The sequence below is a fragment of the Ruminococcus sp. SR1/5 genome (assembly GCF_000209835.1).
Taxonomy (GTDB): Bacteria; Bacillota; Clostridia; order Lachnospirales; family Lachnospiraceae; genus Blautia_A; species Blautia_A fusiformis.
The window spans coordinates 1,306,858-1,387,605 of the sequence record NC_021014.1 but is presented as its reverse complement, the minus strand read 5'-3'; the positions used below and the strand labels follow the sequence as shown (position 1 = coordinate 1,387,605).

Annotated in this window: 81 protein-coding genes, 1 tRNA gene and 6 pseudogenes (1 of these 88 only partly in view); 20 read left to right on the top strand and 68 right to left on the bottom strand. The window is 44.3% G+C overall.

What is annotated here, in order from left to right:
• Positions 1 to 155: 155 nt before the first annotated feature.
• The 7 genes and pseudogenes from CK1_RS07185 to CK1_RS07155 form a co-directional block, all read right to left on the bottom strand.
• A complete protein-coding gene (locus CK1_RS07185) occupies positions 156 to 608 on the bottom strand; it encodes a VOC family protein (protein ID WP_015525610.1) in 453 nt (150 codons plus the stop codon).
• 62 nt (positions 609 to 670) lie between these two features.
• Entirely contained in the window at positions 671 to 1,087 is a 417-nt protein-coding gene (locus CK1_RS07180; RefSeq protein WP_015525609.1) for a YjdF family protein, read from the bottom strand.
• A gap of 237 nt (positions 1,088 to 1,324) precedes the next feature.
• A complete protein-coding gene (locus tag CK1_RS07175) occupies positions 1,325 to 1,492 on the bottom strand; it encodes a transposon-encoded TnpW family protein (RefSeq protein ID WP_015513594.1) in 168 nt (55 codons plus the stop codon).
• Positions 1,493 to 2,738: 1,246 nt separating this feature from the next.
• Positions 2,739 to 5,485 (bottom strand): annotated as a pseudogene (locus CK1_RS07170) (DNA methyltransferase).
• Between the two features lie 174 nt (positions 5,486 to 5,659).
• The gene (locus CK1_RS07165) at positions 5,660 to 6,133 is read right to left on the bottom strand and encodes a hypothetical protein (RefSeq protein WP_015525606.1); all 474 of its coding nucleotides are present in this window, start codon (positions 6,131 to 6,133) and stop codon (positions 5,660 to 5,662) included.
• A 56-nt stretch (positions 6,134 to 6,189) separates the two neighbouring features.
• Positions 6,190 to 6,510: a helix-turn-helix domain-containing protein gene (locus CK1_RS07160; RefSeq protein WP_013976760.1), complete on the bottom strand. Its 321-nt coding sequence runs from the start codon at positions 6,508 to 6,510 to the stop codon at positions 6,190 to 6,192.
• Positions 6,511 to 6,633: 123 nt separating this feature from the next.
• Entirely contained in the window at positions 6,634 to 6,849 is a 216-nt protein-coding gene (locus tag CK1_RS07155; protein ID WP_015525605.1) for a hypothetical protein, read from the bottom strand.
• 224 nt (positions 6,850 to 7,073) lie between these two features.
• Here CK1_RS07155 and CK1_RS07150 point away from each other — a divergent pair, with 224 nt between their 5' ends.
• The 10 genes and pseudogenes from CK1_RS07150 (at position 7,074) to CK1_RS07110 (ending at position 12,376) form a co-directional block, all read left to right on the top strand.
• The gene (locus tag CK1_RS07150) at positions 7,074 to 7,463 is read left to right on the top strand and encodes a helix-turn-helix domain-containing protein (RefSeq protein ID WP_008374249.1); all 390 of its coding nucleotides are present in this window, start codon (positions 7,074 to 7,076) and stop codon (positions 7,461 to 7,463) included.
• A 129-nt stretch (positions 7,464 to 7,592) separates the two neighbouring features.
• On the top strand, positions 7,593 to 7,742 hold the full coding sequence (locus tag CK1_RS07145) for a hypothetical protein (RefSeq protein ID WP_015525604.1): 150 nt from the start codon (positions 7,593 to 7,595) through the stop codon (positions 7,740 to 7,742).
• A 56-nt stretch (positions 7,743 to 7,798) separates the two neighbouring features.
• Positions 7,799 to 8,128, top strand: a pseudogene (locus CK1_RS07140) (recombinase family protein); the annotation flags it as partial.
• Positions 8,108 to 9,445 carry a recombinase family protein gene (locus tag CK1_RS07135; RefSeq protein WP_353611226.1) on the top strand — a complete coding sequence of 446 codons (1,338 nt, stop codon included), beginning with the start codon at positions 8,108 to 8,110 and terminating at the stop codon, positions 9,443 to 9,445. The pseudogene CK1_RS07140 and the gene CK1_RS07135, both read left to right, overlap by 21 nt.
• Positions 9,442 to 9,849, top strand: coding sequence for a hypothetical protein (locus CK1_RS18115; RefSeq protein WP_015525602.1), 408 nt, complete (start codon positions 9,442 to 9,444; stop codon positions 9,847 to 9,849). Before CK1_RS07135 ends, CK1_RS18115 begins: the two co-directional genes overlap by 4 nt.
• An 8-nt stretch (positions 9,850 to 9,857) precedes the next feature.
• Positions 9,858 to 10,229: a hypothetical protein gene (locus CK1_RS18110; protein ID WP_015525601.1), complete on the top strand. Its 372-nt coding sequence runs from the start codon at positions 9,858 to 9,860 to the stop codon at positions 10,227 to 10,229.
• Positions 10,189 to 10,515 (top strand): hypothetical protein, encoded by a 327-nt coding sequence (locus CK1_RS07125; RefSeq protein WP_015525600.1) that lies wholly within the window; start codon positions 10,189 to 10,191, stop codon positions 10,513 to 10,515. Before CK1_RS18110 ends, CK1_RS07125 begins: the two co-directional genes overlap by 41 nt.
• Before the next feature lie 75 nt (positions 10,516 to 10,590).
• The gene (locus CK1_RS07120; RefSeq protein ID WP_008375519.1) at positions 10,591 to 11,016 is read left to right on the top strand and encodes a hypothetical protein; all 426 of its coding nucleotides are present in this window, start codon (positions 10,591 to 10,593) and stop codon (positions 11,014 to 11,016) included.
• A gap of 2 nt (positions 11,017 to 11,018) precedes the next feature.
• On the top strand, positions 11,019 to 11,510 hold the full coding sequence (locus CK1_RS07115; protein WP_015525599.1) for a hypothetical protein: 492 nt from the start codon (positions 11,019 to 11,021) through the stop codon (positions 11,508 to 11,510).
• A 2-nt stretch (positions 11,511 to 11,512) separates the two neighbouring features.
• Positions 11,513 to 12,376, top strand: a complete 864-nt coding sequence (locus CK1_RS07110; RefSeq protein WP_015525598.1) for a DUF6551 family protein — start codon at positions 11,513 to 11,515, stop codon at positions 12,374 to 12,376.
• Between the two features lie 511 nt (positions 12,377 to 12,887).
• Here the strand turns inward: CK1_RS07110 and CK1_RS18815 are convergent.
• The 5 genes and pseudogenes from CK1_RS18815 to CK1_RS07085 all read right to left on the bottom strand — a co-directional run bounded on the left by CK1_RS18815 (position 12,888) and on the right by CK1_RS07085 (position 16,813).
• Positions 12,888 to 13,525: pseudogene (locus tag CK1_RS18815) on the bottom strand (TadA family conjugal transfer-associated ATPase).
• A gap of 233 nt (positions 13,526 to 13,758) precedes the next feature.
• Entirely contained in the window at positions 13,759 to 14,772 is a 1,014-nt protein-coding gene (locus CK1_RS07100) for a P-loop NTPase family protein (RefSeq protein ID WP_021652830.1), read from the bottom strand.
• Positions 14,769 to 15,197 (bottom strand): prepilin peptidase, encoded by a 429-nt coding sequence (locus CK1_RS07095; RefSeq protein ID WP_306288823.1) that lies wholly within the window; start codon positions 15,195 to 15,197, stop codon positions 14,769 to 14,771. The genes CK1_RS07100 and CK1_RS07095 overlap by 4 nt, the downstream gene beginning before the upstream one ends.
• Before the next feature lie 310 nt (positions 15,198 to 15,507).
• Positions 15,508 to 16,662, bottom strand: a complete 1,155-nt coding sequence (gene nagA, locus CK1_RS07090) for an N-acetylglucosamine-6-phosphate deacetylase (protein ID WP_015525592.1) — start codon at positions 16,660 to 16,662, stop codon at positions 15,508 to 15,510.
• Between the two features lie 79 nt (positions 16,663 to 16,741).
• Positions 16,742 to 16,813 (bottom strand) — tRNA-Glu (locus CK1_RS07085).
• 269 nt (positions 16,814 to 17,082) lie between these two features.
• Here CK1_RS07085 and CK1_RS07080 point away from each other — a divergent pair.
• From CK1_RS07080 to CK1_RS07070, 3 genes are all read left to right on the top strand, one after another.
• Complete coding sequence (locus CK1_RS07080; RefSeq protein WP_015525591.1) at positions 17,083 to 17,709, top strand: SGNH/GDSL hydrolase family protein; 627 nt, start codon at positions 17,083 to 17,085, stop codon at positions 17,707 to 17,709.
• Between the two features lie 4 nt (positions 17,710 to 17,713).
• Positions 17,714 to 18,478, top strand: a complete 765-nt coding sequence (locus CK1_RS07075; protein ID WP_015525590.1) for a GNAT family N-acetyltransferase — start codon at positions 17,714 to 17,716, stop codon at positions 18,476 to 18,478.
• Between the two features lie 353 nt (positions 18,479 to 18,831).
• Positions 18,832 to 19,995, top strand: a complete 1,164-nt coding sequence (locus CK1_RS07070) for a hypothetical protein (RefSeq protein WP_015525588.1) — start codon at positions 18,832 to 18,834, stop codon at positions 19,993 to 19,995.
• Here the strand turns inward: CK1_RS07070 and CK1_RS07065 are convergent.
• Both CK1_RS07065 and CK1_RS07060 read right to left on the bottom strand, forming a co-directional pair.
• Positions 19,965 to 20,855: an amidohydrolase family protein gene (locus CK1_RS07065; RefSeq protein ID WP_015525587.1), complete on the bottom strand. Its 891-nt coding sequence runs from the start codon at positions 20,853 to 20,855 to the stop codon at positions 19,965 to 19,967. The genes CK1_RS07070 and CK1_RS07065 overlap by 31 nt on opposite strands.
• Before the next feature lie 5 nt (positions 20,856 to 20,860).
• On the bottom strand, positions 20,861 to 22,021 hold the full coding sequence (locus tag CK1_RS07060; protein ID WP_110102750.1) for an alanyl-tRNA editing protein: 1,161 nt from the start codon (positions 22,019 to 22,021) through the stop codon (positions 20,861 to 20,863).
• A gap of 141 nt (positions 22,022 to 22,162) precedes the next feature.
• Between CK1_RS07060 and CK1_RS07055 the strand changes: the two genes are divergently transcribed.
• The 3 genes from CK1_RS07055 to CK1_RS07045 are packed head-to-tail and all read left to right on the top strand — an operon-like array spanning position 22,163 to position 23,885.
• On the top strand, positions 22,163 to 22,705 hold the full coding sequence (locus CK1_RS07055) for an RNA polymerase sigma factor (protein ID WP_015525585.1): 543 nt from the start codon (positions 22,163 to 22,165) through the stop codon (positions 22,703 to 22,705).
• Entirely contained in the window at positions 22,706 to 23,200 is a 495-nt protein-coding gene (locus tag CK1_RS07050; protein ID WP_015525584.1) for an anti-sigma factor, read from the top strand. It abuts the gene before it with no gap.
• Positions 23,201 to 23,204: 4 nt separating this feature from the next.
• Positions 23,205 to 23,885 carry a hypothetical protein gene (locus tag CK1_RS07045; protein ID WP_015525583.1) on the top strand — a complete coding sequence of 227 codons (681 nt, stop codon included), beginning with the start codon at positions 23,205 to 23,207 and terminating at the stop codon, positions 23,883 to 23,885.
• A gap of 60 nt (positions 23,886 to 23,945) precedes the next feature.
• On the opposite strand, the gene atpC is transcribed toward CK1_RS07045, so the two are convergent.
• From atpC to CK1_RS06890, 31 genes and pseudogenes are all read right to left on the bottom strand, one after another.
• A complete protein-coding gene (gene atpC / locus CK1_RS07040) occupies positions 23,946 to 24,353 on the bottom strand; it encodes an ATP synthase F1 subunit epsilon (protein ID WP_015525582.1) in 408 nt (135 codons plus the stop codon).
• A 9-nt stretch (positions 24,354 to 24,362) separates the two neighbouring features.
• Entirely contained in the window at positions 24,363 to 25,760 is a 1,398-nt protein-coding gene (gene atpD, locus CK1_RS07035; RefSeq protein WP_015525581.1) for a F0F1 ATP synthase subunit beta, read from the bottom strand.
• Positions 25,761 to 25,765: 5 nt separating this feature from the next.
• On the bottom strand, positions 25,766 to 26,656 hold the full coding sequence (gene atpG / locus CK1_RS07030) for an ATP synthase F1 subunit gamma (protein WP_015525580.1): 891 nt from the start codon (positions 26,654 to 26,656) through the stop codon (positions 25,766 to 25,768).
• 8 nt (positions 26,657 to 26,664) lie between these two features.
• A complete protein-coding gene (gene atpA / locus CK1_RS07025; protein WP_021652816.1) occupies positions 26,665 to 28,173 on the bottom strand; it encodes a F0F1 ATP synthase subunit alpha in 1,509 nt (502 codons plus the stop codon).
• A gap of 7 nt (positions 28,174 to 28,180) precedes the next feature.
• The gene (gene atpH / locus CK1_RS07020; protein WP_015525579.1) at positions 28,181 to 28,684 is read right to left on the bottom strand and encodes an ATP synthase F1 subunit delta; all 504 of its coding nucleotides are present in this window, start codon (positions 28,682 to 28,684) and stop codon (positions 28,181 to 28,183) included.
• Positions 28,665 to 29,165 (bottom strand): F0F1 ATP synthase subunit B, encoded by a 501-nt coding sequence (atpF, locus tag CK1_RS07015; RefSeq protein WP_022427145.1) that lies wholly within the window; start codon positions 29,163 to 29,165, stop codon positions 28,665 to 28,667. Before atpF ends, atpH begins: the two co-directional genes overlap by 20 nt.
• A gap of 50 nt (positions 29,166 to 29,215) precedes the next feature.
• Positions 29,216 to 29,434, bottom strand: coding sequence for an ATP synthase F0 subunit C (gene atpE, locus CK1_RS07010; RefSeq protein ID WP_021652814.1), 219 nt, complete (start codon positions 29,432 to 29,434; stop codon positions 29,216 to 29,218).
• A gap of 61 nt (positions 29,435 to 29,495) precedes the next feature.
• Positions 29,496 to 30,212: a F0F1 ATP synthase subunit A gene (locus CK1_RS07005; protein WP_173722359.1), complete on the bottom strand. Its 717-nt coding sequence runs from the start codon at positions 30,210 to 30,212 to the stop codon at positions 29,496 to 29,498.
• A gap of 140 nt (positions 30,213 to 30,352) precedes the next feature.
• Positions 30,353 to 31,333, bottom strand: coding sequence for a biotin--[acetyl-CoA-carboxylase] ligase (locus CK1_RS07000; RefSeq protein ID WP_015525577.1), 981 nt, complete (start codon positions 31,331 to 31,333; stop codon positions 30,353 to 30,355).
• Between the two features lie 276 nt (positions 31,334 to 31,609).
• Positions 31,610 to 32,596 carry a helix-turn-helix transcriptional regulator gene (locus CK1_RS06995; RefSeq protein ID WP_015525576.1) on the bottom strand — a complete coding sequence of 329 codons (987 nt, stop codon included), beginning with the start codon at positions 32,594 to 32,596 and terminating at the stop codon, positions 31,610 to 31,612.
• Between the two features lie 18 nt (positions 32,597 to 32,614).
• Positions 32,615 to 32,869 carry a hypothetical protein gene (locus tag CK1_RS06990; RefSeq protein WP_015525575.1) on the bottom strand — a complete coding sequence of 85 codons (255 nt, stop codon included), beginning with the start codon at positions 32,867 to 32,869 and terminating at the stop codon, positions 32,615 to 32,617.
• A gap of 241 nt (positions 32,870 to 33,110) precedes the next feature.
• Entirely contained in the window at positions 33,111 to 37,715 is a 4,605-nt protein-coding gene (locus tag CK1_RS06985; RefSeq protein WP_015525573.1) for a leucine-rich repeat protein, read from the bottom strand.
• A gap of 278 nt (positions 37,716 to 37,993) precedes the next feature.
• A pseudogene (locus tag CK1_RS06980) lies at positions 37,994 to 38,592 on the bottom strand (LrgB family protein).
• Between the two features lie 89 nt (positions 38,593 to 38,681).
• Complete coding sequence (locus CK1_RS06975; RefSeq protein WP_015525571.1) at positions 38,682 to 39,044, bottom strand: CidA/LrgA family protein; 363 nt, start codon at positions 39,042 to 39,044, stop codon at positions 38,682 to 38,684.
• 271 nt (positions 39,045 to 39,315) lie between these two features.
• Positions 39,316 to 39,783: a metallophosphoesterase family protein gene (locus CK1_RS06970; RefSeq protein ID WP_015525570.1), complete on the bottom strand. Its 468-nt coding sequence runs from the start codon at positions 39,781 to 39,783 to the stop codon at positions 39,316 to 39,318.
• A 189-nt stretch (positions 39,784 to 39,972) separates the two neighbouring features.
• Positions 39,973 to 41,160 (bottom strand): annotated as a pseudogene (locus tag CK1_RS06965) (endonuclease Q family protein); the annotation flags it as partial.
• 189 nt (positions 41,161 to 41,349) lie between these two features.
• Complete coding sequence (locus CK1_RS06960; protein ID WP_306288822.1) at positions 41,350 to 42,471, bottom strand: hypothetical protein; 1,122 nt, start codon at positions 42,469 to 42,471, stop codon at positions 41,350 to 41,352.
• Positions 42,472 to 42,509: 38 nt separating this feature from the next.
• Positions 42,510 to 42,689, bottom strand: coding sequence for a hypothetical protein (locus CK1_RS06955; protein ID WP_306288821.1), 180 nt, complete (start codon positions 42,687 to 42,689; stop codon positions 42,510 to 42,512).
• 84 nt (positions 42,690 to 42,773) lie between these two features.
• Positions 42,774 to 43,268: a GNAT family N-acetyltransferase gene (locus CK1_RS06950; protein WP_015525566.1), complete on the bottom strand. Its 495-nt coding sequence runs from the start codon at positions 43,266 to 43,268 to the stop codon at positions 42,774 to 42,776.
• Between the two features lie 262 nt (positions 43,269 to 43,530).
• Complete coding sequence (locus tag CK1_RS06945; protein ID WP_015525565.1) at positions 43,531 to 44,190, bottom strand: ABC transporter ATP-binding protein; 660 nt, start codon at positions 44,188 to 44,190, stop codon at positions 43,531 to 43,533.
• The gene (locus tag CK1_RS06940) at positions 44,190 to 44,993 is read right to left on the bottom strand and encodes an ABC transporter ATP-binding protein (protein ID WP_015525564.1); all 804 of its coding nucleotides are present in this window, start codon (positions 44,991 to 44,993) and stop codon (positions 44,190 to 44,192) included. The genes CK1_RS06945 and CK1_RS06940 overlap by 1 nt, the downstream gene beginning before the upstream one ends.
• 1 nt (position 44,994) lies before the next feature.
• The gene (locus CK1_RS06935; protein WP_015525563.1) at positions 44,995 to 46,551 is read right to left on the bottom strand and encodes an ABC transporter substrate-binding protein; all 1,557 of its coding nucleotides are present in this window, start codon (positions 46,549 to 46,551) and stop codon (positions 44,995 to 44,997) included.
• A gap of 46 nt (positions 46,552 to 46,597) precedes the next feature.
• Positions 46,598 to 47,386, bottom strand: a complete 789-nt coding sequence (nikC, locus tag CK1_RS06930) for a nickel transporter permease (protein ID WP_353611135.1) — start codon at positions 47,384 to 47,386, stop codon at positions 46,598 to 46,600.
• Between the two features lie 75 nt (positions 47,387 to 47,461).
• Complete coding sequence (gene nikB, locus CK1_RS06925; RefSeq protein ID WP_015525562.1) at positions 47,462 to 48,406, bottom strand: nickel ABC transporter permease; 945 nt, start codon at positions 48,404 to 48,406, stop codon at positions 47,462 to 47,464.
• A 132-nt stretch (positions 48,407 to 48,538) separates the two neighbouring features.
• Positions 48,539 to 50,026 carry an ABC transporter ATP-binding protein gene (locus CK1_RS06920; RefSeq protein ID WP_353611134.1) on the bottom strand — a complete coding sequence of 496 codons (1,488 nt, stop codon included), beginning with the start codon at positions 50,024 to 50,026 and terminating at the stop codon, positions 48,539 to 48,541.
• A 196-nt stretch (positions 50,027 to 50,222) separates the two neighbouring features.
• Positions 50,223 to 50,384, bottom strand: a complete 162-nt coding sequence (locus tag CK1_RS18100; RefSeq protein WP_353611225.1) for an ATP-binding cassette domain-containing protein — start codon at positions 50,382 to 50,384, stop codon at positions 50,223 to 50,225.
• A gap of 224 nt (positions 50,385 to 50,608) precedes the next feature.
• Complete coding sequence (locus tag CK1_RS06910; protein ID WP_015525559.1) at positions 50,609 to 52,096, bottom strand: ABC transporter substrate-binding protein; 1,488 nt, start codon at positions 52,094 to 52,096, stop codon at positions 50,609 to 50,611.
• Between the two features lie 94 nt (positions 52,097 to 52,190).
• Positions 52,191 to 53,039 (bottom strand): ABC transporter permease, encoded by an 849-nt coding sequence (locus CK1_RS06905; RefSeq protein WP_306288820.1) that lies wholly within the window; start codon positions 53,037 to 53,039, stop codon positions 52,191 to 52,193.
• A 60-nt stretch (positions 53,040 to 53,099) separates the two neighbouring features.
• Positions 53,100 to 54,092 carry an ABC transporter permease gene (locus CK1_RS06900; RefSeq protein WP_022427159.1) on the bottom strand — a complete coding sequence of 331 codons (993 nt, stop codon included), beginning with the start codon at positions 54,090 to 54,092 and terminating at the stop codon, positions 53,100 to 53,102.
• Positions 54,093 to 54,508: 416 nt separating this feature from the next.
• A complete protein-coding gene (locus CK1_RS06895; protein ID WP_015525557.1) occupies positions 54,509 to 55,426 on the bottom strand; it encodes a LysR family transcriptional regulator in 918 nt (305 codons plus the stop codon).
• A 4-nt stretch (positions 55,427 to 55,430) separates the two neighbouring features.
• A complete protein-coding gene (locus CK1_RS06890) occupies positions 55,431 to 57,872 on the bottom strand; it encodes a methyltransferase domain-containing protein (protein WP_306288819.1) in 2,442 nt (813 codons plus the stop codon).
• A 256-nt stretch (positions 57,873 to 58,128) separates the two neighbouring features.
• Between CK1_RS06890 and CK1_RS06885 the strand changes: the two are divergent.
• Together CK1_RS06885 and CK1_RS06880 are read left to right on the top strand one after the other, a co-directional pair.
• Positions 58,129 to 58,765: pseudogene (locus CK1_RS06885) on the top strand (endonuclease III domain-containing protein).
• Between the two features lie 47 nt (positions 58,766 to 58,812).
• Entirely contained in the window at positions 58,813 to 59,346 is a 534-nt protein-coding gene (locus CK1_RS06880) for a DUF3877 family protein (protein ID WP_015525554.1), read from the top strand.
• A gap of 142 nt (positions 59,347 to 59,488) precedes the next feature.
• On the opposite strand, the gene CK1_RS06875 is transcribed toward CK1_RS06880, so the two are convergent.
• The 7 genes from CK1_RS06875 to CK1_RS06855 all read right to left on the bottom strand — a co-directional run bounded on the left by CK1_RS06875 (position 59,489) and on the right by CK1_RS06855 (position 64,637).
• Positions 59,489 to 61,300, bottom strand: a complete 1,812-nt coding sequence (locus tag CK1_RS06875) for a DUF6320 domain-containing protein (protein ID WP_015525553.1) — start codon at positions 61,298 to 61,300, stop codon at positions 59,489 to 59,491.
• Complete coding sequence (locus tag CK1_RS06870; protein ID WP_015525552.1) at positions 61,266 to 61,799, bottom strand: alpha/beta hydrolase; 534 nt, start codon at positions 61,797 to 61,799, stop codon at positions 61,266 to 61,268. Before CK1_RS06870 ends, CK1_RS06875 begins: the two co-directional genes overlap by 35 nt.
• Positions 61,789 to 62,028 (bottom strand): alpha/beta hydrolase fold domain-containing protein, encoded by a 240-nt coding sequence (locus CK1_RS18810; RefSeq protein ID WP_502685096.1) that lies wholly within the window; start codon positions 62,026 to 62,028, stop codon positions 61,789 to 61,791. Before CK1_RS18810 ends, CK1_RS06870 begins: the two co-directional genes overlap by 11 nt.
• Entirely contained in the window at positions 62,025 to 62,432 is a 408-nt protein-coding gene (locus tag CK1_RS18095; protein ID WP_353611133.1) for a hypothetical protein, read from the bottom strand. The genes CK1_RS18810 and CK1_RS18095 overlap by 4 nt, the downstream gene beginning before the upstream one ends.
• Positions 62,433 to 62,573: 141 nt before the next feature.
• Positions 62,574 to 63,380 carry a DNA-3-methyladenine glycosylase family protein gene (locus tag CK1_RS06865; protein ID WP_015525551.1) on the bottom strand — a complete coding sequence of 269 codons (807 nt, stop codon included), beginning with the start codon at positions 63,378 to 63,380 and terminating at the stop codon, positions 62,574 to 62,576.
• Positions 63,377 to 63,856 (bottom strand): cupin domain-containing protein, encoded by a 480-nt coding sequence (locus CK1_RS06860; protein WP_502685125.1) that lies wholly within the window; start codon positions 63,854 to 63,856, stop codon positions 63,377 to 63,379. Before CK1_RS06860 ends, CK1_RS06865 begins: the two co-directional genes overlap by 4 nt.
• Before the next feature lie 337 nt (positions 63,857 to 64,193).
• A complete protein-coding gene (locus CK1_RS06855; protein ID WP_015525548.1) occupies positions 64,194 to 64,637 on the bottom strand; it encodes an HD domain-containing protein in 444 nt (147 codons plus the stop codon).
• 465 nt (positions 64,638 to 65,102) lie between these two features.
• Between CK1_RS06855 and CK1_RS06850 the strand changes: the two genes are divergently transcribed.
• Entirely contained in the window at positions 65,103 to 65,381 is a 279-nt protein-coding gene (locus CK1_RS06850; protein WP_015525547.1) for a type II toxin-antitoxin system HicB family antitoxin, read from the top strand.
• A 141-nt stretch (positions 65,382 to 65,522) separates the two neighbouring features.
• Here the strand turns inward: CK1_RS06850 and CK1_RS06845 are convergent, their stop codons facing one another.
• The 15 genes from CK1_RS06845 to CK1_RS06780 form a co-directional block, all read right to left on the bottom strand.
• The gene (locus CK1_RS06845; protein WP_022427168.1) at positions 65,523 to 65,963 is read right to left on the bottom strand and encodes a MarR family winged helix-turn-helix transcriptional regulator; all 441 of its coding nucleotides are present in this window, start codon (positions 65,961 to 65,963) and stop codon (positions 65,523 to 65,525) included.
• 135 nt (positions 65,964 to 66,098) lie between these two features.
• Positions 66,099 to 67,853 (bottom strand): acetyl-CoA carboxylase carboxyl transferase subunit, encoded by a 1,755-nt coding sequence (locus CK1_RS06840; RefSeq protein WP_015525546.1) that lies wholly within the window; start codon positions 67,851 to 67,853, stop codon positions 66,099 to 66,101.
• The gene (locus tag CK1_RS06835) at positions 67,843 to 69,207 is read right to left on the bottom strand and encodes an acetyl-CoA carboxylase biotin carboxylase subunit (RefSeq protein WP_015525545.1); all 1,365 of its coding nucleotides are present in this window, start codon (positions 69,205 to 69,207) and stop codon (positions 67,843 to 67,845) included. Before CK1_RS06835 ends, CK1_RS06840 begins: the two co-directional genes overlap by 11 nt.
• 9 nt (positions 69,208 to 69,216) lie before the next feature.
• On the bottom strand, positions 69,217 to 69,645 hold the full coding sequence (fabZ, locus tag CK1_RS06830; protein WP_015525544.1) for a 3-hydroxyacyl-ACP dehydratase FabZ: 429 nt from the start codon (positions 69,643 to 69,645) through the stop codon (positions 69,217 to 69,219).
• 57 nt (positions 69,646 to 69,702) lie between these two features.
• Positions 69,703 to 69,804, bottom strand: coding sequence for an acetyl-CoA carboxylase biotin carboxyl carrier protein (locus tag CK1_RS18090; protein WP_353611132.1), 102 nt, complete (start codon positions 69,802 to 69,804; stop codon positions 69,703 to 69,705).
• 5 nt (positions 69,805 to 69,809) lie between these two features.
• Positions 69,810 to 70,283, bottom strand: a complete 474-nt coding sequence (locus CK1_RS06825) for an acetyl-CoA carboxylase biotin carboxyl carrier protein (RefSeq protein ID WP_015525542.1) — start codon at positions 70,281 to 70,283, stop codon at positions 69,810 to 69,812.
• A 4-nt stretch (positions 70,284 to 70,287) separates the two neighbouring features.
• A complete protein-coding gene (fabF, locus tag CK1_RS06820) occupies positions 70,288 to 71,529 on the bottom strand; it encodes a beta-ketoacyl-ACP synthase II (RefSeq protein ID WP_015525541.1) in 1,242 nt (413 codons plus the stop codon).
• Between the two features lie 32 nt (positions 71,530 to 71,561).
• Entirely contained in the window at positions 71,562 to 72,302 is a 741-nt protein-coding gene (gene fabG / locus CK1_RS06815; protein ID WP_015525540.1) for a 3-oxoacyl-[acyl-carrier-protein] reductase, read from the bottom strand.
• A 114-nt stretch (positions 72,303 to 72,416) separates the two neighbouring features.
• Complete coding sequence (gene fabD, locus CK1_RS06810; RefSeq protein ID WP_015525539.1) at positions 72,417 to 73,337, bottom strand: ACP S-malonyltransferase; 921 nt, start codon at positions 73,335 to 73,337, stop codon at positions 72,417 to 72,419.
• 3 nt (positions 73,338 to 73,340) lie between these two features.
• Positions 73,341 to 74,285, bottom strand: a complete 945-nt coding sequence (fabK, locus tag CK1_RS06805; RefSeq protein ID WP_015525538.1) for an enoyl-[acyl-carrier-protein] reductase FabK — start codon at positions 74,283 to 74,285, stop codon at positions 73,341 to 73,343.
• A 121-nt stretch (positions 74,286 to 74,406) separates the two neighbouring features.
• A complete protein-coding gene (locus tag CK1_RS06800; protein WP_015525537.1) occupies positions 74,407 to 75,372 on the bottom strand; it encodes a beta-ketoacyl-ACP synthase III in 966 nt (321 codons plus the stop codon).
• 278 nt (positions 75,373 to 75,650) lie between these two features.
• Positions 75,651 to 75,923, bottom strand: coding sequence for a DUF1294 domain-containing protein (locus tag CK1_RS06795; protein WP_015525536.1), 273 nt, complete (start codon positions 75,921 to 75,923; stop codon positions 75,651 to 75,653).
• 56 nt (positions 75,924 to 75,979) lie between these two features.
• Positions 75,980 to 76,546 carry a tRNA 5-(aminomethyl)-2-thiouridylate-methyltransferase MnmM gene (gene mnmM / locus CK1_RS06790; protein ID WP_015525535.1) on the bottom strand — a complete coding sequence of 189 codons (567 nt, stop codon included), beginning with the start codon at positions 76,544 to 76,546 and terminating at the stop codon, positions 75,980 to 75,982.
• A gap of 23 nt (positions 76,547 to 76,569) precedes the next feature.
• The gene (locus CK1_RS06785; protein ID WP_015525534.1) at positions 76,570 to 77,061 is read right to left on the bottom strand and encodes a GNAT family N-acetyltransferase; all 492 of its coding nucleotides are present in this window, start codon (positions 77,059 to 77,061) and stop codon (positions 76,570 to 76,572) included.
• A 14-nt stretch (positions 77,062 to 77,075) separates the two neighbouring features.
• Positions 77,076 to 77,714 carry a Crp/Fnr family transcriptional regulator gene (locus tag CK1_RS06780; protein WP_022427177.1) on the bottom strand — a complete coding sequence of 213 codons (639 nt, stop codon included), beginning with the start codon at positions 77,712 to 77,714 and terminating at the stop codon, positions 77,076 to 77,078.
• Between the two features lie 291 nt (positions 77,715 to 78,005).
• On the opposite strand from CK1_RS06780, the gene CK1_RS06775 reads away from it, so the two are divergent.
• A complete protein-coding gene (locus tag CK1_RS06775; protein ID WP_015525532.1) occupies positions 78,006 to 79,799 on the top strand; it encodes a flavin reductase in 1,794 nt (597 codons plus the stop codon).
• Between the two features lie 221 nt (positions 79,800 to 80,020).
• Here the strand turns inward: CK1_RS06775 and CK1_RS06770 are convergent, their stop codons facing one another.
• A protein-coding gene (locus CK1_RS06770) for a glycerate kinase family protein (protein WP_015525530.1) crosses the window boundary here: on the bottom strand, positions 80,021 to 80,748 show its 3' portion. It continues 403 nt past the right edge of the window; the window shows 728 of its 1,131 coding nt (coding positions 404–1,131); its start codon lies beyond the right edge, outside the window; its stop codon occupies positions 80,021 to 80,023.

The window sequence follows — 80,748 nt, the reverse complement described above, 5'->3', positions numbered from 1 at the left end:
TAACAAAATGTCACTAGTTTTTTAATCACTTTTTCAAAAAAGGCAAAAAAATAGAACGTATAGATTATTTCCATACGCTCTATCTCACATTTCATATTAAATTTTTGAATTCTACAAACTTGAAGTTGTCATTTTCCTGTACTTATAATTTTTCATCAAAGTGGTTGCATCATCTCAAGAATGATTCCATCCGGGTCTCTGAAATAAAAAGCTCTGCTTTCCCCAAATCCATCTGCCCTAAAGTCGAAATACTGCGGTTCAGACAAGCACTCCACATGATTTTCGATAAGGGTTTTGTAAACAGAATCAATGTCATCCGTGTAAAAGCATACTTCTGAGATAGATGTCGTAAACAAGTCTGATTGTTCTTTATGGATTTTGCTGTCTACAAACTGAATCAATTCAATCGGTGGTGCTTCAAGAACCTTCGAGCCATTCAAATATGCAACCCTTGCTTTACAATTTTCCTTACGGAACATTTTATCTGTCTCTTCGCCTTCCATAAAGATTTCACCCTGAAATTTAAGCCCAAGAATATCTCTGTAGAAAGCAATCGAGCGATTCAAATCAGAAACGGTTAATCCAACGTGATAAATTCTTCCAACCATATATATTCCTCCTACAATTTCTTTATTTCGTAAAACTTGAATTTGAGCAAAAGCCCAAGGGACTAATGTCCCCTATGCTTTTCTCTTTTCTTTTGCTGTTTCAGTTCAAACATTCGCAGTTCGTCCGCTTCTTTTTTCTCACGGCTCCTCACTTTACGCTCCTGTTTATTCTGTTCCTGCTGTAATTTCAATGCCTGCTGCGATTTTGTGCCGATGCCTGTTTCCTGCATCTGTTTTTTCGCTTCACGTTGCATCCTTTTGGGATTTCTTTTTATATCTTTTACAACAGTATCAACAGTCGGACTGAATTTCAAACTAAAATAGTATTTTTGAATATATTCCTGCACTTCGTAATCCTTTGGTTCTGCACCAAATGTTACCTTCGCCACAGATAGTTTACCATCTTCAATACGTTCAAATACACCTACCCAAAATGGTTCTTCAAAATATACCGTCAGTTTTCCACTTGCTTTGTCCATAAGAATCCCTCCTAAAATGAATTGAACAAAGAATGGACAACCCGGAGGGGCAGGTTACTTACCCTATTTGCATAGGACGGCTGGGCTACCTACCAGCTCTAGTACATTTTTAATGTACATTGCGTTTTTATCTTTGTATTTATAATCAAGCCATATGGCACGATTAACTTATTCGGTCAATCCCGATTTGTTACTCACATGATATCATATTTTTTCTTCAATTACATCCACCTAATTTTAATACACTGCCTGTCGACTTGCTTCTGTAACCAGCATCCGGTTAATCTTCTCCTGCATTGTTTCCTTTGCATTTTCATTGAAATGATAACGGACAACATAGACTGTCTGCCCGATTTTCTTTGTAAATGTGTTACCCTCTGTTTTTGTATTCATCATTTTTTCCATAATCATTTTTCCTTTCTTTTGGAGCCCCAGCAGAGAGTCATTCCATTGGTCTCTGTCAGAACATTATTCTTTAAATCAGGCCCAAAATGGGCACTTCCAGTTTCACAGGCTACCTATATATAGCCTTTTCATTTTTGCTTGCAAAAAGCCTTGTGATCACAGCACTTTTTTAACGTAAAAAGCGTTTTAATATGATGCAGCCAACGACAAGAAGCATATCTAACAAATATCATTGTCTATCACTTCTGTTTTCTCTGCCGATATCTCTCTGGTTAATGCCTAATAATCTTCCCTGCCAGACAAGACGATAAGTACAGCGTTTGCTTCTATCGTGTTTCCAAATACTTTCTTCCATCATACGATGGTTCTTCATCAAGTTCCAGTCCGTGACGTTTACAGATATCTAAAAACATTGTCCGGCAGGCAGAATCGGCTGCAGATTCAAAATTTTATTATTCAAAAATAAATAAAAATGGATTCCACCAAAATACCCATCACCAAAAATGTACTGGACACTTCTATTCATTATATTTGCACCAACAACTTGAAGTTATCTTCCTGCTTACGACTTTCCAACAACATAAACTCCAAATATCATTTTGATAATATAAAGATACTTCTTTCTTACCCCAGAGCAAGATCCACCTGTGTTTAACAATATTGTCTTTCATCACAATATTCTCTCATCAGGTTTTCATCTTGCTGGGGATTCCCCAAACCCATTTTTCTATTTATGCCGAGGTCTCAGTACACACTAGAGCAAGATCCACCCCGGTAATACCATATCGCTATTTTAGCAATACGGCATTTTCCGGATGTTGAAATCTTGCTGAGGATTGTGCTCCCCAGTACCTCACATTCAGCATAAATATATAATTGGTTCCTCGAATTTCTTCGGTCACAGCACAGGGAGAAAAAATAGGCTAAACAGCCCTATATCCCTGTGAAATCACCATGTGATTAAAAAATAGCAAGGACAGGAAGTGTGGATACACTTCCGCAAAATTGCCAATTTCGGAGCCATATCCAAAATTGAAAAATACATAAAAATCAAAAATCCGAAACCTTACTTGATATCCAAATTTATAATTTTTACAGATTACAAAAAAACCAATATGAAAATTTTACAAATTTTGTACCACCTGTAAAATTCCCATATTGGTTTTCATTCAGCTTTTATGGATTTGGAATATTCTATGTTTTCAAATATTTTACTTTGAGCAAAAAACAGCTCTATAAACTTTTATCATTGCATTTTCTGGTATAATTTCATCAACTCTCCCACACAATCTGCTTCCGTCATTTTTGTACTAAAGCCATACGCAGCCATAACAGCTTTATCATTTGCAGTATGTGCTCGCCGTAACTCGGCTGGCATTGTTAAAGGATCATATAAAGCCGCAAGATTACTATTAGGATATAATGTTCTTGCTTTCAAAATTTCCTGTGCCGATTTTTCAATTTGTTCCCGATTCTTCTCCGTTACTACAGGCCACGGGAAATTGTTATACACTATTGTGTTTGAATAACTATAATCACTTTTTAATCTTCCACACACTGCTCGCATCCATGCCATATGAACATTCGACATCAATACACCAAATTCATAAAATGATGCATTTGGCATAGTGAATAATTTGTCTCCCGGAATAATTTCACCATCTAAATAATCCATTGGAATATATCTACGATTCTGAGAAGAAACTTTGGGAATCGCAATATATTGATTTTTATGTTCAAGTATTGATGCAAATAAAGTTGGATTCTCAGCCGCTTTTTTTGTGTTCGCTCTTGTACTACTAAGTCTAAATTCACGTACTTTATTCACCCGTTCTAATATCATCGGACATTTTTTAATAATCCAGGATCAGCTCCAACAAGCCAAATACAATATCTCGGCTTTCGATCAATAAAATCTTTTCCCATCATATAATGTCTAAAAAACGGAGAAGCCTGTGGTTCTTTTTCCAAAAACTCTTCCTTTTCCTCTTCCGTCAATATTAAAAATCCACCATCAACTGCTTGCCCACCTAATGCTATTTCAGGAACATTACACAATGGTTTCATTCTTTTTTCAATGAATATATTTTCTGCATCAAGCAAATATCCATTAATATTATTCGCCGGAATTGCGTTCTCACCTGAATAAATTATTTTCTGCTTATTATTTACAGCTCTGCTAAAGCCAACAATTACACAATGAACATGCGCTTTTATTGACGCTTCACTATCCCATATAAATGTTCTGTATGCAAAATCAATATGTACACCTGATTCAAAAAGCGGTTTCCAGAGAATCGAAACACTTTCTCCCTGTGTAATTGAATTAGTTGATACCAACGCTGCTCTGATATTATAATTTCCCATATAGTCAGCTGCTTTTTTATACCAGCAACTAACATAATCAAGATTTCCTATACTCTTCCATCCTTCAAATATCTTCTCAACATCTTCCTTCTGCTCCGACGCCATCCAACGTGCTCCTACAAATGGCGGATTTCCCATTATAAACGATAATTTTTCTGCAGGAATTACATCATTCCAATCAATTCTTAATGCATTTCCTTCTGTGATATTTACATATGTCTTTAAAGGAAGAAAATCATCATTAAATCCATACACAATATTTTTCGTTTCTTCCAACATTTGAGATTCTGCAATCCATAAAGCCGTTTTTGCAACTGTAACTGCAAAATCGTTAATCTCTATTCCATAAAATTGCTGAATAGAAACTCTAATTGGATTATTTACCTCTACCAATGTCATTTGTCCGCCAACTTTTTCCTTTATCACCTCATTCTCCAAACGACGAAGCGACAAGTATGTTTCTGTAAGGAAATTTCCAGAACCACACGCAGGATCAAAAAATGTAAGTGATGCCAATTTATTTTGGAATTCTTCCAATTTTTTATCTCTGGTACGCTTCACTTGAATTGCTCTAATACTATCAAATTCCTTTTGCAAATCTTCCAAAAAAAGCGGACTAATAACTTTATGTATATTTTCAATAGATGTATAATGCATTCCTCCTGAACGTCTGGTCTCAGGATTTAATGTTGATTCAAATACCGCTCCAAATATAGTTGGAGAAATATCACTCCAATCAAAATCTTCTGACGCTTTTGTAAGAAGTAATTCTTTAATTTCCTCTGTAAAAGGTGGTATCTCAATAGTTTCATCAGCAAATAACCCACCATTTACATACGGGAACTGAGCAAGTTCTTCCTCCAAATACTCGTCTCGCTCTGATACAGGTGTATCCAATATCTTAAATAATTCTAATAAAGCTCTCCGGCAATCCTTTACTTCATATGTTTCCAAATAATCATGGAACATATTTCTCTTTCCGAAAATACCAGCATCTTCTGCATACAAGCAAAAAACAATTCGCACACATAAAGCATTCAGGCTCTTTAGTTTATGCTCTCTTTTTTCTTTCTGCTCAAATGTTTCATCCTTTTCCTTAATATCTGGTATACGATATTGTTTTAAAAACGCATCATAAATAAGCCCAACAATACCTCCTGCTTTTATTGATACTTCCATTTCATGCGATATTGTCTTTACTTCCTTTTTCACCAAGAAGTCCAACAATGGATATTTGCTTTGTAATTCATCTAAAGCAATCTTTGTCGGTTCTGGCTGTTTCTGGTTCATATCATAAATCCAAATTTCAGCAAAATTTGACGTAACAATCCACCGAGCTCTTTCATCAAAAGTCAGCTTCCCATTATATCTGTCTGCCTGTTCAAATGGAGTAAGATCAACATCTCCTGAATTCCTGATTTTCTGATCCAATGCTTTTCCAAGACTCTTCTGTTCAATAATTACTCGTGTTTCAGGAATATATACATCAATACGTTTTGTATTTCCATCAATTACAACTTTCTTTTCAAAGTTCAAACGTTCTGTCACATTATCCATTCCCAAAACATTCGTCAATAAATCAATCCAATAAGAACGTCCATCTTCATCTTCTTTCCCTTTTCCCATCCATCGGTTTACAAATTGACGGGCAGCCTCTCTTTGTTCTGCATCTGTCATGCTTTTTCCTCCTAAATAATCGTACATTCACAAATCTTTCTCCGACTATTTTACATATCATATCCACAGTATATCATAAAATTATTACAGAACAGCATTCATATATCATTATTTGTATTTTGTCTACACACAAGGAACTTCTACCGCCAAATCATAATAATATTGATACATGACCATGTTATCTTTTGCTTCTATATACACTCTCTGAGCTTCTTTCATCAAGTTATTCCAAATATCTTTCCATTCACTAGGAGCCGAATCTAAAAACCACATATTATTAAATGACATTTCTATCGTCCCCCATAAATCATCTTCTTTACGCTCAGTTTTTATATTCATCTGCATATTTCGTGCAATTTCCAATGCATCTTTTTGTAAAAAAGTGAATTTCACTACTTTTTGAGGATCTGGAACTTTCTTAAAACAACGCATATGAGCTTCTGCCTTTTTTATAATTGTTTCCAATTGTTCATCATGCCATTTTTTATCCTCTAGTATCTCTTCTTCTGACATTTGCGCTTTTTCTGCATTAATTTCTCTTTGCATTTCTTCCAATTCACGCTGTGCAATATCATAATATTTCTTTTCAATCACCATAATCTCCCAACTCCATAAAAAAGAAACAGTCAACATTTTCGTTACAACTGTTTCCTTTATTTTTGAAGTCCCCGGAGCATTTGTATCACTACATTCTGTTCTTTTTCATCAAGATTATTCCAAATATTCAAAACCTCTTGTTGTGATTCTGATAAGCTTACTGGAACATCCATTCCGGCAAAGAATTGTGCCATTGTTACTCCCAGTGCATCACATATCTTTTCTACAGTAGGCATAGTGGGTAAACTTTCTTTAGCAATAATTTTTCCAATCGAAGATTGAGATATACCAGTCAATTGTGACAGCCGATATTTACTCATATCACGTTTTTTACATAAAGCTATAATATTGTCCGCAATATAATCCTCTGTACGCAAGTAAATACACCTCTTTCCGATAGTAGTTACCTTAATTGTAACTAGAAATCCGAAAAAATATTAGAGATGTATCTTGCAAGTATTTACTAAGGGAAACAGTAGTATTAAAACAAAAAAATAGAACTATATAAAGTTGTATTCCATTAATGTCAGCTTATTATCTAAATGCTCATATTCTCTTTGTATTTCTTCAATTTTATCATATAGTTTCAGCACTGTCGAACCCTTTATCATTTTATTTTCTTGGCACATCTGCCGGAATTTTTCTTTGTACTCCCGCAGTATTCTTCCTTTTTCCTCTAATTCCTCCAGTGTTTTAATTTCCTCTTTATCTGCCATGTATTTTCCTCTCAGACATAATTTTTAATACATAAATAATAACCTTTTTTCGCTGTTGTTCAATTACAACTTATCGCCTTTTTCTCCCATCAATCGACAATCTTCTTTTTGCTATATACATATGATATACTTCTTTTTATACAACCAATTACTATTGTATAACTCACCATTTTTTCTATCTACAACACAAAAAAGTCAAGTTGTGATGGAAAGGAGGTGAGGACATGGAAATAAATTATGCACTTATAGGCAAACGTATAAGAGAAACCCGCAAACAACGAGGATTATCTGCCGAGGAGCTGGCTGAAATCGCTGATCTTTCTACTGTTTATATAAGCTATATAGAAAATGCCAAGCGTAAACCCAGTTTAGAATCTTTAATCAAAATTAGCAATGCCCTTGAAATTACTATTGATGAATTACTTTATGGAAACTTGTTATACAATCCTACGGAATATCAAACTGATATTGATTTATTAATGGCAGATTGTACCAGCACTGAAAAACGTTACATATTCGAGGTTCTTTCAGCCATAAAGAATATTTTACGAATCAATGATTGGCATCTATCCTCAAAACACAATTACGATGCTGATAACCCGAATGATTATTAAATCATTCAATAACAATCAAATATCTATTTCTACATAAACCATCTGTTAATCACTTAACTGATGGTTTATGTCTTTTTCAATCCAAAAATTCTATGATAGTTATATCAACTATAAAGGATGTCGCTATTGATGAAAGAAAGTGAAGAACGAAGCAGTAATATTGATGAACAGAAAGCCAGAATCCGGCAAAGATACAAAGGTATTGATCCAGAAGAACTGGAAGTAATTCCGGCACTTCCACCAGAGGATATTTTTAAAACAGAAAAAAACTACGAGTAGCTGTATATGCAAGGGTATCTACGGATGATCCACGCCAAACATCCTCATATGAATTACAGAAAAATCATTATCAGGATGTAGTAAATAAAAATCCGAATTGGATGCTTGTCGAAATATATGCCGACGAAGGCATTTCAGGCACTTCGCTTCAACATAGAGATGCATTCAAAAAAATGATTGAAGATTGTGAAGCCGGAAAAATTGATTTAATCATAACAAAAAGTGTATCCCGATTTGCAAGAAACGTTGTTGACTGTATCCGATATGTACGAGAGCTTTCTTCACTCCGTCCACCCGTCGGTGTATTTTTTGAAACAGAGCATTTAAATACTCTTGATCCCAAAAGCGAAATGATTCTGTCATTCATGTCAACACTTGCACAGGAAGAAAGTCATACCAAAAGTGAAATTATGAATTCTTCCATTGAAATGCGTTTTCGTCGGGGAATATTCCTTACACCTCCTCTGCTCGGATATGACCAAGACGAAAATGGAGATCTTGTAATCAATCCACATGAAGCTAAAATTGTGCAGCTTATTTTTTATATGTATCTGAATGGAAGCAGTACTCAACAAATTGCTGATTCTTTGACAGAACTCGGTTGTAAAACAAAAAAGAATAATGATGTCTGGTCATCCAGTACCATACTACAAATCCTTCAAAATGAACGCCATTGTGGGGATGTTCTGGCGAGAAAAACATGGACTCCTAATTATCTTGACCATAAATCAAGGAAAAACAATCAAGACCGTAATCAATACAGAAAAGTCGGACATCACGAAGCTATTATCTCCCGAGATGATTTCATAGCTGTTCAAAAATTAATTACAAATGCGAAATATGGAAATAAAGAGATTTTACCAGAATTACATGTGATACAAGAAGGCTCTCTAAGTGGATTTATAAGCATTAATCCAAGATGGTCTGGATTTAAAGCTAGAGACTACTTTGAAGCATCTCAAAGCGTCCTTAAACCGGCAAATATGAATGTACCTGATACAATTACTGCTTCCGCCGGTTCCTTCGATTTAAGAGACTATGAAGTTGCCAGAGGACAATTTTTCTCCTCTGTTGGTCGGATTTCTGTTTCTTTTTCAAATAAACAGATCTCTTTTAACAAAGATGCTATACGGAAATTTCCAAACATAAAATTTGTCGAACTGCTAATACACCCAAGCTCAAAACTACTTGCTATCCGACCATGTTCCTCTGAAACAAAAAATAAAGTGCAGTGGTCACGTCTCAAAGATGGTCAACTTATTCCAAAACCAATTTCCGGCGCTGCATTTTTGCCAACATTATACGAGATATTTAAATGGGACAAAAAATGCAAATATAGAATATTAGGAGTTGCCCACCAAAAAGGCAATGAAAATGTCCTTATTTTCAACATGGACGATACAGAAATACGAATACCGACAAGTACCAACGACGTATCCGCCCCCAATAACAACATGCCTGATACAATATCTGATTCTAAGAGTGTGTTAGCTTATCCTGCCGACTGGATGAATAGCTTCGGTAATAATTACTATACTCAGTCTCAAGCGCCAGAATTAACAGAATTTACAGCAGACAAAAACTGGCAGACTGCTTCAGAAAGTAAACCTTATAAAGAACCCGAGCTACAAACCACTCCCAAAGAAACCATTATACAAAATATAAAGAATATTATTACAGAAATTAAAGGAGACACCCAATGAGCGAGCAACCTATAAATCAATGGAATATGACTACAGAACCTTCTGATATGATGAAAATCAACACACCTATGCCAATAACAGTCGCGCCCAGCCCCTCAAATCAAATGGAAGTCATTGACGATGATTCTTTCAGCTATGACGGTTATCAAGTTGTACGTGGCGAATTCTTCGCTCATATTTACGAACCTTCGTTTACGTTTAATAACTACAAGGTATCTGTAAATACCGCCTGCATAAAAAAACTACCCGATGTCGAATATGTGCAAATATTAGTCAATCCCATTGAAAAAAACTGGCTGTCCGTCCCTGTCGAGAAGAAGAAAAAGACTCTTTTCGTTGGTGTTCCTCTGGAAAAAAGCGTTCGCCAAAACAAATCACCTGTCGAATTTTCTTTGCTAAAGTGATATCTCTCATGGACTGGAATCCTAATTATCGGTACAAGATTCTCGGCAAACTAATTCGTTCTGGCAATGAAATACTGTTCATTTTCGATTTAACTTCACCTGAAATATTTCCTCGTACTCTAAAAGACAATGGAACTGTAACCACTGCTAGGACACCTTCTTATCCTGAAGAATGGAAGAATCAGTTCGGTATTCCAGTGGAAGAACATCAAAAATCAATGCAAGTCAATATATTTGAAGGCTACGCAGTATTTGACATACAAGAAAAGAAGAAGGCAACTGATAAATCCATAGAAAAAGCAAAAGAACCATCAACAGCAGAAAGTGAGGAAAAATCCTATGAACAACAAACACTCTTCCCATCCACTAATATGTATTGACTTTAAAAAGAATCGTATACGAATCCACCGCAATACACTCCGTCAAATTGGTAACCCAGAATATATTCAACTTCTTGTTAATCCTGATCAAAAAATGATAGGTATAAAGGCTAGTTGTGCGGAGGATAAATTGGCACATAAAGTTAAGGATTATTTTGTCATCAATGGTAACAGTTATGAATTGTACAGCCGAGAATTACTATATTCACTTTCCCAACTTAACCTTTCTTGGGAGAAATTTAACATTTTTCGTTTAGAAGGCAATATTTACCCAGATAAAAAATAGCTCTATTTTCCATGGATAACATCATCACAAAACTGCCACAAACAGAATTCAAATCAGAAATAATGGGAGATGAGTATGCGCAATTATAGTATATATACATTAAAAACAAAACTAGAATTCACCAATTTGTATCAATATCTCAGTGAAAAAGATTATAAACAACTTGAACAACAGATATTATGTCATTCCTATCACACCCCCATCTGCACATGGAATGGTATTGTCATTAATGGTATAGAAGCATATGAATTATTTCGTAAACACAGTATTCCTTTCCGAATAAAAAGACTCCATTTTTCCAGTAAAGAAGATGTAATTTCATGGATATGTACTGACCAACTTAAACGAGAAGATTTAACCAATATCAATAAAAAATACCTGATTGGGAAAAAATATGATGCTGAAAAAATTATAGTTTCAAGACAACTTTCATCTACGAATAAATCTCATATTTCCGGTGCAAGCATCGCAGCAAAAAAATATCCGAAGAATGTAATGTAGCAATGGCTACCGTTTACAAATATTCTGCTTACAGTAGTGCACTAGATATAATTGATGAAAAAGTTCCGGATTTTGTCAAACGAGTTCGTTCTGGTCAACTCTGGATTTCCCAAGCTAATATTATTGAGCTTTCAGGATTACCAAAAGAGCAACTTTTAAGTCTAAATAACTACCTTCTTGCCGAAAAGATAGAACATCTCAGTTATCATGATATGAAAAGGGAATTACTATGGAATAATTACACCAAACCGATGTTAAGGAAAGAATCTTCCGTTTCTATTCCTTCAATACGCAACCTGCCACAATTTGATCCAGATGCGGAAATTGCAAGTCTTACATTGACGATTCCCTCGTGGAACAGTTCTATCGAAAGAGTATTAAAAGTTTCAGATTTTAAAATTGCATCTGATACAGCAAAATATAAGCTTAAATATCAGCTTATGTGTCTAATATCAACCACAAATAATATTTTAAAAAAATTGGAGGAAATATAATTATGGATGGAAATACCGAAGATTTACAAAAGTTTGTTCCCCAAGTGCATTTTGAGCAAATACCTATTAAAAATTTATGTTCAAATCAAGATTATCAACGTAATCTTTCCATCAAACACGTTCAGCGTGCTGCAGCTAATTTTGACCTTTATCAGATAAACCCTGTAAAAGTAAGTAGACGTGATGGGATAAATTATGTGTTCAACGGACAACACACTATAGAGATTGTTGCTCTCGTCTCTGGATCAAGAGAAACTCCTGTCTGGTGTATGGTTTATGATGATCTTGTTTACACCCAAGAAGCAGATATTTTTGCAAATCAGATGAAATATGTCAAATCGTTATTACCTTATGAAATATTCATGGCTAATATTGAAGCTGGTAATGATAGAGAACTTATTATTCGTGACCTTGTTGAATCATATGATCTCACTATTACTTCTTCCTCTCGCCCCGGAGGTATATGTGCTGTATCCACTTTAATTAATATCTATGAAAAATATGGTTTTCACACTCTTGATCGTGTTTTACGCCTTTGTGTTGCCACATGGGAAGGTGCGCCTATGTCCTTTAGTTCCAATATGCTTAATGCTATTGCCCGTCTGGATAATGCTTATGGAGAAACAATGAAAGATGACACCTTCAAAGAAAAAGTTGGGCGTGTCTCTGTCAGAGAAATCAGTCGTACTGCCAGAGAACGTCGTGCCGGTTCATTAGGATTCGCAGAAGCTCTTTTACTAGAATACAATAAAAAATCCAAGTATTCACTTCCTTTTGAGAAATTATACACTCATAAAACACCCAAAAAAGAGAACCATCAACTGAAGATGAATCCGGTCAAAGTTCCACTCCAGAAGGTCAGTTAGATTTATTTTCTACGGATCAAGAGAATACTCAGGCTCTGCCAAACGAATAGCGCAGAGCCTTCAGCCTTTAATTCTATCCATACTTTCAAAAGAACACCCTGCTTTAAGGCTCTCTTTCATGCAATCACTATTTTATCTTATCCCCAATTCATCAACCGCTCCATCCGCCACCTTATATATGAATACCCATTCCAAATATTTGCTTTTACCGGATACTCTTTCCTGTAAACAAATACAGTGTGATATTTAACAAAATGTATTCTACACCAATTATGTATATCTTTCATATATATGTTATTTATACCATTCATCCACTGTTCTAAAGCCCATATGTCTTTATCTGACACTAACTCCATTATGAACAGTACATTATAATATTGAATGACACCTACTCTCTTCCTTTCCTCTATTAACCTTTTACACAATAACCTATACTTAATGTTCATATCGTTCCTATGCCCCTCCCTCTAATCTATATTTTCCATCCTTATATACGTTATATATATAATTATTATATAGTACATATAAGGCTCTGCAGCATATCCACTGCCTCTCCTCCACGGACTTCCCCTACAATTATCCTATCCGGTCTCATTCGAAGGGCTGACCGGATCAGATCTCGGATCGTTACTGACACCGCGCCCGCCATATTGGCCATTTTTGCCTCCAGACATACCAGGTTATCAATTCCCCGGATCTTAAGCTCCGCATTATCTTCAATGGTGATCAGGCGCTCATCTTTTGGAATATATTCTGTAACAGCTCCAAGGAATGTTGTTTTTCCACTGCCTGTACCTCCACCGATCACAATAGAATATCTTGCCTGAACAAGTTTTTTAAAAACTGTGCACATTCTTCGGTGATGCTTCCAAAAGCGATCAGTTTTTCCATTGTGATAGGATCATCCGGAAAACGACGGATCGTCAGGATCGGACCATTCAGAGCAACCGGATAAACCACTGCATTCACACGTGCTCCGTTTTCCAGCCTTGCATCTACAATGGGCATGGACTCGTTGACAACCCGGTTACAGCGCCCTACGATCTGCTGGATCACATCCTCCAGCTTCTCTTCTGACGTGAAGACCTTATTCCATCTGGTCAGTTTTCCTCCACGTTCCACAAAAATATGATCCGGACCATTTACCATGATCTCCGTAACACTTTCATCATCGATCAGTTCCTGCAGAACATCCAGCTTGCGCACAGAACAGAACAGCTCCTGTCTGAGCTCTACTTTCTCCTTCAGTGAAAGAAACAGTTCCCTTGCCTGAGTTAATATCAGTTCATCGATCACCCCCAGGATCTCATCATCGGACAGCTCTCTGGAAACATCCAGCTGTTCCATGAGCAGATCATACATTTCCCGGAATTTTTCTCTGTTCATGACCGCTCCTTTCTCAAAAGTTCACGGATATAATCTCCCAGTTCACTCCAGACCAGCTGTTCTACGTAAGCGTCAGAAGAGATCCTATCCATATGAAAGGGCAGATGCACCTTTTCTGTTTTTTCCAGGATCTTTTCTTTATTCCAGATACGCAGAAGATTTTCGAATTGTGTCACCTTACAGACAGAAAGTGTGTCATTCAAAACCGGCATATAGATTTTTCTGCACATTTCCAGAAGCCGGAAATCCTCATCTCCATTTTCTCCCATATCCAGGATCAGCACTTCATAGGAACTGTGAAGTACGATCTCCTGCAACAGCCGCTCCCAGTCTTCCCAGTCCACGGTCCGGATATCTGAAGGTGTTCTTACAGGCGGTATAAAATCCAGATTGTTTACTGTCTGGATCATTCCGTTCATTCTATGGATCAGGTTTTCATTTCCCTGGCGAACATAATAAAACAGATCACTCAGATTAGCCGGAAATTTTTTCCCAAGAAGTTCCTCAAAACCAGAATAGGATTCCAGATTCAGATAAAGAACAGCACGTTCTTTCGCCAGTATCTGTCCCAACGCAAGTGCAAAGGATGTCTTCAGACATCTGCCAAGAGGAGAAAAAACACCGATGATCTCCATTGTCTTTTTCAACACAGGAAAAGTTACCGGATCAAGAGACTTCTCTTCTCCATAGCAGGCCATCACCTCCCTTATCACATCTGAGGAAGATTGATATTTATACACACTTGAATACTGATCCAGTTCCGGAGGATGCACACCCTCTGAAAGAATGATGATCTTTCCGATACCAAGGTCACGGACTTCTTTTCGCATTGCTTTATCGGAAATCAGCAGCAACTCAATATGATTTTCTTTTCCGTAAGCAATGAGACTTTCCGCCGTGGTAAATGCCTGGATCTCAAACGGAAGATTCTTTTTCTGGTTCAGATAATCCATAAAATTGAAAGCATAATCCACCTCCAGATCACAGACTGCAAATATGTTTTTCTTCAATACACACCTCCTGCATAAAGCACCGCACTCAAAAATATGGGTACCGTAAAATGAAAGTTCTCCGGAAAGCTCATCCCCTTTCTGTAATAAGGACGTATCTCACCGGTACAGTAAAACTCATTCATATACTGATATAAATAAAGGAATCGTCGGCGGATACCGCCTGTAGAAATAAGAATTGCCAGAGAAATGCCTGCACCTGCAAGCAGAGAATAAACAATACATTCCATAACTGTCCTCGGCCCCATGATCCCGCCAAGTGCGCACAGAAGCTTGATATCTCCGGCGCCGATCATATGGAATATAAAAAGAATTCCCAAAAGAAGCACCGGCACAGCCACTCCTGCCAAAAAGATCACTCCACCTTTCGGCCCGTTTTCTGTGATCTGGATCAGGAAACCGATCATAAAAGAAAAAGGATCCATCCATTGTCTACAGATGCATCTTTAAGATCCATCCAGACCGCCATCGCAGATATCACCACGGATAATTCTCCATAAAGAAACATACACGCCCCCTTTCCTTCTTAAAATATATGTTTATTCAGTTATGATAAAAATGGGATTTCCCGCCTGACCTGGCGGTGATCGATACCAGAAGATCTCTGGTGAAATTAATTATAGAATTTCAGGAGCATTTTGTCCAGCATTTTCGTTCGACAAATTCTGACACGAATTTTGCTGTCATCTGCTCCTGAAATTCTTTTTATTTTTTATCGTTTTATCTTCTATGATCTTATCGAATCTTTACTCCGTCCTTGATCACTGCTTTCAGTTCCAGATCCTGATCCAGCAGTACCACATGAGCTTTTTTACCTGCTTCCAGAGATCCGTACTGTTCTTCCACACCAAGGCTTCTGGCCGGATTTATGGTCGCGCAGGCCACGGCTGTTTCCAGCGGAAGCTCCATCTTTTTAACAACTGTACGCATACAGTCCATCAGATTTGTGGCAGATCCTGCGATCGCACCGTCAGATACCAGCGTGGCAAGTCTTCCCACAACCTTAACATCCAGTCCGCCCAGTGTATACTGACCGTCCGGCATACCGGTAGCTCTCATACTGTCGCTGATCAGGATCATCCTGTCAGCTCCCATCATCTGAAAGGTAGCTCGAACAACAGACGGATGGATATGGATCCCGTCACAGATGATCTCTGCCATAACATCCTTACTATCAAAAACAGCACCTACGACACCTGGTGCACGATGCGTAAACGTAGGCATTGCGTTATACAGATGGACTGCATGGTTTGCCCCTGCTCTGCATGCTTCCATTGCTGTATCGTAATCTGCATTGGTATGTGCCAGAGAAACATTGACCCTTTCATGAACTTCTCGGATAAATTCTGCTGCATGCTCACTTTCTTCAGGTGCAATCCCTATAAATTTTACCAGACCTTCCGAGGCCTTTAAAAAACGGTCACAGATTTCCACATTACATGGCAGGATATTCCTCGCGTCCTGTGCCCCTTTTTTCGCCGGGCTGATAAAAGGCCCTTCCATATTGATCCCCAGAAAATCCGCCTTACGGCAGTCCTTTGTTTCTTTTTTATATTCTGCTGCTGTATGGAGGATCTGCTCCAGTTCCTCTACCGGTAAAGTCATAGTAGCCGGCGCGATCGCTGTAACTCCTACCGATGCCTCATATTCCGCGATCCTTCCGATCGCAGCCTTGTCTCCGTCGCAGAAATCATCTCCCTTGCATCCATGAAAATGCAGATCGATCAGTCCCGGAATGGCGTAGCAGCCTTTTCCGTCCAGAACATCCCCGTTAAGCTGCGGCGCATCCTTTTCTTCATAAACCTGTCGGATCTTATCCCCATCCAGGATAATCCCGCCTTTTACAAATGCTTTGTCCGGTGTAAAAACATACACATTATCAATGATCATAGTAAAACCTCCCAAAATCCCCATTTGTGATCATAAACAAAAAAGCAACCAGAAACATGTTCTGATTGCTTTCAGTTAATAGCCAGTACGGGAATCGAACCCGTGTTTCCGCCGTGAGAGGGCGGCGTCTTAGCCCCTTGACCAACTGGCCATATTCTTTTGTTTCTGTCGTTTGATTTCGTTTTTTGTTGTTTCCCTCAACCGACTTCGTTAGTATATAACACTTTCTTTCAAAATGCAAGTACTTTTTTAATTTTTTAAAAAATTTTCATGTTTTTCACGTTTATTCGTTTTTTACCCATTTTCCGGTATTTCGTACGCTTGACCACTGCTGGTGTAAGTGCTACTATCAAAGCACCAATACGAAAATAATCGACTGCGGATAATGATCCGCCCGGTATAACAGAAAGAAGGAATTGGATGACTCGCATTTTGTGTCTCGGAGACAGTATCACAGATTGCGGACGGCTTTTCTCCGCAGATCCTCTTGGAAAAGGATATGTGAAGCAGCTCTCCTGTCTGCTTCATAACACAGATCACCGATTTTCCATTGAAAACAGAGGTATTGATGGTTTCACCCTGGAACGGCTTCTTCAGAACACAGATTTCTGGCTGGAAAGCTCTGATCCGGATATTGTTACCGTCCTGATCGGGATCAATGATGTGGGGATCATGATGAACACCCGCCGTTCATCTGCACAACAGCAGGATCTGATGAACAAATTTGTCACCCGTTATGAGCTCCTTGCAAAAAAGCTATCCTGCACAAACTCCCGGAAACGAACGCTCTATTTCCTGGAACCCTTTGTTTTTCCATGGCCACGCTGCTACGCTTCCTGGGCTCCCCTTCTTTCACAGATGTCCGTACATATTAAAAAGATCAGTCAGGATCATGGCGCCGTTTTTCTCCCGCTGCAGAACGATCTGGATCAGGAAGCTGCACGATCCGGGCCTGCATCAATAACTTCTGACGGTATCCATCTCACACCACAGGGGCATCAGATCCTGGCAGATAAACTTTATAAATTGATCATATCAGAAAGGTAATACTATGGAAACAACGATCAAAAAAATCGAAGATATGTCACTGAACGCATGGCCTTCCCATAAAATGGAACTTTATGACGGATGGATCTTACGTTTTTCTTATTTCTATACGCACAGGACCAACAGTGTGGAACAGTTCGGAACCTCCACACTTCCATGGCGCGAAAAAATCCCCTACTGCGAACAGGTCTATAAGCGTCTGGGAACTCCTGCGATCTTTAAGATCAGCCCCCTTGTATCCCCGGATTTTGACTATATGCTGGAAAACAGGGGCTATTCCGTTCAGCACATAACAAATGTTATGACTGTAGACCTAGACAATGCCGTTCTGGATGCGTCTGTCACCGATGTGCTTTTTTCCAATGAAATTCCTGATTTCTGGATCCACAGCCTTTTTGACTTGAAAAGAACTACAAATCCGATCCATCGAAGCGTCGTTCCTTCCATGTACCGTGCCATTCTTAAGGAAACTGTCTGCGCTTCCATAACAAAAAACGGCGAGATCATTGCCACAGGTCTTGGAATCCTGGATCGCGACTACATCGGTATCTATGCCATTCATGTACGTGAAGATTATCGCCGCAGAGGATATGCCCGTCAGATCTGTACCGGTCTTCTCAATGAGGGCAAAAAAAGAGGCGCCAGCCACGCTTATCTTCAGGTGGTAAAAAACAATACTTCCGCAGAAAAGCTTTACAGCTCTCTTGGATTTCAGTATTCCTATACCTACTGGTTCCGTGTTCAGCCTGTAGGAACACGTTTTCAGTAAATGCATGGATTTTCCGTAAATCCCTGTAGAAATCAAAAAATCTTTTTGCTATAATACCCTTAATATGTATAAAATCTTTCCTGCCTTCATATACTGATCCTTATCAATCAATAAGGAGACTGATCCGATGAACGATCCGCAGGAAAAAACACCCAAAATCCCTATCATATTTATTACAATAATTATCTGGATACCAATGCCTGTACTGAATGCACGGGTCTGATCAACCATGGAATCGACAGCCGTGAGCAATGGGATTCTTTCCGCCAGATCTTTGACTTTATACCGGCGTCGGAAACCCATGATCTTACAGATAAACAGGACTGACCGTTATCCCGGGTCGGAGGACACAAATGAAAAAACTGTCTGCTGCATGTATGATTCTCGGCCTTTCCCTTTTTGCGGGAGGCTGCAGCAATGATCAGATCGATGATCATATTATTTCTCTTCAGGATAAAATTTCAGACGTTACTGCTTCAGATTCCACAGAACAGGAAGATCAGGAGCCTTCCACGGAAGAACGTGTTTATATAGATGAGCTTACCGGCACACTGCTGGATTTTGACGGTACACACCTGACGATTTCCAGCAATGGAGAAACCTATGTATTTGATGTTTCCCAGACAAGGCTTGAATGCAAATACGGCGTTGTATCCAGTGATCAGGTCAGTGTGATCTACCAGGGACAGCTTTCCGGAACGGATATCAGCACCATTTCCCCCATCAAAATAACCGACAAATATCATAATGAAACTCCTCTGGAGGACCGCACTTTAAAGGGCAAAGTGAAATCACTCACATCCAATGCCCTTGTGATAGTTACAGAAAAGGGAAATACCGTAACCTTCCCTGTCACCGGTGTCAGACAATACTACAAAAAAGGCATCAAGGCCGGCAAGTGGGTCTATGTCCATTTTCGCGGTAAATTCATCAACGAAACACTCGTGGATGACAAACAGTATGACGGCAGTTTCACAAAAGTGATCAGTGTCTCCGATACGGATCCACTGAAAGTACCTGCAGCAACTCCTACGCCTTCCCCTGAACCGAAGAAAAAAGAACAGCATCTCCGTGCAAAGATCGTAAATGTCAGCACCGGCACAATGACTGTCATTCCGCAGACCACAGGATCGGAACTGACTGTTTCACTTTCCTCGGTTCCTGTATATTTCAAAGGAGGAATGGCTCCGGGATCTTATGTAAACATTATCTATACCGGTAAATTTAATGGTGAATCCACCAGCGGCATGAAGATCCGTGGAATCACCGGGGAGGATCCGGACATACTTTCAGTACGCAACATTACTTCTACTGTAACCGGCACGATCCTGGGCACAACCGCCAATACCGTGCTGCTCCAGACATACGACGGCGTAAAGATCCTCTGCAGCCGTGAAAACGTTCCGGACCTTTCCTCAAGCGGAATGGAAGAAGGTGCCGATCTCCGGGTTACTTTCAACCCTGCGAAATCACGCACCTCCAATATTTATACCTGTATTAAATTCGAAGACCCGTGACGGAAGATGGTACGGATCCTTTTTTCTCCATCTTCCATCCAGCTTCGTACTGCCTGCGTATCACCCAGTATATCAAAAAAAGCTCTGCTTTCATCCTGTACACCCTGGCCGTGAAGAACCTGATATGCACCGGCATCGCTTCCTACTGCCACATGAACCTTCTTTTCAAAAGCTTTCTTCAGATTCTGCTCGCCTGTCTTTATAATAGATGCAAGAATCGTATCTTCAAATCTGCCGCAGCCTTTAAGATTCCGCACAGTTACAAGTGTCGGAACCCACACGCTTTCGCTGTCTGCCAGCATGGAAATCGTCTCATCATCCATATAGTTCCCATGCTCAATACTGTCAACACCAGCCTCCACTGCTGCTTGTACGCCATAGCATCCATTTGTATGGCTCATCACGGCAAATCCCTCTTCATGAGCAATATGTACCATTTCTTTCACATCCGTTGCTGAAAGCGGCGTTCCCGTAATTTTCCCGTGATCTGCAAAATCCAGAAGCCCTGTAGTCATGATCTTGATAAAATCCGCACCTTCAGCGGCAGCTTCCAGAACTCTTCTGTGATATTCCTTCATGTCTGAAAAGCTTTTTCCAACGATCTTCCCGTAATGCCCCTCTTTATAAATGGCAAAAACCGGTGTGCGATAGTCAATTTCATATTCAGGGGCCAGTCTGGCAGCCCGTTTTGACACACCGTAATGATCTCCTCCGTCTCTCACAAAACGGATTCCTCTTTTCCGGTATTCCTCAAAATGAGCACGGATCAGTGCATCCCGGGGCCCGTTTTTCTGTGTCTCAACGGCTTTCCGGTAATCATAGCCATTGAGAAATATATGTGCATGACATTCCCCAAACATTTTCATCACTGCTCAAAAAAGTTTCGGATCTCTTTCTCAGATGCCTGCACCGACCCCTGTACAAAGAACGGCTTTCCACCTCCGCGTCCGTTTAATTTCGCATTCATCTCTTTTGTAAACTGACGGAGATCGCCGTCTTTTTCGCCCATTGCATACTTGTAGCTTCCGTCTGCATTTCCGGAAAATACCGCACAGCAGCCCTGGCAGGTCTGTGTCACGGCGTCTGCAAGCTTCCGCACACTGTCTGCATCCATTCCATCCATAAAGATGAGAACGCTTCCGCTTCCTGCATAACGCTCTGCCTCTTTCCGGCACATGTCGTCTACCAGCTGCCCAACCTGTCCTTTCAGTCGGAAATTCTCTTCCTGAAGGCGTTCCACTGCCTGCGCAGTCTTATCCATTTTTGCGGAAAGCTTTACAGAAATCTGGTGGTTCTGGTCATTGACCATGTTCAGATAATCCAGCACACGTTTTCCGCAGATCATCTCAATACGGACACCTTCACGAAATTTTTCCACGGAAAGAAGTTTCACCATTCCGATCTCTCCGGTATGTGTCACATGAGTTCCGCAGCATGCACAGATATCCACCCCTGGAAATTCTACGATCCGCACCTGACCGGTGAGCTCTTTTTTGCTTCGGTAGTCGATTTTTTCCAGTTCCTCCGCTGTAGGATATATGATCTTTATCTGCGTATCTTCCCATATCTTTTGGTTTGTTTTCCGCTCGATCTCAGCAAGCTGCGCCTCATCCAACGGGCCATTCAGATCTATGGTAATGGTATCGCTTCCCATATGAAAGCCTACATTATCGTATCCGTAAGCCTCGTGGATCAGTCCGCTCACCATATGCTCACCGGAATGCTGCTGCATCAGATCAAATCTTCTTGCCCAATCGATGCGTCCCTGTACTTCTGTTCCGACTTCCATCGGCTGATCTGTATAATGAAGAAGTTCTCCCTCCTTTTCATGCACTTCCTTTACTTTCACATCGTTGAGATATCCGGTATCGCTTGGCTGTCCACCGCCCTCCGGGTAAAAAGCGCTCTCATCCAGAATGATATGAAAACCTTTTTTTGCTTCTCTGCACTCCAGGACTTTGGCTGTAAATTCTTTTTTATATACATCTTCATAATATAAACGTTTCGTCTCTGTCATTTGTCTCATCCTTTCTGCATCTCTGCTTTGACGACTTATAGTATAGACCAAATTTTCTCTCCCCGCTATATAAAAGCGGCATTTATCCAATGATTTACATATTTTTCTATAAAAGCTGAAGGCTTTCCTTCAGATTCCGCGTTATAATAAATGAAGCGGGAAGAGAAGGGAGCTGATTGCATTACACGGGAAGAATATCTGGAATATCTGGAATATCTGATACATACATACCAAAACTTAATATTTTCCATTTGTCTGAAATCGGTGGGCAATCCCTTTGACGCCGAGGATCTGACACAGGATGTTTTTCTTTCCGCCTACAAAAATCTCTTCCGTTTTGATGGCACCTACGAAAAAGCCTGGCTCAGCAAGATCGCAGTCAGAAAATGTCTGGATCATCTGAAAGCAGCCGGCAGACGTACCATTCCCACAGAGGACACCTATTTTGAACAGCTCCATGATAAAGAGTTTTCCCCGGAGGAGGCATTTCTGGACAAAGATTTCAAGGATCGGATCCGGCATTTATGTGTAGCGCTGAAAAGCCCCTACAGGGAGGTTGCCCTTGAGCATTTCTGCGAAGAAAAAACCGCCGCAGAAATTGCAAAAGCGCAGAATAAAAATATCAAAACAGTCCAGACGCAGATCTACCGGTCCAGATCTATGCTGAAAGCACTGCTGGAAAGGAGTGATTAGATGCACATACCACAGGATGAATTACAGAAATTCCAGGACGGAACCATGAATACGGATGAAATGATCCATTTTCTGGAGCATATGGAGCAATGTGACTTCTGTCTGGATGAACTTCTTCAGAATGAGGATGCCGCTTCTGAGTATGCTCCATCCTATCTGCAGGATGAAATTCTGAAAAAAGCAGCTTCTCCGGAAGTTCAGGCTTCCAGAAAAATACATGAAACTGCTTATTGGATGAAGCTTCTCTGTGCAGGCTTACGGACTGCCGTAGGCATGGGTGTTGCGCTGATCATGCTTTTTTCTGTATCTCAGACAGATTTTACGGCTCTTCATCCTTCACCGGAAACAAAAGTTAAGATTTCTTCATCCCTTGACATTGGTTCCGGCCTAAACCAGCTTTCCATGCAGGTAGGTTCCCAGCTCAGTGAACATTCTCAGAAGATCAGTAATAATCTGAACGATCTTACGAATAAAATTATAAACGGAGACAAGTAAATTTATGAAAAAACAAAAACATGGTTTCTGGGTATTTATCTTTTCCCTGATCCCCGGTGCCGGGGAAATGTACATGGGATTTAAAAAACAGGGACTTAGCATTATGCTACTGTTCTGGGGATCGATCGCACTGGCATCCATAACCGGTCTTGGATGGCTGGCCATGTTTCTCCCGGTGATATGGTTCTATAGTTTTTTTAATGTCCATAATCTGAAATCCCTGTCAGAAGAAGAATTCTACTCTGTAGAGGATAATTACATTCTTCACATGGATCAGCTTTCCGGTGATATGGGAAAATTCTTACAAAAGCATCAAAGTGCAGCTGCATGGATCCTGATCCTGTTTGGTATCTGCATCCTGTGGAGTCGTTTCACAAGTCTTTTGTACTTCATTGTACCGACTAATATGGTCGACTATGTATACAATATCTGCAACAGCCTTCCGCAGATCATCATTGCTGCAGGTATCATTGCTGCAGGTATTTATCTTCTTACTCAGCAGAAAAAGAAACTGAAACAGGAAACCGAAACAAAAGAAGAGCATTACTGGGAACCCTATCGTCCATATCAGCAGCTGACAGAAAAGCCTGTTCATACTTCTGATAACTCCGACAAAGATACAGCATCTGAAGCTTCTTCCATTTCTGATCCGGAAAATACCGATTCTAATTCATCCACAAAATAACAGAGAAAAAAAGATCCACTGTCAGTTTCCTGACAATGGATCTTTTTATATGATTTAAATTTACTGCTTATGTGTTACCTTAAGACGTGTCATCGCTCTCGCAAGTGCCATCTGGTTCATATGATACTCCTGGATGCTCTGTTTCTGACGAAGCTGCTCTTCTGCACGTTCCTTTGCTTCCTGAGCACGGCGGATATCAATCTCGTCCGGACTCTCTACGCTGAGGCAGAACAGCTTGGCACGGTTATTGATCATCTCAACAAATCCGCTGCTCACAGCAAACACATACTCATTACCGTCAGCATCCTCAAAACGCATCTCACCGGGAATGATGGCAGCTACAACATTCGCATGATGGGCAAGAAATCCCTGCTCACCATCCACTGCCGGGATAATAAGCTTCTGAGCACGTCCTGCATAAGCCAGTTTATTGCTGGCATATATTTCCAGGCCAAATGTCTCACTCATAGCTGCTCCTTACTGCCGGTTCTCCTCGGCTTTTGCTTTTGCAATTACATCATCAATGGTTCCAACATTAAAGAATGCGTTCTCCGGATAATCATCCATCTCGCCGTCAATGATCGCCTTAAATCCGCGGATCGTCTCTTTCAGAGGTACATATTTACCTTTGATACCGGTGAAGTTCTCAGCTACATGGAACGGCTGGGAAAGGAACTTCTGGATCTTTCTTGCACGGAATACTGTCTGCTTATCTTCCTCTGAGAGCTCCTCCATACCAAGAATAGCAATGATGTCCTGAAGTTCTTTATATTTCTGAAGGATCTCCTGTACTCTACGTGCAACCTCGTAATGTTCCTCACCAACAATATCTGCCTCCAGGATACGGGAAGTAGACTCAAGCGGATCTACGGCCGGATAAATACCCTGCTCAACGATCTTACGGGAAAGAACGGTTGTTGCATCCAGATGGGCAAATGTTGTTGCCGGAGCCGGGTCAGTTAAGTCATCGGCCGGTACATATACTGCCTGTACAGATGTAACAGAACCTTCCTTGGTAGATGCGATCCTCTCCTGAAGCTCACCCATCTCAGTTGCCAGTGTAGGCTGATATCCTACTGCGGACGGCATACGTCCAAGCAGAGCGGAAACCTCAGATCCTGCCTGTACAAAACGGAAGATATTATCAATGAAAAGAAGTACATCTCTGTGCTCCTGATCACGGAAATACTCTGCCATGGTAAGTCCTGTCTCAGCAACACGCATACGTGCTCCAGGCGGCTCGTTCATCTGTCCGAACACTAAGGCTGTCTTTTCAAGAACACCGGATTCCTTCATCTCTGTCCAAAGGTCATTACCCTCACGGGAACGCTCACCGACACCGGTGAAAATAGAATATCCACCATGCTCGGTAGCGATATTCTGGATCAGCTCCTGGATAAGGACTGTCTTACCAACACCGGCACCACCGAACAGACCGATCTTACCACCTTTTGCATATGGAGCAAGAAGATCGATAACCTTGATACCTGTTTCCAGGATCTCAACTGCCGGTTTCTGCTCCTCAAATGAAGGCGGATCACGATGGATGACCCAATGCTCCTCACCGTCCAGGGAATCACCGCCATCTACGGTATCTCCAAGAACGTTGAACAGACGACCAAGTGTTTTATCTCCAACCGGAACCTTGATACCGCTTCCGGTAGCTGTTACTTCTCTGTCTCGCTGCAGGCCCTCGCTGGCTCCCAGCATAATGCAGCGTACGATATTATTTCCAAGGTGCTGGGACACCTCCATAACGCATCTCTTACCGTTGTTCTCGACTTCAAGGGCATCCTTGATATCCGGAAGCTGTCCGTCTTCAAAAACAACGTCTACAACAGGTCCCATAACCTGTACGATCTTACCTTTATTCATAGTCATCACTTCCTTTTTTGTGCTTTAGCACCGCTGATAACCTCAGTGATCTCCTGGGTGATCGCAGCCTGACGTGCACGATTATACTGAATGGAAAGATCCTTCAGCATCGCCTTCGCACTATCTGTAGAGGACTGCATTGCTGTCATTCTCGCACTGTTCTCACTGGCATATGCCTCTACAAGACATCCATAGATCACACCTGTAAGGTAGTTGGGGATCATAGTATCCAGAAGCACATCTGCAGACGGAGATAACACGATCTCCTCCTGATAAATATCTGCCGGGATCTGACCCACCTTAAAATCAGCCTTTTTCAGCGGTAAAAGCTGCATATTCACATTTTCCATTGCCATCGCATTCAGCATCTGTGTATAGACAATGTGAATTTCATCCAGCTCTCTTTCAAGAAATGCCCGTACGATCTCTTCCGTGATAAGGCGTGCTCTGTGCATAGTCGGCTTCTGCACGGTATAATGAAAACTGCCGTCCATATCCACATCTCTCTTGCCGAAATACTGACGCCCTACCATACCAAGGACATACAGCTTGTGATGTCCCGGTACCTCTTCCATGAAATCTTCTGTCATTTTCTGTACATTATGATTGTATGCACCAGCCATACCTTTATCACCTGTAATGACAATGGTACCTACCTTTCTTTCATCCTTCGGAACAAGATGACGCTCACTGAAGAAAGGATGCTGGATGTCCGGCATATGACGGAGGATCCTGGCAATGGCAGCCTGCATATTATAGAAATATGGTTCCGTATCCTGCAGGATCTTCTTGGCCTTCTGCATCTTGGAAGAAGAAATCATGTACATCGCATTGGTGATCTTCATGGTGTCCTGAATGCTTTTCATACGAGTCTGTATTTCTTTTGCATTTGCCATATCAACACCTACCTGCTCTTATCTCTGAATTCTTCTGCCGCCTTTACGATTTTCTCTACAAGCTCATCAGAGAGCTGCTTTGTAGTCTCGATCTCTTTGCCGATCTCAGGATATACATTATCAAAGTACTCCAGAAGATCCTTCTGATATTTCTTGATCTCTTTCTTTTCTACATCTACCATCAGCTTGTGAGTCGCAACGCAGAGAGTAATTACCTGCTGATGAAGACTTAACGGGCTGCAGAGCGGCTGTTTCAGAAGCTCCATCAGACAGCTTCCGTATTTCAGCTGTGCAGTTGTAGCCTCATCCAGATCTGAACTGAACTGGGTGAACACTTCCATCTCTCTGTACTGTGCCAGGTCGATACGTACACTACCGGAAGCTTTCTTCATAGCCTTGGTCTGTGCAGCACCACCAACACGGGATACGGAAAGACCAACATTGACTGCCGGACGCATACCTGAGAAGAACAGATCACTTTCCAGGAAGATCTGACCATCTGTGATGGAAATTACGTTTGTAGGAATGTATGCAGATACATCACCGGCCTGTGTCTCGATGATCGGAAGTGCCGTGATGGATCCGCCTCCTGCCTCCTCGCTCAGACGGCTGGAACGCTCCAGAAGTCTGGAATGAAGATAGAATACGTCACCAGGATATGCCTCACGTCCCGGAGAACGCTCAAGCAGAAGTGACAATGCACGATATGCCACTGCATGCTTGGAAAGATCATCATATACGATCAGTACGTCTTTACCCTGATACATGAAATACTCTGCAAGAGCAGTACCAGCATAAGGAGCAATATACTGAAGCGGTGCACAGTCGCTGGCTGTTGCGGAGAATACGGTTGTATACTCCATTGCACCGTATTTTTCAAGATTGGAAACTACCTTTGCAACGGTAGAAGCTTTCTGTCCGATGGCAACATAGATACAGATCACATCCTTACCTTTCTGGTTGATGATCGTATCGGTTGCGATGGATGTTTTACCTGTCTGTCTGTCGCCGATGATCAGCTCTCGCTGTCCACGGCCGATCGGGAACATGGAATCAATGGAAAGGATTCCTGTTTCCAGAGGTACAGTTACAGACTTACGGTCGATGATTCCAGGAGCCGGGTTCTCGATCGGGCGGTATTCCTCTGCCTGGATCTCTCCCTTTCCATCAATAGGCTCACCAAGTGCGTTCACGATTCTTCCGATAAATTTATCCCCTACCGGAATACCTGCCTGCTTGCCAGTTCTGGCAACCTTGGTGCCTTCCTTGATTCCTGTATCCTTTCCGAAAAGAATACATCCCATGCTGTTGGCACGGACATCCTGTACCATACCTTTCAGACCATTCTCGAAGGTCACGACCTCACCGTACATGGCATGATCGATGCCATAAACAGTTGCGATACCATCTCCCACGGAGATGACAGTGCCTACTTCCTGGTCCTTGCTGATTTCGTCATAGTTCTTTATTTCTTCCTTGAGAATCGAAATGATTTCATCTGGATTTATTGCACCCAATTCAATTTCACCTCCGGGTTAATTTCTGTTTCAGTTTCTTATAACGTCCGATGAGGCTCCAGTCGTACTCACGATCTCCTGCCCTGAGAACAAATCCACCTACAAGGCTTTTATCCTCTGTAAGGGTAAGTTCCACTTCTCTGGCAGAAAACTGGCTACGGAGAAACTCCTTCATCTTATTTTCCTGCTCTTCGGCAGGACGTGTTACATAAAGAAGCTCTGCCTTGAGAATTCCTTTCTGTTCCCGGCTGTAAGCATCATAAGCTTCAAGGATCTCTCCGATTCTGTCAATCTTCTGATACTTACACGTTACTTTAAGAAAACTCTTCATTTCCTGCGGAAAAACCCGCTCTATTACCTGTTCTTTTTCTTTGAGGGAAACAAGTGGATTTTCAAGCATCTTACCTATCTCAGGTGTATTCTTAAAAATCCTTCCTGTTTCGCAGATTGCCTCCCCCGGGACAGAAAGACCGTATAATGCTTTTGCATAATTAATGGACGTCTCTGTCATGAGGATCACCTGCTCCTTCTAAAAACTGGTCATATAGGGACATATCCTGTGCTTCGTCGTTCTTTTTTCCCATGATTCTGGATGCTGCATCCATTGCCAGCTCAGCCACTTTGCCTTCCATCGCTTTCATAGCAGCTTCCTGCTCAGTGCTGATATCTCTTCTTGCTTTCTCAAGAATCTGACCAGCCTGATCATTAGCTCTCTTCACGATGCTGTCTGCCTGTACTTTTGCCTCGTCCTTAGCCTGCTCTACAATACTGAAGGATTCCTCCTTCGCAGATTTCAGTGCATCCTCATACTGTCCTTTCAGCTGGTTTGCTTCAGTGGTTGTCTTCTCTGCTGAAGCAAACTGCTCATCGATCATAGCTTTTCTCTTCTCCATAACACCAATGATCGGGCCGAAAAGGAACTTCTTCATTAAAAGATAAAGAACGATCAGGTTTATAATAGTAAAGACAAGGTTGATATCAATTTTAATCACCTGGTCCACCTGCCTCTCTTAATCCTGAATTAGTATCTCGTCTTTACCTATTAGCCAAGCATGATGATGATCAGAAGACCGATTACGAAACCGTAAATAGCTGTTGCCTCTGCAAGAGCACATCCAAGAAGAAGTGCTTTACTGATCTTGCTCTCTGCCTCTGGCTGTCTTGCGATAGCTTCTACTGCTTTAGATGTTGCAAGACCGATACCAATACCTGCTCCAATACCTGTAAGAACTGCGATAGCTGCACCAATTGCGATTAACATAGTTTTTCCTCCTGTAAAATACAATTTTTTCATTTTTAGATCAAGCGGATCTTCCGCTTCACTACTCAATTGCTTCCTTAATGAACAAGGATGTTAAGAATACAAATACATACGCCTGTATGAATCCGTCGAAGAAATCAAAATACAGGCTGAATGGTATGGGAAGAATGGCCGGACAAACAAACTCCAGCAGCTTCATAACTACGAAGCTTCCCAGAACATTACCGAACAACCGCATGCAGAGAGATGTAGGTCTGATCGCTATTTCCAGAATGTTGATCGGAAGCATGATCGGAACCGGCTCCGCAAAGCTTTTCAGGAAACCCTTCAGTCCCCTTTTATGAAAGCCTGCATACTCGATCAGAATAATGCTCATCAGCGCCAGCGCAATGGTAACATTCATGTCCTTCGTTGGTGGTGTAAAACCAAATACGCCTGCGATATTGGCTATTCCGATGTAAATTACGGTTGACATCAAATAAGGCACATACTGTTTGCCTTCTTCTCCAAGGATACCCATGAAGAAATCCTGAAGAAAACTTACCCCGGTCTCCAGAAGCAGCTGCTTCTTACCCGGATTTTCCACACTGAGATTCCGAACTAAGATCAGAGACAGAATCACAAGAACCGCCATGATGACCCATGTGACTACCACGCATTCTGCAATTGGTATTCCACCAAACGCCGGAATGGTAAAGGCTGTCTTACTGTTTAGTTCTTCTGCCAGTGTACTTGATAAATCTCCCGTTTTTCTCCCTCCTTTTCTCTTGGCGCTGATCGTATCTTTTTATAATTGGTATGACCACGCCTTGTAGTTGACTTTATTTTACTCCGCATTTCCAGAATGTCAATATTATTTTTGCCTGTTTTGCACAAAAAAGAATCTGTTTTTTATACAAAATATACAATTCATTTCAATTAACCTTGATCCGACTTCCTGCGTACAGATACTTCTCCATAAGAAAGCAGGGTTTCTGAACCATCCTGTTCTCTCACAAGAAGCCTTCCATCTGGTGCTATGGATTCTGCATAAGCTTCCCTTGTACACTGTCCGTCTGTGATCACGATCATGTTTCCAGGAATGATATTATTTTCTGTATATTCTCTGGAAAGTCCCGGAGTCTCCACTTCCATGAGAAGCTGATTGACGATCTCCGCCACAAGAATACTGCAGTTTATATGCTCTGCGTCATTCCTGTTTTCAAATAATGCTCCAGCCGTTTCCTGTATATCTTCAGGAAACCCATCTTCCGGCATATACAGATTCAAACCAATTCCTACAACTGCAAACTCAATGTTCCCGCTTTCAAAGTCTGTAACAGCCTCTGTCAGTATCCCACACACTTTCTTATTATGAAAATACAGATCATTGACCCATTTGATCCCAAGGTCGATCCCGCAGATTTTCTTCACTGCACGGCACACTGCAGTTGCCGCCGCTGTAGTGATCAGGAGTCCTTCCTTCAGAGTTCGGTCAGGTCTTAGAACGATACTCATATAAAGTCCTGCATTTTCAGGAGAATAAAAACTTCGGCCTCTTCGGCCTCTTCCGCTTTTCTGTCTGCGCGCCAGTATCAGTGCACCATGACCTGCTTCTCCTGAAAATGCAGCCTCCTTGGCTGCCCGGTTTGTAGAATCCAGTTCTCTGTATATTTTTACAGGGACATCCGGATGATCGAGGTAAAGCCGTATTCCTTCTTCCGATAAACGGCTGCCTCCTCGAAGCACATAGCCTTTGTTTGGTCCAGCTTCTATGGTATATCCCTCTTCACGAAGGGATTTCACAGCTTTCCAGATGGCTGCCCGTGTGCAGTTTAGTTCTGCTGCTGCCGCCTCTCCGGATATCAGTTCATTCTCGTGCTGCTCCAGAAGCTTCAGCATTCTTGCTTTTACAGTCATATCTTCACCGTCCGTAATCTGCCTGAAATGGCAAAATTTATTCCCTCCTAAGAGTCGAAAGCATTATAGCACTTAAGCATCGCGATGTCTATTATCTTTTTTATATATGCTATCTATATTATTTTTATATTTCAGATGCAGCTATTATATGATTTTTCTCATTTTTGTCTGTTTTCATTTATTTTTTTATATATTATTTCTGTTGAAAACCTGCAGACTCAGGAGCGAATTTTCCTGAATCTTTATTATATACAGATTTTCTTTATCATATATTTATCATTTGTAATTAGAAAGACTTTTCTCAAGAAATTCCCGGTACTTATCGCGAACCTCATCCGGTGACGCGATCACCGCATCCGGGCCAAGACTGGCTATCCAGCCAAAGAACTGGTCACTGATATTTACACGAACCAGTGTTTTGAAATGTTCAGGATCCTTCCTGTGTATCATAATATCTCTGCCAAACCGATCCAGCACCACCCCGACCAAGCGGTTATGTGCTTCCAGACATATGGTTACTTCTCTGCCGCCAAACATCCCGAAGGTCCTGGATGTCAGCTCCCCTATATCATAATTCTCAAAAAATTCTCTGCCGCGTCGCACCTCCTTCTCTATACGGATCTGCTGGAGCTTATCTACCTGATACTGCTTAACCCTTCCACACTTCTCGTCGTAAGTGATCAGATAATATTCCTCATTCTGCCATACAAGTCCCCAGGGACTGACCGAATATCGTTCTCCCTCATTCTCCGGACGCAGCTTCTTCTCCACAGTCCATTCACAATATTGAAAAGAAATCTGCCTGTCCTCAGTTAATGCACGCTGGATCATATCAATACTGTAATACACATTCTCGTTTATAGTCCGGATACGGTTCTCTGCAAATCCCTGTCGCCGCAGCTGTCTGGACTCATAAACACTGGCAAGGCTCTCCAGCTTCCTGATCAGCTGTCGGGATTTCCCATTGGTGATACATCTGGAGGACTGTACTGCATCCACCAGAAGTCTCAGCTCCGGAAGCTCAAATTCCCGACTGGCAAGATAAAAACCGGCCGGGTGCTCCCGCCGGTTCAGGATATCCATTCCAAAATTCCGCAGGGTTTCAATATCATCATAGACAGTCTTACGCTCTGCACTGATCCCCAGACTATTCAGATAGGCGATCAGCTCCTTCACAGACATCGGATGCTCTTCGTCCGTCTGCTCCAGAAAAATGCGCATCAGATATAAAATTTTAATCTTCTGGTTAAAGACCCTTGGCATCCTTTCTCCTCCGTTCTGCTACTTGTCTGTCAGTGATGCTACCACTGCAAAATATAATACCATGAATGACAATACAACAGCAACGATATCTGCTCCGCGGAAATCAAAATTAAACAGCATCGCCCCGCCAAGCATGATCTCCATTGTAAGAAGTGCGCCCAGTACCATTGCCATTCCTGAGGAAAGCTTCTGTCTGCCGCAATGTCCTCTCTCAGCTTCCACATATCTTCCTTCTGCCAATACTGCCTTCCTGCTGCTCTCTGTATTCCACATAAGATCCATCCTCCCTGTCCTATGTTCGTCTCACGATTTATCGAACATATTTTCCAAACATATTTTCTGTATGTTTGCATTATAGCTCATTTTTAGTCCAATAAAACGGTACAAATATGGTTTTTCCGAACATTTGTTTATTTTATACAAAAATATGTTCGTCTTTAAGATCCACAAAAAAAGAATGCTGCCTGCCGGTCACTCCGACAAACAGCATTCTTTTTTTATCCGCAGCCGCTATTTATTTCAGCACACCACTGTCAGCCAGTCCCCACTTACAGGTCAGAATATAATTCTCATAGGTAAGTGAAGAATCAAACCGGGCAAATTTCGCATTCAGGACATACGGATCTGCCATGGTCTTTGCCACATAGCGACCTGTTTTTTTCAGGCAGCTCAGATACATCTGCATCATCAGTTTATAATCGTTCTCCAGCTGTATATTCTCTGTCCCGGCATTCTTTGCCGCGATCAGCTGTGCTCTCAGTCTGTCCACCTGTAACCGAAGCACCATCGCATTATTTAAAGAGAACCATGCCTTATTGTAGTCTTCCAGCGTCGGGCAGTCCATCATAAACGCTACGGCTTTGCAGATCTTATCTGCCACTCCTACAACTTCCGCAAGATTGATACTGTTTTCCCACATCGGGGCAAGTGCTTTCTTATCAAAGAGCCAGATCGCATTTTTTTCAACCTGGTCTGCCAGGAAATCCTTCATAAGTATGGACATCGGCTGGTTCATATACTGTTTCAGCTGCACAACACCATTATACAGGCCGCTGTCTGACGGAAGCTGACTGATCACACGATCTACGAGCTTCTGTCCTAATGCCTGGACAGTCAGAAATGTCATCAGGAAGTCCACCGCATCGATTGCAATATCCGCTCCGTCAAAAATAGACTGCACATGATCCCATCTCTGCACTGTATCCGGTTTTGTCTGTCCCGGTTTCAGCGGAAGCTCCTTATATCCATTCATGTACTGCAGCATCTTCAGGGCTTCTTCCTCTGTCATCCATCCGGTTCCGCCAAGCTCCTGGGCAGCTTTTTTCATGGTATCTCCGTCTTTAAAGATCTTATCACCGCCGGATTTAAACTTTTTCAGCACTTTATATGCTCTCTGAAGCCCATCCTGGATTCCTCCGCTTAGATCCTCATCTATGGAGTACTCGGCAGTATCCACAACCAGTTCCAGTGCCAGGCTTCTGTTCACCTTCTCTTCTGTAAATTTCGGGTCTTCCAGAACTGCTTTGATCAGTGCTACATGCCCCTGCTGCATCTCGGATTTCAGGGCAGCCCACCATTCATCGCTGAAGGTTCCGCTTGTATGTCCGCTCATAATGGAAAAACAGTCATTCTGCAGATCATTCAGGATCTTGCTGTATCCCTCGTTTTTCAGATATTCCGGATACTGTCGCAAAAGCATCTCGGTTGTGATATCCGTAACCTCATAGGCTGTATTGCCGCCGCCCGCATTACAGATGATCTGTGCACCTGTAAGTTTCTCATTTCCTGCGGCAAATTTAATACCATTCCATCTCAGTTTTGCTCCTGAGAAATAAACTTTCTTCAAGCTGTTGCAGTTTTTAAATGCGTTGCTCTCCACAGAACTTAAGAATGTAAAGATCATGATCTCACTGATCTTTGTACAGCCTTCAAACGCATTCTTACGGATCGTTGTCAGCGATTTCGGAAGATAGATCTCTCCGGAAAGCCCGCTACAGCCTTTCATAAGTTCCGCCTCGATCACCTTAAGTCCATCCGGGAACGCAATTGTCTTAAGGGCACTGCAGCCGTAAAAGGCTCCTGCTCCAATGGATGTGATACCTGTACCAAGACGTACTTCCTGCAGGGATTTGCAGTTTTTGAAGGCATTCTTTCCGATAGATTTCATATATTTGTCCGAAATGGAAACCTTCTTCACTTTCGTGCCTGCAAAAGCAGAGTTCCCGATGGCTTTTACATTGAACTTTCTGGAATCCAGCGTGATCGTATCCGGAACCTTTACTGTTGTCGCTGTTCCGATATATTTCAGAAGTGTGATCTTGCCGTCACTTTCCACCTTATAATTCCATTTTGCAGATGCGGAATTTGCCATTCCTTTTACGGAAATATAAAATTTCTTCGAAGCTGCAGGATATATCTTATCCGCACTGGTTTTTGTAGCTACATTCAACGTAAACACGCCATTTCCTCTTGCAGTAAGACACATATTCTTATCCAGCCATGCGGAAGTCTTTGCGCTGTTTTCCACAGAACAGGAATAAGCCGCATTACCTTTTACAGAAATCTGCAGGGTCTGACTGAAAATCTCCTTACTTAATACATATACACCTTTTGTCTTATCATATTTCAAAAAGCTCTGCTGCTTCAGCTGGATGCTCTGTGCGCCCTGCTGTATCACATTTACTTTTTTAACTGCTGCCTTATAATGCTTCGTCTCGTCGGCTTTGATGGTGATCACAGCAGCTCCCACCCCAGCCAGTTTCAGTTTGTTTTTATCCTTATTCACAACCTGCACAGCCTTGGAATTGCTGTAAAAGTGAAGCTTCGTGCCATCGCTGTTTTTTACGGCTGCATTCAGTGTCACGGTTTTTCCCTTCTGAGAAGGTTTGCAGATCATTCCACCGGCACTGATGGTCTGTGTGGCTTTTGTGATCGTAAATTTTACGGTCTTCTTTGTTTTTCCAAAAAGACCTTTTCCCTTGACCGTGAGCACTGCGGTTCCAGGCTCTTTGTTTTTGATGCAGGAAACCGTATAATGGGTGCCTTTTTTCAGGGTTGCTCCCTGGAATTTCACAGTTACGGCCGGTGTCTGTGCCTTTCCATTCCATGTAAAGCTGTTTTTTGACAAAGTCACCGTTGCTTTGCCAAGATCCGCCTTCGTCCAGTGTGCATAAAGCGTCTGGTTCTTTGTCAGCTTAAACACCTTAGACGCAGTTACCTTACTGCCGCCGGATGCCTTGGTGTACCATCCAAGGAAATAATATCCGCCGCGGGTTGGAGTTGGCAGTGTGCCGTATTTGCTGTTGGTCTTTACCTGTTTTGAGGTGGTTTTCAGAGTTGCGTTCTTTGCATTTTTGTTAAACGTGATCTTGTGGCTCTGGCTCTGATCCTGATAGTTTGTGGTTCCGTAGTGGAAACGAATGCAGTGATTAGCGTGATAGTATAGGACTTCTGGATCGGAACCACTGCAGTCATAATATCCAAATATGTTTGCATCCCCTGAAAGCTTCTTCCACTGTGCCTTGGTACCTTCATAATAAAAATCCACTTTATCTACAGTTCCAGGATAATAAACGCCGTTGAAACTGCCACCATGTACAGCATCCGTGCCCAACTCTCCAAATGCATATTCTCCTAATTTCTGGAGACTTTTATAAACAACAACCCTTTCGCAAAAGGATAGATTCCTAAACGCACCTTCTCCCAATTCTTCAAGATTCTTGGGAAGTATCAGCTCATTCATACTGCAGCCGACAAAAGCATCCTCCCCTATTTCGGTAATATTGTCTCCGAATTTAACAGACGTCAGTGCCGAGCATCCAAAAAAAGCTCTTTCAGCAATCGTTTTCATCGAATTCGGCAATACGATATTATTCAAAGATTCGCAGAATTCAAATGCTTCGTTTGCGATTTCTTGTAGCCTGTTTCCAAATTTTACAGTTTTCAGCTTTTTGCAATTGTTAAAAGCTTTCCCGCCGATATATTCCAGTGAATCCGGAAATGTAACGGCAGTCAGAGAAGTGCAGTATAAAAATGCACTTCCGAATATACTCTGTAAACTGTTTGGAAGGGTAACTTCTTTTAGATCCTCACAAAAACAAAAAGTGCTATAACCTATACTTTTTACTCCGTCCGGAATAACTATTTTTGTTAATCCGGTAAACTCAAATGCACCGTCATAAAGCTCTGTAAGGTTTTTGGAAAGCTGTACCGATTTCAGCTTCTTACAGTCTGCAAAAGCACACTGATAAATCCTCTCAACACTATCCGGAATCTTTATCTCTTTCAGTGACTCACACTCATTGAACGCATAACTCCCTATTACTTTCAAAGAGTTTGGAAGCTGTACACTCTCCAGATTTTTGCATTTCATAAAACTGTAACATCCAACACTTGTGATTCCTTTTTCTATGACTACCTTCCGGATCTGATCATCATAAGCAGACCAGGGCTGTATCATTTTCTCTTTAAACTCATAACAATCCACAGTATCTCCATTTCCGGATATCGTTAATGTTCCCTGCGAATCTAACGTCCATTTTGCTGTATCCGTTATATTGGAGCCGTCTTCCTTCATACTTTCATGTAAATTTTTTAACGGTCCACAGTTTCCCGAAGCAACGATCCCCGTCGCACTGCTTTCTCCTGCTGAAACCAGTTCCTCCGCTCCGTCCAGCTGATCATCGGATAATTTCTCCTCTTCCAGCTGATCCAGCTCCTCAGTCTCCGGTGACGCAAGTTCTTCCGTTTCCTCAGAAATCTCTTCGGCCCCATCTGCCGCACCATTCTGATCCTGATCCTGTTCTTCTGATGATTCCCCGGATTCCTCTGTCTTATCTTCCGGTTCTTCTGTTACATCCGAAGTAAAATCATCTCCGGCTCCCGTTCCCATGTCTTCTGAACTATTTTCCGAATTGTTGTCGGAAACAGAAATACCACCGGTTACTTCTTCTGTCTGATCCTGGCCCTCCGGATCTGCAGTTTCATCCACCGCTTCACTGTCCCACTGCACGTCCGGCTGCTGGCTGAAATCTTCTGCCAGTACCGCAGAAGGCACACTGGTGCCAAGCATCGCCGCAGTCAGGAACAGTGACAATGCACTTGTCATCTTTCTTTTCATATGCACTCCTCCATTATTTTATTGTCATAAGTGTTTATATATATTCTGCAAAACGCTTATAACCTTTTAGGTACAGTATACATGTTATCACATTACTACTGCAACTTATTTTTCACCCTTTTCCCATGGCAATAAAAAAAGCGTTGCTGTTCACTCCATTCTCAGCAACACGCTTCGCGGGATATTACCAACGAACAACAAAAAAAGCCTGCCGTAAACGACAGACTTGTAAAATGTAACACTTTGAAAGGGCATTTGAAATCCTATGATATCTGCTTTTACATCATTCCCGCAAACACAGACGCACCTATAACCGTAAGCAATCCGGCTACGGCAATGGCAAGGCTGCTCATGGCTCCTTCTACCGGGCCAAGCTCCATGGCTTTGGCTGTTCCGATAGCATGGGCAGATGTTCCAAGTCCAAGACCTCTTGCGATCGGCTCCTCGATCTTTGCGATCTTGTAGACAACCTCTGCGAGCATATTTCCCAGAACTCCTGTGATGATGATCACGGCAACGGTGATGGTCACGATACCGCCAAGCTCCTCGGAAACACCCATTCCGATGGCGGTTGTGATAGACTTCGGAAGCATAGTGACATATTCCTGATGATCAAAGCCAAACAATTTCGCCATAAGCAGAATGCTGCAAAGCCCGGCCAGCGTTCCGGAAAAGATCCCGGCAGCCACTGCCTTGAGATTTTTTTCAGCAGATGGATCTGCTCATAAAGGGGCACTGCCAGACAGACTGTTGCCGGGGTCAGCAGATAGCTGATATATTTTCCACCTTCATTGTAATCATCATAATCAATATGGAAGATCAAAAGAACACCGATAACACAGATGATCGAGATCAAAAGCGGATTAAAGATTGCCATTTTAAACTTCTTTTTCAGGATCAGACCGATCTCATAGGCGATCAGACTTATCATTGCTCCGAAAAATGCGGAGTTTTTTATGAATTCCATCATTTTTCAGTTCCTCTCTTTCCCATACGGATCACTCCCTGTGTTACTTTTCCTGTTACGACCATTACGATCACCGTGCTGATAAACGTCATGATGAGAACCGGTACACAGATCGGTTTCAGAGTACTCCAGGCTGTGATCAGTCCCGCACCAGCCGGCACAAACATCACCGGCATGATCTCAACCAGAAAATCTGCCGCACCTTTGACCTGATCCAGCTTCAGAATACCTGTGAGCAAAGCCACCAGCATAATGATCAATCCATAGACACTGGCCGGTACCGGAAGTGGAAGAAAGGTTTTCAGTAATTCTCCAATGACGGAAATCAACAGGATGATGCTGAACTGCTGCACATGCTTCATGTTGCATCCCTCCTGATTCATGTAAAGCGCATATTCACATTTTGCTTTACTGCATACTCATGAACACAGCTGCGTTCAAATTCTGTGCTCAAACGAATTTTCCAAAAGTGGTAAGACCACTTTTGTTTTAAACGTTTTTTATTATACGCTACAAATCCAAAATTACAAGGATTGTATCCAATAAAATACAAAAAATCCTTTTATGCATCAGCGTATTCCAGTAATCTACAGAAACAGCTCTGCATAAAAGGATCTATAAACAGGGTTATGATCATTTCCTGGAATTTTCCGCCAAAATGATTTTTTCCACCTGATATTTGCCATCCTCCACAGTCATCACCGCCATGGTAACCTCTCCGCCAAAGCGGCTTCTTCCACAGCTTCCCGGATTCAGCCACAGTCTGCCATCGATCATCTTCTCAAAATATTTGTGAGTATGCCCGAAGATGACCACCTGTGTGTCCTCCAGCTCCCACGCAACGTCTTTTTTGTTATGGACCATAAAAAATTTCACGCCGCCAATGGTAAAGCTTAGACTGGTGCGGAGATTTTCCGCCCAGTCTTTATCATTATTTCCACGGACCACATAGAGATTCCCCATGGAACGCAGTACATCCAGGATCTCATCTTTATTGACATCTCCGGCATGAAGAATGTATTTGCAGTCTTTTAAGATTTCCAGTACCTCAGGCCGCAGAAGACCGTGAGTGTCTGATATAATGCCGATTTTTTCTTTCATGATCTCTATCCTGCTCCAATCCTTTATCATTATCGCCTTTTACCTTTTGCAGCTCACGCTATGACCGGCAATACTCTTCACAATACATAAATATTTAACAGCTGCTTCTTTTCACACCATTTCAGAAATTTTCTTAATTGGATCAAGCCGATATTCGCAATCCTGCAGAGGACTTACCTGATTCGCTTAAAACAATTCTATTTTTCCATATTCCCCGTCAGATCCCGGTTTCCGCACCACTTCTCCTGCACGGAGCCGCCGGATGCCTTCCGCCAGAACTTCTCCGCCGGCTTTTCGGATATCTTCCGGCGGAACCTCTCTTAATATGGTAAATTCCGCACCCAGTCTTTCAAGCAGCGCCTCGTACTGTCCCTGAACTTTTTTGCTTGCCGTGGAAAATCCCACACATGCGGAGATCACCTCCGGCAGCGGCATCAGGCTTTCATAAGGACGGCCGCTTTCCGGCATGGCCGCTGAACTCTCATCACGGTCAGATAACTGCAGGATCCGGTGATCCACACCCATAGTCAGCTTCTTTCCGCAGACCGGGCAGATACCGTTATACATCTCTGCTTCTTTCGGGCTCAGGCACACACCGCATTTCCGGTGCCCGTCAAAATGATACTTTCCTTCTTCCGGAAAAAATTCAATCGTCCCTTCAAGACCTTTTCCGTTCTGCACTGCATCCCACAATCCCTGATAGGAAAGCTCTATATCCAGAAGATCCGCTTCCCTTCCCAGCTTCGACGGTGAATGTGCATCCGAATGGGACACCAGCTGATAGCCATCCAGCGCCGAGATCTGCCAGTTCATCGCCGGATCTGAAGAAAGTCCTGTCTCCAGGGCATGGATGTAAGGTGTCAGTTCTTCAAAGCATTCTTCTATGGTGTCAAATCCGGACTTCGCTCCAAACAGGGAAAAATGTGGGGTCCAGATATGCGCGGGAATATAGATACCCTCCTCACTGACCTCCAGCATCAGTTCCAGAAGATCATGGCAGGGCAGCCCCAAAATAGGACGTCCGTCTGAATGGATATTTCCGATCTTTTCCAGCCTTGCGGCAAAAGCATCTGCCTCATTGAATCCCGGAAGCAGGATCAGGCTGTGCACCTTCCTGGTTTTTCCGCCTTTTTTATAGATGGAACTGATCTCACCGGACAGTACAAACCTGGGTGCTTTTCCAGGATAGCGTGCTGCCTCCGGCAAAACATATTCATCTTTCAGCCGGAACAGTCCCTGTTCTGCAGGGATCAGCTTCGCCTTCAACTCCTGCCGCCAGATGGGATGTGTCATATCTCCTGTTCCAAGTAGTGTAATTCCTTTTTTCCGCGCCCAGAGATCCAGCATCTCCGGCGTGCCATCTTTGCTGGTTGCCATGGAATATCTGGAATGTATGTGCAGGTCTGCGATCTGTTTCAAAACTTTTCCTCCTGTATCATCTTTTCCTCTGTCCACATGTACATCCTGTCTTTTTAACAAAAACGCAGACAAAGAAATTACCGTCTTCTTTGTCTGCCTGAATGACCGGATCGTATATAACTCACCAGAAATCCATCTGTAACATGATCAGATATCTTTATAATACGATGGTGATATCACATCATACTCCCTGCAGGAGCATCCGTTCTCATAGCTGTCACAGCAGTCACAGTTGGAACAATACATATGCGCGTCATTAATATAAAATAAACCGCCGTACTGCATGGAAGTGCGCTGATTCTTGGATTTCTTCTTGCTGTTGTCGTAGTAGGCTCCGTTGGGGATCATCATATTCTCCGGGGAGAAGCTGCTGAAATCAAAGAAATGGGATTCCGTACCATGATGTGGTACCTTGATACACCAGTAATGCTCATGAAGGGGAATCCTGCCATCATAGTTTTCTGCGATCATCCTCATGTACTGTGGCTGTACATCTCCGGTAAACAGAAGATTCAGCTCGCCGTCGCCGGTATTCTGAAATGCCAGACTGATCTTGTGGCGGAACTGACGCAGAAAATGCCCCTGTTTTTCCGCACTTTCCAGAAGTGCCTGAAATTCTCCGGTTGCCTGTAATTCACGGAATTTCTTTTCCAGCTTTTCTGGTTTAAGGCGACGTGCTCTCTCTTTTTCGGCTTCTTCCGGAGCCTCTGCTGTATCCTCAGCTGCTGCGCCTGTATCTTCCATTATAAGCTCCAGCTTCTCCTGCGTATATCCTTCGTTTTCCCTACCAAACTCTGTCTGTCCTGTCAAAGAGCGCTCGGATCCCTCTGTATCCTCTTCCACCAAAGATGCCTCAGACAGTGGAGCAGATTTCTGCTCTGCTTCCGGCATCTCCTCTGTCATGGACAGGAACAGCTGACGTACCTCCTCCGCAATGTTCACAAGCTCGGTCATTGCATTTTCATGATTCTCGATCAGGGAATTAAATACGTCCTCCGTTTCCCGGCTGACTTCCCTGAGATCCGGCCAGAGCGCTGTATATTTTCCTTCAAACTCTGAGCCTCTGGATAAAAGGTCGATCTTTACCCTTTTGGCGCAAAGAGCTTCTGCAAGGGCAAAAAGGCTGACACGTCTTCCGGGAAGACTGGCCTTTTTTGTCACATCCGCAAGGAGCAGAAGCGCCAGTGTGTATTTCATTTCCGGACCGGAAAATACATCCGGAAGATAGATCTTTTCAAATTCATAGGCATCTCTTCGGTAACGCATCATATAAAGCAATCCGGAAACATGGTCCGGATGAAAATGTGTCAGAAGCAGATTTTTTTGCGGATAGTGGTAAGGTCTGAGATGATCACATCAAAGACCTCTCTCCGTGGCCGCCCTTCGATCTTGCTGTTGGCTGCCCCGAAATCCACAAGCAGGCTGCTTTTTCTGTCACGGATACAGAAACAATCTCCGAACCCCACATTGTACATTCGTATTCTCATTTATTTTTCCTCTGGTTTCTTATTCAACTGACCTTTGTTTCTGCAGCTGACTCTTCTTTTTTCTTCTGTTACTGTCTTCATTTCTCAGAACCAGATCTGCATATCATACCAGGTTGCTCCGCCATGACAGGAATCTGCCACACCCAGCTTCTTCAGTCCGTGGCTCTCATAGAATGGGATCATATGCTCCTTGCAGGTAAGGATCAGAGCTTTTTTTCCGCGCTCTTTCGCAAGCTCCTTGAAATATTCTACAAGCTCTCCGGCGATTCCCTGATGACGGTATTCCGGGATCACATTCAGTCCGAATACCGTCTGGATCTCCCCGTCCTTTCTGTGAAGCGTGATATCATGATAAAATTCATCCGGGAGTACTGGTTTATCTGTGGTTCCTCCGTTGATAAAGCCTACGATCTGCTCATCCTTTACTGCTACAACGAAATTCTCCGGGAATGCTCCCATACGCTTCACAACTTCCTCATGACTTGCTGCCTCCGCAGGTGGAAAACAGATTGCCTCGATCTCTGCCAGACGATCCGCCTCACCGGGATCTGCCAGTCTGATCTGTAAATTTTCTGCCATTTTTCGTGGTCTCCTCTATATTTATTCCGTTTTCATCCGGTTTCGATTCTTTTTTAATTATATCGGGTGAGGGAAAATGCGTCAACGTGTAACCTGCAAAAAAGCCCTCAGTATTCGCACTACTGAGGACTTCGTTCTTTTGTTTTTATCTGTCATTATCACAGCACCGACCGGATCAGCTGCTCCGTATACTCTGTCTTCGGATGCTCAATGATCTCTTCCGGTGTCCCTTCCTCTTCCACATGTCCGTCATGCATCACGATCACCCGGTCGCAGAACAGCTGGACAAGGGCCAGGTCATGGCAGATAAAAAGAAAGGACAGCTGGTTTTCTTTTTTAACTTCTGAAGCAGCTCCATGATCTGTTTCTGCACAGTCACATCCAGGGCGCTGGTTGCTTCATCACAGATCAGCACTCTGGGTTCCACAGCCAGGGCTCTGGCAATAGCCGCTCTCTGGCACTCCCCTCCGCTGACCTGATGGGGATACCGATCTGCATATTCCGGAGTCAGTCCGCAGGTAAGCAGAAGCTTTTCCACACGGTTCCTGGTTTCCTTCTTACTTATCCCCATATTCCGGAGACTTTCCCCGATTCCGTCCCCAAGAGTGCATCTGGGGTCAAAGGATTCTGCCGGTGTCTGAAAAATCATCTGCATTTCCCGGTAGATTTCCCGGAGATTTTTTCCCCTTGCATGTGTGATATCCTTTTCCATGAGAAAAATTTCTCCGGCGGTGGGTTCTGTCAGATGTGTGATCATCTTCGCCACAGTGCTTTTTCCTGAGCCGGATTCACCTACGATTCCTAATACCTCCCCCGTTTTCAGAGAAAAGCTTACGTCTTCTACAGCCGTGAAGGATTTTTTACCGGTAGTGAAGCTTTTTTTCAAATGATGCACTTCCAGAATGTTTTTGTTTTCTGCCATCATCTGCCTCCATTTCCGGTGCCTGTACGTTTCAGACGAGGTACCGAACTCATAAGCTCTTTTGTATAGGGATCCTCCGGAGCTGTCAGAACCTGAGCTGTTTTTCCGTATTCCCTCACCTTTCCGTTTTTCAGTACCAGAACCTTATCTGCCATTTTTTCCACCACACCGATGTTGTGTGTGACAACGATCATGGCTGTTCCGTATTCCTTACGCATCAGCAGCATTTCCTCAACTACCTGTTTCTGTATGGTTACATCCAGGGCACTGGTAGGCTCATCTGCCAGAAGAAGCGACGGATTCTGCAGCATGGAAATACAGATTCCCACACGCTGATTCATGCCGCCGGACAATTCAAAGGGATAGCTTTGCAAAACACGTTCCCCATCCTTGAGGCCAATCTTAGCCATCATCCGGACGGCGCGCTCTGCGCACTCTTTACGGCTGATCCTTTCATGCTCCCGCATACTCTCATAAATCTGATCGCCCACGGTGCGGATGGGACAAAGGGCTGCTCCTGAATCCTGAAAGACCATGGCGATCTCAGGACCCAGAAGTCTGCGTAATTCTTTTTCCGGCATATCCACCACATTTTTTCCTTTGTACCAGATATCCCCTTCTGTCACCATACCTTCATTTCCCAGAAGTCCCATGATTGCCTTGATGATGGTACTTTTTCCGCTTCCGGATTCGCCTACCACCCCCAGGATCTCCCCTTTATTCAGTTCCAGATCCACATCATGTACAACCGGTTCTCCGTTGTAGCAGATCGTCACATGCTCAAGTTTCAACAATGATTCCATCTTATTTCACTTCCAGATCTGCCGTGATCTCGTAATAATCACATGGGTGAGCAGTCAGCCCTGATACATTTGACTTTGACACAAGTCCCATATTCAAATGAGAAACAAAGAAATACGCATCATCATCCAGAATGGTCTGCTGTGCTTCCACAGCAAGCTTGCCTCTCTCATCTGTATCAAAGGTCTCATGCAGCTTCGCTACGATATCATCAAGATCCGAATTGCTGTATTTGCCATAATTTTTGGCAGCATCAGATACAACTGTACTTGTGAAGAAATATTCCGGATCACCGGTAGGTGCAGTTGTAAGCGAGCTTACATATACATCAAATTCTCCATTCTTTGCATACGTCGCATGGTCTGCTGTATTGTTGACATCGACCTCAATTCCGATGTCCTTTAAAGTGGACTGTGCATATTCTGCAAGCTTAGGCTGTTCCAGACGGGTTGGATAGGTCAGCCATGTGATGGACAGCTTCTTTCCATCCTTATCTACATATCCATCTCCATCCGTATCTGTCCATCCGGATTCTTCCAGAAGCTTTTTCGCCTCTTCCGGATCATAGGACGGTGCTTTCACCGCATCGTTTCCATAGGAAAAGCTGCTTGGGAAAGCTCCCACTGCCGGAACACCTCGTCCCTCCATGATCACACTGCAGAAGCCGTCCTTATCGATTCCCATCTCAATGGCTTTTCTCACATTCTGATCCTGCATCAGTTCAGATTTCATATTAAACTGCCCGAAGAAACAGCGGCTTGTTGCTACAGAGCTGATCTGATAGTCCGGATTTCCGTCAAAAAGCGCATAGTTGTCATACTGAAGTCCATAGGTTCCCTGTATATCGCCTGTCTGTAATGCTGCAGTCAGGGCACTTCCGTCTGAGAAGGATTTTACGATAACGTTGTCTACCTTTACATCTCCGCCCCAGTAATCCTCATTTTTTACCAACTTGATCTCTGTTGGAGATACCTCTGTTGCAACATAAGGGCCTGTTCCTGCCACATTTGCAGAGCCGCCCTCTCCCTGTACGCCATAATCCATATCAATGATAGCACCATATGGATCACCGAGATAATTGATCAGTGCCGGACATGATTCGGAAGTATGGATCGTTACTGTCATTCCATCTGCTTCGATCTTATCGATCTTCATATCGTAAGGTGCACGGTCATGGTTTGCGATCAGATCTTCCAGACATTCCTTTACCGCTTCTCCGTCCATGGTTCTTCCGCTGGAAAATTTCACACCGTCACGAAGGGTGATCTTTACTGTATTATCGTCTGTAAATTCATAGTCTGTAGCAAGCCATGGCTCTACCTCCATGTTGTCATTGTACTTAAACAATGTTTCTCCTACACCATAACGCAGACAGCTCCATCCGGAATAATTGTCGTGAGGGTTTAATCCTGCATCTCCCATTTCTTCACTGTATCCGGTAGTTCCGTAAACAAAGGTAGTTCCTTCACTCTTTTCTTTGCTTTTTGCTGCTGCCGGAACTCCCGTCATGCTCATGACCATTGACGCAGCAAGCATTGCTGCCAGAATCTTTTTCTTCATAATCTCCGCTCTCACTTTCTGTGTTATATTTATTTATAAGTGCCTGTTATCCTTTTCTCCTGTTTCGTTCCTTCGGATCCATATAATCCCGGATCGTATCTCCCAGAAGATTAAAGATCATTACCGTAATAAAAATCGCCATTCCCGGCGCAAGTACCATCCACGGTGAAATCTGCAGCATACTTCTTCCATCGTTGATCATACTTCCCCATTCTGCCATTGGAGGCTTTACACCAAGTCCGAGAAAGGAAAGTCCTGCCAGCTCCATCATCATGGTTCCAATATCAAGAACTGACGTAACAAGTATGGGGCCTGCAATATTTGGAAGGATATGTTTGAGCAGAAGCTTTCCTGTACTGCTCCCGGAAAGCTTTGCCGCCATAAGATATGCGGAGTCCTTCTGAGTCAGAGTAAGCCCTCTGGCAAGTCTTGCAAACTTCGGCCAGCTGATCACTGCCAGGGCAATGATCGCATTCTGGATACCGCCTCCCAGAACACCTGCTACTGCCAGGGCAAATACCAGTCCCGGAAAAGCCAGGAACAGATCGGAGATACGCATCAGAACGGTATCGGCTTTGCCGCCCTTCCAGCCACAGAAAATACCAATAGCCGTTCCCACCACCGTGATCACCGCAACCAGGAGCAGTGTTGCATAAATACTGGTCGTACTTCCTATGATCACACGGGAAAGCATATCTCTTCCATAACGGTCTGTCCCGAGCAGATGCTCCGGTCCCGGCGGTTTCTGGGCAAGTGCCAGATCCTGGACATAAGGATCATAAGGGCAGAGATATTTTGCAAATGCCGCTACAAACAGAAGCAATGCTGTAAGCACAAGAAAAAGACAAGCTTTGCTTTTGTATGATTTTTCCGGATCTTCTGTTTCCGGACTGTGATATTATTTTTCCACTCATGCTCTGTCACCTCCAAGTCGTACTCTCGGATCCAGATAGTGGTAAATAATATCTGTCACCAGATTTACCAGAACATAAATAACCGCCATCCAGGCCACATAAGCCTGGATGATCGGATAGTCACGCATGGTGATCGCATCTACCGCCAGTTTTCCGACACCATCCCACATAAAGATATTTTCCACAATGGCAGTTCCTCCCAGAAGATTGCCGATGGACAGAGCCAGCAGTGTGATGATCGTCAGCATGGAAGCCTTCATTACATTCTTCCAGATGATCACACGACTGCGGATCCCTCTTGCCCGGGCTCCGGTCACATAATCCTTATTCAGTTCTTCCAGAACCGTGGCACGCACCTGTCTGGTATATTTTGCAGCCATGGAGATCGCCAGTGTCAGTGTCGGCAGAATAATACTCTGTCCAAGATCTGTATTTGTGACTACCGGTAAAACGCCCAGCCTGATGGACAGAAAATACATCAGGACCATGGCAGCAAAAAAATTCGGCATGGAATTGCCGATAAAGCTTAAAAATCTTATCAGATAATCTACCCATTTGTTGTGCTTTACTGCTGACAGGATTCCCAACGGGATTGCAAGAACAATCGTAAGAAGGATCGATGACAGAGTCAGCATCATCGTTGCCGGAAGCTTTGAAATAAAGGTTTCATAGACATCTCTGTGAGACACATAGCTCTCTCCCATATCTCCGGTTACCATTCCCGCAAACCAGGCAGCATATTGTACAAGGAATGGTTTATCAAGGCCATATTCTGCCTTTGCCTTGTCAATGACTTCCTGGGATACTGCAGAGCCTGCATTTTCATACATATAAGTTACTGCATCTCCGCCGGCAAGCCGCATCATGGCAAAAGAAAGAAATGTGATCCCGATCAGGACCGGGATCAGCTGCAGCAACCGTTTTATTATATATTTTCCCATATTTTCCTCTCCGCACTTTGTTTCTCAGTATTTCGAATAACAAAAGTTTAACAACACGGCTGTTCTGCCACAACCCCGGCGGGGGGATTTTACATATTCCATTTTGTCATGCATATGTATTCCATCATGTTCTTATATTCTCACACAGTGACATGCGGATAATTCTTTCCAGTCCTCTCCAAGAGACTGTGGCTCTTCATGCTCGATCAGCCTCCGTTTTCTCTCTTCCAGCGGATCCGGGATATGGATCGCAGAAAGCAGGGACTGTGTATAAGGATGCTGCGGATTTTCAAAAAGCTCTTTTGTAGGTGCCATTTCTACCAGCTTTCCGTTTTTCATCACACCGGTTGTATCACTTAAAAAACGTACCATTGACAGATCATGGGCAATAAAAAGAAACGAAAATCTTTTTTCCTGCTGAAGTTTTTTAAAAAGCATGACGATCTGTGCCTGGATAGAAATGTCCAACGATGCGATCGGTTCATCTGCAATGATAAGACGTGGTTCCATGAGAAGGCTTCTTCCTATGGCAACTCTCTGTCTCTGTCCGCCGGAAAGCTCTCCCGGCTTTTTCGACAGAATGCTTTCATCCAGTCCTGTCTCCTTCAGGATTTCCCGAAGCCTGTTCTCCAGCATTTCTCTGTCACGGATCCTGCGGCTGATCTTTACAGGCTCCAGCATGATCTGCCGTATGCTCATTCGGGGATTCAGTGCAGCGCCCGAATCCTGAAAGATCATCTGGATCTCAGTCTGCATTTTCTTCCGCATTCCGAAAGGATCCTTTTTATCCGGCACTCTTTCTCCCTGATAAAAGATCTCCCCGCCTGTGGGCCGGTAGATTCCTGCAAGCGTTCTGGCTGTCGTGGATTTTCCGCAGCCGGTCTCTCCCACCAGTGCCATGATCTCACCTTCCCGGATACGGAAGGAAACATCATCCACTGCATGGATCGTATAATCGGAACGGATACGGAAATGCTGCTTCAGATTTCTGGCTTCGATCAGTACAGGCGCCTGTTTCTGTTCTGTTTTCTGTAAAAATGACGCTTCCTTTTTATCCGGTTTCTGTTTACGGCCGCTGTTTTCCTGTAATCTGTCCTTCAAAATGGCGGGCTTTTCTATTTTCGGAGCTCTTTCATCCAGAAGCCATGTGGCTGCATAATGCGTATCACTGACCTTAAACATCGGAGGAGTCTGTTCATAATCGATTGCCAGTGCCTGGGGATTCCGAACGGCAAACGCATCTCCCGGCGGAGGATCCAAAAGAGAGGGCGGCATTCCGGGGATCGGATTCAGCTCCCCTTTTTCACCTGCAAATACAGGCAGAGAAGACAGAAGTCCCCAGGTATAAGGATGCCGGGGATCATAATAAACATCTTCCGCTGTCCCGATCTCAATGATCTTTCCTGCATACATAACTGCAACTCTGTCTGCGATCCTTGCAACAGCTCCCAGATCATGAGATATGAACACAATACTGATCCCTGTTTTTTCTCTCAGCTCAAGAAGCAGATCCAGAATCCTTGCTTCCACGGTTGCATCCAATGCTGTAGTCGCCTCATCGGCAAATAATATTTCCGGATCACAGGCCAGTGCAATAGCCAGCACACAACGCTGACGCATTCCTCCGGAAAAAAATGAGGCTGCAGGCCATAGCGCTGTTCTGCATCCGGAATTCCTACCAGCTTCAGCATTTCCACAGCTCTTTTTTTCGCCTCATCCCTGGATACTTTCTGATCTTTGATAATAGCCTCTGTGATCTGTTTGCCAACAGGGATCGTCGGATTCAGCGTCAGCATAGGATCCTGGAACACCATGCTTACCTTGCTTCCGCACAGCTTTTCCATTTTTTTCTTTTATAGGCTGTGATATTCTCTCCGCAGAGACTGATCTCTCCGCTTTTTACATGTGCATTCGGTGGCAAAAGCTTCATCACGCTACGGCACATAACGGTTTTTCCACATCCGGACTCACCTACGATACAAAGTATCTCTCCTTTTTTTACCGTGAGATCAACATTCCGGACGGCCTGTACCTCGCCGTCCGGTGTGTCAAAGCTTACCGAATAGTTTTTAATTCCAAAACGGTTTCCTGCATGATCTTTTCCTTATTTTGTAATGGTCCAGTCTTCAATATTCCACATAACACCTACGGAATGATGTCCCAGAACACGTGTGGTATCCAGTCCGTCAAGTCCGGAAACGCCTACATAATCTCCCTGAAGATAAGCAACCAGAAGGATTCCAGGTGCCTTGGCATATGCCTTTTCGAATTCACTATATGCTTTTTTCTGGCTTCCTCAGTCTCACCGTGACGGCCTTCCTCAAGATATTTATCCACATCTGCATTGGAATAATGCATGTTGTTTCCACTTGCGTCGGTTACAAAGTTTACATATGCCATATCCGGGTCAAACTGTGTTGAATAGCCGGCAAGAAATCCATTGTATCCTGCATCCCAGTCAAATTTGGTAACAAGCTTTACTTCCATTTCCACACCAGCCTGCTTCAGCATATCAGACATGACATTGGCAATATCCACACGCTCTTCTTCGTAATCACGTACCTGGATGGTAAAGTGGAATTTCTGTCCGTTTCTCTCATAGATCCCATCATCACCTTTTTTCCATCCCAGCTCTTCCATCTTCTTTGCAAAGGTATCCAGATCATAGGAGTAGATATTGGCTTCCTTATCTGTTCCGAGAGGGTTTCTCTGGATCGGGCTGTATGCCGGCTCTCCCTGTCCTGCAAGAACACCTGCAATAATGGAATCCTTATCCAGCGCATAATTCAGAACGCCGATGGAATCTCCGTTTTCCTTCCAGAAATCTGTGCTCATATCCATGGCCGCTCCACGGTAATCTGCTGTGGTGAACTCCCAGTAATTATATCCGTCCTTATCCTTGAACTGAGAAGCGTAGTTGGAATTCAGCCATGCAAGATCCGCCTCACCGGACTGGAGCATGGTTGCCTTTGTAGTCTCATCCGATACTGTACGGTATACAACGGTTTCAATATTCGGAACCTTTCCGTAATAATCTTCATTTCGTTTCAGTGTGATCATTCCACCGGTAGCATCCCAGTCTTCAAATTTATAACGGCCTGTTCCCACCGGATTCTGGTTAAAGGATGTGGTATTCACGTCCTCTCCTTCCAGAAGATGCTCAGGAAGGATTCCCATGGTGAAGTAATCCAGCATGGCAGCATCATACTGATCTAGTGTAAAGATCACAGTCTGATCATCCGGTGCCTCAATACTTGTAATGTCCTGATAGTTGCTGGTGATGCTGGCTCCCAGGGTTTCATCCTCTGTAAGCTCCTTATAGGTGTATACAACATCCTCTGCATTGAAATCTTCTCCATCATGCCACTTAACACCATCTCGAAGTTTAAAAGTATAGGTATTGGTATCCTTGTCAAAGGTATAACTCTCTGCAAGATCCTCTACCGGCTTTCCATTGGCATCATATTTCATCAGTCCTGAAAAAATAAGATCCGGAAGTTCATCATGGTTATTCAGAAGGGGATTGATCGTACTTTCTGACTCACCTGCATATACCAGAGTTTTGTTTTCTTCTGCCGCAGCTACGTTTACCGCACTACCTGCCGATGCTCCTGTACATGCTGCGGTCACTGCTGCCAGTGTTATCGCCGCATATTTTCTTCCATAGTTGATTCCTGTTCTCTTTTTCATTCTGTTTTCCTCATCTTTCCTTATTTTCAAACCGGTTATCTACACCTTGGAATGTTTTATCACGGTTTGCGTCCAAATATTTTTTCTGACTGCATCAGAGGTTGCTGTAATGATTATTTACCTCACTTCTCACAAAGCTTCCCATACTGGTAATGCACATTAAAGTAATGACCAGAAAAACTCCCGGGATCACGATCACCCACCAGGTATTCATGATCAGTGCTTTATTTGCCAGTGAGAGCATACTTCCCCAGGAGACTACATTTGCCGGAAGCCCGAGGCCAAGAAAACTTAATGTAGATTCCATGGTAATACAACTGCTTATCGAAGAGATCACCACAAACATGATCGCCGAAACAAAATTCGGGATCAGATGGTGATACATCACATATCCAAAACTTCCTCCGCAGAGTCTTGCATACATCACATAATCACTGTTTCTTATCTGCCGCACTTCACTTCTTACAATACGTGCCAGTGCAAACCACCCGGTAATACCAATGATCACAGATATGCTGATCACATCATTGGCCTGAAAGACCGCAGACAGGATCAGGATCAGCAGAAGAGTCGGAATACTTCCGCACATTTCCGTAAACCGCATCAGAACCGAATCCACCTTTGGACCTGCTGTTCCGCTGATACATCCGTAGGTAACACCGATCACAGTAATAATCGCAGCTCCCAGAAGCCCGATCACCAGAGAAACCCGTCCGCCATACCAGATCAGTGAATAAGTATCTCTTCCAAGCGAATCCGTTCCAAAGATAAACTCCTTTCCCGGCGGTGTATTCAGATTCTGGAGATAAAAACCTGAGGGATCATGATTTGCAACAACATTTGCAAATACACAGCCCAAAACGATCAGAAAAAGCAGGAACATGGAAAATACCGGTTTCCCCTTCAGCTTTTCCTGAAATGTTTTTTCGTTTTTCAGATTCATGCTGCTTCCACCCGGCACCAACTACCTGAAAAAGCTCAGCTTCTGAAAGCTTCCGGTCAGCTACCATACCCTCACCTCCGAATCCTTCATTCTTGGATCAATCTCTTCATTGACAGTCTGTGCAACAAAGCTGCTTAAAAATACGATAAATCCCGTGATCAGCACATCGATCATCAGCAGGTTATAATCATGATATTTTGCAGATTCCACTGCAAGATTTCCAATTCCCGCATAATTGAAAACAGCTTCCACAGTTACAGTCCCACCAGTTACATGGGGTACCGAAACTGCCATGATACTCACGATCGTCGGCATTACATTTCGAAGACAATGCTTCCACAGGATCTTTCTTTTGGAAAGTCCCTTGGATCTGGCAAGAAGTACATAATCCTTCCGCACCTCATCCAGGAATTTGTTACGTATCATATATGCGTAATACCAAAGATGGCTGAAGATCATTACTACCAGCGGAAGGATCATATGCTTCATACGATTGCCGATACTATCTGCCATTCCTACATCATAGGCACCGCTGCTTGGGAACCATCCAAGATTTACACTGAAGATCAGGATCAGTACCACACCAAGCCAGAAAGCCGGCACATAATAGGCTGCTGTTCCGATCTTGCAGATCAGCCGGTCGATCCACTGATCCTCATGGAGCGTACAGAATATGGCGATCAGAACTGCCAGTATAAAGATCACAATATAAGCAATTCCTCCCAGCACCAGAGTATTTCCGATCAGCGGTTTGATCACATTCATAACCGGCTGCCTGTATTTCAGCGACAATCCGAAATCACCATGGACTACATTGGTAAACCACCTTACATACTGTACCCCGATCCCCTGATCCAGTCCTAGTCTCGTTCTGGCCGCAGCCACTTCCTCGCTGGTCATCATTTCCAGGGAATCTCCGTAAAAGGACTGCAGGGGATCTCCCGGTGCCAGTCTCGCCAGCCAGAACACCACCACAGACAGCAGAAACATAACCACAGCAAGCAGAAGGATCCGCTTCAGGATCCGGATGACGAGTTTATTTTCTTTGTTCATAATTTTCCTTTCCCACTGCCCTTTACAGTTCAGACAGACATTCGCATTCCGCTCTGCTGCATGCTCATGAACACAAATCGCGGAGCGATTTGTGTTCATATTTCAAAAGCAGTTATGGCATCCAAAACCATAACTGCTTTTGAAAGGGTCGTGTTATTATTCGACAAAACATTTGTATGCACAAATAGGAGTGCGCGGAGGTTATGTGCATCACAGTGTTTTTATATTCAGCACGCGGAGTGTGCTGCTGATATTATTTTATCATTTAACAGCTTTCGGACAACCCCGGTACGGGGATATTGGACAGTCGGTTTTAGCATGGATGTGTATTCCATATAAAAAACGGGACTTTTCTGTATCAGGAACCTGTGTCCCGTGCAGAAAAATCCCGTCTGGTCTTTTGCTTTATTCTTTTATCACTTCCCGGAAATCTGAAGTCTTTCCTTCACGAATCCCAGAAAATCCTTTCCCTGTTCACTGAGCTCTTCACCTCTCCGGCAAATGCACCCGTAAACAAGTTTCTGGCCTTCTCCCGGAAATGTATATTTCACGGAGGAATATCCCGGATCACGGCCGGAAAGATCCGCACCACTGATATTACACAACTCTCCGGAACCAAGAAAACGTTCCACGATATAATCACTGTTTGTTACGACTACGGTCTCTGCCTCCACTGCGGAATGACCGTTTTCCTCTACAAGGTTCCGGTAATTATCCGGGGAAAATTCATCGGGAAATCTCTGGATCAGCCTGAGCTGGGACATATTAAAATCTCCCTCATCTGCTGTATCTGCTTTCCCTTTCCCGGTATAAATATTTACCGCGGTTTCCGTCAGCAGCTCAAATTCCAGGTAATTTCGGGAAAGAAAATACTGGAATGCTGCCAGCTGATTCTGCATCACATAGGCGAATCCCATATCATCCTGTCTGCCTTTCACACGTTTTATGATCTCATGGGTATCTGCTGCGTAAACCTGATAATGAAGATCATCGCACTTATGTGCTTCATAATACGTTACGAAGATATCCGCAAACCAGGAGCTGGGATGAAAGCATACACACAGGCTGCTTTTTGCAAGTGGCTGTGCCTGCATTTCCAGTTCATCTATATTTTCCAGGATCCTCTGCACATGGATATATGCACGCTCTCCTTCCAGTGTCAGCTCTATGCCCTTTGCATGACGGACAAACAGCTGGGTACGCATATCGTCTTCCATGGAACGGATCACCTTGCTTACATTTGACTGCGTGGTAAAAAGCAGTTCTGCTGCCTGGCTGAAGGAGCCTGTTTTGGCACAGGCCGCAAAGTACTGGATCTGTTTGATATTCAGCATAATCCTACCCCTGTTTCTTTGCAAAGATCAAGAACATCGGGGTCGGATTGTAAAACTCGTCTTTTTCTGTATAAATACGTTTGCTGATACCAAGGTCAAAGGAAAATTCTTCCACACCTATACGGCTCAGCGTTTCCAGATCCCATGCCGGACGCAGAAAAGAACTGATGGGCAGCTGCCGCTTGATATCCTCGCATTCCTGCATCAGCTCATCCTGGATCTGATGATGGGCATGATTCTCCGGAAGATCCGCAGTGTCCGCAAAGTCTGCTGCTCCGTAGTTTGCATCCAGATTTATCATCACTCCGCCCGGTTTCAGTACACGGAACCATTCCTGATAAGCATGCTCCGCGTCCGGAAGTGTCCAGGTAAGGTTTCGTGATACGATCACATCAAATTCCTCATCCGGGAAATCCGGATTTTCCGCATCCATGACCGCAAACTGGCAGTCTGCTTTTTCTTCCTCTGCCAGCTCTTTTGCATGGGTGATCATATCCGGTGTCAGGTCGATACCGGTTACCTGATGGCCTTCTTTTGCAAGAAGAATGGTAAAAAATCCAGTCCCGCATCCAACATCCAGGATCCTGAGATTCTTTTTCTTTGGCAGGTGTTTCTTAAGCTCGGTCATCCATCTGCCTGCAAGTGCGCTGTGAAGTTCCGCTCTTCTCTGTTCCAGGAAGCTGTCGCTGCGCCTGGTCCAGTACTGGGCGATCCTTGTTTTCCGCTCGTCTTTTTCTCTTACGATATTTCCGTAAGTGATCACAGGACCACCTTCCACAACCTGAAGACTGGATACCTGATAGAGGATCACACCATCCATGTCCGCACGGCAGATTTCCTGAACATTTCCCTCATAATCACGGATCTCGCCAAGATACTCGTCCCTGTGAATGATATCTCCTGGCTTTTTCACCGGGTACCAGAGGCCGTTGACGCTGGCGCACTGATATCGGACATCATCCATTTTCAGCGGATAGTAGGTGCTGTGAGAACGGATTCCGTTGTAAGCTCCAATGCTGCAGAGAATGTTTCGCACATCGCGGCGCATGGAGTCTACTTCTTCACGCTCCCAGGTTCCCATGCAGCCACGTTCCAGAAGGACTGCCGGAATGTCACAGGTACTTGCCGCGTAATTGTAGGCGCCGCCTGTGCTTACATTTGACTGTACCATATATGGGACATCTACCTGTTCTGCCATTTTCCGGGATGCTTCCACGATCTCCGGTTTTGCAACGCCTGCAAAATATACATACGGAGTCAGTTCCTCGTAATCGTCACCGCCGTGAAGGTCGATATAATAATCTGCTTTTTTGATCAGGGATTCTGTGATGGCTGCTGCCAGGCGCTCCATTCTTGTGCCATCTTTTTTGCCAGGGAAAACACGGTTCAGATTTTTTCCGTCCTCCCAGCTGATACTGCCTGCACGCTTCTCAAAGTCTTCCCGGTTCAGCACCTTTACCAGAACCAGCTGGCCCTTTACCTTTTCCGGCTTCAGCCGCTTCGACAGCTCGATCAGAGTCTGGATTCCCACATACTCTCCTGCATGAAGACCTGCTGTGACGAGAACGGTTTTTCCCGGATCTTTTCCACGGATGATGGTTGCCGGAAGGACAAATTCTCCATCTCCGAGCTCAAGAAAGCCTTCTGTTTTTTCTCCTGCCGCAACCGGAAGATTCAGGAAATGATCCGGCTTTACACCGGTTACCATAAACATTGGTGTGGACTGATAATTTAATCTCTCCTCCTCACTCCAGACCGTTTTCCATATTTCTGTGTCTGTGCGGATCCCAAGAAGTCCTGCTTCTCTGAGAGTTTTTACATCCCACTGGGGACGGCTGATCTTTGACAGCGGTACCTGGAGGGCAATCCGCTCCATGCGCTCAATATCCGTACAGAGATAGTGATCATCCAGGCTGTTGTTTTCCACATTTTTCCGGTCGTTTTCGTAGGCCTTACGCTGCTCTTCCTCATAAAGATAACCGTACCAGTTGGCATCAAAATTCAGAAGTCTTCCTCCTACCTTCAGTACACGGACCCACTCTCTGTAAGCAACATCAGGATGCTCCAGATTCCAGGTAAGATTTCGGGAAATGACCACGTCAAAGGTATTATCCTCAAAATCCAGCTTCTGTGCATCCATCCGCAAAAAGCGGATATTCCGGCAAAGATCTCCTGCATTTTCCTTTGCCTTTTCCAGCATTCCTTCCGTATAATCCACTGCATCTACATGATATCCGGCTTCTGCTAGGATCACAGGAAAAAATCCGGGGCCTGTTCCGATATCCAGGATACGGATCTCTTCCTTGGGTTTGTCCGGAAACTGACTAGTCAGCACCTTAAGCCATGCGTTTTTCTGCGTTCCTGCAAGCTCTTTATGATTCACTTCGGAGTACCCTTCTGTACGAGTGCTCCAGTAAGATTCGATTTCATCGAGAAGTTTTTCCACGTTGATTCCTCCGCACTTTTCTATTCACGTGAGGGAGATCAGGTCCCTCACAGGTCACGTTTAATGTACCAAATTGTCAGGGTATTAACAAGCCCCTGGGGGGGATTCCCCAAATTGCTCTGCTGATAAAATTCCCAAATGCCACACACTGCTTCTGTACTCCTGTCCACCTTGTAATTCTCCGAATGCTGTGGTATCATCCTGGCTGTAGCAATTCAGTAATATAACCGAAATTGAAAGGATGGTTCATATACAAATGACAACACAGGAACTGGCCTATGAAGTTATCAGCCGTTTAAAAAAGGAATATCCGGATGCAGACTGTACACTGGATTATGATGATGCCTGGAAACTTCTTGTAAGTGTCCGTCTGGCAGCTCAGTGCACCGATGCCCGGGTCAATGTAGTTGTTCAGGATCTCTATGCAAAATACCCGGATGTGGCAGCCCTGGCAGCAGCAGAGCCGGAAGCGATCGAAGCCATTGTACGTCCCTGCGGCCTTGGAAAAAGCAAAGCCCGGGACATCAGCGCCTGTATGCGCATTCTCCACGAACAGTATCACGACAAGGTGCCGGAAGACTTTAACGCACTTCTGAAGCTTCCCGGTGTGGGCCGAAAAAAGCGCAAACCTGATCATGGGGGACGTATTCGGCAAGCCTGCCATTGTAACAGATACTCACTGTATCCGCCTTTCCAACCGCATCGGCCTTGTCCATGACATGAAGGATCCGAAAAAGGTGGAAATGGCTCTCTGGAAGATCATCCCTCCGGAAGAAGGCAATGATCTCTGCCACCGTCTTGTCAATCATGGAAGAGAAGTCTGTACAGCGCGGACAAAGCCTTACTGTGACCGCTGCTGTCTCAATGATATCTGCGAAAAAAATGGGATCTGAATGTATGCAGTTCAATAAACCTTCAGACCTCGGAAAGGAAAAACATAATGAATTTCAAAAAACTGGAAAATAATCTCCTGGATATGATCCAGGAACAACAGGTAAAGATCGGATACATGAGCGGAGTTACCCGTTTTTATTATCCGCTGCAGTCTCTGAACCGCCTTCTTGGCACAGAGCTTACGGAAGAAGAAATGCAGCATGCAATGGAAAAGTTCTCAGATCATGCCTGTGACCGTCTTGGAAAAGTAACGGCTTCTTCCAAAAACGGGCGTTTCTGCATCACCCTGCCGCCTCAGGCCTCGGACTACGTTCACGAAAACCGGAAACCGAGTGAATTTCTGGTACACTTTATAGGCACGGTTGCACGTCATGGCTGTACTCTGGATGAAGTGATGGACGTTTTTCATGCTTATTCCGAACATGTACACATGGAAAAAACAACCGGAACCGGATTTGATTATCTCGTATATTTCGAAGACGGGATCCCGGATGACTACCGGTATTGTCTGTCTCTGGAGGGTGAGCATATGATCTATCATAAGTTCACACCGGAGGACTATGAGGACTTCGGATTCTGATCTCCGAACTTCGAGCAAGTTTCCCCCACTGCTTATTGTTTTTCGCAACCCTGCAGGAGACTCCCTTGATTTGATCAAAAAACCGCCGGTCTGCAGACAGATTTTCAAAAAATCCTCTGCAGATCGACGGTTGTTTTATTTTCTATGCACGGAATTTCTTCTGCATCTCCCGCACCATATCTTTCCTCTTAAACAGGAACAGCCATATCAGCATCAGGAAACTGACGCATATGCAGATCAGCGACGGATACAGCACCGTTACCACACCGGCAGCCAACAGGATCACAGGGATCACTCCTCCGAAAGCTCCTGCTTCCAGAAGATAGATCATATATTCCGCCACCTCCAGCTTCTGTACCGCAGTGATCACCCACATGGAGCAGATCACAGCAAGCGAAGCCAGAGGAAGCAGATAATCCACAGACCAGCCACGCCAGCCGGTAAACACATCCCAAAGCACTCCTGCAACAGCTGCGATCACCAGCTGCCACATCTCATTCTTCAGAAGATTCCGCCGCTTCACATAAGCCACTGAAACCATCAGCCAGGTGCAGAACGCCCCTGCAGTCACAAACCAGGCCCAGCCTATATGACCATCCAGCAGATAATCGATCAGATTACATACCACAGCCAGCACAATACACAGAAATGTAAAGCTCTCAAAAAGCTTCATCTGCTGTTTCTGCTCCTCTTTTTGTCCCGGAAGATCATTCTCCCGAATTGTACAGGATACCTGCTCATTTTTCAGTCTCTCCACAAAATTCCGCTCAATATTTCCATTGGGGATCTTGGACGTAAAACTTAAAACCATCTCATCTCCAAAAGAACAGGAACACAGCTGCAGACTGTCCGTGCTTGCAAAAAGTCCGAATCTCTGAATATATTTCCGATATTCCTCCGGCATCCGGATGATCCCCACATTGGAATAGATCGCCGTGATAGACCTCCCTCCGAGAGTCGTCCCGGCAAGAAGGAACGGAGTTTTGATCTCCAGTGGTACCAGACGCAGGATCGGATTTTTCTCCAGGCTTACCAGATCATTCAGCTTTGCTTCGATCACGTCCTTACTCAGTTCCTTTGCAAACTGCTCCTTTACGGATCTCAGAATATCCTCAAAAGCTGTATCAGGCTGAAAATAACAGCTGATCTCGATCCATCCGAAAAAATTTGCCATAGACCGGGACGGAAAATAATTTCTCAAATTTACCGGGATCATCAGACCAATGGGCTTTTTCGCCTGATTCTGAGGCACTTCTTCATGGATCGCCCAGATAAGTGCTGCCGTAAGAAAAACCGTGATCGACACACCGGCCGCTTTTGCGCGGGCGTGGATCTCTTTTACCGGAACACAGACTTCCGTGATATTCATATCCTCCTGCCTGAGCTTCTCGCCTTTTAGCTGGAAGGCAGGCTTCTTGGACTCTCTCTTTCTTGGCGCATCGGAGGAATAATACTGAGAAAAGCTGTCCTCCTCCATATCCCTGCCTGTAATGTTTTCATCCGGAAAAAGCTCCGGAAGCTCTGCGGATGGGTGCGTCTCCTGAAGATAATTTTTCACCAGCTCCATCAGAAAATGCATGGCTCCCGTTCCATCCGTCAGCGCATGAAATACCTCGAAATTGATCCTGTTCTTATAATAGCTCACCCGAAAAAGAAGCGTTTTTTTGTCCGGAATATAAAGTCCGCTGCAGGGTGCACCTGCTTCTTTCTTTACCACTGCCGGAATATCACGTCTCTCCAGATAAAACCAGAACAGTCCCTTTCTTAAAACTGCACGGAAAAGAGGATATTTTTCCAGTGTCCTCTCCAGGGCTTCCTGCAGGTTTTCTTCTTTTATCTCTTCTTTCAGTTCACAGTAAAAACGAAATACCCTGGTGTCATTCTTTCCTGTCACCGCCGGGAACGCCAGCGCCGCATTGTCAAGTTTTCTCCACTGTGCATATTCGTTCTTCATGATGCTTTCCTTCTTCCTGTTCCTCTGTTTCCAGAAAACGATTTACATATGCAAAGCTCTCCTGCACATGCAGAAATTTGATCCCCAGTGCAAAATACCCGTGAAACGCACCTGCGATCCTGTGCACTTCCACACGATTTCCCGCTTCCTTCAGTTTTTCACCAAATGCCTCACCTTCATCCCGAAGAGGATCGAACTCAGCGGTAAGTATCAGTGTATCCGGCATATTTCGAAAATTCTTCTCCAGGATCGGCGCAAAATAGGGATTCCTCCTGTCTTCCGGACAACTCTCATAGAATTTCAGATAATCTTCCATCTTCTCCGCTGTGAGAAGATAACCGGTTCCATTTGTTTTTACGGATTCAAAAGGAGAGTCTTCCGTATAACAGTTGTTCAGTGCCGGATAAATAAGGATCTGTTTTTTGGGAAAAAAATCTCCGCGGTCTCTGGCCATCATACATACAGCCGCTGCCAGATTTCCGCCTGCACTATCTCCCATAATGGTGATACGATCCGGATCCGTATTCAAAAGAAAACGATTGGTGTAAAAAAGTCTTCGCAGCTGCATAACAATCCATCAGTCCCACCGGGAAACGGTATTCCGGTGCCAGCCTGTATTCAACAGACGCCACGATCTGACCGGTAGACTGTGCCATTCTGGCACAAACCCGCTGATAATTCTCTACACTTTCCGTAACCCAGCCACCGCCATGGAAAAACAGGATCACCGGTGGTTTTTTCCGGAGGCGGCACCGTTTTCCATGTCCTCTTCTGTTGGAAAAAACAGACGGATCGGCACTTTATAGTCTCCGTTATAAACTTCCGCATCCAGTGTCCTGTAAAAGATCCTCATAGGATCCATCTTCTTAAGATCTGCCAGCTTTCTGGAAGCCTCCACTTCGATCCCGCCATAGGAAAGAGCATGGAGCACTGTCCGCACGGCACGTGGCATAGCAGTTTCTCTCCCGGTCGGAATGCCCGGAACTATGACTGGGCGGCTTCTTCTGTTTTCTTTTCTTGTATAGATATATTTTGTTTCTGTTTCGTATCTTCCAGGAATGCAGACTTGTTTCACGCAGGTACGCCTGTAGGCAATCCTCTTCAGGATCTCATGATCTGTACGGATGATCACTTCCGTTCCCTTATAGCCCCGGATATAATATCTGTTTTCTTTCTTTTTATACGTGGTTGTCTCAATCGCAGTAAATATTTTCTGATTACTTTTTCCTCCGTGGATTTTTCCTTTATTTTCACCTATGATAGCATCCGCAGTCTATGAGTACAAGTCATAGTAAAAAATATACTGCTGCATGATTCCACGCATTCCTCTGTATCTGCGATTGGGAAATCCTCTTTTGTAATGCACGTCCATGACCTGACGGATGTGGGTATCTATGGGAAAAGCATCCATATGATGCAGTGCAAACAGGCAGATACACTCAGCTACCTTTTCTCCCACACCACAAAGCTTCATCAGCTCCTTCTTTGCCTGATGGTAACGCATATCATAGATTTTTTCCAGAGAGATCTGGCCGGATGCAATGGTCCTGGCCGTTACTGCGATATATTTTGCCCGGTATCCCAGGCCGCATCCTCTTAACTCCTCTTCCGTTGCCTGACTCAGCGCCTCTACAGTCGGAAAAGCGTAGTATTCCACACCTGCAGATGAATTTTTTCGCTCTCCGTACTTCCGGCAGATGGTTTCGATACATTTGCGGATACGCTTGATATTGTTCTGCTGAGATATCAGAAACGTAACGATCATTTCCCAGAGATCCTGTCTTAATATCCGTATCCCGTCTCCTGCCTTTATTGCGGCACCCAGATATTTATCCCGTGGATTAGCAGCATTCATGTAAGCTTCATAATCCGTATCCAGATCAAAATAAAGCACCCAGTAACAGATAAATTCCTCCTGAGAGCAGCAGAAATCCACCACTCCGTCTTTCTGATACATTTCCAGATACTGGTCTCCCGCCACCATGGAAAAATGTCCGTCTCCAAGCTTTCTCATCCGGAAGCACTGTCCGGAATCGCATATTTTATCAAGGCTGAAATGTTCCAGTTCTACTGTGATCATGTCTGTTCCTCTCGTAAATATTTTTCCTTATATAATGTTCTGTATTCTCTTGGTGTCATCCGGTACCGTTCCCGGAATACCCGGTTAAAAGTCCTCTGACTTTCAAATCCCGGGATCTGCACATACGCCTGTTCCACTGCAAGATTATCATCCTTCTCCTTACGGTTTGCCCTGAGACACCGTACCGCATTTACAATATCCGGATGCACCTGCTCCTTTTTTATAACCGGGTCTTCCGGACAGCTGTTCTGAATGATATCCGCAAACTTACCAATCAATACCGGCTTTGCCCAGAGATAGACTGCTTTGTTTTCTCCCGGAGAGAACACCTGATAGTGATGGATCACATCCGGAAAGATCACTGCAAGATCTCCCTCTTCCATATGATAAAGCTCCTGTCCCATACCAAGCTCCAGAGTTCCCTCTGTGATATAGATAAACTCTATGGAGTTATGAAGATGGGGTGAGGTCCGCAGATGAATATGGAGATTCTTCTTTTTTCTTCGTATACTGGAAACATGGATTTTTCTCTCCGCAATATTTGACTACTTTTTCTGTGTTTTTGGCACGTAATATTTCCGAGAGTTTATTATAATGCATTTGTAAGTTAAAGAAAAGAGGAGGAAAATAAAATGAAAAAAATCATAGAATTTATCAAATATGCGATCAAATGCTACATAGAGATCAATGCAAGAAATCCATACTTCCACTAAGAAGATCCACAATAATATCTGAGGTCACGGATATTTTGTGTGGATCATGCGCATGAAAAAACTGAATAAAAGTCAATAAATGACTTGTGCGAAAATAATATCACCTGGCATCATGAAGTATCTCCAAAGCCCGTTTATATCTTCCATGCAGCCGTGATATCTGTTCAGCAGACATATTTTCGCAGTCAGAAAGACGTGTTACATCAGAATTGTGGAGCAGATCAGCCTGCTTCACTTTTTTTGCGATCGGATTCTTCCGGAGCTTCCGGATATAATCGAAATAATTCATATTCTTATCTCTTGTAAGACAACGTAAGGCCTCCACAACCTCTTCCGGAAATTCTCCGGTAAGATCCTCAAATGTGATCTCTGTATCTTCTATCACATCGTGCAGAAGTGCCGTACATACACTGAGTTCATCATCCATTTGCTCCGCTACATAAAATGGATGAAAGATATAAGGTGTCCCGCTTCGATCTGTCTGTCCATGATGTGCCTCGTATGCCACCTTCATAGCTTTTTTCGTCAAAGCTGTATAAATCATAGCTGTACCTCCCGTCAGGTCTTTCGACCCCCCGTTCATACTCTGTATTACACAGTATAGCATCTATATTTCCTATATACAAGGACAAAAAGGGTTATATATCTATCATTTTTACTTATATACGACAATTTTCTGATTATAACATTCCCAAAACTCTGCTGTTCTTATTTAGATCTTTCATTGGATCATGAACTCGCTTGCCCTCATTCTGAAATTGGTATATACTTACTAGTACAGCGAAAATTAAGTTTCTGCTATATTGACGCAGGATGATTTCTTCATCTGCAAGGCGGAGGAATGAGGCGTAGCGGTGGCTACGACGATTGACGACAACGCAGCAGATGAAAAATCAGACAAGTCAATATGGCGGTTACTTAATATTCGCTGTACTAGGTCAGGTAAAACTATCCATATTCATGGTATTACACGAATCACTTCATTTTAAAAAAGAAAGGAATCTTACCTATGAAATTTATATATCCCGCAGTTTTCCGTCCCACAGAGGACAAAAAATACAATGCTTTTTTTCCGGATCTTGCCTGCTGTGAAGCCAACGGTGACACGCTGGATGATGCCATCGAAAATGCCAATGCAGCTGCATACGACTGGATCTACACAGAGCTTATGGAATTTGAGGGAAAGCTTCCTCCGGTTTCCGATGAGAGCGATCTGGAGCTTCAGGAGGGAGACGTTGTCCGCAATATCTCTGTAAATATCCGCTTCCAGGATGGCTGGGACGAATAAACTCTCGTATCACAAAAACAAAGGCGACATTTAATATCATTTTCAATAAATGTCCGTGTCGAAAATACCTGTTATGCAAAAAGCATCCGGATCGGTAATTGTCCTTTATTACCGATCCGGATGCTTTTATTATACATTTCTTTATTGTTCATGATACTGTCTGAAAAATTTACGCAGTCCGTCCAGTGCTTTTACCAGCACTTCTGTCTCATTCTCATTCAGCTCTGCGATCACCGCTTCTGTCATCTGCCTGTGAAACTCCGCATGATGATGATATGCCATACGTCCCTTATTTGTAAGCTGAATAAATACCACACGCCGGTCCTTCTCACTTCGTTCTCTCTTCACATAGCCTTTTTTTACAAGACTGTTCATAGATGTTGTGAGGGAGCCTACGGTGATCTTAAGCTTGGCTGCAATGGAGGACATGTTCCCCCCTCCAAGACCTACAGCCTCGATAATGTGCATATCATTGTTGGAAATATCTTTATATTTATCTGTGATGATGGCTTCCTCCTCCAGTCGGAGGATCTCATTGAACAGATTCACCAGCACGTCATTTATAACTTCCCGATTGTCCACTCTACCCGCTCCTGTTTCTCCGGAGCAAAAAGGCTTCTCCGGTTCTCTGTTTATGAAGCCATCGTAACATAAATATGGCATTTTTTCCACTGGATTTTTACTTTGCGGGCTACAAAATCACTGCACTTATTGCTTCTACATTTTCCTGAAACGTTCATAGCGATGTTCCAGAAGCTTCTCCGGCTCTTCTTCGCCATATTTCTCAAGAAAATCCGCAATTCCGTTTTCCAGATAACCTGCGATATCATTTATGTTCTCACGGCTTACAGGCTCTGCTTCCGGAATCACATGCTCGATCATCCCCATCTGGTAAAGGTCTGCAGCTGTGAGCTTCATCACTGCTGCTGCTTCCTTTGCCTTTTTGCTGTCTTTCCAGAGAATGGAGGCAAAGCCCTCCGGGGACAGGATGGAATAAACGGAATGCTCCAGCATCCATACCTCATCTGCCACCGCCAAGGCAAGGGCACCTCCGCTTCCGCCTTCACCGATCACAACGGAAAGCACCGGCACTGTGAGACCTGCCAGTGTATAGAGATTTTTTGCAATGGCTTCACCCTGTCCACGTTCCTCTGCTTCCAGCCCGCAGAATGCGCCTGGTGTATCTACAAGGCAGATCACCGGACGGTGAAATTTCTCTGCCTGCTGCATCAGGCGCAGGGATTTCCAGTACCCCTCCGGAGATACCATTCCGAAATTCCGGGTAATGTTTTCCTTTGTACCCTCTCCTTTTTCCTGTGCAAGGACAGTTACCGGCTGTCCGTGGAAAAATGCCACACCACCGATCACTGCCGGATCATCCCCGCAGTGACGGTCTCCGTGAAATTCCATGAAATCGTCAAAAAGCGCTTCGATGTAGTCCTTTCCTGTAGGACGTGTTTTGGCTCTGGCAAGCTGAACATGTTCCCAGGGAGTGAAATCTCCGGATGGAACGAAGTCCGGCCAGATCCTATTATCTTCCTCAACAGTTTTCATCGATTCCTGATTGTCAGACTTGAACCCATTTTTAATATCCGTATTATCGGACTGTACATTATTCAGGACTTTATCCTGATGTAATCTCAGAATATCCGCCAATACGATCCTCTGCTCCTCACGCTTTACGATCTTGTCCACAAAGCCGTGTTCCAGAAGAAATTCCGCTCTCTGGAAGCCTTTGGGAAGCTTTTGTCCGATGGTCTGTTCGATCACTCTGGGACCTGCAAAACCGATCAGCGCTTTCGGCTCTGCCAGGATAATATCTCCCAGCATAGCAAAGCTTGCCGTCACGCCGCCTGTTGTCGGGTCTGTGAGGACCGGCACATAAAGAAGTCCAGCATCGCTGTGCTTCCGGATGGCCATACTGGTTTTTGCCATCTGCATCAGGGAAACCAGGCCCTCCTGCATTCTGGCACCGCCGGAACAGATATAGAGGATTACCGGCAGCTTCTCCTCTGTGGCACGTTCAAAAGCCCGCGTGATCTTTTCCCCCACGACTTCTCCCATACTGGACATCATGAAACGGCAGTCACAGACACCAAGTGCCACAGGTGTCCCTTTTATAGTACATTTTCCGGTAACTACAGCCTCATCAAGCCCTGTCTTTTCACGAAGCCCCTGAAGCTTTTCTTCGTAGCCTCTGTACTGAAGGGGATTCTTTTCTTCCATGTGAGCATCCCACTCCACAAAGCTCTTTCTGTCTGCGATCAGTTTGATCCGACGATAAGCGGGTACATGGAAATAATTTCCGCAGTGGGGACAGATGTATTGATTCTGCTTTACCTCGTCTACAAAAACCGCCGCTTTGCAGGCGTTGCATTTACGCATCAGGTTATCCGGCACCTCCGGAATGTTTTCCTGTTCCTCACCCCGGATATCCCTGACTGTTTTTTTGAACATGTGCTTAATTCTCATTGATCTTCACTCCCGCAATGATATGGCTGGCAAGAAAGCCAGTGTCAAAGTTTCCGGACTGATAATCCTCATCTTTCAGGATTTCGTACTGATAGTCAATATTTGTATCGATTCCGTCAATGATCACCTCACCAAGAGCACTCTGCATTTTTGCAATGGCTTCTTTTCGGTTACCTGCATGAACGATCAGCTTCGCAAGCATGGAATCATAATATGGCGGGATCTTACAGCCGTTATACACACAGGTATCCACACGGATCCCGTTTCCTCCCGGAAAATGCGCTCCCTGGATAGTTCCCGGCGAAGGACGGAAATTTTTTTGAGGATTTTCAGCATTGATCCTGCACTCAATGGCGTGTCCCTGGATCCGGACATCCTCCTGAGCGATCTCAAGAGGCATTCCGGAAGCGATCTTCAGCTGCTCCTTTACAAGATCGATACCTGTTACCCACTCTGTCACCGGATGTTCCACCTGGATCCTTGTATTCATTTCCATAAACCAGAATTTTCCATCCGGTTCCAGAAGAAATTCAATCGTTCCCGCATTTACGTAACCGGCTGCTTTCGCCGCCGTCACCGCCGCATGCCCCATTTTTTCTCTTAATTCCGGAGAAACTGCAGCACTTGGAGATTCCTCGATCATCTTCTGATGATTTCTCTGGATGGAGCAGTCACGCTCTCCCAGATGGATCACATTTCCGAAGCTGTCTGCAAGGATCTGAAACTCAATATGTCTCGGATTTACCACGAAATGTTCAATATACATGGTACCGTCGCCAAAAGCGATCTCAGACTCTTTTCTGGCGGTTGCATAGGCTTCTGGAAATTCCTCCGGTGTGTTTGCCACACGCATGCCTTTTCCGCCGCCGCCAAGAGCTGCCTTGATGATCACCGGATAACCGATCCTCTCAGCTTCCTTAAGACCGGTTTCAATATCCTCCACATCCCCTTCGCTGCCCGGGACTACCGGAACACCAGCTGCGATCATGGTGCTTCTTGCAATTTTTTTGTTGCCCAGCATACGGATGACCTTTGATGGAGGACCCACAAATGTGATCCCGCATTTTTCACAGAGCTCCGCAAATCTGGCATTTTCAGAAAGAAAGCCAAATCCCGGATGAATGGCATCCGCACCGGAAACCATGGTTGCACTGATGATCTGTTCCATATTCAGATAGCTCTGTGCAGATGGTCCCGGTCCGATACAGATTGCTTCGTCCGCCAGCTGTGTGTGAAGGCTTTCCTCATCTGCCTCAGAATAAACCGCCACTGTGGCAATTCCCATTTCTCTGCAGGCACGGATAATACGCACCGCGATCTCGCCTCTGTTGGCGATCAGTAACTTTCGAATCATACAATCACCTTACCCGATCATAAATGTAAGCTCAGCCTCTACGGCAACCTCGCCATCCACAGATGCCACTGCAGAACCAATGCCTACAGGACCCTTTCTGCGGATGATCTTTGTTTCAAGACGGAGCTTGTCTCCCGGAGCTACCTTTCTGCGGAATTTACACTTGTTGATACCTCCGAAATAAGCGGTTTTTCCCTTCATGTCCTCCAGGGAAAGAATGGCTACCGCACCCACCTGTGCCAGCGCTTCTACCATCAGAACACCCGGCATTACCGGCTCCTGGGGAAAATGTCCCCGAAAAAAATCCTCGCGGAAGGTCACACATTTATATCCGACAGCAAATTCACCCGGCTCATAATCTTCAATATAGTCCACAAGCAGAAACGGATGTCTGTGTGGAATGATCTCCTCGATCTGTTTTACATCAAGATGCTTCATTCTCTATCCTCCTGAAACAATAATTTTTCTTATTCTCTGATTCTGATCTGAAGGTACTTATCGGATACGGAAAAGCTTCTGACCGTATTCTACCGGCTGTCCGTTCTCCACATAGATCTCTGCGATCTCGCCGTCAAAATCACTTTCGATCTCATTCATCAGCTTCATAGCTTCCACGATTGCAAGAACCTGTCCTTTTTTACCTTGTCTCCCACCTGAACGTAAGGCGGAAGATCCTGGGACGGTGCAGCATAGAAGGTTCCTACCAGCGGAGATGTTACCAGGCTGCCTGTCTGATCTTCCCCGCTCTGTGGTACGGTTTCCGACTGCTCAGTACCTTTCACTCCCTGTGCTTCTGCCACAGTTTTTCCTGTCACTGTCACTGCCATTTCATCTGTTGAAGCCGGTACCACAGGATCTTTGCCTGCCACCGGTGCTGTATTCACTGCCCTGCGGACTTTTCCACCGGTCATTCCTACTGCCGGAATGTTTTCCACAGTTTCTCCCATAACCCCCTGGATGATCTGTGGCTTTCCATGCTCCATACTTAAGGTCAGATCTGCTGTCTCATATGTAAAGGCAGTAAGCTCTGATGCAGATACGTGATCGATCAGTTCAAGAATCTGGTTAAATTCCATAGCTTCAGTCCTCCTCATACTTCTTTACAAGCAATGTTCCGTTGTGTCCTCCAAATCCAAGGGAATTGCTCATTGCATAACGAACTTCCTGTTTTGCCGGAGCGCCGATCATATAGTTCAGATCAAGCTCCTCCTCTGTTTCTGTTGTTCCCACTGTCTGATGGATAAATCCGTCCAAAATGGATTTTACGCATACGATAAACTCAACAGCTCCTGCTGCGCCAAGAAGATGGCCCACCATGGATTTTGTGGAATTGATCTTTACATCCTTGGCAGCGTCCTTAAACGCAAGCTTGATAGCTCTTGTTTCAAACAGGTCATTGTGATGTGTTCCGGTTCCGTGTGCATTGATATAATCTACCTGCGCCGGTGCAACACCTGCTTCCTTCATGGCATTTTCCATAGCACGTGCGGCGCCGCTTCCGTCCTCGGCCGGAGATGTGATATGGAAAGCATCTGCAGTTGCACCGTATCCCACAACCTCTGCCAGGATATTGGCATTTCTCTTTTTGGCATGCTCAAGCTCTTCCAGAACAACCACACCTGCACCCTCGCCCATAACAAAACCGCCTCTGTCTTTATCAAACGGAATGGATGCACGCAGCGGATCCTCACTTGTGCTCAGTGCAGTAAGGCTTGCAAAGCCTGCGATACCGATAGGGCAAACAGCTCCCTCTGTACCACCGGCAAGCATTACATCTGCATCACCATACTGAATGGCACGGAAAGCATCTCCGATACAATGTGTTCCTGTCGCACATGCCGTTACCACGTTGGTGCATTTTCCTTTTGCGCCGGTAGCGATAGAAACATTTCCGGCTGCCATATTTGTGATCATCTTCGGAACAAGAAGCGGATCCACTCTTGAAGGACCTTTTTCCATAAGCTTCTTCTCATTGGTCTCGGTAGCCTGAAGACTTCCCACACCGGAGCCGATGATAACGCCTACCATGTACGGATCTTCCTCTTCCATCTTAAGCCCGGAATTTTCCACTGCTTCCAGTGCAGCTGCTACCGCATACTGGGAAAAAGGCTCCATTCTTCTTGCAGTTCTCGGATCCATGCGATCCTTTGCCACAAAATCTTTAAGCTCTGCTGCCAGTGTTGCCTTGTATCCGGTCGTATCAAAACGGGTGATCGGTCCGATCCCCACCTTTCCTTCTTTTACTCCGTTCCAGAAACTTTCCACATCATTTCCGATCGGTGTTACTGCTCCAAGTCCTGTTACTACTACTCGTCTTTTCATCAATCTATCCTCCTGACTCCGGGGAGCCTTCTTTACATTGCCATTCCGCCGTCTACGCGAAGTACCTGTCCTGTGATGTAACGTGCACCGTCTGATGCCAGAAATGCAGCTGCCTTTGCCACGTCTTCTGTTGTTCCCATGCTTCCCATGGGGATAGATGCCGCAATATTTTCTTTTACTTTGTCAGAAAGCACGTCCGTCATGTCTGTTTTGATAAATCCCGGTGCAATGGCGTTGACCGTGATCCCTCTGGATGCCAGCTCCTTTGCAGCGGATTTTGTAAGACCGATGATCCCGGCTTTGGATGCCGCATAATTGGCCTGTCCAGCATTTCCACGAAGGCCTACCACCGATGAAAGGCTGATGATCCGGCCGCTTCTCTGCTTCAGCATCATTCTGGACACATGACGGATGCAGTTGAAGGTTCCTTTCAGATTGATGTCAACAACTCTGGAAAAATCTTCCTCACTCATTTTCATGAGAAGTCCGTCCTTCGTAACTCCGGCATTATTTACCAGGATATCAACACGTCCGTATTTCTCTGCAACAGCTTTGAAAAAAGCTTCACATGCATCAAAATCTGCCACATTGCACTGCAGGATATCTGCCTGGCCGCCGGCTGCCTCGATCTCTGCTTTTGTTTCCCGGGCTTTTTCTTCTGAGCCGTTATAATTGATCACTACAAGGTTTCCTGCTTTTGCAAGCTCCAGGGCGATGGCTTTCCCGATCCCACGTGCACCGCCTGTTACAACTGCGATTTTTTTCTCTGACATATGAATTCCTTTCTGATGTTATGCGGTCATCCGTGATCCGCATTTGTTACCTGGCATTTCTGTCTGCTGCACTATGCCTGCTTTATTTTTGATTCTTTATCTTTTTTCCAATATTTATACCAGTTCCTGGCAGACCTTCTCTGCATCTTCTACGGTCTGGATGTTATATACTTTTACATTTCTGTCGATCTTTCTCATAAATCCGGCAAGGGTTCTTCCCGGTCCGATCTCAATAAATGTATCTACTCCCTGACGGATCATATTTTCCACACTCTGCTGCCAACGCACGGAAGAAGAAATCTGTTTTTCCAGAAGTGCTTTTGTTTCCGCCGGATCTTCCACATACTCTGCGGTCACGTTTGTCACATACGGGATTTTAAGTTCATGAAGTGTGACACCCTCCAGAACCTTTCCCAGTTCTTTTCCTGCAGTGGCAAGCATTGCGGAGTGGAACGGTCCGCTGACATTTAACGGGATCACTCTTCTTCCTCCGGCTGCCTTCAGCTTTTCAGAGGCTTCCGCAACTGCCTCCGCAAGGCCTGTGATCACGATCTGGCCGGGACAGTTGTAGTTTGCAATGCTTACATCTGCAATGTCTGCAAGCACTTCCTCGATCTTCTCTGTCTCCATTCCCATAACTGCTGCCATGCTTCCCTTACCTGCCGGAACTGCCTGCTCCATAAGGATTCCCCTTTTTCTCACGGTAGTAACAGCATCCTTCAGCTCCATGCCGCCGGCAGCTTCAATAGCGCAGTACTCGCCAAGGCTTAATCCTGCAGTTACATCTGGATGAAGTCCCATCTCCTCTACCACCTTCTCCATGGCAAGACAGGTAGTGACCAGTGCAGCCTGTGTATATTCAGTCAGGTCAAGCCTGTCATTTTCTTCAAAGCAAAGTGCTTTCATATCCAGATCCAGCCACTCACCGGCAGAGGCGAAAACATCCTTTGCTGTATCGTATTTCTCATAAAAATCTTTTCCCATTCCGGCCTTCTGTGCACCCTGGCCCGGAAAGATGAATGCTGTTTTTCCCATTTATTATTCCTCCACAAGAAAACTGTTTTTCTTTACAGTCTCTTTTGTCTCTCTGATCAGTCTTGCCATCAGCTCCTTACAGGTCGGTACATCCTTTACCATACCTGCGATCTGTCCGGACATAACGCTTCCGGTTTTTACATCGCCGTCAACAACAGCCTTCCTGAGGCCACCAAGTGTCAGCATTTCCAGTTCTTCAAAGGATGCACCTGCAGCTTCTTTCTCCAGATATTCCTTTGTCATAGGGTTTCTTAAGGTACGGACTGGATGACCTGTGGTACGGCCGGTTACTCTTGTGTCGATATCCCTAGCTTTCAGAAGGAATTGTTTGTAATTCTCATGTACGTGACATTCCTCTGTTGCCACAAATCGGGTTCCCATCTGTACGGCTTCTGCACCCAGCATGAAGGCTGCCGCGATCCCACGACCGTCTGCAATTCCACCTGCTGCAATTACCGGGATCTTTACTGCATCCACGACCTGCGGTACCAGCGCCATAGTGGTTGTCTCACCGATATGTCCGCCAGACTCGGTTCCCTCTGCTACCACTGCATCTGCGCCACAGCGCTCCATTCTTCTTGCAAGAGCTACAGATGCAACAACCGGGATCACCTTTACTCCGGCTGCTTTCCATGCTTCCATGTATTTTTCCGGGCTTCCGGCGCCGGTTGTTACTACCTTGATCCCTTCTTCTACTACGATCTTCGCAACCTCATCGGCACTTGGACTCATCAGCATGATGTTTACACCAAAAGTCTTATCTGTCAGTTTTTTCGCCTCACGGATCTGCTCACGCACCCACTCTGCCGGTGCGTTTGCCGCTGCGATCAGTCCCAGGCCGCCTGCCTCGGATACTGCTGCCGCAATGTGATGATCTGCCACCCAGGCCATACCGCCCTGGATGATGGGATATTCAATACCAAGTAATTCTGTAACTCTTGTTTTCATCTTTTACCTCCGGAAAATTAAATCAAGCGGATAAAAGCATCCGCGGTTTATTTGGATCAAGCGGATAAAAACATCCGCATTCACTACATAGCCTTATTTTAACAATTCATTAACAGGGGCTTTAATACTCGATCAGGCTTGCTCCGTACGTCAGTCCGCCGCCGAAGCCTGCAAGGACCATTCTGTCACCCCGCTGCAGTTTTCCACTTTTTTTCATCTCATCCAGGAGGATAAGAAGACTTGCGGAAGAAGTATTGCCGTATCTGTCCATATTCATAGGGAACTTGGAAATGTCTTCGCCCAGCCGCCTTGCTGCGGAACGGATGATCCGCTCATTTGCCTGGTGGAGAAGATAATAACTGATATCTTCACAGGAAACCTGCTCTCGGGAAAGAAGCTCCTTCACAGCCTCCGGTACCTTGCTCACGGCAAAGCTGAACACTTCCTTTCCGTTCATCTGTATGTAAGTTTCCTTTGCCTTCGGATCATTTTCATAACGGATCTGATTTCTGCTCTGTAAGGTAAGTGCACCGCCTTTTTTTCCAATGGAATGGGTTACCTGTGCATAGCTTCCACCCTCTTCTGCTCTCAGCACGACTGCTCCCGCACCATCCCCGAAAAGAATGCAGGTGCCACGATCTGTCCAGTCCGTTAAACCGGATAGTTTTTCCGCTCCGATCACAAGGGCATTCCTATATATTCCCTGGGCCAGGTATGCCTGCGCAGTGTTCAGTGCCAGAAGAGATCCTGTGCAGGCGCCGTTCAGATCAAAGCAGGTAGCCTTTTCCGCTCCGAGCCGCTCCTGCACCCCACATGCCACACAGGGCATGATCTCTGTTGGAGAAATGGTTGCCACAAGGATCAGATCGATTTCTTCTGCCTTCATTTCTGCGTCTTCCAGAGCTTTTAATGCTGCCCCCGCTGCCATCGTCACAGTATCTTCGTCCTCTTTTGCAATATGTCTCTGTACCACACCGGTTCTTTCCCGAATCCACTGATCACTGGTTTCCACCATCTTTGCCAGATCGTTGTTATCCCACACTCTGTCCGGTGCCCACGAACCGGTTCCACATATTTTACCTGTCATATTTTTCTCCATGATATCTGTCTTAAATCAGTCTGTATAAATCTGTACTGCTGTTCTCTGAATTATCTTTTATCTTAAAATATTTTGATTATCAAATTATATCATCATAAAAGTATTTGTCAAGAAGGAATTTTTTGAGCATCCTTTTATGAAAAAAATAACAGCTGCCCCAGGCGTGGAGTATTGGTCTCTCCTCTGTCCTGTGACAGCTGTCTTATTTTTTTCAGACAGGTATTGTATTTATGGTTATTGCATTTATAGTTATTGCCTTCATAGTTTTACTTCATCACCCACTGTACCAGGCACACCACACCAATCTGCACCAGCAGTATCACCGGTACACCAATTGCAAATCTGGCTTTTCGGGTTTTGTGGTGAAAAAATCTCATGCCAAGGATCGCCCCGACGCTGCCACCGATGACAGCACTTAAGATCAAGGTCTTCTCCGGGATCCGCCATTTATTACGACGGGCTTTCTGCTTGTCAACTCCGAAAAGCACAAAGGCCAGGATATTGACTGCAAGCAGATAATAATATATGTAATCATTCATGATAGCTCCCTCCGGGCTCTGTGTCCTGTATTTCGGACAGTAACCGATTTATGTATTCATTGCAGTTTGATGATCAGCACCGGTATGGGCGGATCATTAGGCCGGTTTGCATATTCCGACAGGATCACCAGATATTTATGAGGATCCAGCTGACGGATAAACGCAAGCATCTCATCCCGTTCCTGATATCCCGTATCCCCGCCACTGTAAATGCAAAGTGTCATAAGTCCGCCTTTTTTCAGAAGCTTAAGTCCGCTTTCTACCGCTCTTTTGCTGCTGTCTGCTCTGGTCGCCACCGAATGGTCTCCGCCGGGAAGATATCCCAGATTAAAGGTGATGCAGGACACGGTTTCTTCTTCTGCATAAACATCCATATTCTCATGAGACTCCAGAAGAAGCTGATAATTTTCCGGACAGTTATCTCTTTTCAGTCGCTCCTTCGTATGTTCCAGTGCCTGCTTCTGAATGTCAAAAGCCAGAACCCGTCCCCTTTTTCCTGCAAGCTGGCTTAACAGAGCCGTGTCATTGCCATTTCCCATTGTTGCATCGATACAGATGTCTCCCGGCATGACCTGCTGCCGTATAAAATGCTGCATGTATGCAGTGATCTGAAGATTTTTCATTTAAAAATCCTTTCAAAATTCTCTTACAGTTCATGATAATACGGACAGATATCCTCATAATGTCCATCCTTCATACGGAACCCCTTCGGGATCACGCCAAGCTGGGTAAATCCAAGTCTCTCATAAAGATTTCTTGCAGGAACATTGCAGGCCACAACCGCATTAAACTGCAGGACACCAAAACCATGCTCTTTTCCCCGGGTCAGACAGTCGGATACCAGCTTTTCTCCTATGTGAAGTCCTCTGGAATCTCTGCTTACCGCATAGCTGGCGTTACAGATATGACCGCATCTTCCGATATTATTCGGATGAAGAATGTAAAGTCCGTAAACTTTTCCGCTTTCCGCATCTACTGCTGCAGCTGTATAGGTCTGTTCTGAAAAAAAAGCTTTTCCTGTCTCTTCGTTAAGGCATTCTTCCTGTGGAAAAGCCACACCGTCTTCTACAACCTCATTCCATATCCGGATCAGATCCGGAAGATCTTTTTCTTCGTATTTTCTTACTGTAACATTCATGATGATCTTCTCCTCTATTTAAGCAGCTCCACATTCCGTCCGTTTCTTCGGATCACACCCTCATCCGAAAGATTTTTGATCTCCCGCATCATGGCACTACGGTCCACACTTAAGTACTGGGCCAGTGCGGTATAGGACATGGGCAGCTTGAATTTCCCGGCATTTTTTTCCGCAGCCAGAGAATGCAGATAGGCTATCAGCTTCTTTCTGGTGGAGGATCGTGAAAGCATGTATATCCGATCCGTCTGCTGCCTGGAACGGAGGGCTGTCATCTGCAGAAGATTACTGACCATCTGGCTGTGATGATGACAGGCATTTTCACAGCGCTTGATCACATGCTCATAATCAATAAACAGCACCTTCGTCACGGTAGTAGCACATACATAATAATGCTGGGAATCTGACGGAAGCAGAAACGGTTCGCCAAATACACTGTCCCTATTCAGTTCATCGATGACATACTCATTTCCATCCTCGTCACAGCAGTAGAGAACTGCTCTTCCCTCCTGGATCAGACCGATCTTTTTCATGGAGCTGGAATATTCCATGATGGTTTCTCCATTCTGAAAAACTTTCTCCCGGACTTTAAAGCAGACACGCATTCTTTCCTGTTCTTCGGGCAAAATATCCGTAAATAAAGTGATATGCTCCATAAATTTTCCTCCCACCGGCAAAATACTCTTCCGCATATCTGTACTTTCCTCTTTGTATACAAGACTATGTAAGAGGACTCTCAAAGCAACTATCCGCATTTTATTTTGCTGCATGTTTCTGATTTTATACCAGCACGAAAAAAATGTAAAGTCTGGAAATTTTTCCTGTTTTGTTGTATTTGCAACAGTTTTTGCCATCAATTTCTGTTATATTTTTATCAAAGTTAAGAAACAAACAAATCACTGAAGCATATAAATAAATCCACCATAGAAAGAAAAGAGGAATCGCTCATGAAAATCACAGATACCATCAAATATGTAGGCGTTAATGATCATCAGGTTGACCTTTTTGAGGGCCAGTACAAAGTGCCGAACGGCATGTCCTACAACTCCTATGTGATCCTGGACGAAAAAATTGCGGTTATGGATACGGTAGATGCAAATTTTACTCACGAATGGCTTGATAATATCCAGAAAGTTCTGGGCGACCGGAAACCGGATTATCTGATCGTACAGCATATGGAACCGGATCACGCAGCCAACATCGCAAACTTCCTGAAGGCTTATCCGGACACCATCGTTGTTTCCAACAAAAAAGCCTTCGCCATGATGCAGAACTTCTTTGACCTGGATCTGGAAGGTCATCAGATCATCGTAGATAACGGCGGAACCCTTTCCCTTGGAAAACACGATCTGACTTTTGTATTTGCACCGATGGTTCACTGGCCGGAGGTTATGGTCACTTATGACAGCACAGAAAAGGTTCTTTTTTCCGCAGACGGCTTCGGAAAATTCGGCGCCCTGGATGCAGAGGAACCATGGGACGATGAGGCAAGAAGATACTATATCGGCATCGTTGGAAAATATGGTGTGCAGGTGCAGAATCTTCTGAAAGTAGCCGCAGCTCTGGATATCCAGACCATCTGCCCACTCCACGGACCGGTTCTTACTGAAGATCTTGGACATTATATTAGCCTCTATGATACCTGGTCTTCCTACACACCGGAGGATGACGGAATCGTGATCGCCTACACTTCTGTATACGGTCATACAAAAATGGCCGTTCAGCAGTTGGCCGATAAATTCCGCAGCAAAGGATGTCCAAACGTTGTTGTCTATGATCTTGCAAGAGACGATATGTCCCAGGCACTGAGCGATGCTTTCCGTTACTCCAAGCTGGTTCTCGCAACCACCACATATAATGCAGGCATCTATCCGTTTATGAACGACTTTATTACCCGTCTGACAGAGCACAACTTCCAGAACCGCACGGTAGGACTGATTGAAAACGGAACCTGGGCACCGCTGGCAGCGAAGGTTATGAAAGAAATGCTTTCCAAATGCAAAAAGATCAGCTGGCTGAATACCACAGTTAAGATCATGTCTGCAGTAAATGAAGAAAACCGCAGGCAGATGGAAGCTATGGCTGATGAGCTCTGCCAGGAATACATTGCAAAAAGCGATGATCTTGCCAACAAGAATGATATGACTGCTCTGTTCCGCATCGGTTACGGCCTCTATGTGGTAACCTCCAACGATGGCAAAAAGGACAACGGTCTGATCGTCAATACCGTTACACAGCTTACCGACAACCCATATCGCGTGGCTGTCAACATCAACAAGGCAAACTACTCTCACCACGTGATCCAGCAGACCGGTATCATGAACGTAAACTGCCTGTCCACAGATGCTCCGTTCTCTGTTTTTGAGCAGTTCGGCTTCCAGTCCGGCAGAAACACCGATAAATTTGCCGGACAGAAAGTAAACCACTCCGACAACGGCCTGGTATTCCTGGACAAATATATCAATGCTTTCATGTCCCTGAATGTAGAAAACTATGTGGATCTCGGCACTCACGGAATGTTCATCTGCAGCGTCACAGAGGCCCGTGTCATGAGCGATCAGGATACCATGACTTACACCTACTACCAGAAACATGTAAAGCCAAAGCCACAGACCGAAGGCAAAAAAGGCTGGGTATGCAAAGTCTGCGGATACATCTATGAAGGCGATGAACTTCCGGAAGATATCATCTGCCCGCTGTGCAAGCATGGCGCTGTGGATTTTGAGCCGATCGAAGGATAAGACTGAAATCCCCATAAATTGATTTAATCCGGTTACAGCTCCCTTATTTTTACAAATTATAAACCACAAAAAAGACAGGCTTCTGAGGTGGCCTGTCTTTTTGTATTATCATCCAATGTCTTCTCAACGTCTTTCACCAAATTTATTCTTACAGCAGATCAGACACTCACGCTCTGTATTTCTGCAGGAATCCTGAAATTTACGGATCATATGCCTTTTATTTATTTCATCAGTCTGATAACCTGCTCTGCAGTATCTGCCAGATTCTGCTTGGCATTCTCATTTTTCATGGCCTCCTCCAGAGTTACCACTCCGCGGAGGATCGGGAAAAAGGCATCAATCCCTGCATCGTTGCAGGCTCTTGCGTCACGCTGTACGGCACCTGCAAAGGCGATCACTTTTTTGCCATATTTCTTTGCAAGCTTTGCAACACCTACCGGCGCTTTTCCCATGGCTGTCTGTCCATCCATACGTCCCTCACCTGTGATCACAAGATCCGCGTCTTTGATGTAGTCCTCAAGTTTTGTCTCATCCAGCACGATGTTGATCCCGGATTCCAGAACTGCATCGGTAAAGGTCAGGAATGCAAATCCCATTCCGCCGGCAGCACCTGTTCCCGGATACTTTGCATCTGCTTTCGGAAAACGCTCCTTTGCAAGCTCTGCGTAAGCACCCAGCCACTGATCCATGTCCTGGATCATCTCCGGTGTAGCACCCTTCTGCGGTCCGTAGATGGCACTGCATCCAAGCTCTCCGCAAAGAGGATTTGTGACATCGCAGGCAACACGAAATTTACATTCTGCAAGCTCCGGGATCACATAGGCATCTGTGATCTCTGTGATGTCTTTCAGGCCTCTTGCTCCCGGAAGGACCTGCTTTCCGTCTTTATCCAGAAATGCATAGCCAAGTGCCTGAAGCATTCCCACACCACCGTCATTGGTGGCGCTTC

Excerpts from the sequence above, each read along its gene's own strand:
- atpD (WP_015525581.1), bottom strand. The coding sequence starts at position 25,760 with ATGAATAAAGGTAAGATCGTACAGGTTATGGGACCTGTTGTAGACGTT.
- CK1_RS06785 (WP_015525534.1), bottom strand. The coding sequence starts at position 77,061 with ATGAATGTTACAGTAAGAAAATACGAAGAAAAAGATCTTCCGGATCTG.
- CK1_RS06950 (WP_015525566.1), bottom strand. The coding sequence starts at position 43,268 with ATGGCAGAAAATTTACAGATCAGACTGGCAGATCCCGGTGAGGCGGAT.
- CK1_RS06795 (WP_015525536.1), bottom strand. The coding sequence starts at position 75,923 with ATGAATGATTACATATATTATTATCTGCTTGCAGTCAATATCCTGGCC.
- CK1_RS06900 (WP_022427159.1), bottom strand. The coding sequence starts at position 54,092 with ATGAACAAAGAAAATAAACTCGTCATCCGGATCCTGAAGCGGATCCTT.
- CK1_RS06840 (WP_015525546.1), bottom strand. The coding sequence starts at position 67,853 with ATGAGAATTAAGCACATGTTCAAAAAAACAGTCAGGGATATCCGGGGT.
- CK1_RS18090 (WP_353611132.1), bottom strand. The coding sequence starts at position 69,804 with ATGAATGAGATCGAAAGTGATTTTGACGGCGAGATCGCAGAGATCTAT.
- CK1_RS06775 (WP_015525532.1), top strand. The coding sequence starts at position 78,006 with ATGAAAATCACAGATACCATCAAATATGTAGGCGTTAATGATCATCAG.
- CK1_RS06990 (WP_015525575.1), bottom strand. The coding sequence starts at position 32,869 with ATGTGGAATACAGAGAGCAGCAGGAAGGCAGTATTGGCAGAAGGAAGA.
- CK1_RS18115 (WP_015525602.1), top strand. The coding sequence starts at position 9,442 with ATGAGCGAGCAACCTATAAATCAATGGAATATGACTACAGAACCTTCT.
- CK1_RS07145 (WP_015525604.1), top strand. The coding sequence starts at position 7,593 with ATGAAAGAAAGTGAAGAACGAAGCAGTAATATTGATGAACAGAAAGCC.
- CK1_RS06855 (WP_015525548.1), bottom strand. The coding sequence starts at position 64,637 with ATGATTTATACAGCTTTGACGAAAAAAGCTATGAAGGTGGCATACGAG.
- CK1_RS07150 (WP_008374249.1), top strand. The coding sequence starts at position 7,074 with ATGGAAATAAATTATGCACTTATAGGCAAACGTATAAGAGAAACCCGC.
- CK1_RS06985 (WP_015525573.1), bottom strand. The coding sequence starts at position 37,715 with ATGAAAAGAAAGATGACAAGTGCATTGTCACTGTTCCTGACTGCGGCG.
- CK1_RS07080 (WP_015525591.1), top strand. The coding sequence starts at position 17,083 with ATGACTCGCATTTTGTGTCTCGGAGACAGTATCACAGATTGCGGACGG.
- CK1_RS07060 (WP_110102750.1), bottom strand. The coding sequence starts at position 22,021 with ATGAGACAAATGACAGAGACGAAACGTTTATATTATGAAGATGTATAT.
- CK1_RS07185 (WP_015525610.1), bottom strand. The coding sequence starts at position 608 with ATGGTTGGAAGAATTTATCACGTTGGATTAACCGTTTCTGATTTGAAT.
- CK1_RS06955 (WP_306288821.1), bottom strand. The coding sequence starts at position 42,689 with ATGAGAATACGAATGTACAATGTGGGGTTCGGAGATTGTTTCTGTATC.
- fabF (WP_015525541.1), bottom strand. The coding sequence starts at position 71,529 with ATGAAAAGACGAGTAGTAGTAACAGGACTTGGAGCAGTAACACCGATC.
- atpG (WP_015525580.1), bottom strand. The coding sequence starts at position 26,656 with ATGGCAAATGCAAAAGAAATACAGACTCGTATGAAAAGCATTCAGGAC.
- CK1_RS07115 (WP_015525599.1), top strand. The coding sequence starts at position 11,019 with ATGGCTACCGTTTACAAATATTCTGCTTACAGTAGTGCACTAGATATA.
- atpE (WP_021652814.1), bottom strand. The coding sequence starts at position 29,434 with ATGTTAATCGCAATTGGTGCAGCTATCGCAGTTCTTACAGGTATTGGA.
- CK1_RS06905 (WP_306288820.1), bottom strand. The coding sequence starts at position 53,039 with ATGAATCTGAAAAACGAAAAAACATTTCAGGAAAAGCTGAAGGGGAAA.
- CK1_RS07165 (WP_015525606.1), bottom strand. The coding sequence starts at position 6,133 with ATGGTGATTGAAAAGAAATATTATGATATTGCACAGCGTGAATTGGAA.
- CK1_RS06975 (WP_015525571.1), bottom strand. The coding sequence starts at position 39,044 with ATGAAGCATGTGCAGCAGTTCAGCATCATCCTGTTGATTTCCGTCATT.
- CK1_RS07120 (WP_008375519.1), top strand. The coding sequence starts at position 10,591 with ATGCGCAATTATAGTATATATACATTAAAAACAAAACTAGAATTCACC.
- CK1_RS06870 (WP_015525552.1), bottom strand. The coding sequence starts at position 61,799 with ATGGGAGATAGTGCAGGCGGAAATCTGGCAGCGGCTGTATGTATGATG.
- CK1_RS06835 (WP_015525545.1), bottom strand. The coding sequence starts at position 69,207 with ATGATTCGAAAGTTACTGATCGCCAACAGAGGCGAGATCGCGGTGCGT.
- CK1_RS06780 (WP_022427177.1), bottom strand. The coding sequence starts at position 77,714 with ATGGAGCATATCACTTTATTTACGGATATTTTGCCCGAAGAACAGGAA.
- mnmM (WP_015525535.1), bottom strand. The coding sequence starts at position 76,546 with ATGAAAAATCTTCAGATCACTGCATACATGCAGCATTTTATACGGCAG.
- CK1_RS07135 (WP_353611226.1), top strand. The coding sequence starts at position 8,108 with ATGTCAACACTTGCACAGGAAGAAAGTCATACCAAAAGTGAAATTATG.
- nikB (WP_015525562.1), bottom strand. The coding sequence starts at position 48,406 with ATGGGAAAATATATAATAAAACGGTTGCTGCAGCTGATCCCGGTCCTG.
- CK1_RS07075 (WP_015525590.1), top strand. The coding sequence starts at position 17,714 with ATGGAAACAACGATCAAAAAAATCGAAGATATGTCACTGAACGCATGG.
- CK1_RS06935 (WP_015525563.1), bottom strand. The coding sequence starts at position 46,551 with ATGAAGAAAAAGATTCTGGCAGCAATGCTTGCTGCGTCAATGGTCATG.
- CK1_RS07110 (WP_015525598.1), top strand. The coding sequence starts at position 11,513 with ATGGATGGAAATACCGAAGATTTACAAAAGTTTGTTCCCCAAGTGCAT.
- CK1_RS07070 (WP_015525588.1), top strand. The coding sequence starts at position 18,832 with ATGAAAAAACTGTCTGCTGCATGTATGATTCTCGGCCTTTCCCTTTTT.
- CK1_RS07000 (WP_015525577.1), bottom strand. The coding sequence starts at position 31,333 with ATGACTGTAAAAGCAAGAATGCTGAAGCTTCTGGAGCAGCACGAGAAT.
- CK1_RS07175 (WP_015513594.1), bottom strand. The coding sequence starts at position 1,492 with ATGGAAAAAATGATGAATACAAAAACAGAGGGTAACACATTTACAAAG.
- CK1_RS07055 (WP_015525585.1), top strand. The coding sequence starts at position 22,163 with ATGAAGCGGGAAGAGAAGGGAGCTGATTGCATTACACGGGAAGAATAT.
- CK1_RS06850 (WP_015525547.1), top strand. The coding sequence starts at position 65,103 with ATGAAATTTATATATCCCGCAGTTTTCCGTCCCACAGAGGACAAAAAA.
- CK1_RS06945 (WP_015525565.1), bottom strand. The coding sequence starts at position 44,190 with ATGGCAGAAAACAAAAACATTCTGGAAGTGCATCATTTGAAAAAAAGC.
- CK1_RS06865 (WP_015525551.1), bottom strand. The coding sequence starts at position 63,380 with ATGATCACAGTAGAACTGGAACATTTCAGCCTTGATAAAATATGCGAT.
- CK1_RS18110 (WP_015525601.1), top strand. The coding sequence starts at position 9,858 with ATGGACTGGAATCCTAATTATCGGTACAAGATTCTCGGCAAACTAATT.
- CK1_RS06875 (WP_015525553.1), bottom strand. The coding sequence starts at position 61,300 with ATGAAGAACGAATATGCACAGTGGAGAAAACTTGACAATGCGGCGCTG.
- fabK (WP_015525538.1), bottom strand. The coding sequence starts at position 74,285 with ATGAAAACAAGAGTTACAGAATTACTTGGTATTGAATATCCCATCATC.
- nagA (WP_015525592.1), bottom strand. The coding sequence starts at position 16,662 with ATGATCATTGATAATGTGTATGTTTTTACACCGGACAAAGCATTTGTA.
- CK1_RS06960 (WP_306288822.1), bottom strand. The coding sequence starts at position 42,471 with ATGATGCGTTACCGAAGAGATGCCTATGAATTTGAAAAGATCTATCTT.
- CK1_RS06800 (WP_015525537.1), bottom strand. The coding sequence starts at position 75,372 with ATGACAGGTAAAATATGTGGAACCGGTTCGTGGGCACCGGACAGAGTG.
- fabG (WP_015525540.1), bottom strand. The coding sequence starts at position 72,302 with ATGTCAGAGAAAAAAATCGCAGTTGTAACAGGCGGTGCACGTGGGATC.
- CK1_RS06970 (WP_015525570.1), bottom strand. The coding sequence starts at position 39,783 with ATGAAAGAAAAAATCGGCATTATATCAGACACTCACGGTCTTCTGCGG.
- CK1_RS07180 (WP_015525609.1), bottom strand. The coding sequence starts at position 1,087 with ATGGACAAAGCAAGTGGAAAACTGACGGTATATTTTGAAGAACCATTT.
- CK1_RS07125 (WP_015525600.1), top strand. The coding sequence starts at position 10,189 with ATGAACAACAAACACTCTTCCCATCCACTAATATGTATTGACTTTAAA.
- fabD (WP_015525539.1), bottom strand. The coding sequence starts at position 73,337 with ATGGGAAAAACAGCATTCATCTTTCCGGGCCAGGGTGCACAGAAGGCC.
- CK1_RS06880 (WP_015525554.1), top strand. The coding sequence starts at position 58,813 with ATGAATTTCAAAAAACTGGAAAATAATCTCCTGGATATGATCCAGGAA.
- CK1_RS07050 (WP_015525584.1), top strand. The coding sequence starts at position 22,706 with ATGCACATACCACAGGATGAATTACAGAAATTCCAGGACGGAACCATG.
- atpH (WP_015525579.1), bottom strand. The coding sequence starts at position 28,684 with ATGACAGAGACGTCCATTAATTATGCAAAAGCATTATACGGTCTTTCT.
- CK1_RS06920 (WP_353611134.1), bottom strand. The coding sequence starts at position 50,026 with ATGCGTCAGCGTTGTGTGCTGGCTATTGCACTGGCCTGTGATCCGGAA.
- CK1_RS07065 (WP_015525587.1), bottom strand. The coding sequence starts at position 20,855 with ATGTTTGGGGAATGTCATGCACATATATTTCTCAATGGCTATGATTAC.
- CK1_RS07155 (WP_015525605.1), bottom strand. The coding sequence starts at position 6,849 with ATGGCAGATAAAGAGGAAATTAAAACACTGGAGGAATTAGAGGAAAAA.
- CK1_RS07095 (WP_306288823.1), bottom strand. The coding sequence starts at position 15,197 with ATGGATCCTTTTTCTTTTATGATCGGTTTCCTGATCCAGATCACAGAA.
- atpC (WP_015525582.1), bottom strand. The coding sequence starts at position 24,353 with ATGAGTGAGACATTTGGCCTGGAAATATATGCCAGCAATAAACTGGCT.
- fabZ (WP_015525544.1), bottom strand. The coding sequence starts at position 69,645 with ATGAAGCATCTTGATGTAAAACAGATCGAGGAGATCATTCCACACAGA.
- CK1_RS06895 (WP_015525557.1), bottom strand. The coding sequence starts at position 55,426 with ATGCTGAATATCAAACAGATCCAGTACTTTGCGGCCTGTGCCAAAACA.
- CK1_RS06910 (WP_015525559.1), bottom strand. The coding sequence starts at position 52,096 with ATGAAAAAGAGAACAGGAATCAACTATGGAAGAAAATATGCGGCGATA.
- CK1_RS06995 (WP_015525576.1), bottom strand. The coding sequence starts at position 32,596 with ATGCCAAGGGTCTTTAACCAGAAGATTAAAATTTTATATCTGATGCGC.
- CK1_RS07045 (WP_015525583.1), top strand. The coding sequence starts at position 23,205 with ATGAAAAAACAAAAACATGGTTTCTGGGTATTTATCTTTTCCCTGATC.
- CK1_RS06940 (WP_015525564.1), bottom strand. The coding sequence starts at position 44,993 with ATGGAATCATTGTTGAAACTTGAGCATGTGACGATCTGCTACAACGGA.
- CK1_RS06825 (WP_015525542.1), bottom strand. The coding sequence starts at position 70,283 with ATGGAATTTAACCAGATTCTTGAACTGATCGATCACGTATCTGCATCA.